98 protein-coding genes and 4 pseudogenes are annotated in these 99,335 nt (G+C 39.3%); 18 read left to right on the forward strand and 84 right to left on the reverse strand.

What is annotated here, in order from left to right; all coding sequences use genetic code 11:
* Nucleotides 1–299 precede the first annotated feature (299 nt).
* Both BUB56_RS03355 and BUB56_RS03360 read left to right on the forward strand, forming a co-directional pair.
* Nucleotides 300–938 (forward strand): annotated as a pseudogene (locus BUB56_RS03355) (arginine deiminase); the annotation flags it as partial.
* Between the two features lie 106 nt (nt 939–1,044).
* Nucleotides 1,045–1,272, forward strand: coding sequence for a hypothetical protein (locus BUB56_RS03360; RefSeq protein ID WP_207650388.1), 228 nt, complete (start codon nt 1,045–1,047; stop codon nt 1,270–1,272).
* Between the two features lie 129 nt (nt 1,273–1,401).
* On the opposite strand, the gene BUB56_RS03365 is transcribed toward BUB56_RS03360, so the two are convergent.
* The 5 genes and pseudogenes from BUB56_RS03365 to BUB56_RS03385 all read right to left on the reverse strand — a co-directional run bounded on the left by BUB56_RS03365 (nt 1,402) and on the right by BUB56_RS03385 (nt 4,148).
* Nucleotides 1,402–1,602: a small, acid-soluble spore protein, alpha/beta type gene (locus BUB56_RS03365; protein WP_110939975.1), complete on the reverse strand. Its 201-nt coding sequence runs from the start codon at nt 1,600–1,602 to the stop codon at nt 1,402–1,404.
* 126 nt (nt 1,603–1,728) lie between these two features.
* Entirely contained in the window at nt 1,729–2,136 is a 408-nt protein-coding gene (locus BUB56_RS03370; RefSeq protein ID WP_110939976.1) for a GNAT family N-acetyltransferase, read from the reverse strand.
* A gap of 255 nt (nt 2,137–2,391) precedes the next feature.
* A pseudogene (locus tag BUB56_RS19775) lies at nt 2,392–3,305 on the reverse strand (DUF4846 domain-containing protein).
* Nucleotides 3,302–3,472 carry a rubredoxin gene (locus BUB56_RS03380; protein WP_110939977.1) on the reverse strand — a complete coding sequence of 57 codons (171 nt, stop codon included), beginning with the start codon at nt 3,470–3,472 and terminating at the stop codon, nt 3,302–3,304. Before BUB56_RS03380 ends, BUB56_RS19775 begins: the two are co-directional and overlap by 4 nt.
* Nucleotides 3,473–3,485: 13 nt before the next feature.
* Complete coding sequence (locus BUB56_RS03385) at nt 3,486–4,148, reverse strand: B3/B4 domain-containing protein (protein ID WP_110939978.1); 663 nt, start codon at nt 4,146–4,148, stop codon at nt 3,486–3,488.
* A gap of 285 nt (nt 4,149–4,433) precedes the next feature.
* Between BUB56_RS03385 and BUB56_RS03390 the strand changes: the two genes are divergently transcribed.
* On the forward strand, nt 4,434–4,847 hold the full coding sequence (locus tag BUB56_RS03390) for a C-GCAxxG-C-C family (seleno)protein (RefSeq protein WP_110939979.1): 414 nt from the start codon (nt 4,434–4,436) through the stop codon (nt 4,845–4,847).
* A 65-nt stretch (nt 4,848–4,912) separates the two neighbouring features.
* On the opposite strand, the gene BUB56_RS03395 is transcribed toward BUB56_RS03390, so the two are convergent.
* The 11 genes from BUB56_RS03395 to BUB56_RS03450 all read right to left on the reverse strand — a co-directional run bounded on the left by BUB56_RS03395 (nt 4,913) and on the right by BUB56_RS03450 (nt 17,195).
* Nucleotides 4,913–6,109: an RtcB family protein gene (locus BUB56_RS03395; protein ID WP_110939980.1), complete on the reverse strand. Its 1,197-nt coding sequence runs from the start codon at nt 6,107–6,109 to the stop codon at nt 4,913–4,915.
* Nucleotides 6,110–6,114: 5 nt separating this feature from the next.
* On the reverse strand, nt 6,115–6,456 hold the full coding sequence (locus BUB56_RS03400; RefSeq protein ID WP_110939981.1) for a radical SAM family protein: 342 nt from the start codon (nt 6,454–6,456) through the stop codon (nt 6,115–6,117).
* An 81-nt stretch (nt 6,457–6,537) separates the two neighbouring features.
* Nucleotides 6,538–7,827: a homoserine dehydrogenase gene (locus tag BUB56_RS03405; RefSeq protein ID WP_110940054.1), complete on the reverse strand. Its 1,290-nt coding sequence runs from the start codon at nt 7,825–7,827 to the stop codon at nt 6,538–6,540.
* Between the two features lie 388 nt (nt 7,828–8,215).
* Entirely contained in the window at nt 8,216–10,000 is a 1,785-nt protein-coding gene (locus BUB56_RS03415; RefSeq protein ID WP_110939983.1) for an NADH-dependent [FeFe] hydrogenase, group A6, read from the reverse strand.
* 18 nt (nt 10,001–10,018) lie between these two features.
* Nucleotides 10,019–11,665, reverse strand: a complete 1,647-nt coding sequence (locus tag BUB56_RS03420; protein ID WP_110939984.1) for a NuoF family protein — start codon at nt 11,663–11,665, stop codon at nt 10,019–10,021.
* Nucleotides 11,666–11,754: 89 nt separating this feature from the next.
* A complete protein-coding gene (locus BUB56_RS03425; protein ID WP_110939985.1) occupies nt 11,755–12,147 on the reverse strand; it encodes a (2Fe-2S) ferredoxin domain-containing protein in 393 nt (130 codons plus the stop codon).
* An 11-nt stretch (nt 12,148–12,158) separates the two neighbouring features.
* A complete protein-coding gene (locus tag BUB56_RS03430) occupies nt 12,159–12,671 on the reverse strand; it encodes an NADH-quinone oxidoreductase subunit NuoE family protein (RefSeq protein ID WP_110939986.1) in 513 nt (170 codons plus the stop codon).
* Between the two features lie 218 nt (nt 12,672–12,889).
* Entirely contained in the window at nt 12,890–13,810 is a 921-nt protein-coding gene (gene rarD, locus BUB56_RS03435) for an EamA family transporter RarD (RefSeq protein WP_242946207.1), read from the reverse strand.
* A gap of 218 nt (nt 13,811–14,028) precedes the next feature.
* Nucleotides 14,029–14,754: a spore coat protein gene (locus BUB56_RS03440; protein ID WP_110939987.1), complete on the reverse strand. Its 726-nt coding sequence runs from the start codon at nt 14,752–14,754 to the stop codon at nt 14,029–14,031.
* Between the two features lie 151 nt (nt 14,755–14,905).
* Nucleotides 14,906–16,000: an FAD:protein FMN transferase gene (locus BUB56_RS03445; protein ID WP_110939988.1), complete on the reverse strand. Its 1,095-nt coding sequence runs from the start codon at nt 15,998–16,000 to the stop codon at nt 14,906–14,908.
* 106 nt (nt 16,001–16,106) lie between these two features.
* Nucleotides 16,107–17,195, reverse strand: a complete 1,089-nt coding sequence (locus BUB56_RS03450; RefSeq protein ID WP_110939989.1) for a hypothetical protein — start codon at nt 17,193–17,195, stop codon at nt 16,107–16,109.
* A gap of 350 nt (nt 17,196–17,545) precedes the next feature.
* Between BUB56_RS03450 and BUB56_RS03455 the strand changes: the two genes are divergently transcribed.
* Entirely contained in the window at nt 17,546–18,343 is a 798-nt protein-coding gene (locus BUB56_RS03455) for a M55 family metallopeptidase (RefSeq protein WP_110939990.1), read from the forward strand.
* A 57-nt stretch (nt 18,344–18,400) separates the two neighbouring features.
* Here the strand turns inward: BUB56_RS03455 and BUB56_RS03460 are convergent, their stop codons facing one another.
* The 5 genes from BUB56_RS03460 to BUB56_RS03475 form a co-directional block, all read right to left on the reverse strand.
* A complete protein-coding gene (locus BUB56_RS03460; protein ID WP_110939991.1) occupies nt 18,401–19,027 on the reverse strand; it encodes a hypothetical protein in 627 nt (208 codons plus the stop codon).
* Entirely contained in the window at nt 19,017–19,154 is a 138-nt protein-coding gene (locus BUB56_RS19300; protein ID WP_190014135.1) for a hypothetical protein, read from the reverse strand. The genes BUB56_RS03460 and BUB56_RS19300 overlap by 11 nt, the downstream gene beginning before the upstream one ends.
* Before the next feature lie 45 nt (nt 19,155–19,199).
* The gene (locus BUB56_RS19305) at nt 19,200–19,415 is read right to left on the reverse strand and encodes a hypothetical protein (RefSeq protein ID WP_190014137.1); all 216 of its coding nucleotides are present in this window, start codon (nt 19,413–19,415) and stop codon (nt 19,200–19,202) included.
* A 16-nt stretch (nt 19,416–19,431) separates the two neighbouring features.
* Nucleotides 19,432–20,334, reverse strand: coding sequence for a DUF4392 domain-containing protein (locus BUB56_RS03470; RefSeq protein ID WP_110939992.1), 903 nt, complete (start codon nt 20,332–20,334; stop codon nt 19,432–19,434).
* A gap of 377 nt (nt 20,335–20,711) precedes the next feature.
* The gene (locus BUB56_RS03475) at nt 20,712–21,032 is read right to left on the reverse strand and encodes a DUF3870 domain-containing protein (protein ID WP_190014139.1); all 321 of its coding nucleotides are present in this window, start codon (nt 21,030–21,032) and stop codon (nt 20,712–20,714) included.
* Nucleotides 21,033–21,258: 226 nt separating this feature from the next.
* Between BUB56_RS03475 and BUB56_RS03480 the strand changes: the two genes are divergently transcribed.
* On the forward strand, nt 21,259–21,468 hold the full coding sequence (locus tag BUB56_RS03480) for a DUF1657 domain-containing protein (protein ID WP_110939994.1): 210 nt from the start codon (nt 21,259–21,261) through the stop codon (nt 21,466–21,468).
* A 132-nt stretch (nt 21,469–21,600) separates the two neighbouring features.
* Here the strand turns inward: BUB56_RS03480 and BUB56_RS03485 are convergent, their stop codons facing one another.
* From BUB56_RS03485 to BUB56_RS03540, 12 genes are all read right to left on the reverse strand, one after another.
* Nucleotides 21,601–22,617 carry an ABC transporter substrate-binding protein gene (locus tag BUB56_RS03485; RefSeq protein ID WP_110939995.1) on the reverse strand — a complete coding sequence of 339 codons (1,017 nt, stop codon included), beginning with the start codon at nt 22,615–22,617 and terminating at the stop codon, nt 21,601–21,603.
* A 39-nt stretch (nt 22,618–22,656) separates the two neighbouring features.
* Nucleotides 22,657–23,391 (reverse strand): MgtC/SapB family protein, encoded by a 735-nt coding sequence (locus tag BUB56_RS03490; protein ID WP_110939996.1) that lies wholly within the window; start codon nt 23,389–23,391, stop codon nt 22,657–22,659.
* Between the two features lie 107 nt (nt 23,392–23,498).
* Nucleotides 23,499–24,566, reverse strand: a complete 1,068-nt coding sequence (locus tag BUB56_RS03495; protein WP_110939997.1) for an ABC transporter ATP-binding protein — start codon at nt 24,564–24,566, stop codon at nt 23,499–23,501.
* A gap of 11 nt (nt 24,567–24,577) precedes the next feature.
* Nucleotides 24,578–26,278, reverse strand: a complete 1,701-nt coding sequence (locus tag BUB56_RS03500) for an ABC transporter permease (RefSeq protein WP_110939998.1) — start codon at nt 26,276–26,278, stop codon at nt 24,578–24,580.
* Nucleotides 26,279–26,373: 95 nt separating this feature from the next.
* The gene (locus BUB56_RS03505; protein ID WP_110939999.1) at nt 26,374–27,438 is read right to left on the reverse strand and encodes an ABC transporter substrate-binding protein; all 1,065 of its coding nucleotides are present in this window, start codon (nt 27,436–27,438) and stop codon (nt 26,374–26,376) included.
* A gap of 190 nt (nt 27,439–27,628) precedes the next feature.
* Nucleotides 27,629–28,909 carry a PTS ascorbate transporter subunit IIC gene (locus tag BUB56_RS03510; RefSeq protein WP_110940000.1) on the reverse strand — a complete coding sequence of 427 codons (1,281 nt, stop codon included), beginning with the start codon at nt 28,907–28,909 and terminating at the stop codon, nt 27,629–27,631.
* The gene (locus BUB56_RS03515; protein WP_110940001.1) at nt 28,906–29,220 is read right to left on the reverse strand and encodes a PTS sugar transporter subunit IIB; all 315 of its coding nucleotides are present in this window, start codon (nt 29,218–29,220) and stop codon (nt 28,906–28,908) included. The genes BUB56_RS03510 and BUB56_RS03515 overlap by 4 nt, the downstream gene beginning before the upstream one ends.
* Nucleotides 29,211–31,322, reverse strand: a complete 2,112-nt coding sequence (locus BUB56_RS03520; protein WP_110940002.1) for a BglG family transcription antiterminator — start codon at nt 31,320–31,322, stop codon at nt 29,211–29,213. The genes BUB56_RS03515 and BUB56_RS03520 overlap by 10 nt, the downstream gene beginning before the upstream one ends.
* A 186-nt stretch (nt 31,323–31,508) precedes the next feature.
* Nucleotides 31,509–32,396 carry a cell division protein FtsX gene (locus tag BUB56_RS03525; protein ID WP_110940003.1) on the reverse strand — a complete coding sequence of 296 codons (888 nt, stop codon included), beginning with the start codon at nt 32,394–32,396 and terminating at the stop codon, nt 31,509–31,511.
* 1 nt (nt 32,397) lies between these two features.
* Nucleotides 32,398–33,072: a cell division ATP-binding protein FtsE gene (locus BUB56_RS03530; protein ID WP_110940004.1), complete on the reverse strand. Its 675-nt coding sequence runs from the start codon at nt 33,070–33,072 to the stop codon at nt 32,398–32,400.
* 25 nt (nt 33,073–33,097) lie between these two features.
* Nucleotides 33,098–34,219: a coiled-coil domain-containing protein gene (locus BUB56_RS03535; RefSeq protein WP_110940005.1), complete on the reverse strand. Its 1,122-nt coding sequence runs from the start codon at nt 34,217–34,219 to the stop codon at nt 33,098–33,100.
* Between the two features lie 44 nt (nt 34,220–34,263).
* The gene (locus BUB56_RS03540; RefSeq protein ID WP_110940006.1) at nt 34,264–34,746 is read right to left on the reverse strand and encodes a DegV family protein; all 483 of its coding nucleotides are present in this window, start codon (nt 34,744–34,746) and stop codon (nt 34,264–34,266) included.
* A gap of 357 nt (nt 34,747–35,103) precedes the next feature.
* On the opposite strand from BUB56_RS03540, the gene BUB56_RS03545 reads away from it, so the two are divergent.
* Nucleotides 35,104–36,708: a peptide chain release factor 3 gene (locus tag BUB56_RS03545; protein ID WP_110940007.1), complete on the forward strand. Its 1,605-nt coding sequence runs from the start codon at nt 35,104–35,106 to the stop codon at nt 36,706–36,708.
* A gap of 128 nt (nt 36,709–36,836) precedes the next feature.
* On the opposite strand, the gene BUB56_RS03550 is transcribed toward BUB56_RS03545, so the two are convergent.
* A complete protein-coding gene (locus BUB56_RS03550; protein WP_110940008.1) occupies nt 36,837–37,004 on the reverse strand; it encodes an aspartyl-phosphate phosphatase Spo0E family protein in 168 nt (55 codons plus the stop codon).
* Between the two features lie 521 nt (nt 37,005–37,525).
* Between BUB56_RS03550 and BUB56_RS03555 the strand changes: the two genes are divergently transcribed.
* Nucleotides 37,526–38,206 carry a YczE/YyaS/YitT family protein gene (locus tag BUB56_RS03555; protein ID WP_110940009.1) on the forward strand — a complete coding sequence of 227 codons (681 nt, stop codon included), beginning with the start codon at nt 37,526–37,528 and terminating at the stop codon, nt 38,204–38,206.
* A 31-nt stretch (nt 38,207–38,237) separates the two neighbouring features.
* On the opposite strand, the gene BUB56_RS19310 is transcribed toward BUB56_RS03555, so the two are convergent.
* From BUB56_RS19310 to BUB56_RS03600, 10 genes are all read right to left on the reverse strand, one after another.
* Nucleotides 38,238–38,375, reverse strand: a complete 138-nt coding sequence (locus tag BUB56_RS19310; protein ID WP_190014141.1) for a hypothetical protein — start codon at nt 38,373–38,375, stop codon at nt 38,238–38,240.
* A gap of 96 nt (nt 38,376–38,471) precedes the next feature.
* Nucleotides 38,472–41,384 (reverse strand): N-acetylmuramoyl-L-alanine amidase, encoded by a 2,913-nt coding sequence (locus BUB56_RS03560; RefSeq protein ID WP_110940010.1) that lies wholly within the window; start codon nt 41,382–41,384, stop codon nt 38,472–38,474.
* A gap of 213 nt (nt 41,385–41,597) precedes the next feature.
* Nucleotides 41,598–42,554 carry a transketolase family protein gene (locus tag BUB56_RS03565; RefSeq protein WP_110940011.1) on the reverse strand — a complete coding sequence of 319 codons (957 nt, stop codon included), beginning with the start codon at nt 42,552–42,554 and terminating at the stop codon, nt 41,598–41,600.
* A complete protein-coding gene (locus BUB56_RS03570) occupies nt 42,542–43,393 on the reverse strand; it encodes a transketolase (protein WP_110940012.1) in 852 nt (283 codons plus the stop codon). Before BUB56_RS03570 ends, BUB56_RS03565 begins: the two co-directional genes overlap by 13 nt.
* Before the next feature lie 184 nt (nt 43,394–43,577).
* A complete protein-coding gene (locus BUB56_RS03575; RefSeq protein WP_110940013.1) occupies nt 43,578–43,871 on the reverse strand; it encodes a PTS sugar transporter subunit IIB in 294 nt (97 codons plus the stop codon).
* Between the two features lie 137 nt (nt 43,872–44,008).
* Complete coding sequence (locus tag BUB56_RS03580) at nt 44,009–45,391, reverse strand: PTS ascorbate transporter subunit IIC (RefSeq protein WP_110940014.1); 1,383 nt, start codon at nt 45,389–45,391, stop codon at nt 44,009–44,011.
* A 57-nt stretch (nt 45,392–45,448) separates the two neighbouring features.
* Nucleotides 45,449–45,883, reverse strand: a complete 435-nt coding sequence (locus tag BUB56_RS03585; RefSeq protein ID WP_110940015.1) for a PTS sugar transporter subunit IIA — start codon at nt 45,881–45,883, stop codon at nt 45,449–45,451.
* Between the two features lie 150 nt (nt 45,884–46,033).
* Complete coding sequence (locus BUB56_RS03590) at nt 46,034–48,094, reverse strand: BglG family transcription antiterminator (RefSeq protein ID WP_110940016.1); 2,061 nt, start codon at nt 48,092–48,094, stop codon at nt 46,034–46,036.
* A 127-nt stretch (nt 48,095–48,221) separates the two neighbouring features.
* Entirely contained in the window at nt 48,222–49,772 is a 1,551-nt protein-coding gene (locus BUB56_RS03595) for a DUF4855 domain-containing protein (protein WP_110940017.1), read from the reverse strand.
* A gap of 12 nt (nt 49,773–49,784) precedes the next feature.
* Nucleotides 49,785–50,645 carry an S-layer homology domain-containing protein gene (locus tag BUB56_RS03600; RefSeq protein ID WP_110940018.1) on the reverse strand — a complete coding sequence of 287 codons (861 nt, stop codon included), beginning with the start codon at nt 50,643–50,645 and terminating at the stop codon, nt 49,785–49,787.
* Nucleotides 50,646–51,066: 421 nt separating this feature from the next.
* Here BUB56_RS03600 and proC point away from each other — a divergent pair, with 421 nt between their 5' ends.
* Nucleotides 51,067–51,876 carry a pyrroline-5-carboxylate reductase gene (gene proC / locus BUB56_RS03605; RefSeq protein ID WP_110940019.1) on the forward strand — a complete coding sequence of 270 codons (810 nt, stop codon included), beginning with the start codon at nt 51,067–51,069 and terminating at the stop codon, nt 51,874–51,876.
* Between the two features lie 66 nt (nt 51,877–51,942).
* Here proC and BUB56_RS03610 read toward each other — a convergent pair whose 3' ends face one another.
* The 11 genes from BUB56_RS03610 to BUB56_RS19315 all read right to left on the reverse strand — a co-directional run bounded on the left by BUB56_RS03610 (nt 51,943) and on the right by BUB56_RS19315 (nt 59,998).
* Nucleotides 51,943–52,707 (reverse strand): MerR family transcriptional regulator, encoded by a 765-nt coding sequence (locus BUB56_RS03610; RefSeq protein WP_110940020.1) that lies wholly within the window; start codon nt 52,705–52,707, stop codon nt 51,943–51,945.
* Between the two features lie 260 nt (nt 52,708–52,967).
* Entirely contained in the window at nt 52,968–53,330 is a 363-nt protein-coding gene (locus tag BUB56_RS03615) for a VOC family protein (RefSeq protein ID WP_110940021.1), read from the reverse strand.
* Between the two features lie 481 nt (nt 53,331–53,811).
* On the reverse strand, nt 53,812–54,537 hold the full coding sequence (locus BUB56_RS03620; protein WP_110940022.1) for a class I SAM-dependent methyltransferase: 726 nt from the start codon (nt 54,535–54,537) through the stop codon (nt 53,812–53,814).
* An 81-nt stretch (nt 54,538–54,618) separates the two neighbouring features.
* Complete coding sequence (locus tag BUB56_RS03625; protein WP_110940023.1) at nt 54,619–55,512, reverse strand: DMT family transporter; 894 nt, start codon at nt 55,510–55,512, stop codon at nt 54,619–54,621.
* A gap of 98 nt (nt 55,513–55,610) precedes the next feature.
* Nucleotides 55,611–55,946, reverse strand: coding sequence for an aminotransferase class I/II-fold pyridoxal phosphate-dependent enzyme (locus BUB56_RS20260; protein ID WP_334292822.1), 336 nt, complete (start codon nt 55,944–55,946; stop codon nt 55,611–55,613).
* Nucleotides 55,886–56,077 (reverse strand): hypothetical protein, encoded by a 192-nt coding sequence (locus BUB56_RS19785; protein WP_242946208.1) that lies wholly within the window; start codon nt 56,075–56,077, stop codon nt 55,886–55,888. The genes BUB56_RS20260 and BUB56_RS19785 overlap by 61 nt, the downstream gene beginning before the upstream one ends.
* Nucleotides 56,071–56,226 carry a hypothetical protein gene (locus tag BUB56_RS19790; protein WP_242946209.1) on the reverse strand — a complete coding sequence of 52 codons (156 nt, stop codon included), beginning with the start codon at nt 56,224–56,226 and terminating at the stop codon, nt 56,071–56,073. Before BUB56_RS19790 ends, BUB56_RS19785 begins: the two co-directional genes overlap by 7 nt.
* A gap of 194 nt (nt 56,227–56,420) precedes the next feature.
* Entirely contained in the window at nt 56,421–57,383 is a 963-nt protein-coding gene (locus tag BUB56_RS03635) for an AEC family transporter (protein WP_110940024.1), read from the reverse strand.
* Between the two features lie 157 nt (nt 57,384–57,540).
* Complete coding sequence (locus BUB56_RS03640) at nt 57,541–57,918, reverse strand: YbaN family protein (protein WP_207650390.1); 378 nt, start codon at nt 57,916–57,918, stop codon at nt 57,541–57,543.
* Between the two features lie 19 nt (nt 57,919–57,937).
* Entirely contained in the window at nt 57,938–59,512 is a 1,575-nt protein-coding gene (locus tag BUB56_RS03645) for a PAS domain-containing protein (protein WP_190014144.1), read from the reverse strand.
* Nucleotides 59,513–59,839: 327 nt separating this feature from the next.
* Nucleotides 59,840–59,998 carry a hypothetical protein gene (locus tag BUB56_RS19315; RefSeq protein WP_190014146.1) on the reverse strand — a complete coding sequence of 53 codons (159 nt, stop codon included), beginning with the start codon at nt 59,996–59,998 and terminating at the stop codon, nt 59,840–59,842.
* A 296-nt stretch (nt 59,999–60,294) separates the two neighbouring features.
* Between BUB56_RS19315 and BUB56_RS03650 the strand changes: the two genes are divergently transcribed.
* The 4 genes from BUB56_RS03650 (at nt 60,295) to BUB56_RS03665 (ending at nt 64,140) form a co-directional block, all read left to right on the forward strand.
* On the forward strand, nt 60,295–62,034 hold the full coding sequence (locus BUB56_RS03650; RefSeq protein WP_110940026.1) for an aldehyde ferredoxin oxidoreductase family protein: 1,740 nt from the start codon (nt 60,295–60,297) through the stop codon (nt 62,032–62,034).
* A 199-nt stretch (nt 62,035–62,233) separates the two neighbouring features.
* The gene (locus BUB56_RS03655; RefSeq protein ID WP_110940027.1) at nt 62,234–62,563 is read left to right on the forward strand and encodes a MoaD/ThiS family protein; all 330 of its coding nucleotides are present in this window, start codon (nt 62,234–62,236) and stop codon (nt 62,561–62,563) included.
* Nucleotides 62,564–62,595: 32 nt separating this feature from the next.
* Nucleotides 62,596–63,795 (forward strand): tungsten cofactor oxidoreductase radical SAM maturase, encoded by a 1,200-nt coding sequence (locus BUB56_RS03660; RefSeq protein ID WP_190014148.1) that lies wholly within the window; start codon nt 62,596–62,598, stop codon nt 63,793–63,795.
* 117 nt (nt 63,796–63,912) lie between these two features.
* Complete coding sequence (locus BUB56_RS03665; protein WP_242946210.1) at nt 63,913–64,140, forward strand: MoaD/ThiS family protein; 228 nt, start codon at nt 63,913–63,915, stop codon at nt 64,138–64,140.
* Between the two features lie 15 nt (nt 64,141–64,155).
* On the opposite strand, the gene BUB56_RS19795 is transcribed toward BUB56_RS03665, so the two are convergent.
* From BUB56_RS19795 to BUB56_RS03680, 3 genes are all read right to left on the reverse strand, one after another.
* The gene (locus tag BUB56_RS19795; RefSeq protein ID WP_110940028.1) at nt 64,156–65,247 is read right to left on the reverse strand and encodes a response regulator transcription factor; all 1,092 of its coding nucleotides are present in this window, start codon (nt 65,245–65,247) and stop codon (nt 64,156–64,158) included.
* Nucleotides 65,248–65,658: 411 nt separating this feature from the next.
* The gene (locus BUB56_RS03675; RefSeq protein WP_110940029.1) at nt 65,659–65,931 is read right to left on the reverse strand and encodes a hypothetical protein; all 273 of its coding nucleotides are present in this window, start codon (nt 65,929–65,931) and stop codon (nt 65,659–65,661) included.
* A gap of 76 nt (nt 65,932–66,007) precedes the next feature.
* On the reverse strand, nt 66,008–66,226 hold the full coding sequence (locus tag BUB56_RS03680) for a hypothetical protein (RefSeq protein ID WP_110940030.1): 219 nt from the start codon (nt 66,224–66,226) through the stop codon (nt 66,008–66,010).
* Nucleotides 66,227–66,439: 213 nt separating this feature from the next.
* Here BUB56_RS03680 and mtnK point away from each other — a divergent pair, with 213 nt between their 5' ends.
* Together mtnK and mtnA are read left to right on the forward strand one after the other, a co-directional pair.
* A complete protein-coding gene (mtnK, locus tag BUB56_RS03685; protein ID WP_110940031.1) occupies nt 66,440–67,663 on the forward strand; it encodes an S-methyl-5-thioribose kinase in 1,224 nt (407 codons plus the stop codon).
* A gap of 14 nt (nt 67,664–67,677) precedes the next feature.
* Nucleotides 67,678–68,751, forward strand: a complete 1,074-nt coding sequence (gene mtnA, locus BUB56_RS03690; RefSeq protein WP_110940032.1) for an S-methyl-5-thioribose-1-phosphate isomerase — start codon at nt 67,678–67,680, stop codon at nt 68,749–68,751.
* A gap of 90 nt (nt 68,752–68,841) precedes the next feature.
* Here the strand turns inward: mtnA and BUB56_RS03695 are convergent.
* From BUB56_RS03695 to BUB56_RS03710, 4 genes and pseudogenes are all read right to left on the reverse strand, one after another.
* Nucleotides 68,842–69,438: pseudogene (locus BUB56_RS03695) on the reverse strand (protein adenylyltransferase SelO family protein); the annotation flags it as partial.
* Between the two features lie 285 nt (nt 69,439–69,723).
* The gene (locus BUB56_RS20080) at nt 69,724–71,181 is read right to left on the reverse strand and encodes a peptidoglycan-binding domain-containing protein (RefSeq protein ID WP_278319449.1); all 1,458 of its coding nucleotides are present in this window, start codon (nt 71,179–71,181) and stop codon (nt 69,724–69,726) included.
* A gap of 345 nt (nt 71,182–71,526) precedes the next feature.
* Nucleotides 71,527–72,666: a M20 metallopeptidase family protein gene (locus tag BUB56_RS03705; RefSeq protein WP_242946211.1), complete on the reverse strand. Its 1,140-nt coding sequence runs from the start codon at nt 72,664–72,666 to the stop codon at nt 71,527–71,529.
* A gap of 89 nt (nt 72,667–72,755) precedes the next feature.
* Complete coding sequence (locus BUB56_RS03710; RefSeq protein ID WP_110940034.1) at nt 72,756–73,898, reverse strand: HD domain-containing phosphohydrolase; 1,143 nt, start codon at nt 73,896–73,898, stop codon at nt 72,756–72,758.
* 390 nt (nt 73,899–74,288) lie between these two features.
* Between BUB56_RS03710 and BUB56_RS03715 the strand changes: the two genes are divergently transcribed.
* Nucleotides 74,289–74,696: a transposase gene (locus BUB56_RS03715; protein ID WP_278319450.1), complete on the forward strand. Its 408-nt coding sequence runs from the start codon at nt 74,289–74,291 to the stop codon at nt 74,694–74,696.
* Nucleotides 74,697–74,887: 191 nt separating this feature from the next.
* Here the strand turns inward: BUB56_RS03715 and BUB56_RS03720 are convergent, their stop codons facing one another.
* Complete coding sequence (locus BUB56_RS03720) at nt 74,888–75,910, reverse strand: DUF362 domain-containing protein (protein ID WP_110940036.1); 1,023 nt, start codon at nt 75,908–75,910, stop codon at nt 74,888–74,890.
* A 104-nt stretch (nt 75,911–76,014) separates the two neighbouring features.
* Here BUB56_RS03720 and BUB56_RS03725 point away from each other — a divergent pair.
* Nucleotides 76,015–76,269 (forward strand): annotated as a pseudogene (locus BUB56_RS03725) (IS110 family transposase); the annotation flags it as partial.
* Nucleotides 76,270–76,580: 311 nt separating this feature from the next.
* On the opposite strand, the gene BUB56_RS03730 reads toward BUB56_RS03725, so the two are convergent.
* The 12 genes from BUB56_RS03730 to mobP3 form a co-directional block, all read right to left on the reverse strand.
* Nucleotides 76,581–77,813, reverse strand: a complete 1,233-nt coding sequence (locus BUB56_RS03730) for an SEC-C metal-binding domain-containing protein (RefSeq protein ID WP_110940037.1) — start codon at nt 77,811–77,813, stop codon at nt 76,581–76,583.
* Nucleotides 77,814–77,885: 72 nt separating this feature from the next.
* On the reverse strand, nt 77,886–78,227 hold the full coding sequence (locus BUB56_RS03735; protein WP_330392544.1) for a hypothetical protein: 342 nt from the start codon (nt 78,225–78,227) through the stop codon (nt 77,886–77,888).
* Entirely contained in the window at nt 78,205–78,483 is a 279-nt protein-coding gene (locus tag BUB56_RS03740) for a hypothetical protein (RefSeq protein ID WP_190014150.1), read from the reverse strand. The genes BUB56_RS03735 and BUB56_RS03740 overlap by 23 nt, the downstream gene beginning before the upstream one ends.
* 355 nt (nt 78,484–78,838) lie before the next feature.
* Nucleotides 78,839–79,483 carry a plasmid pRiA4b ORF-3 family protein gene (locus BUB56_RS03745; RefSeq protein ID WP_110940060.1) on the reverse strand — a complete coding sequence of 215 codons (645 nt, stop codon included), beginning with the start codon at nt 79,481–79,483 and terminating at the stop codon, nt 78,839–78,841.
* A gap of 5 nt (nt 79,484–79,488) precedes the next feature.
* Nucleotides 79,489–80,061 carry a hypothetical protein gene (locus tag BUB56_RS19320; protein WP_190014152.1) on the reverse strand — a complete coding sequence of 191 codons (573 nt, stop codon included), beginning with the start codon at nt 80,059–80,061 and terminating at the stop codon, nt 79,489–79,491.
* Between the two features lie 59 nt (nt 80,062–80,120).
* A complete protein-coding gene (locus BUB56_RS03755; RefSeq protein ID WP_110940039.1) occupies nt 80,121–83,360 on the reverse strand; it encodes a DEAD/DEAH box helicase family protein in 3,240 nt (1,079 codons plus the stop codon).
* A 2-nt stretch (nt 83,361–83,362) separates the two neighbouring features.
* On the reverse strand, nt 83,363–86,512 hold the full coding sequence (locus tag BUB56_RS03760) for a site-specific DNA-methyltransferase (protein WP_110940040.1): 3,150 nt from the start codon (nt 86,510–86,512) through the stop codon (nt 83,363–83,365).
* Nucleotides 86,509–86,733, reverse strand: a complete 225-nt coding sequence (locus BUB56_RS03765; protein ID WP_034421010.1) for a MerR family transcriptional regulator — start codon at nt 86,731–86,733, stop codon at nt 86,509–86,511. Before BUB56_RS03765 ends, BUB56_RS03760 begins: the two co-directional genes overlap by 4 nt.
* A 171-nt stretch (nt 86,734–86,904) precedes the next feature.
* Nucleotides 86,905–87,945, reverse strand: coding sequence for an SH3 domain-containing protein (locus tag BUB56_RS03770; protein WP_190014154.1), 1,041 nt, complete (start codon nt 87,943–87,945; stop codon nt 86,905–86,907).
* A 412-nt stretch (nt 87,946–88,357) separates the two neighbouring features.
* A complete protein-coding gene (locus tag BUB56_RS03775) occupies nt 88,358–88,951 on the reverse strand; it encodes a JAB domain-containing protein (RefSeq protein WP_242946212.1) in 594 nt (197 codons plus the stop codon).
* A gap of 1 nt (nt 88,952) precedes the next feature.
* The gene (locus BUB56_RS03780) at nt 88,953–89,195 is read right to left on the reverse strand and encodes a hypothetical protein (RefSeq protein ID WP_110940042.1); all 243 of its coding nucleotides are present in this window, start codon (nt 89,193–89,195) and stop codon (nt 88,953–88,955) included.
* A gap of 20 nt (nt 89,196–89,215) precedes the next feature.
* The gene (gene mobP3, locus BUB56_RS03785; protein ID WP_330392545.1) at nt 89,216–90,037 is read right to left on the reverse strand and encodes a MobP3 family relaxase; all 822 of its coding nucleotides are present in this window, start codon (nt 90,035–90,037) and stop codon (nt 89,216–89,218) included.
* On the opposite strand from mobP3, the gene BUB56_RS19805 reads away from it, so the two are divergent.
* Nucleotides 90,036–90,800 carry a hypothetical protein gene (locus tag BUB56_RS19805; RefSeq protein ID WP_190014156.1) on the forward strand — a complete coding sequence of 255 codons (765 nt, stop codon included), beginning with the start codon at nt 90,036–90,038 and terminating at the stop codon, nt 90,798–90,800. The two genes, mobP3 and BUB56_RS19805, sit on opposite strands and share 2 nt — an antisense overlap.
* 95 nt (nt 90,801–90,895) lie before the next feature.
* Here the strand turns inward: BUB56_RS19805 and BUB56_RS20265 are convergent, their stop codons facing one another.
* The 7 genes from BUB56_RS20265 to modA form a co-directional block, all read right to left on the reverse strand.
* The gene (locus BUB56_RS20265; RefSeq protein ID WP_278319451.1) at nt 90,896–91,024 is read right to left on the reverse strand and encodes a DUF6429 family protein; all 129 of its coding nucleotides are present in this window, start codon (nt 91,022–91,024) and stop codon (nt 90,896–90,898) included.
* A 292-nt stretch (nt 91,025–91,316) separates the two neighbouring features.
* The gene (locus BUB56_RS03800) at nt 91,317–91,673 is read right to left on the reverse strand and encodes a KilA-N domain-containing protein (protein ID WP_330392546.1); all 357 of its coding nucleotides are present in this window, start codon (nt 91,671–91,673) and stop codon (nt 91,317–91,319) included.
* 422 nt (nt 91,674–92,095) lie between these two features.
* Entirely contained in the window at nt 92,096–92,638 is a 543-nt protein-coding gene (locus BUB56_RS03810; protein ID WP_110940045.1) for an IS630 family transposase, read from the reverse strand.
* Entirely contained in the window at nt 92,625–93,161 is a 537-nt protein-coding gene (locus BUB56_RS03815) for a helix-turn-helix domain-containing protein (RefSeq protein ID WP_110940046.1), read from the reverse strand. Before BUB56_RS03815 ends, BUB56_RS03810 begins: the two co-directional genes overlap by 14 nt.
* Nucleotides 93,162–93,486: 325 nt before the next feature.
* Nucleotides 93,487–94,557 carry a sulfate/molybdate ABC transporter ATP-binding protein gene (locus BUB56_RS03820; RefSeq protein ID WP_110940047.1) on the reverse strand — a complete coding sequence of 357 codons (1,071 nt, stop codon included), beginning with the start codon at nt 94,555–94,557 and terminating at the stop codon, nt 93,487–93,489.
* 5 nt (nt 94,558–94,562) lie between these two features.
* Nucleotides 94,563–95,234, reverse strand: a complete 672-nt coding sequence (modB, locus tag BUB56_RS03825) for a molybdate ABC transporter permease subunit (protein ID WP_110940048.1) — start codon at nt 95,232–95,234, stop codon at nt 94,563–94,565.
* Between the two features lie 2 nt (nt 95,235–95,236).
* On the reverse strand, nt 95,237–96,031 hold the full coding sequence (modA, locus tag BUB56_RS03830) for a molybdate ABC transporter substrate-binding protein (RefSeq protein WP_110940049.1): 795 nt from the start codon (nt 96,029–96,031) through the stop codon (nt 95,237–95,239).
* Nucleotides 96,032–96,239: 208 nt separating this feature from the next.
* On the opposite strand from modA, the gene BUB56_RS03835 reads away from it, so the two are divergent.
* Nucleotides 96,240–97,205, forward strand: coding sequence for a helix-turn-helix transcriptional regulator (locus BUB56_RS03835; protein WP_110940050.1), 966 nt, complete (start codon nt 96,240–96,242; stop codon nt 97,203–97,205).
* A gap of 174 nt (nt 97,206–97,379) precedes the next feature.
* On the opposite strand, the gene BUB56_RS03840 is transcribed toward BUB56_RS03835, so the two are convergent.
* Nucleotides 97,380–98,348: an arsenic resistance protein gene (locus BUB56_RS03840; RefSeq protein WP_110940051.1), complete on the reverse strand. Its 969-nt coding sequence runs from the start codon at nt 98,346–98,348 to the stop codon at nt 97,380–97,382.
* A 202-nt stretch (nt 98,349–98,550) separates the two neighbouring features.
* Nucleotides 98,551–99,042, reverse strand: a complete 492-nt coding sequence (locus tag BUB56_RS03845) for a Csac_0668 family 2Fe-2S cluster-binding (seleno)protein (RefSeq protein ID WP_110940052.1) — start codon at nt 99,040–99,042, stop codon at nt 98,551–98,553.
* Nucleotides 99,043–99,335 lie beyond the last annotated feature (293 nt).

Raw genomic sequence — 99,335 nt, forward strand, 5'->3', positions numbered from 1 at the left:
AGATAATCCGATCAGCAAGATATATTACATTCAAACTTTGTAGCAGCTGCCCATATAAAGAGGAATTCTACGAAACCTTTGAAAACATAAGGCGACTCCCAAAGTTTGAATAGCAAAAACAGTGAACCTTGGCAATTTCAAAACGGGAAAAATAACCCAAAAACAACTATTACGGGATAAGTCTACCCTTTTTTAGGAACTTTTTCCTTTATATAGATTTTTAAAACTGATAAAACTCAATTTTGAGGGTCTAAATTCATTTTTTAGATCTTCATGAATAATTCAGGTTTAATTACCACCCCCGGTTTAAAAATGTTCCGCGCTGGTACGACCGGGATACTACCCATGCTATCGAAGGCGGGGATATTCTAGTACTATCGGACAAGGTCATAGCAATTGGCGTCAGTCAGCGGACGGAAGCAGTAGCAATAGAACAAACAGCTAAAAATCTATTTGCATCCGATGAATCCTTTGAAACCATATTGGCCTTCGACATTCCTAAAACACGGGCTTATATGCATCTGGATACAGTATTTACAATGGTAGACTATGATCAATTTACAATCTTTCATAAAATTGAATCTCCTTTGGATGTGTATAGCATTCGGAAAGGAAGCAGTGATCATCTGCAAATCACCTATGAAGCAGATGATTTATCAGCGATTCTTAAAAAATATCTTCACCTGCCAGCTGTCAATCTTATCCCCTGTGGCAACGGTGATCCCATAGCCGCGGGACGGGAGCAATGGAATGATGGAAGCAATACTCTGGCTATCTCTCCTGGTAAAGTTGTATGCTATAATCGAAACTATGTCACCAATGAAGCATTGCGGCAAAACAATATTGAGGTGTTGGAATTTGAATCCTACGAGCTTTCAAGAGGACGCGGCGGCCCGAGGTGCATGAGTATGCCTTTAGTACGAGAGAACCTTCACTAGAAATCACTTTTTTGTAACCAGCCTCCTTTTATTTGCATACTTTATAGTATCGAAAGATAAAGCATAAAGGCAAATCTTTTCATCATATAAAAGGAGGTAGTGATAGATGAGTGATAAAGCTGCAATGAAACCTGGCTTTGGCGTGTTTGGCGGAGATACTACTTTACTTTTCTTCTTCCTGCTGCTAGTAATATTATTTGGCGGAGGACTCTTTGGCCCAGGATGCACAACCGGTGGTTTCTGGAACAGTCCTAGCTTATTGTTCTTCTTCTTGCTGCTGGTGGTATTGTTTTGCGGACCATTCCTAGGCATTGGTACTGGACCACTTTGCTAAACATAAGAACAGTAGAATTGGGAATTCAATTCTCAATTCTATTACATAAGTCTGCATCTGCAGTTTATGTGTATAATCACCTTCTTTAGATGGATATGCAACAACCGGGATTTCTCCCGGTTGTTGTGCTTATTCTTTATTAATCAATGACTTTTCTCCCATTTCAACAAGCTTTTTTGTCATTTGTCCGCCTATTCTTCCCCCATAAAAGCCAATAATTCGAGAGGGCAGATTTCCCTTGTCGATGGATATGTCCCCTTCACTTCCAAACTCTTCCTTCATTCTATCGGCAGCTTCAATTGCTTTAGGATTGATCTTCATGTGCTCCATTCGACTTCACCTCACTTCGCAGAGCCACGCTCAATATTATTATTCTGCAAAGGATTTTTCTATATACCCGGTAATTTTAGGCCTTTGTCGCTTATAAATCCATGTTATTAATTGCTTAAAAACATATTATAGTGTTTTTTCCATAATATAATATTTTTGGCCGCCTTTTTCTAATTGATCACCCTTTGTACTAAAGCCAAATTTCTTATAATAATCTGCTTTATCTATTCTTGCATTACACCAGATCCGATTGACGCCCAGTCTTTTTGCCTCTTCAATCGTGTACATCAGTAATTTTGAGCCATAGCCCTTTCCCTGTTCACCATGCAGGGTTGCAAATTTTCGAAACTGAGCGCTATCCTTCTCTATAAAAAGAGAAATAACTGAGACAAGCTTGTCCTGAATAAAAAAACCATAGTGGAAGCCTCTTTCATCATCCTCTAACTTGATATAATCTAAATCCCTATCAGGCCATAAGACCCTATGTCTTATGATCCATGTATCTTCTTTGTTGATCTTCTTTATCTCTGTCATTCATATACCTCCTATGAAAAGTACTCATAAAATGAATTATGAGTAAAAACTATCCTTTTGACACCCCCCTTGCCCCTAATGCATATATATATACCGAAAAAGGGCAAGTCCCTATTCAAATGAAATTGCCTGTACACCGGATTCATTTCACTACAAAAGAACCTTAAAGCACAAAGGAAAACACTATCGTTTCCCCCTTAATAGACAAGAATCTGTTTTTTAGAAGCGGATTCTTGTCTTTATTTTAAAGCTGCATTAATTTTCAGGAAATCGCTTTAGATTCTTCCTGTCAAAGCTCCACTCCGGAGTTTTGAGCTGACCTTCAAAGTCAAGGGAATACCATGGACTGATCTGATCATCCATAGGATTTTTTAATACCTGAATCTCTTGGGCAGGCATGTAGCTTTGAGCCAGCAAAAAAATCTTTTTACCGGTTTGAAAATGTTCAGCCATATCCACAACAACCACCGCATGACCAGGACTGCCCCCTTGAATGAACACATCTCCGATCTTCATTGTATGCAGTTCTACAGGTTCAAGCTCTTTTGACAGGGATAGGGTGCCTGCATAAGCAAAAACCAGGTCCAGGTATTTTCTGAAATCCTGATAGGATTCCGAAGGTTCTGTTTTTTTACCCAGTAAGTTCGGTTGCCATCCAAGGCAATACGATATCCATTTTTCCAGTTCTGATAATCTACCGGAAAACCATTGGTCAGATGAAAAAGAATCTCCTTGTGGCGACCCTGCCCATACAAATATTCAGCCCGCAATCGCATAATGGCATCAGCACACTGCTGCAGATCCCTTTCTCCTACATCCATATCTACAACTGCATCATATACATTGCTCCGTTGTTTCAGCGTGCCATCATAATATTGAACCAATGAGCCATGGGGCTTTAAAGGTAAATTTCTCAGATAGGCCTCAAAGGAATTTTCTAAAACCGGAATTCTGCTATATCCCTCAGGGAGTTTAAACCGCTCTCTGATTCGCACACCTTCAGGTAAGATAAAATCAGCTTTCTCTTCTTTAGGAGAGCTATTTTCCGGCACAATTAGTTCTAGAGGTAAATCTTCAATCTTGTCTCCCTCCTTAGTCCACCTCTGATACAATCCTATACTCCCCAAAGCGAATAGCGCCAGCATAAAAATCAAAATTCTTCTTCTCATTTTCCTGCGGTCTCTTTATTGAAAGCCATTTTGGGCTGGTTGCAGGTTGGACATTTCCAGTCTTCCGGAAGCTCTTTAAATGGGGTGTTGGCGGGAATTTCATGGGTCCAATCGCCACGCTCAGGCTTATACACATAACTACAAACCGTACATCGGTAATGCTCCATATTCAAACCTCCCTTATTGGATAACAGCAGTCTCTATATCCTTCGCTGCTCCATAGTCCATAAGCAGTTTTTTTGCCTTCTCCACCCACTGGGCTATAGAATTTTGATCATCAAAGGCAACAATGCAAAAGAGTATTTCCTCTGTATCCATGGTAACCATGGCCCGCTCTGAGTCGGAGGTAGTGCTGCCAAACTTACCTAAAGCGTCCTCAAAAACAGGAATATGCTCAATGGAGATCTGGCCTCTGCCTATGCCGCTATAGGTTTCACCACTATCTCCAACGGTAAGTTTTAAAGGTGCTGTTATTTTTTTCAGATTGTATGTACATACTGGATGATAGGATTGCATTGATATAAGATTATTGATATCTACAATATTGTTAATTTGATAAAGGCCCTTATCCTTAATCACCCGTCTAAGCAGTGCCTCTGAAGATACTCTATACCGGGTTGGGTCTTGTCCCAGTTTTCTATATACAGTTCTTGCATCTTTAATGGCCTTAAGCTTTGCAATATCCTCAGAAACCATGGTACTGCTCAGCCGAACGCAGACCTCCTCTACTTCCTGCCAAAGCAGCGGTTCAAGTTCCTTCATGGTTATCTTCGCTTGAATACAGCCTAAGGTTAAGGTAGGGCAGGCTTCCCGCAATTTATCAGAAATACTTATGTCAATCATGTTCATTCTACTCCTTTGATCCATATTTTGCTTATCCTATTATATCAAAAAATAACATTTTTCTATAGCTTTACCAACAATCGATCCTTTAATCTTTTTACTTATTTTTATTTTGCATAAGTCTATCTCAAAGAAGCACCTTCAATCCAGTGCTGATGAATAAAATAATTTTCTGCGAACTAGGAAGGATTTTTATTCTCTATACATAATTATATAGCTATATCGGTTTAAGTCCTTTGTTTTTGCCAAAGGACCCCTGAAACAGTTAAGGAGTGGATCAATAATATGCTAAAGAAAATGATAGAAAAAGGCTTTGAAAAAGATAAAAATCTTAACTGCGCTGAGAAAATATTGTATGGCGCTAATGAAGCCTATCATCTCGGCTTGGATACTGCAAGCCTAAGGATGGCAGCCGGTTTTGGCGGCGGCATGGCTGTTGAGCGTACCTGCGGTGCTCTGACTGCTGCCGTAATGGTATTGAGTAAGTTATTCGTAGAAGATACTGCCCACAAAAGCAGTAAGATTAAAGCCCTTACAAAGGAACTCTTTGAGGATTATGAAAAAGTCATGGGAAATATCGACTGCAAAGGGCTTAAAAAAGACCACCGTTCCCTGTTTTCCGGCTGTGACAAAGTCATTATAAAGGCAGCTGAAATATTAGATAAAATTGTAGCAAGAGAACTAAAGCTGAACGAATAGCTAAAACTCCTGGGTTGAACTTGAACCCAGGAGTTTTAGCGTTTTAACAATCTTACAAACAACAACTATCCCTTGATGACACAGATAGTTTTCAGCTTTTTTACAGGATTGATCAAGTCTAGCTCCTGAGAGATTACAAAATCAATATCTTTATAAGCCCATCGACATTCATCAGCGACATCGGATTTTTTGGTTTTCCCTAATACGACACCCTGATGATTCAAATCTAAAATGGTTTTTTCTGCCGAGTACACCTGCCTGGCCTTGGATCGGGACATTCGCCTTCCTGCCCCATGGGAACAGCTTTGAAAGGTCTCTTCATTTCCTAAACCTTCAACAATATAAGAAAAACTGCCCATGGCACCGGGAATGATGCCTAACTCACCTTTCGCAGCACGAATCGCTCCTTTTCGATGAACCCAAACCAACTCTCCAAAGTGCGCTTCCTGAGCTGCATAGTTATGATGGGCATTCACTTCACTATGATAAGCAATATGGGGAAGCTTTTTTTCCAGCTTTCCTTTTACCACCTCTAGCATTTTCTGGCGATTCTCCCTTGCAAAATCAAGGGCTAAATTCATCCACTGGATATAGGCTTTCCCCTCAGGGGTTTCTGTTGGCAGATAAGCCAGATCAAAGGATCTTGGCACGGGCGAGTTCCATTCTTCATTTAAATCCTTTGCTTTCTGATTAAAATAGCTGGCAACCTTTAGTCCAAAATTGCGGCTGCCCGAGTGAATCATGATTCCCAGAAATCCTTTCTCATCCTCTTGAATCTCAATAAAATGATTTCCCCCGCCTAAAGTTCCCAACTGATAGTAGCCTCTATCTATCTCGGCTACAAGTTCCTTTGGCGATGGCCCCAAATGTTTTGCTGCCTCATCCAGTACGGGACTGCATTGCTTCTGCTTATGATGGGCAAAGCCAGTAGGAATATCCCGCATAATATCTCCAACTAACTGCTTGTATGTGTTCTCCCTGAGCTCCGACTTATGAATGTTTGTAGCTACAAAAGCCATTCCACAGCCGATGTCTACACCTACAGCATTAGGAATAATGGTATCCTTTAGCGCCACAACTCCCCCAATGGGCATCCCAAAGCCTTCATGGGTATCCGGCATCAGGCAAACCCAATGCTTCAAAAAAGGAAGCTGAGAAAGATTCATCGCCTGTTTCAAACAGCCTTCCTCGATTTGGCTATGATCCTGAAGCCAAATCTTAACGGGTTTATTCTGTTGATCTTTAGGTTCTATAACAAACATCAGCACTACCTCGCTTCAGTATCTGTATAAAGCTCATGCAAAGCATGAACTTTAATAGTCAGTTGGACATCTTTTTCTATTGGCGTATATGGATCACTTATGGATCCAGTGCCAATGAGAGCCTTCTTTCTTTTACTCCTTAAATCCTTTTCTAAAATATCTAAAGCATTGATTTTAATCTGCACCCTATCAAAGCATTCAATACCGTAGCATTGACTTCGTGAATCGCAATAAATACAGCCATGTTCCCATCCCCTATAAAGATTCATATTATAATGTGCGTTAAAACACTTCTTTGGCTCTTTTACCCGGGTAAGTATGTTTTTGGCGAAAATTTCCCTCTCCAAGTCTCCACCCCCAAGATTTCTAAAGAAAAGACCGGCTATTTTCCGGCCTTTAAATGATTCCTATTTTACAATCGTTATATTTCAATTCTTCTTTTCTACACGAATCAGGTTAGCCAGCTGTACGACCTCAGGAATATTTACGATATCCTTTAATGCCATTTGTACTTTCTGTTCAGTTGTCTCATGGGTAATAAATACTAAAGACACAGAAGGTTCTTCCCTTCCCTTTTGGATAACAGAGGATAGACTTACCTGATGACGGCCAAATTCTGTGGCAACTTTTCCAAAGACGCCGGGAATGTCCTTAACCAATAAACGAATATAGTATTCCGATTGGCTTTCTTCCATGCTAATGACTCTTTTTTCATTTTGATCAAAGCCATTTTCATAAAGACGCTTTTGCAAGTCCTTCTTTTTAATAATATTTATGAGATCCCCTAAGACTGCACTGCCTGTGGGCAGATCACCTGCGCCTCTACCGTAAAACATCAGATCTCCTACGGCGTTTCCTTTTACAAATACTGCGTTAAAGGCGTCTCCTACCGCTGCTAAAGGATGCTCCTGCGGTACAAAGGTGGGGTGAACCTTCAACTCAATTTTCCCGTCCTCTTCCTTAGCAATAGCTAACAACTTGATCACATAGCCCAATTCCCGCGCATACTCAATATCAATAGGGGTAATTTTTGTAATGCCTTCTCGATATACATCCTCAAAAGGAACATAGCTACCAAAAGCTAGCCTGGCCAAAATCGTCAGTTTATAAACTGCATCGTATCCCTCCACATCACTGGTCGGATCTGCTTCTGCATAACCTTTATCCTGTGCCTGCTTAAGTGCTGTCTCAAAATCCATATTTTCTGCTGTCATTTTGGTTAAAATGTAGTTGGTGGTACCATTAAGAATTCCCATGATATTATAAATTCGGTTGGCTGATAAACTTTCCTTAATTGCATGGATGATCGGTATGCCTCCAGCGACGCTAGCCTCATAATATAATTCAACCTGAGCTTTCTTTGCCGCAAGAATCAACTGATCCCCATGGGATGCAATTAACGCTTTGTTCGCTGTTACGATATGCTTTTTATTCTCAATGGCTTTCAGTATATACTCCTTTGCAGGTTCAATGCCACCCATTACCTCAACTACGATTTCAATGGTCGGGTCCTCAAGTATATCCTTTGGATTGTCGGTAAATATATCTGTATGTGTTATGCCTTCTCTTTTCTTTGTCATATTTTGAACAAGTATCTTTGCTACTTCTACCTCATAACCACAGTTTTTCTCAACAATTACTTTGTTATCTTGAAGAATCTTCCACACACCACTCCCTACTGTACCAAATCCTAATAATCCAATCTTTATCTTTTGCATTTTTTCCATCCCTCCGATTGCAACACTTCTATCTATTTTCTTCAAATTCTGAAAAGATTTATTTATCATTGTATATCTTTTTGACTTGTATTGCAATGGAAATCACGAAAATAATGCATATTTTGTTTTTATATAGTATACATGTGTATTCGAATTAAGTACATTCCTATGAACTGTTTTTATTAGCACATACTTTACTAAAGGTCTATGACTTAAGATTATATTTTAATCCATTAATCCTATTCGATCTCTTAATATCAAGCTATTGTCCTCAGCATTCATGAGCCATGGGATCAATCCATGAAATGTACCTCCCAGTTTTTTCTTTATCATAACATAAAAAACATGACAGCTGTTTGTCATGTTTTTTATAAAGAATTTATTTTTTTTATATTCTTTCCCTTTCTTCAAAATGGGTATGCAGCAGTCGGTGAGCCACTTCTCCAAAAGGTTCCCCTAAATATTCTTTATACAGCTTAAGTATTTCTGGATTTTCGTGTGACTTTCTTAATTTCTTATTTCTATCTTCTTGATAAATTGCTTCTTGTCGTTTTTTTACAATTTCATAGTTTCCATGATGGTAGGGTTGTCCTCCTCCAGCAATGCATCCGCCAGGACAGGCCATGATTTCAATAGCGTCATATTTGTCTTTTCCTTCCCGAATCTCCTCAAGAAGTTCTCTAGCATTACCCAAGCCGCTTGCAATCCCAATTCTTAAATCCTTATCCCCTACCCGGACTGTAGCTTTTTTAAAGCCATCCATGCCTCTTAGCTGTTCAAATTCAACATTTTTAAGTTCTTCCCCTGTCATCCATTCGTAGGCTGTACGTACAGCTGCCTCGATTACACCGCCTGTGGTTCCAAATATAACTGATGCCCCGGTAGTTTCGCCTAATGGTCTATCATACTCACTTTCAGGAAGGTTCACAAACTCTATTCCTGCTTCCTTAATCATAGCTCCCAATTCACGAGTAGTTACGACAATATCTACATTATTGTGTTCATCCTTTGTAAGCTCAGGTCGCTTGGCCTCTGCTTTTTTTGCTATACAGGGCATAATCGAAACCACCACGATATTATCTGGATCTATGCCATTCTTTTCCGCATAATAGGTCTTGGCGATCGTACCGAACATGATATGGGGAGACTTGCAGGTGGATGGCACCTCCAACAGTTCGGGGAACTGATGCTCAATAAATTTTACCCAGGCAGGACAGCAGCTGGTCAATATGGGCAGCGTCTTATTGTTTTGAATACGGTATATTAGCTCGGAGGCTTCTTCCATAATCGTCAGATCCGCACCAAAGTCCGTATCAAACACTGCATCAAAGCCCATACGTTTTAGAGCTGTTACCATCTTTCCTGTCACTATGGTTCCCGGCTCCATGCCGAAAAGCTCCCCTAAAGCCACTCGTATCGCAGGGGCCGTCTGAACAATCACATGCTTATCAGGATCATTTATAGCCTCCCATACCTTATCCACATGATAGGCTTCCGTAAGGGCTGCTGTAGGGCATACCTGTACACATTGACCGCAATAAGTACAAGAGGATTCTACCATAGGTATGTTAAAAGCCGGACCTACAAAGGCCTCAAATCCCCGTCCAATTCCAGAGAGGATTCCACAGGTCTGTACCTCATTGCACATGGTCTCACAGCGTCTGCAGTAAATGCATTTATTTGAATCTTTAACGATGGCATCACTGGACAGATCCTTAGGATAATCCATCCGTTCCCCTTCCCAACGGATTTCCCGTACATTTAACTCCTCTGCCAGGGACTGCAGCTCACACTCTAGATTTTTAGGGCAGGTAAAGCACTCATTGGGATGGTTGGATAAAAGCAGCTCCACAGCCATTCTTCTTGCAGTTATCGCACGAATTGTATCGGTTCGCACTGCCATACCCTCATGAGCTTTTGTTACGCAGGCAGGCACCAGTCTGTTTCTGTTTCCCGATGCATCTACCAGTTCCACCATACAGACTCTACAGGAGGCGGTTTGATTAACCATTTTTATATCATGCAAGTCTAAATGGCACAATGTTGGTATTTTAACACCTGCCTCGTGGGCTGCCTCCACAACTGTAATCCCCTCCGGTACCTTTAACTCCTGATCATTTATCCTTATGTGGATCATTTTCTTATCTTCATGTTTTTTTTCATTTCCAGCCATATTTTCACCTCGCTTATTTTAAGATTTCATTCCGATCTTATTTTTAGGCGTATATCTTCCTTCTCCTTGTGGATGGCCTTCATCCTTGATAAAGGCTAAATACTCATCCCAGAAATGCTTCATGGTACTGATCACCGGATTGGGAGCTGTTTGACATAGTCCGCATAGAGAGCTGTCCTTCACCATATATGCTAATTGTTTTAATGCATCTAAATCGGCCATCCTAGCTTTTCCGCTGGTAATTTTGTGAAGCATTTCATAGAGACGTTTTGTACCAATACGCCCTGTATTGCAACGTCCACAGGCCTCGTCCATGGTAAATTCGAGATAGAATTTGGCGATATTGACCATGTTGTCGTCCTCATCCATGATAATCATCCCACCGGAGCCCATCATGGAGCCCCGCTCCAATAGACTGTCATAATCAATTGGCGTATCCAGCCCCTCTTCTGTAATTACACCGCCTGATGGGCCGCCTGTTTGTACAGCTTTAAATCTCTTTCCTTTTGGAATACCCCCGCCGATTTCAAAAATAATCTCCCGAAGGGTAATTCCCATAGGCACCTCTACTAAGCCCACGTTATTAATTTTGCCTGCAAGGGCAAATACCTTTGTTCCCTTGCTCTTTTCCGTTCCCATGGAGGCAAACCATTCTGGGCCCCTGTTGATAATAGGAGGAATATTTGCAAAGGTCTCTACATTATTTACACAGGTAGGATGCCCCCAGTAGCCCTCTTCAGCAGGATAAGGCGGTTTATAATTTGGTTCCCCCCGTTTCCCCTCACAGGAATTGATCAAAGCGGTTTCTTCCCCGCATACAAAAGCCCCTGCGCCATATTTTAAATCTATATCAAAGCTAAAATCAGTACCAAAAATATTTTTCCCAAGCAATCCAAGCTCTCTAGCCTGCTTAATAGCAGTGTTCAGTCGGGATATGGCAAGGGGATATTCTGCACGGATATAAATAATACCCTTGTCCGCTCCAATAGCGTAGGCGCCGATGGCCATTGCCTCCAAAACACTGTGGGGATCACCTTCCAAAATGCTCCGATCCATAAAAGCACCTGGATCTCCTTCATCGGCATTGCAAATGATAAACTTTACATCACTTTCATTTTTTTTAGTGATTTCCCACTTTAGTCCAGTTGGAAATCCACCGCCGCCTCTGCCGCGAAGTCCTGATTTTTTTACGATATCTATCACCTGGTCTTGTGTCATTTCTGTGATGGCTTTGCCCAGAGCTTCGTATCCGCCTAGCGCAACATATTCATATATATCCTCCGGGTTAATCAATCCACAGTTTCTAAGGGCTACCCTTACCTGCTTTTTATAAAAAGGCATGTCCTCCTGCTTATTGACCTTTTCTTTTTCCACAGGCTCCTCATATAGCAATCGTTCCACCCTTCTGCCTTTTACAATGTGCTCATCTACAATATCTTTAGCATCTTTAGGTCCAACCTTTACATAAAACACATTGTCAGGCTCAATTTTCACAATCGGCCCCTGTTCACAGAATCCAAAGCAGCCAGTTCTGATCACTTGCACTTCATCAGCATATCCGCGGGCTTTAATGATTACTTCTAGATTCTTCATCACCTTGTCACTCTCAGTAGCTAGACAGCCGGTCCCCCCGCAGACCATAATATTTGTTCTTGTTTTCGCCATGACTAACCTCCTTTACGATATTAAGCTTTCTTTTGAGATTACACTGCTAGGCAGCCTAAATACTGAATACGAAAATCTTTTCCCTCAAATTAAGCTCTTTCGAAATCAATTTCTAGTTCCAATCGTGCAACTGGTGTTCCGCCTTTTATATGCTTCTCCACAATCTCATGAACCTTATTTGCCTTAACTTTTCCGTATAACACCGGCTTATGTCCCGGTACATTTACTTGTACTGTAGGCTCTGAATGACAGTACCCGATACACCCTACCGGCACTACTTTTACATTATCTATCTTTTCTTTTTTCAACTCCTCGACAAAGGCATTAAGAGTTTCTCTAGCCCCCGATGAGATTCCGCAGGTTGCCATTCCAATCAATATCTCAATTCTATCACCTGTTACTTCACCATGGTCCCGCAAGCTTACTTTTTCCTGATGCTCTTCTCTGATCTTGCGCAGCTCTTCCAATGATTTTATCTTCATTCTAAGACCTCCTAACCGCGATATGCCTTAATAATATCGTCGATATCCTCTTCCTTTACCCGTCCATATACTTTGTCACCGACTGTTACTACAGGAGCCAGACCACATGCCCCAATACAGCGAACATCTTTTAGTGTAAAGAGTCCATCCTCTGTAATTTCGTTTGATTCCACTCCCAGCTTTTCTTTAAGCTTTTCAATCACTTTGTCTGCTCCCCGAACAAAGCAGGCAGTTCCCATGCAGACGCTTAAGGTGTGCTTTCCACCGGGCTTGGTTGTAAAATAGGAATAAAAGCTCACAACCCCATAAACCTCTGCTCCCGGAATACCCAACTTCCTTGCAACATAGAGCTGTACATCCCGTGGAAGATATCCGAAAATATCCTGGGCTTTGTGGAGAATCTCAATCAAGGCTCCTTTGGTCGTTTCCATGTTATCGATAAAGGCTTCCAGTTCGTCAAATTTTTCCGACGGCAAATCTTCAACAATGGGTTTCGTTACACTAATTGTTTGTGGTTTTGTCATTTTTTCACCATCCCTTCCATTTTATTAAGGAATTTACATCTACTTTAATATTACCTATTCACAACAGATTTAAAACTACTTCATTGGTTTTTTCAGCAATAAAATAAAGATTCCCACAACTGAGCTATCAGTTATAGGAATCTTAATAATGAAATGCATTAAAATATAGGCATAATCAAATATGGGATCTCTTCTACAATGTTCATAATACCTAGTAATTATCTTTGAACACTCTGAACAGATTTATAGCGGACGCTTTTTATTTGAGAAACAGAATAAATGAGCAAACCTGCCCATATAAACCCGAAGCTGATAAAATGAGTAGTTGTGAACTGTTCTTTAAACACGAATACCCCTAGCACGAGGCTGATGGAGGGGGAAATGTACTGCAAAAATCCCATGCTGGATAAAGGGATCCTCCTGGCTGCCCTTGCAAACCACAACAATGGCAATGCGGTTGCTACACCCGATCCAATGAGCAGTAAGGTTGTAATCCTAGTGACGCTGCCTAAGGCTCCGATTCCAGCAATTTGTCTAAATAATATATATCCTAGGGTCATAGGCATTAGTATAGCTGTTTCGATGGCTAATCCCACAGTAGAGCCTACGGGTATCATTTTTTTCATTAATCCATATAGACCAAAGGATACTGCCAAGTTTAATGAAATCCAGGGAAACTGTCCATACTGAATGGTGATAATCAGAACACCTGCTGCTGCCAGAATCAAAGATATTATTTGATAACCGCTTAGCTTTTCTTTAAGAACCAGTACCCCCAGAAGCACGACGACTAAAGGATTCATATAATAGCCCATACTTGCCTCGACCACATGATTTGTATTGATGGCCCATATGTATAATCCCCAGTTCACGCTGATCAGTACGGTTGCGTAAACAATACGCATAATACTTGTCCTATCATAAAAAACCTCTTTGCACTTATGTATCGTTCCTTCAAAATATACAATAGCAGCCACAAATAGAAAGGACCAAAGAATACGATGGGCCAAAATTTCCATTGGAGGAATTTCGCTGAGCTGTTTCCAATACAACGGCAGAAAACCCCATAGCGTATATGCTGCTATGCCATAAGCAAAGCCTATGGCTGTAGAATCTCTCATTTTTTCATCGCTACTCATTATTACATCCCCCCATCTCTTGGAAATAGAGATTTTATTCTGATTATAGCACTTATTAAATGCTAAAATAAGCCCCAATTATAAAAACTATTGATTTGAATATTGTTTCCATTGATAAAAGTCAAGAGAGGAATCCTCGCTTGACTTCTCAAAGCAGCGTAAAATCTCTATTTAGCTGGAGTTTTTTATCCCTGTATTTTTAAACCCGGTTGATTTGCTTACTCCTGTGCTCCAAAAACCGACACTACCTGCTGTAACTGAGTAAACTGATTTTTATCCCATTTCAAGGTCGTTTCTACATATCCTAATGAATCAGCGTTATATCTGCCCGCAATTCTCTGGTAAGCAAGCAGTTCATATACACCGTTAGCATCAAAGTCAACGGGATAAAGTCCGCTCAATGGATTTACCCATCCTTGTATTGGCTGCCTTAGTCTTCCATTCCTATTATATATTTCGCTTAAATACTGTCTGCCTCTTTGAGAAATATCAATAATATACTTTTGCCTCGTTGTACGATCGATTACATCTACCTTATAATAATCTTTGTAAATCACATCATACTGGTAGGCTTCGTTAAAAGCATTGTAATCAAAAATCAACTTAGGCTTATTCGTTGCGTAGGAATAAATATAATAATACATAGTTCCCCCACTGCCGCCGGATGCAATGCTAATCATAATATCCTGTACCCCATTTCCTGTAAAATCCCCTAAGAATAAGGCAGGATTATAGCCTGCATTTGATTGAAGCGGGATACGGGTAAATTGTCCTGTCGCCCCATCCTGAATAACCAATGTGATATCTTGTACAAATGGACTTTCCTGGGTTCTTATCCCTGTCAGATAGATATTATCAGGGACTCGGTCCCCATTCACATCCCCTCTCGCCATGGATACAACCAAAGGATTATTGTGGTTTTGACTGGCATATAAATGATACATTCTATTTCCCCCCATCATTACGCTTTACGGTATATTATTATAATATGAGGGCATAAATTTATTGTTACGATTCCTGTAGGCTTCATATTAAGGTTCAGTAGTATTTACAAAAAAATGCGGCAGAATTGGAAACTTCTCCGCCGCTTAATCATTATTCCGCCTTGGCGCCCGTTGCACCATGACTTTTCATTATTTTCTTCATTCCATCGGTTGCTTCCACAGTACCATCTGGCATTACCCATATCATTTCTACATCTTCCAAACTTTCAACAAGTCTCTTACTCTGATCCAGCGGCAGCAAGAAAGCTTCTGTAGAAAGAAAATCAGCAACTCCTGAGTCTTTAGCTACCACTGTCACAGCACGATAATACTCTCCAGGCATAAGGGTTTTAGGGTCGATCAAGTGGTGGATCGGCTTCCCATCAACGATATAATACCGCTGATAGTCTCCACTGCTTACGACCGATGCGTTGTTAATAAACACTGTATCCAGCAGATTCTGTTCATCGGTGACAATTAGCTTGTCTGGATTCTGTATGCCGATTCCCCACCGTTCACGGACACCATCAAGGGGCTTCCCAAGTACCCTTATATTGCCTCCTGCACTAATGATACCGGATGTAAAGCCTTCTGCCATAATTTCTCGGGCTACAAGCTCCGTAGCATACCCCTTCGCAATAGCACCCACGTTCAGTTTCATTCGGGGATCCTCTAAATACACTGTATTGTTTTGTGTATCCACAATGATCTTGTTGATATCTGTATGCTTTGCTGCCTCTTGTAGCACTTTCATAGGCGGCAACTCGGCATTTTCCGGGTCATCCATCCCCGCTTCACGGTATTCATGCCATATTTCTAACACGGCACCCATTGCGATATTGGTATTTCCGTTTGTTTTTTTGTACCAATCCTTTGCAAAAAGGATCAGGTCTATGATTTCCCGATCTACCTTTACAGGTTGTATTCCTGCATTGTCATTGATAGTTTTCACATTATTGATGCCTTCATAATTGTTATAGATGTCATAGTATCGATGAAGTTCTTGAAATCTACTATGAATCTTTTCAACATAAGCCTGAAACTCCTGCTCTGTTTCAGTATACCCAACTACCTGCGTTAAGGTATCGAAGGTATCATAAAAGCTGTCATTAAACTTACTATATTCCTTTTCCGCTACAGTCCCGCAGCCTGAAAAGAATAGCATCACCAACAGCAGCATTGCCAATTTGCCTGTTATCCGTTTCATTTACATCACCCTTTTTATCATAACAAAAGATTTAGCTACGCACAAGAAGCCCCATTACACAAAACTCCCTCACCTAAGGTGAGGGAGCCGTTAATTGCTTTAATAATTATTTTGCATTTGCAAATGCTTCAGCAACCGCTTCGATATAATGCTCAACGCTTATAGTTACGAGAGAAGTAAGCTCAGGAACATCCGGTACTGCCGGATGTGCAGCATCCTTTTCTACTGTCTTCATGGCTTTAATTTCATCTACAGTTTTTCCTACCATCCATTTGCTTAATTCAGCAATTTGCTGATACCACTCTTTTTGGATGCTGGAAGCCTTGATCATGCCATAGGCATCGCCAAGCTCAACCTTTGTTTTGAATTCACCCTTCTTGTCAGTAGTAATCTTGCCTTCTTTATCAAAATTAATCTTTGTCTGTGCATTGTCAATTAATGTGCCTACTACTTTACCATCCTTATCGAAGGCAGCAGCTGCCATTACTGTATCCACTTGTGCAAGCGGCAGAGTCTCTTTTCCATCCTTATTGCTATAGCCTTTGGACTTGCTGACATCGATGTTGTGACCAAGACCTAATGAAACTGCTCCGCCTTGAACTTCAACAGCAGTGTTATATGCTTCTTCTACAGCAGCAATGTAATCTCCAACACTTACTGTTACAAGAGATGCAAGTTCAGGAACATCTGGTGCTGATTCAACGGTCTTCATGGCTTTGATTTCATCTACAGTCTTGCCAATCATCCATTTTTCAAGCTCAGCAATTTGCTGATACCACTCTTTTTGGATTTTGGAAGCCTTAGCCATTCCATATGCATCGCCAAGCTCAACCTTTGTTTTGTTCTCAGCCTTTAGATCAGAAGTAATCTGAAGTTCCTTATCAAAATTTACTCTTGTCTGTGCACTATCAATCGTTACCTTAACAACCTTGCCATCCTTATCAAAAGCAACAGCAGCAATGATTGTGTCTACTTGACCAAGCGGTAATACATCTCCATTAAGATCTTTTGATTTTTCGATAGAAGTAATATGTCCTAATCCCATCTTCACGATACCTGTATCATCAGATGGAGCTGGTGCTGGAGCTGGTGCAGGCGCTGGCTCTGGTGTAGCCGCAGGTGCCGGTGATGAACAACCTACTAGCAAGGCAAACGTTAACATAAGTACAAGTAAAATTGACAATCTTTTTTTCATGTTTCCCCCTCCATTGTTGTTTAGATTCTCTAACCATTTTAAATATACCATATTGTCCATTAGTTGACAATATTACATAGAAAAAAATGCTATTCTGGTATTATTTGTAGATAATATACATTATTCAACATGCATTTGATAAGGTCATATTTTTTTTACCCCTTCCAACAGCTAAATAATCATTGGTTTTACATATTCTAAAAAAAGCCTGAGGATTGACCCCTTCTAACGGATATAGCATGTTCCGGCAAAGAATTTACTCAATAAACAAAAAAATGCAGAGAAAGTAGAATTTCTATGGTCTTATATAGTATACTGGTTAAAGATATGGAAATTAAGGGGGAATGAATATGAGATTATTTATTTGTGCAGACATTGAGGGAACTACCGGAATAGCTCATTGGGATGAAACAGATAAGCCTAAGGCTGACTATGAACCATTTGCTGCTCAAATGACAAGAGAAGTAAATGCGGCCTGTACTGGGGCATTAGAGGCTGGATTTAAAGAAATCACCGTTAAGGATGCCCATGACTCCGCTAGAAATATTGATTTTTCTCAGCTGCCGGAAAATGTACGATTAATACGGGATTGGGCTAGAAATCCGCTGAGTATGATGGCCGGTATTGACGAAGGATTTGACGCCTGTGTATTTACCGGATTTCATGTAGGTGCTCACTCAGCTGGAAATCCTCTGGCTCATACAATGAATCTCAATATCTATTCATTAAAAATTAATGGCTTAGAGGCTAGCGAACTTCATCTGAATGCATATACTGCTGCTTATCACGGAGTTCCCTTGGTTTGTGTAACGGGGGATGCAGCAGTTTGTGAAGAAGCTAAAAAAATAAACCCGCATATAAAGACAGTCCCCGTAATAGAGGGAATAGGAGATGCATCCATATCCATCCATCCCAATTTAGCATTGCAAAAAATCCAGAAGAATGTGGAATCTGCACTGAAAGAGGATTTGAGCAAATATGCAATCCAAATCCCTGAAAATTTCGAGATTGAAATAAGCTTTAAACAACACCATTCGGCCTACCATGCATCCCATTACCCTGGAGTAGAGCGGCTTGATGCAACAACCGTAAGGTTTAGGACAAATGATTATTATGAAGTATTAAGAACCTTTTATTATATCCGCTAAGGCTGCATCAAAAAAGATGATCTTTGATTAAATATCTTAATCTAAGATCATCTTTTTCTAGGCAAATTCATGGTAGATACTGATATATACAATAACCCCATCTTCAACCTCAAAGGTTATATAGTTATAGGCATCATCTTGGAACCTATACCCACGATTATTTGCATCTTCTCTCCCATCAGGTATGGGTATTAACTCAGGATATTTTGCTGACAGGTCCTCCAGGGAATCCCCAACTTTAATTCCCCGTATAGTCTGATATTTTGAATCATCGGTTTCCATACTCAAGATATAGAATCTTGTGCCGTTATCTTTTGGTGAGAAGAGCTTTATGGCCAACCCTGAAAACTGAATTTCTTTCATATATGAACCTGCAAATGTATCACTTTCCGCTCCAAGCCGGTACAAATCTTCTTGTTCTGCCTTTCCCAGAATGTCTTCTAAGTCTGCCTCGTCATCCCAATCCATAAGAGAAATTTGTTTACCCTCTACGGTGATAGAAAACTCTTTCATCCTATTGTTCTCTTCAATATTTGAACTATTTTCCTTCTCTCCCTTGCCATTTTCAAGAACTACTTTACTGCTATCTGAACTGCCTTTATTTGAATCCAGTTCTTGCGGTTTTTGACAGCCTATCATTGTTAATAAGCTAATGGCCAAAATAATGGTTGCTTTATTTTTCAAGTTCTTCCCTCTTTCTTGTATCGTTTACAGATCTAATCCCTCTGCCTAAAATTTTCTTAAGATTTTCATCTTTTAGCTTATATATCCTAGGCTTCTCTACCTCAAAAACTAAGTTTCCTCCTCCCATTCTTAAACGCTGTTATCCTGTATTGTTCAATCTACAATATTAATATTACCAAAATAACCCATCTTGTGGCAAGTAGTATTCTTCTGCATAAACCAATAATCCATCCTTTAACAGTCCGGCGATTCCTTTTGCAATCATACCGCTGCCGGAACAGTAGTCCAGCACTTTATCTCGTTGCTGAATCCCTAAGGATTTAACGAAATCAGAGATGCCTTCCGGAAGGTTTTTGCCAATCACCCAGGATATTAAATACATGCTCATGGGTATACCATGCATTTTATGATACAGACTTACAAAAAGATTGATCTGCTGACAGAGCCAGTTCTACAACGCCTCTTAGACAATTCAATATTTCAAGATTATCCTTCAAGCTCAGGCCATCTACAGTTAATGTTGGTTTTTTGGTGCAGCCATCTACCGCCCCTGACTGAACAATCGTTTTTAAGAGTCTTATTTCTGCTTCCTGATCATGCAGCAGCATTCTTCTTGCCTTTATAGAAAGTGCAGCTGCCAGGGCATGGCCACCCCAATTGGATACCCCTGCCAAAATCAGAATGTCCGTTGCAAAAACTGCACATACTTGATCTCCTTTATAAACAGTACGGATTACTTGAGACCTTATTTTTCCCATGCCTACCTCGTTTCCTCCGTCTCCAACGGCGATGGTTGGAATTCTTTGCTGTTTGGCCTGCTCAAATAGAATATCCGTATTGGGTACTAAATCACTTAAATCTTCACCTCTCATGGAGTAGCACTTTCCATCCGCTGCTCTTCCGGGTCTTTCTATGGCAACGATGTGGGAGGGCCGATATTTCTTGAGTATCTGTTTTGACATATCCAACTCCTCCCCATGGCTGATAATCTCTACAGGTGTTTTCATTCCCTTGACCTTCAAAGCCTGATGCAGCAGACTGGACGAGTAGCAGTCCGTAATCAAAACCGTTTCTTTTCCCAACTGTTCTAAAGCGCTGGCTAAGGCTACTGCTCCAATAGGACCATCGGTTTCTCCTGCCATGGCCTGACGGATTGCGAATCCGGTAACGATAAAGATCCTGCTCCCATTGAAAAGCTCTGCTGCGGCTTCTTCCAGTTGTCCCATTAACCGGACATGCTCTATACCCCTTTGGTTCAGGTTTTTTCTGATGATTTCTTCTAATTGATGAAAGAATCTCTCTTCCATATCTTCAGCTCCTTATCTAATAAAAAATAAAAACAAAAAACCCAGAATAACAAAGCGTTATCTGGGTCTTATTTACAGTTGTATATAGAGGCAAATCCACATACGAGTAAACAAAACGTATATGTATTTTTAATATCTACTCATAGGTGTCAACTTAATCCAATTATTTCCAAATAAACCTTAGAAGCATGTCATTCTGAGCGTTAGCGAAGAATCTTATAAAACATAAGCAAGATTACTTTTGATTATCAGAATATATCATCTAGCTTAAAGATCCTTCGACTCCGTTTTACTCCGCTCAGGATGACAAATTATGGGTTAAGTTGACGCCTATGAATATCTACTATTAGTATAGTAGATTCTTCAGCTGGTTTCAATTACTTTTTTAGCATCATATATTTATTTCGGGCATCCTTCACTGCGGCGATTACTGCCTTTTGAGCAATGCCATGAAATCTGTCCTTGATTTCTTCTACAATTTGATCTATATCTTCTATCAAATTGTAATCAATCAACATCGATTTAATAAAATCTGCTGTTACGTCCCTAACCATATTGCAGGTTAGATCAACGATTTTTCCGTTTTCTCTTTCTAGTATAATGCCGATAAAAAACATATCAAACATAGCAGAAATAGGATCATTACTGCTGATCTTTGCTGTTCCTATCACATAGATTGTATTTTTTGCATAGATCAAATAGATTCAACCCCCTTCCCTAATCAATCATAACATCACAGCGAAAAAAAGAAAAGCTCTCCCATCAGTAAAAAAGCGAAGGATTGCTGCTACTAGCCCTTTTTTATTCATATAACCTACCCTTGGCAAGTTAATAGATTGTTTCGAGCTGCTGCTTTAAAAACATATCTCGAATGATTAGACACGATTTGGTTAAACTAAAATTATCGAAAGGAGGTTGATGCCAATGACCGTTCAAGGCGATTTGCAAAAGGCAGTCGCATCCTGTGAATCTGCAAAGGGAACTTATGCTGTGATGGCAGAGTCAACGGAGGATCAGCAGGTAAAGCAAATGTTCAAAAGTATGAAATCAGACATGGAAAAACATATCCAGTTTCTGAATAATCGATTAAGCTATCTCAATGAGAATAGTCAGTTGAATCAAATGAATAAATAAATTAAGAGGCGGAATCCCATACCGCCTTTTATCATATCCTTTATTCATAACCGTTCCCTTGGAATCTGTTGCTGCAAACTTTCCATCGAAGGACTAGTACAAGTCTTCTTTTATGCTAATCATTGGAACATTCTATTCTTTATAGATTTCACTATTCCACCGTTTTAATATTTTTTGCCGATTGACTCCAGCCCATTCATGGTCATAATTAACTACATTTAGTTCCGAGAGAGGAAAGGCTTCTGCTGGCGAAAGGGCCTCTCTATTGGTTAGCAAATGGTAGTTTCCTACTTGTTTTCCCAGCTCCTGGGCCTGTTTTGTCAGTACCCAATCAATGAATCTCTCTGCCTCTTCCTTTTCAGGGCCATTGTGAATCATGGCTACAGCACCGATTTCATAACCCGTTCCCTCTTTGGGAAAGGAGATTACAATTTGATTAAAGCCTTCTTTAAAAAACTTCACAGCATCATGGGCAAATAGAATTGCAACCCCCATATCCCCCATTCCCACCAATCTCCCGGAAGTACTTCCGGAGGTGGTATACCAGCCAATCTGCCCATGCAACTTGCTTAGATATTCAAAGGCTGCCTCTTCGCCATACAGTTGAATCAGCGTTGCTAAGATGGTATAACCTGTGCCCGATGTGTTAGGATTTGGCATGGCAATCATCCATTTTAGTTCCGACTGGAGCAGCTCCTCCCATGATTTTGGAACAGATAGTCCATTTTGCTGCAGCCACAGCCGATTGCTGACAATGGCAAGGGGGCCTGCATAGATTCCTGTCCAGTAACCCTCTTCGTCTTTAAAAATATCGTCGATTTGCTGTCTATTTGGGGATAAATAAGGTGCCAATAAGCCTTCCTGTTTAGCCTGGATAAAGGTGTCTACGGGTCCCCCAAACCAGATGCTCGCCCGGGGCGCATCCTTCTCTCTTTGCAGCCGGTGCAAAATTTCCCCCGCAGACAATCTTACATATTTCACTTTAATCCCTGTCTCTTTTTCAAAGGCCTCAATGGCTTTAATGGCATGATCTTCATATAAGCCTGCATAAACATGAAGCATCTTTGGCTCATTTACTGATGTACAGCCAACCAAAACAGCTATCATCAGAATCGTTGATAGAATTATCGAAACGTATTTTTTACCCATATCCATTTTCCTCTCATTTTATACTAAAGGAAACTGACTTCAAGTTTTATAAGCTATTTTACTGTCGTTCCATATAACCTGCTCAACACCGTCAATCCTATTAACATCATCAAAAAAGTCTTTCATTTCAAAATCCTTGCAAACCTTCACCGCAAAATGTATCTCTATTAGATTTTGTGTTTCCAATATAATAGTCGGTTCTAATACATCCTCTTTCTCGCATTCAACATCATCGGAGTTTCTGAAAATCTGAATATCTTTAATAATAATATTATAGCTTCCGAATACCTGACCAATATCTCCAATCAGGCCTAATCTTTCTCTGCATTGTATAATCAATACCTTGTATTTCTTTGTAAAGATTTTTTTCTCAAATACACCAAGGCTCATTAATGAAAAAAGAACTATGCCAGCAGTAGTTAATCCGCCAAGGTAGTATCCTCCGCCGATAGCAAGTCCTATCCCGCCGCATACCCATATACTGGCCGCTGTTGTCAATCCTCTGATACTATTTCCCGTTCTTAGGATCGTTCCTGCGCCTAAAAACCCAATACCACTGACAACCTGTGCTGCCAACCGGGCAGGATCTCCGGTGGCTGGCAAATTATTGAATCCATGGGTAGATATAAGCATAATTAAGGCTGAACCTAAGGTCACTAAAATATGCGTTCGGAGTCCTGCCGGTCTATTATTTGCTTCTCTCTCTATGCCGATTAATCCTCCAATAATCGCGGAGAGAATTAACCTTAATATGAGTTCATAGGTAGTGATCATCTTAAGCCCCCTTTACAATACATCATTACAAAATTTTTGGTTTCCAAAATTCTGTCTAAGGCGCAATTCTAAAACCGACCCAATAATAATGGACGAGATTTCCTTTCTTAGAGAATATGTAATGCACGTGCTTCAAATCCTATTCCCATCTGATCTCCAATCCTATATATCGTCTTCCCGGTTGGATTGTTTTCACTGATCTCCATACCCACTCCGAAAAAATCTACTCCGTACTCATGGTTTTGACCCATGAATACGCTTTTTTCTACCTTAACAACAAAATCATTTTTCCCTACGATGACCCCTTCAGGTCTGATCACTACGCGAACCTCCTGTCCTGCTTCAAAGGATTTATTTGCAGTTGTACTATATTCTACTCCGTGAATATCTACGATGACCGAATCCCCATTCTTGCCTTTGATCCGTCCATCCAATATATTGGCCCTGCCAATGAAATTGGCTACAAATTCATTTATGGGACGTTGATATATTTCCTGAGGACTTCCCTGCTGTTCTATTATACCATTATTCATGATAATCACTTTATCCGACATTGCCATAGCCTCTTCCTGATCGTGTGTTACATATATAGAGGTTATACCTACATTCTGTTGTATTTTCCTTATTTCGTCCCTCATGTGAATCCTTAGCTTAGCATCTAGATTTGAAAGGGGTTCATCAAAGAGCAGTACCCCCGGTTCCATAACCAATGCCCTTGCAAGGGAGACTCTTTGCTGTTGTCCACCGGACATCTGAGCAGGTACCCTTTCCGAAAAATCCTCCATTTTCATCATTTTCAGGATTCGTTCTACCCTTTCTTTGATCTCAGTTTTTGGCCGTTTTAGTATTTTTAGGCCATAGGCAATATTATCAAATACATTCATATGGGGAAACAGTGCATAGTTCTGGAAAACCATAGCCGTATCTCTCTTGTCAGGGGTCTTATTGGCAACATTTTCTTCACCAATATAAACATTCCCACTGGTAGGCATCTCAAAACCGGCTATCATCCTCAAAGTAGTCGTTTTGCCGCAGCCAGAAGGCCCTAACATGGTAGCAAATTCGCCGGGTTCGATTTTTAAGTTTATATCATTTACAGCAACAACCTTATCTCTGCCAGAAGTAATAAAGGTCTTATTTAAATTCTCAAGATGAACTTGTTTCGGTGATTTCATGCTATCCTCTCCTATCCTTCTATATCACTGATATCAATACCTAGTTTTGACAAAATAAACTGCATTGTCCATACAACTACTGCGACGATCAAAATCAAAATCGTAGAATAAGCTGATGCAACGCCTATTTTTCCTACATCGATCTGGTTCATAATCGCTGCTGTGAGCAGATTGTATCTGGCTGAAACAAGGAATATAACCGTACTAACCAAAGTCATACTTCGAACGAAAGTATATACTAGGCCACTGAAAAATGCCGGCCGAATCATGGGGATGGTTACAGAAGTAAATACCTTTGAGCTGGAAGCCCCCAGCACGTTTGCAGCTTCTTCAATAGAGGGATCAATTTGCTGCAGGGCTGCAATCCCAGCCCGGATACCAATAGGCATGCTTCGCATCACAAAGGCAATAATCAAAATAGTAGCTGTTCCCGTAAGTACTAAGGGCTTAGTATTATAGGACAGCACATAACCAAGTCCTATAACGGTACCAGGTATGGCTAAGGCAAGCATTGTAGTCATTTCTACAAAGCTCTTTCCAAGGAACTTTTTTCTTACGATCAGGAACGCAATAATCATAGCCAGGATACCGCTTATAGGTGTTGCCATTAAGGATAAGAATGTGGTATCTTTTATAGGCTTCATCCCCAAATTGATCACATACTTAAAGTGATTTAAAGAGAAAGAGTAATCGGCTCCCCATAATTTGATAAATGCACCAATAGGAACCAGTATATACATGAGCCCGACGAATACACTTAGCCCCAGTACGATGATATATACCGGTCTCGTTATCTCAGGGCTGTCAATAAGCTCTCTGGCTCTTGATGCCTTACCGGTAACAGTAACATAAGACTTTTTCCCTACATAATATTTTTGAACCATGAATATGGTTGTGGAAATCATTAATAAGATTATCGCTAATGCGGTACCCCCGCCAATATCATAGTTGCCAATACCCTGCAGGTAAATTTGTACTGCTAAAGTAGTATAGTTCCCACCTATAACCATTGGATTGCCAAAGTCGGCAATGGATTGAATAAAAACCAGTAAGAATGCATTAGCTAGGCCAGGCACCATTAGTGGCAGTGTAATGGATCTGAATACCTCTCCTCTTGAAGCGCCCAAGTCTCTGGCTGCCTCTTCAACCGAGGGGTCAATACTCTTTAATAAGCCTACCAGGAGAAGATAGGCAACTGGAAAAAAGGTTAAGGTTTGAACCAGTATCAATCCGTTTAGCCCATACACGTTGGCTTCTCTCATTCCTAGAATGCCTCTAGTGATAAACCCGTTTCTTCCGAATAATAAAATGGTAGATAAGGCTATCACAAAAGGAGGCGAAACCATTGGCAAAATCGCTATTGCATTAAAGATTTTTTTATTTGGTATTTTTAGATAGGCGGAAGCATAGGCGAACAAAAAACCGATTGCAGTAGAGATCACACTGACAATGAGACCAAGATAAACTGTATTCCACAATATCTCCTTCGTAGAGGATAATCTAAAGATTTCCTTATAATGATATAATGATAGGGTATTTTTATAATATAGGCTCTCTTTTAGGATAATAATGAGAGGATATAATATGAACAAAAATACAATGGCGATAACCCCAAGAATCGTAACCATTAAAATAGGATCTCGCATATTTTTCTTAATATAATCTATTTCAGTCTTCAATCTTAGTTTTCTATCAGATGTTTTTAGTACCATTACTATCTCCCTTCCTCCCACAGACTATGATATTAAAGAATCCATGTAGCAACTACATGGATTCTTTAATATTTAATAGGAGCTTCTGTCTTGATTTACTCTGTTGGTGGCTGTGTTTTTGTTACCTCGTTAAATTTCTCAACTAAATTCTTTCTATTTTTACCTGCCCAATCAAAATCGTAATCAATCAGTTTTGTATCCTTCAATACCATTGCTTCTTCTGGCGGTATTGCATCAGGATTCGTCAAAAATTGGAAAGATCCAACAGTGCTTCCTAATTCTTGTGCTTCCTTTGTAAGTGCCCAATCCACAAACATTTGTGCTGCTTCTTGGTCTGGACCATTAGCGAGTATAGCAACACCACCGATTTCGTAACCAGTACCCTCGGCAGGCGCTGAAATAACGATATCTTTAAAACCTTCCAAACGGTATTTGATAGCATCATGAAGGAATGTAATACCAATTGGAATTTCCTTTAGTCCTACCATTCTGCCAGGGGCTGTACCGGATTTTGTATATTGGCGAATTTGACCATTAAGCTTTTGCATATATTCGAAGCCTGCTTCTTCACCCTTTAGCTGAACGATTGTAGCTAGCATCGTATATGCTGTTCCTGATGACCCTGGGTGAGCCGTTACAATTTGTCCTTTGAACTCCGGCTTTAAAAGATCATCCCAAGACTTTGGGATTTCTAAGCCTTTCTCTTCGAACCATTCCTTATCACAGACGAAACCAAGATATCCAGAGTAGATACCTGTCCAGTAACCATCGGGATCCTTATATTTGTCCGGGAATTTTTCTGCATTTGGAGATTTGTATGGTACAAGCAGTCCTTCTTCCATAGAAGCGATATATGCATCCACTGGACCGCCGAACCATACACTGGCTGTCATATTGTCCTTTTCAGCACGAATTCTAGCCAGTGTTTCACCACTACTCATACGAACAAACTCTGTCTTTACACCGGTTTGCTTTTCAAACTCTTTCGTTGCTGCTATTGCATGATCTTCCATTAATCCCGCATAAATAGTTAATTTGAGGTCCTTCTTCTCTGGAGCTGCATCTGTAGATCCCGCCGGACTTTTCGCCGGACTGCATGCTGATAACATCAAGGCCATCATTAGAATAACAGTAAGTAATATACTTGGCTTTCTAGACATCCCCATTCCTCCTTGTTTGATTACACTTTTTCAAATTTGCTTAGGGTATGATATTGAGAAAGTGCATATTTTTATTTCAATTTAATTTTACTAGATCCAACAGGTTGAAAGCGATACCATCTATTTGCCACTTTAAGTGGCAAAAAAAGAGTATCTCCAATAATAAAGATACTCTTCTAAAATCACATCGTTACAATATGAGGTCTAATATCCATTTGGTTATAAATCCCATGACTGCAAAATCCGAGTCCCCAAATGTCGCTCGAACGTATCCAAGACCCGATAATATGGGAATTAGAAAGTAGGGTAAGAAAGTAATTAAGAATCCGTGAACCAAGCAGGCTGCCACTAGCCCCTTTTTCCTGCCAATTTTGTATGCGATTACACCAGCCGCCCCCCCTGAAAAAAAATGGGTTACAATTCCGGGAATGATAATCGTATACTGGTTGGATTGAATGACTAAAAGCAGCATGGCTGACAAGCCGCCGGCTAAACTAAATAAAAATCCAAAAATAGATGCAATCGGTGCATAGGGAAATAATATAGGGCAATCTAGTGCCGGGATTCCATTGGGAACAATCTTTTCACTGATTCCCTGAAAGGCCGGTACAATCTCCGATAACAGCATTCGAACTCCCATAAGTATAATATATACTCCTGCTGCAAACCAGATGGCCTGCATAACAGCGATAACAAAAGGAGGACGGGCCAGAAACAGCTCTCCCATGGTTTCACGGCCTACGAAAAATCCTGCTAATAAAAATAGTACAAACATGAAGAGTGTGGTAGATAAAATATGATCCTGAAAAAGCACTTGAAATCTCTTCAAATTTCGGGGAGATGCCTCCTTTTCTTCTATATTTTCGGATTGGAAAAAAGAAGCGACTAAACCTGCAATTACAAAGCCAAAGCTATTAAAATGTCCGACTGCAACCGAATTATTATTTGTTATTCTTCGAACAAAAGGCTGTGCAATAGCAGGTCCTATTGACATGGCACTGGCCAATAGGAGCGAACCCAGAAATATTACTTTCCACTTGCTTAAAGATGATACTGCCAGTACGGCGGCTAGCATAGAAGCCATAAATAACATATGGTGACCGGTTAAGAAAACATATTTCAATGGGCTCCATCTTGCGATGCATAGATGGGCAACCATTCCAAACAGCATAATCCACGCTATATAATTGCCATAATTAATCTGTGCCAGCGCAACAATAATCTCATTGTGGGGGATAATACCAATTACTTGAAAACCTCTCTGTATCAATAAAGAGAGATTCCCTAGAGACACGCCTGCAGCGGAGGCACCAATTTGAATGAGAATATAACCCAGAATGGTTTTTATAGTTCCCTGGATTACTCTTTCAAGAGCTTGCCTTTGCAGAATAAGCCCCACCCATGCAATCATTCCAAGCACAAATGCCGGTTCTCCAAGTACGCCCCTGCTGATTCCATCTAAAAAATTCATCTTATCCCCTCTTTTTCCGTCAACCAACTCTGAATGGTTTCGCTGTTGAGCAGCTGCTGCTTGATGTACTGGCGGTTTACAATGTCCTCCAGTCGAATGATCTCAATTAAGCTATGCTCTGGAAGACAGTCAATAACTTGTTTTGCTCCTATAATCAAATCGGTTTCATAGAAATTTGCTGAACCTACATCAGCATGTTCTACTTTCACATTCAAGTTATTTTCCATAATGAATTTTTCCAGATAACCTCTCATGGCCAAGCTTGTCCCCAGGCCACTGGTACATACAACCAGTATCTTTTTCATATGCATCGTAAAGATCCCTCTCTTCGTTCAAACCATTCGTAAATCTCTTCAGTTTGATGAGTATTCTTTAATAGGGTCAAAAAAGATTCATCATTGAGCGCATCAATTAAAAGAGCCAGCGCTTCAACATGCTTTTCATTATCTTCAGCCGCAAGGGTTATCATCAGCCATACGGGTACTCCTACTTCCTTCGACACAAAGGCTCGCTTAAAGGTTGTCAGGCTAAATCCCGTACCCCAAACTCCCGTTTCATTCGCTGCATGAGGGAAAATGACACCTTCTGTAATAACAAAATGGTGGTTTGGATTTCTTAACATTTGAATCAATTTGTCTTCATATTCAATGCCAACGATACCTCTTTTCTTTAAGGATCCTGTACCAAGTCGAATCATCTCCTCCACTGTGGCGGGTGTGTCTGCCTGCAATTGTATAGCTTCCTTAGGCAGCAGCTGGGTAAGTTTCCATGGCTCACCATTATCCTGTGAATAAAGGTGGGTACCTTCAAAAAACTGGATAAGGTCTCTTGTTAGTGCACTACGATTCTTTATATCTGCATTTCTCTCGATCAGTTTCATTATTTCATGGATCTTACGATGTACATGTGGTTCTCTGCCACCCTTTTGAACAGTCAAGCCCAGTAGAGATATAACCCGTTTTTCATCTTCTTCCATTAGAAGAGGGGATACCTTAAGCCAAGTAATTGGCAGATTAAAATAGATATCAATGGTGGAAATAATCAGATCCACATCTTCGATAGTTAAATCCTTTAAATCTTTATAAGAACATTTTTTTACAATATTTATCTCCGGATCAATATCCAAAAGTCTTCTTTGTAAAATATTAACCGTTCCCAGTCCTGAACTGCATACAATAGCAACGCGCTTTTTCGGTGCTGACGGTAATGGCTGTTGTATGCCGGCCCCAATGTGCATGGCAATATAACTGACCTCCTGCTCATCAAACTGTATTCCCTTCGGTGCCAGAATAATATTTGTAATGTCCACAATTGTATCCAGCAGCAAACGATAATTTTTTTGCAGTTCAGAAAAAAGTGGATTATAAATCTTTATACCATATTTTGCACGATATATGGCAGGCTTCAAGTGCATTGCCAGGCTTTCTATAATCTGGTCACTGGCTAACAGCGGCATTTCAAAGGTTTTTTCTGCCTCTATAACAATCTGTTTAGCAAGAATCAGGCACGCCTCATCTTCCTGGTCTTTCTGATACTCCTTTTGAGCTGTTAATATATGCTGTGTGATATAACCGATTTCTGATAAAGGCATATGAATCTGAAAATAAGGTTCTATTCGCAACTTAACTACCTTTTCTGCTACTTTAAACTCTTCTGTCTGACTAAGTTCATTTAGGAGCACTTCATCCATGGCCATAAAATACTCTTTCATCAATCTTTCCATGGATAAATACATATGTAAAATAAGTGCAACATAACCGTTATCTGAGAAAGTAATGGATAGGATTTGCTCTAACTCTGAAACAACCTCAAACAAATAATGCATGTCCTTAGGCTGGAACCATTCTTTCCATTGGAGTATATTCATAATTTTTGATTCTTCATTTAATAGATAGTCCAGAATTTTCTCTCCTGGAGTTTCTTCCTTCAGTAAATACAGATAAGCTTTTCGCTTATAAAACTCCCTTCCCAAAACCTTAACCTTTCCCTTTTCTCGCACAAGCTTGAGGTGCTGTTGTTTAAACCAACTCTTTAGTTCATTTAAATCTCCTACCAAGGTTTTATTGCTAATTTTGAATACTTCCAGGAGTTCTTCAAAGTTTATTTCCGTGTTTTCCAATAGTGCCTTTGCAATTTCTTTAGCACGACTTTCAGGGGACAAGTATTCTGTATCTAGATCTAAGAAACTATGCAGCTGTTCTAACTGATCACTGCTTAGCTCTAACTTCAAACCATGCTTCCGGTGACGAATAAAAAGAATTTCTTTTCTTTTTAAACTAGACTCCAGCGTAAGAATATCATGGCGTATTGTTCTATGGGAAACGTCATATTGCTTTGCCAGCTGTTCTACCGTTATAAAATCCTGATATTGAACTAATTGTTCCAGTATTTTTCTTTGTCTGCTAGAAATCATAGATACCACCTCTGCCGGAAAGTTCTTATTATAATTATAGCATACTATTCTCTTATGGATTTCTACAATTTGCTACATGAAAAGGCAGTCACTCCCATAATGTGACGGCCTTTAAGGGCTTGTCTGTTCAAATATCCTGCTGCCATAACTTATGTATCATATATTGGCACAATAAGCCTAGGTACATTAATTTCCCTTTTCTGACGATAACCCCACCAAACTGCCGGTCAATCCTAATCCTATGCTTAATAAGATTATTAGAGCAGCCAGTTTCCTTGCGAACGCGGCAAAGGGCGGCAATGGTATAAAGGGCAATGGACCCGCCATTTGAGCATATATCTGATTTAGTACTAAATGAGACATGGATGCTGCTACTAGTCCGCCAGATAAAGTCAACAGTATTCCTACAATTAAAAAGGGCAGCCCAATAAAGCTTTCAGGAGCACCCAGCAATCTTAAGGTGTTTATTTGCTCTCTATTATTGTAAATCTCCAGACGAATCATATGTGAAACAATCACCAATGTAGAAATGCCCACCGCAACTGCAGCCAAATATCCTGAAAACTCCAGTACCCTCGACAGGCTTCGCAGGCGTTCTAAAATCTCTTGGTTATCCCGAACATAGGCTACATCCTGCGTAGAAGTTAGTTTTTCCAATATGGAGGTAATTTGTTCCAGATGAATTTTTACCTCTATGAAAGGATTAAATGGGTTATCTTCAAAGAATTCCAATACACGGGCTTCTTCTCCAAGGATTTCTTCCATCCTTGCATAGGCTTCCTTTTCATCAACCAACCTTACCTCTCGTACGCCTTCTATACTCCCGATACCCTTAATTAAATCCTGTAAGTCAGCTGCATTAAGGCTTTCGTCAAAATAGACGTTGATCTCAGCCTCTCCCTGAATGACCTCTATCACATCTATACTGATCCACCATCCGGCAACCACCATGGCCAGAATAAAGAAAATAAGTCCTGTACTAATCAGAGAGACCATGTTCGACAACAGGTTTAATCGAACAATTGTTTTTGCTTCTCTAAAAAAATAACCTATATTATGTAAAAGATTTGTCATTTTAAACGCTTCCCAGCCTTTCCCAGCATATACTTCCTGTTTCCATCTGAAGCAGCTTTCCCTCTGTACTGCTGTCTATCAAATGTGTTGCATGAGTCGTGATTATGATCGCCGTCTTTTCGTCCTTAAGAGAAGTTAATAGGTCCATGATATTTAACGCATTTTCTACATCCAGGTTCCCTGTTGGCTCATCGGCCAGTATGAGAGCAGGCTTTCTGGCTATTGCTCTAGCAATGGCTACCCGTTGGGTTTCTCCCCATGACAGGTTTTCAACATAGGCTAGAGATTTGTGCTCCAGTCCCACCTTCGCTAATGCAATACAGGCATCTTCATAAATCTGCTTCGTGGGAAGGCCCAGAAAGCGCATGCCCATTACAACATTTTCTAAGGCAGTTCTACCCTTGATCAACTTGAATTCTTGAAAAACCGGCCCCATCTGCATTCGCAGCTGCCGGATCACTGCAGCCTGATCTTTTGACATTGTCTGCCCCAATACCTGCAGGGAACCGCTGCTAGGGTACTCAATACCCATTAACAGCTTTAAAAAGCTGGTCTTTCCAGAACCGCTTGGACCAGTTATATACACGATTTCACCAGGTTCTATCCTCAGACTGATATTTGTTAAAGCCGTCGTACCGTCAGGATATCTCAAACTTACATCCTTTGCTTCAATCATGATAAGTCGCCTCCAAGAAAATGTATTAAAAAATGATAGGTATAACCTTTAAAGTGAGCTTCTCTTCCAGGATTTCTACAGCGTGCAAAATATTCTTGCCAATTAGGGGCTTTAGATCTAATATTAAATGAATATCCCGAAATAATGCTTCTAGTGCTCCAGCCTCCAAGGGCATTCCAAAAAATGTACCTTCTTCGACTGCAAATTCAATTCTGTTTCCCGCAAGAATTGCAAAATTCCCTATTAGAAGCAGATTTTTTTCGGGTATTGTCATTTCAATCTTTCCAGGCAGAAATCGAAATGTCATCTCTGGAAGGCGGGGATTGGCCTTGATAATATCATTGAAGGTTTTCTCATCTATGGTTCCTGTAATGTTCATAAAAGTAATGGTTGTTTTTAATGCATCTGAGGGTATATTCCCTTCTTCAACCACCTTCACAAACTCCTCTGCAACGGTTTCAAAAAAGCCTCCCAGCTCTTTGAATAGTTTTTGGAGGTTTGTCAGATATTCCTGGTAATAGGCTCTTTTCCCGGCTAAAGATGCGAGATAGCTCTCTTGACTTTCTATTAATTGTTCTTTCTTCTCCAATGCTACCCTTAACTCCTGTTGTTTTCCTTCTATGAACAGCATTTTTTCCGACAACCTCACCTTTTCCGCCGACAGCTTCCCTTTGCTTTCCTCCAAGGAAGTCAAAAGCTCACCGGTATTTCGTGTTAGGTCCCGAAAAGTGTTTATTCTTCTTAGAAAAACTGATAGATTATCGGATTCCAAAAGAATCTCAAGGAAAGATCCAGGTCCCTTTCTCTGATAGCTCTTTAATACCTGCTCCAGTACATCCCTTTTTCTTTCAAAGGCTGCCTCCTCCACTGCAATCGTATCTTCAAGGTTTTTTACTTCTTGATATATGGCTTTGATCTCCTGTCCGATTTCCCCTTCTCTTCTCTTCATTTCCTCAATTTCCTGTGCTAGGAGAAAAAGGGTTTGTAAAACCTCCCGTTCCTCTTCAGAGATACCCTTCAGGTTTTGCTGTATCTCATCAAACGGATCTTCCTGTCCTGTTGCTATGTCGAAAAAACAAATCATAGAGAGCAAGGAAACAATGACACAGGATACCGCAAACAGTTTTATTCTTTTAGTCTTAGGCATGAAGCAAATCTCCCCCTCTTAGCCAAGATGTCTCCTGTAGATTTTCAAAACATGAAACTTAGCTTTTTCGTTAGCCCATATCCTTTTCTGTTCACCGCTTCTATTGCTTTCCCTTCCTTTGCTGCCCTTGCTGCTGATATCACCGCAAATCCCAGCTGCATGCAGTTTGATCTTGAATCTATGATTTCAATCCTAGCTTCCGGATGTTTTTCTAAGATCATTTCTTTTACCAATTCACCGGTTGCTAGGGTCCCGCTCATTTCAGAAGATAAAAAGATACAGCATAAATCATCACCTTTTTCCACTACCTTCAGCATGGCATCATATAATTCCCCCACAGCGGGCTGAGAGGAAGTTGGAATCCCCTTTAAAGCCATTTTGCTGTAAAAGCTGTCATTATCAATATCCATCTCTCTAATGCTTTCATCTTCAAAGGCAATATTCAAGGATACCATTCGGATATCCAGTTCTTCTCTGATTTGCTCTTTTAAATAGCTGGTACTATCGGTTAATATTTTCACTGCCATTTCTTTCGTCCTCCTTTGTCGGATTTTAATCCTCTGATAGAAAATATGGAGAAAAATTTTTCATATACCCATTATAAACTGAATCCATAGGCCTTGTAATTAGAATATTAATAAATTTTACAATTGTGGTAATAGAAATCTATTGAAAATAAGTTTTCACTCATTTAAAACACTTTCTTATATCACCTCGATAATCCGGCAATATTCTCGATAAAGTTTTTTCAATCTTATTGGAAAATTTCTGCTTTTATAGAAAGATAATTGACAGAAAAAGAATAGAAGGATAAAATCTAAAAGGTTATACTAAAATAATTCCTGAAGGATTGAACACAATTTATAATAAAGGAAGAGGAAAAAATGGCTGATGAAATCTTAAGCTTTATTGATGAAGTTCGTAGAAGAAGAACCTTTGCGATCATTTCCCATCCAGATGCAGGGAAAACAACCCTAACGGAAAAGCTGCTGCTCTACGGCGGGGCTATTCGTTTGGCGGGATCTGTCAAATCAAGAAGGGCACAAAATCATGCAGTATCCGACTGGATGGAAATTGAAAAACAGAGAGGGATCTCGGTAACCTCCAGTGTACTTCAATTCGATTATAATGGTTATTGCATCAACATCTTGGATACACCTGGCCATCAGGATTTCAGCGAGGACACCTATAGAACCTTAATGGCTGCTGACAGTGCTGTTATGGTGATTGACTGCTCTAAAGGGGTTGAAGATCAAACGAAGAAATTGTTCCATGTTTGTAAGATGAGGGGAATTCCAATCTTTACATTTATCAACAAGCTGGATCGTGCTGGAAAGGATCCTTTCGAACTTTTGGAGGATATCGAACAAGTTCTTGGTATTCGTTCTTACCCAATGAACTGGCCTATTGGCACCGATAGAAATTTTAAAGGGGTTTTTAACCGACAGAAAAAGCAAATCGAGCTTTTCAATGACGGCAATCATGGGCAATCTATAGCCAAGGCCGTTATTGGTGATATTTCAGATGTTAAATTTAGAGATTTACTTGGCGAAGATCTCCATCGAAAACTGATAGATGATATCGATTTATTAGACATGGCGGGAGATGACTTTAACCTGGATCAAATACTCAATGGAGAACTAACACCGGTATTCTTTGGAAGTGCCCTGACGAATTTTGGTGTAGAGCCTTTCTTAGAGTCCTTTTTAAACATTACCACACCTCCACAGCCCCGTTCCAGTAATATCGGTAACGTAAATCCCGAATCAGATAACTTTTCAGGCTTTATTTTTAAAATACAGGCCAACATGAATCCTACCCATAGAGATAGGATTGCTTTTCTAAGAATCTGCTCCGGTAAGTTTGAGAAAGGTATGACTGTAAATCACGTACAGGAAAACAAGAAAGTAAGATTAGCCCAGCCCCAGCAATTTCTTGCCCAGGATCGTGTTGTTGTAGAGACAGCTTACCCGGGAGACATTATCGGAATTCATGATCCCGGAATCTTTAAAATTGGCGATACCTTATGTCAGGATCAGACAAAATTACAGTATGAAGGCATTCCCGTATTCGCGCCGGAACATTTTGCAAAAGTCTTTACGAAAAATTCCCTTAAGCGTAAGCAGTTTATAAAAGGAATTACTCAGCTTGCAGAGGAAGGTACCATTCAGGTTTACAAGCGACCGGATATTGGTGTGGAAGAATTGATTGTAGGAGTGGTTGGTGCCCTGCAGTTCGAAGTTTTAGAGTATAGGCTCAAGCATGAATACGGTGTGGACATTATAATGGAGAGACTTCCTTATCGATACATCCGTTGGGTTGAAATAGATCATTTTGATCCAAAAACCTTTAGCATTACTATGGATACTATGATTGTAGAAGATGAGGATGGTCACCCTGTACTGCTGTTTCAAAACGAATGGTCTATTCAACAGGTAAAAGACCGTAATAAACAGGCTCAGTTAAAGGAAATCTCTTTAAGAAAATAAATAACTAAAAAGTGCAAAAAACCAACTACAAAAAAATCCCTTCTCAAAGGTCCTATTGACCGCAGTGGGATCTTTTTGTTTACTGGGTAGGCTTTATAGTAGAATCAAGATTATTTCTCAATCATTGTTTAACCTTCACTGTCTAGGCGTTTACAAAACTGGTTAATGAGTTCATCAAGCTCTTTGCTGATGATTAATATTCGAGGGTCTTTGAGGTCGGGGTCTTGAATGATTAGTTGATTCATATGGTCCCTCAGCTTTTCGATTTTACAGGAAATTTCCTCAAAGTTATTCATTGTATAACCTCTCAATTCATATTTAACTATTAATAATAGTATTATATACCTGAACCAATTCCGTTTCAACAGAAAAATCTACAAAATATTAGCATAAATAACATTTTTTTCTAATAGAGGATAATCGCTCCTTTTATAGAATAACACATATAGCGGAGCGGAAAGAATTGTAAAATTTTTTACAGAGATGGGAGTGGATACATGAGTATTAATACCCTATCCATAGAAAATGATCTAAGATTACTCTGTATTCAGATGATTGATCTTCTTACCAAAATGAAAGAGAATGGTATTATAAGCGAAGATGAATATCAAGAGCACATTCGACTAAAAAGAATGTTTATCCAAGATCATTTTGGAATGTATGTTTAAAAATAAGGGCAGAGAATTAATTCTGCCCCTATTTTTAGACATGAGTTATCGTTATGGTCTGACTGTTATAACTAAAGCAGCCTTATACTTTGAATAGATCAGATAAAAGATACCTAATCTTTTAAAGCAATTTATGGAGGTGGATCAGTATGAAAACCGCACTAATTCGTATCACAAGGTTATTTGCAGGTCTTTTGTGTTATGCCGTGGGCATCGTGATGACAATAAACGCCGCTCTTGGTCTAGCCCCTTGGGATGTTTTCCATCAGGGCCTTTCAAAGACCTTAGGCATTACAATGGGACAGGCAAGCATAGGGGTAGGCTTTATCCTTATTATTGTAGACAGTTTATTAGGAGAAAGATTAGGTTGGGGGACAGTGGGAAACATGTTTTTTATTGGTTACTTTATGGATATATTGATGCTAAACTATCTCATACCTGTTTTTGAAGGTTGGATTCCTCGATTATTTATGCTGATTTTAGGAATGTTTGTAATCGGGATCGCCAGCATTTTCTATATAGGTGCAGGTCTGGGCTCTGGTCCAAGAGATGGCCTTATGGTGGCACTCACTAAAAAAACCGGCAAATCGGTAAGATTTATTCGAAATGCCATTGAAATCAGTGTTCTAACTGCAGGATATCTATTGGGGGGCTTTATTGGGTTTGGCACTTTGATTACAGCCCTGGCAATCGGCTATATTGTACAGTTTACATTTAAGCTGTTTCATTTTGATGTGGCTGAGATTCAACACCGATTTATTGATGATGACGTAAATCTCCTGCGAAAGCTTCTTTATAAGAACAAAGAACATGCGGAGGTTGAAGAATAAATGGCCCGCTTGGAGTGCGGGCCATTTATTTCTACTTGTTTTTTCTCTTCTTGTTTTCAGGACCTTTTTCAGGATCTACGATTTCTTGTCTTTCTCTTGCTCTATTGACATCAGTCAGTTTAGGATTGTATAGCTCATCTCTTACTGCTTCATCTTTTTTCTTTTTCATAATATTTCACCTCTAAAATATTATGCCTACTTCCTATAATTTTATTCTTTGAATCAGATAGAGTTATTCTATTGCATCCTTAAGATCACCGGCACTTTATTTTATAGGTGATTTTGGCGTAGAAAAGTACTGTAGAATAGCCTCTGCTAAAGTTTTTGCCAGTAAAGCCTGATCTTCATCGTTAATGAGCCACTCGTACTCATAAGGATTTGGGACAAATCCACTTTCGATTAATATAGAAGGTGCCCATGTCCCTCTGGTAACATAAAAATTCTTATTATGCAGTCCTTTGCTATTACGCTTTAATGTATCCAAGGTATGCATAAACACTTTCTCCGAGGCTAGTTGAGCCAGCTTTTCTCTATAGAATACTGAAAACCCATCTATCTTTGCGATGTCGACGTTATCTCCCATACTATTTGCATGGATGGAGATAAACAAATCTGGTCTTGCATTTCTTGAAGCAGCTAAGCGTTCCTCTAAAGATACATCTATATCCGTATTTCTTGTCATCAGTACGATGGCTCCAAGCTGTTCCAGTTCCTGCTGCAGCTTAAGTGCAGTATTTAGATTAATAGATTTTTCGGCATTGGCTGCACCTAAAGGTCCTAGTGCACCAGTGTCACTCCCTCCATGCCCAGGGTCTATCATGATAGTAATCCCTGCAAGCGGTTGATCTCCTCCTACAGATACTACTGGCCTTTTCAGCATTAATGCTATTCCTGTTGGTGTTTTTTCAATAAAATATCCTTCGATAAAATGATCTTTCTTAAGTGTTAATGTGTACTGCAGACTATTTGTGTTTTGTAAAACAGCAACAGAAGAGACCATAGCTTCCTCAGGTAAGGTGGGTATCACCCCTCCAGCTGCTGCTGATATATCAAGTTTGACTACATTTCCGTCAAAAGAGGAGAATACAGTTGTTAGCTTTGACAGGTCAATATTTAAAGTATCCCATTTCTCCCCAGTACTATACTCCGCCTTTTGAATTTTTGTAGTTAATGGACTTTGGGTTGCATAGGTTTTAACATCCTTTTTATTGATCCATTGTCCGGAAGATAGACGAACAAAATTCCCTGTCATTCCCGTCACATAGTCTGTCATTCCGCTGTAAAGTTCATAGGCCGCTCCATTACCCGTCGTTGGCGTAGAATAGGTATCTGCAACGGACTTTACTACTTCTGCATAAAAAGGAGCGTTTTTCATCACTACACCGATTTTCGCTGGGGCTTTGCTTGTCTTAGTAGCTCCTTTATAGTTCATTGTGTAGACCGGAGTCCCTAGATCGATTATGCGAGGGGTTCCTGCATAGGTCGGTATAGTATATACATGAGTATATGTATCAGCAAAAATCCCCTGTCCACTGGCTGATAACCCCGATGGTTTCATGGTATAGCTTTTTCCCCCAAGGTTTACCGTAACTTTAGAGCCAATTGGCGCCTGACAGGAAAGCGTTATTTTTTCCCCCGGTGTTCGGTATTCCTGCTCTTTCGGGAAGACCGATGCAGCAGGAATCTCTGCAGCACTTAACTTCTTGGCGGCTGCAGAAGGCGTCTCCCGAAAAATTACACGGGTTACATAGGATCCCTCCTGTGAAAAAGTAAACTGATTTGCCCCCTTCTCCAAAGGTACAAGTATGCCAAAGTATCCTTGAGGAGATCGGTTTTCTACAGGTTTCCCGTTCAGAAATAGGGGTTGTTCCGGATCTGAGGCCCCGTTTAAATAATATTGGCTTAAGCCTGTCTTTATATTATCCGCCGGTCTTGATACACTGACAGGAACCCTGACAGTAAATCCATCCTTCTTTTCATAGAAGGCTTTAACTGCACCAGCGAGGGCTGGATTGTTTTCGAAGGATTTGTAGCTGAAAAAGATGCTCCCCTTTACTTCTGGGCTATGGGTATTGAGTTGGAGCTGTTTTTCTATCTCCGAAATACCATACCAAGGACTTGATGGATCAGGGTTTCCGGCCCGATATGCAGCCTGTCCGATATACAAATCAACCTCAGTGCCATTGACCGTATCTTTCCACCATGACAGCAGCTTACTGTAATCTGCCACTGCAAATCCTATGTTCCAATAGATTTGCGGTGCGATATAGTCTATCCATCCTTCTTTTACCCACTTTCTGGTATCTGCAAATTGATCATAATAGGACTGCATTCCTTTGGTGTCACTGCCAAGGGGATTGGTGTTACTATTTGCCCATATACCGAAAGGGCTAATCCCGAACCGTATGTTTTTTTGAGTCTGTTTAATAGCTTCTGATAAATCACGTATCAGCAGATTTACATTTTCTCTACGCCAATCATTGATATTGCTATAGCCTTTTCCATATTTTTCATAGGCGGCTTTATCGTTAAAGTCTTTACCGGGATAAAAATAATCATCGAAGTGAATACCATCGATATCGTAGTTCTCAATAATCTCAAGTACTCCGTCAATCACCAGCTGACGTACCTCCGGAAGCCCTGGATCATAATAAAAATTGCCGTCGGTGTGTTTCACAATCCAGTCAGGTTTTAGCCGAATCGGATTTGTTGCGTCCAATGAGGCAAGATCATGATTTAATTCTACCGCAGTTTTCTTTGTACCTCTATAAGGATTAATCCATGCATGGAGCTCTATTCCCCGATTATGGGCTTCCGCAATCCAAAACGCCAAGGGATCGAAACCATCTTTAGGCGCTTGCCCCTGTTTCCCTGTTAAATATTTAGACCACGGGAAATACCGAGATTTATAGATTGCATCAGAGGCTGGTCGAACCTGCAAGAAAACAGCATTCAATCCCATATCGGCAGCATGATCTAATATTTTTAACGCTTCAGCCTTCAATACTTCTGGTTCCTCAGTCGGTTTTGACGGGTAATCGATGTTTAATACAGTTGCTACCCACAGTCCTCGAAGCTCCCCTCTATGTATTGGATCAGAGGAAGCATGTGGCATCCAAATCTGTAGAATGAAAGCCAATAGGACGATTGTAATACTGATTCTCGTAATCTTTTTCATAGTCCACCCCTTATAGATATTATGTAAGCCCCGTGTTTTAGTAATATTTCTACATCCTTCGACGAATGCCCTGCCCTATTAGCAATTTTTAATATAATTGTAACAATTCTTCCATTTAGTGAATTATTTAGAAAGGCTTTTTTTACTTGAAGCAAAGAAAAGTATCTATTTAAAGAATAGATACTTTTCAAACAATCATAGACTGATTAAATTCTATATATTTAACTTCTCTAAAACTTTACTGACAATTGCATCGGCATTTAATCCAAATTTACGCTGTAGATAATCCTGGGTACCTACTTCTCCAAAATGATCCTGTATAGCAATGCTTATGAATGGTGCCTCTATGGGACTTTCCGCTAGGACTTCTGCAATCGCCGATCCTAAGCCCCCAATTTTACTGTGGTTTTCTGCTGCGACAATAACCCGTTTCCCTCTTGACACTTCCCTGACGAGCTCTTCATCCAGTGGTTTTACCGTAAACATATCCACGATGGTGCTGGAAATTCCGTACTCTTCCAGTATTTTTCTCGCTTTTATTGCCTCTGCTATCATTTCACCAATAGCAAATATAGCAATATCGGTTCCTTCACAAATGATATTTCCCTTGCCTATTTCAAATTGTGAGCCTTCACTATAGATGTCTGGAACGGCCTTTCGTGCACAACGGAAATAATACATACCGTACCTGTCAATCGTGTTTTTTATAACCCACTTGAATTGAGCAGCATCGGCTGGAGCTATTACTGTTAACTGGGGAACTGCTCTCGTCAAAGCTAAGTCTTCAACAGAAGTGTGGGTTCCCCCGTTGTGCAGCGCCCAGAATCCAGGGTCAGAACCGTATATTCTTATATTGGCTTGCTGATAGCATCCTGAAAGATAAAGCTGGTCAAAGACGCGCCGGGTTGCAAAAGGAGCAAAAGTATGAACAAAGGGTATTTTTCCCGTTAAGGACATGCCGCAGCTTGCACCGATCATATTGGCTTCACTGATTCCCATATTGATACACCGTTTAGGATATTTTCTAAACAACTTTCCAGTCCCTGAGGCATTCACCAGGTCTGCATCACATACAATGATATTCTCATTTTCTTCCATCAACTCCATAAGGGTTTCTTGGTAGACTGCCCGCAGTTCCTTTGGCTGCTGCTTTTCAGCTAACTGAAACATCCTAGTCTACCTCCACCTTTCAGTTTTCTTTCAAGCATTTCGATGGCTGCATTTAGTTGCAGCTCACTTTCACCTGAAAAACGAATATGATGATTATCCTGAAGGTTCTCAAAATACGAAATCCCTTGTGCCTTAATTGTATCCAGGATAATGCAGCAAGCCTGATTCTTTACCTCAAACATCTGGTGAATCGTTTTTTTGATCTCTGCTTCGTCATTTCCCTTGATTCTCTTCACAGCAAAACCGAAGGCTTCTAATTTATTCTTTAGGTCAAATAATTCCATAATCTCTTGTGTAGGACCATCCAATTGTTTATGATTCTCATCGATAAAAATAACTAGGTTTGAAAGTTTATGATGAGCCGCAAACTGCAGGGCTTCCCATACTTGCCCTTCATTGCATTCCCCATCACCAAGGATTGTATATACTCTATTGCTCTTTTCGCTGAGCTGAAAGGATTTGGCGATTCCTACAGCCAATGAAATGCCTTGGCCTAAGGAGCCGGTAGTCACATCCACCCCTGGCGTCTTCATCCGATCCGGATGTGAAGGAAGCCTTGTCCCGTTATCATTTAATGTATCCAGCATTTCCATTGGAAAATATCCGCGAATTGCAAGGGTTGCATACAAGGCAGGGCCTGCATGGCCCTTGGACAGAACAAACCAGTCCCGATCCTCCCAGGCTGGATTCTGGGGATTTATTTTCATTACATCCCCATACAAAACTGATAAAGTTTCTACGATGGATAGAGCTCCACCGAGATGGCCAAAACCTCTTTTCTTCAACATCCTACAGACTTCCAACCGAATTTTTGCAGACAGCCTTTTTAAATCATCCATATTTTCACCATCCTCCGGTTAAAGGTTGTTGACAAAGTAATGTTGCTCAATAAACCCCTCCTAAGCTTCCGAGCAGGGACTTTGACGAGGTCACTTTTTTCAATGATCTATTTCAGAAAAAGTGGCCTTGTCACGGAGTCGAGAGGATCTTAGGAGGGGTTTGTCATCAGGCTCAGGGTATTATCTATTTGATAACACCCTTTTCTGCTAAAAAAGCTCCTAACTTTTCCTGTAATTCTGGCAAAGAGATAATGTTGTTAAGGGTTATGCAGGGACCAAACTTAGATAATACGTCATACATATCTCTACCGCAAATAAATAAATCTGCACTCCCCTTGTAGGCATCTGTAGCTGCGCTATGCTCCACTGTTATATCCGTAACCCCCAGCTTATTAAGCACCTTTTTTACATTCATTTCAACTAAGAATGAAGATCCTAGACCACTTCCACATACACACTGTATTTTTTTTATCGCCATACGCTTCTCCCCTTTACTCATTTAATGATTATCCCATGATTCAATGGATTCTTTCAGTTCTGCATATAACCCAAAAGAGTACAAAAGCATCTTATCCATAGACAATAAAAGATAGACAATAAAAGGAAAGGGTGTTTTTAGCACCCTTTATTCGCTGCAGGAGTATTGCTTTTTTGCGGGTAAAAAATATTATATAGGATTGGAATCATTGGCAGTGCAATACAAATTGCCATCAGCCCATAACCCTGCATCACTCTTGCAATATTGCCTAATACAATTCCCACAGCAGTAAAATCTGCATCTGAAAAAGTTGTATTTGCAAATCCAAGAGATCCCAGAACCGGCATAAGAAATGCTGGTAAGAAAGTAATCAGAAGTCCATGACCAAAGGCACCTAATATCGCACCTCTTCTACCACCTGTTGCATTTCCGAAAACACCGGCAGTAGCCCCACAGAAGAAATGAGGAATTACGCCAGGAAGAATTAATGCTAATGAACCACCCATTAATACAAGTATACTTAGTCCGGCTAAGCCCCCGGCAAATGATACTAAAAAGCCTAGCAGTACAGCATTCTCCGCAAATGGGAACACAATGGGGCAATCCAGGGCTGGTTTTGCGTCAGGAACGATCTTTTCTGAGAAACCTTTAAAGGCCGGAACGATTTCAGCAATAAGTAGACGGACCCCTGCCAATACGATATATACGCCCCCTGCAAAGGTTAATGCCTGGATGATTGAAAATAGGAACCAGTTATTGCCGCCAATCATCGCCGGATCAAAATCAGCGTGGGTTGTTGCGATAAATGTCACGATCATAAAAAATAGGAACATTGTCAATGCAATAGCCACAGATGTATCCCGCATAAAGGATAAACGTTTTGGGAATTTAATATCTTCCGTAGATTTTGACTTGTTGCCGAATTTACTGCCCAGCCAAGCAGAGAACACATATCCCAGTGTTCCAAAATGTGCAAATGCAATAGAATCATCCCCAGTAATCTTTTCCATAGTCTTTTGTGCCAAAGCGGGGAAAAAGACCATTGTAAATCCTAAAACACAGGAACCGGAAAGAATAAGCTGCCAGCCTTTAAGTCCGCCTACCGTTAGAACCACTGCAATCAATGCTGCCATATACAATGTGTGATGCCCTGTTAGGAAGATGTATTTTAATCTAGAGAAGCGGGCAATGATGATATTGGCAAACATTCCAAAAGCCATAATCAATGCAGTTGACGAAGCATAATCATTTAATGCCAGTGATACGATTGCTTCATTGTTTGGAACCACCCCTTGCACTCCAAAGGCGAAGTTAAAGAGTTCACCAAAATAGTTCAAAGCTCCAACAAGTATTCCTGCCCCTGAACCAATAACAATAAATCCAAGTATTGTCTTAATGGTTCCTTTAATGACGTCCTCGATAGCTTTCCCCTGAGAAATTAATCCAATAAGTGCAATTGCTCCGACTAATAATGATGGTGTAGAAAGAATCTGCTGGATGAAGTTTAAGAAATCTCCCATAAAATAATCTACCTCCTTTTTTTATTTATACACAGCTTTAGGCTGTGTTCAATAAGATTAGAGTTGAAAAAGACGATAAATCTCTTCTTTATCTTGGGCATCAATTATTTTACTGACATGGGCGTCATTTCCCAGTAATTCTGAGAGTCTGCCAAGAGCTTCCAGATGAGATTTGCTGTCTGTGGCTGCCAGAGTGATAATCAATCGAACTTCGTATCCATCCTCGGAAAACTTGATGGGATTTCGTAGAAGAAGAATACCAATCTGCTTTTTAAGAACGCCTTGATCCGGTCTGGCATGGGGCATTGCTATATTTGGTGCAAGCACATAGTAGGGACCATATTCTTTTGTATTATCTATGATGGCTTGGATATACCTTTCCTCCACATATTCGTTTTCCACCAGGGGCCGTACGGCTGTTTCAATTGCTTCAAGCCAGTCCTTTACACTGTCAATAATGATTATATTGTCAAGAGATATTAAATCATGCACCTTTAGTCCTCCGTTTCATTATTTTCTTCTTTTTGGAAGGACGTTCTATTACCTACTATTGTAGATACAGGGTCCTTGTTTGTGAAGAACAATATTTACACCTTATATTGTGCAAAAAAATACTATAGCTGCTTTTGTCGAATATCCGTACTAGTCTTCATCCAATACAAGATTCTCTTTTTTTATATTCTCTTCTATAAATTTCAATACACAGCCTGGATCCTTCATTGCCAGCAGGTGATTAATATTTTCTTCCTCAGCAAACAATTCCATCATATCTTTCATCATTCCTAAATGGCTGCTTTTGTCGATAGGTGCCAAAATAAATATGATATGGACAGGTATGTAAAAGAAAGATACAGGTTCTTTCAAGCATAGAAGGGATAGGCCTAAAGAATTTACCCCATCCTGAGGTAAAGCGTGACCTAAGGCCAACTTAGGAGCAATCACGATATAAGGTCCATACTTTTCAATATTTAGAATCATGGCTTCTATATATTGTGGTTCTATCACTTTCTCATCCAGCAGAGGTCTAGAGGCTTCAATGATGGCTTCTTTCCAGTCCCGAGCAGAATTTTTAAACTGGATACGACTGGGAATCACTACATCCTTTAGCCGTATAGAGGAGGCTGGTCTGGGTATATGAAGAGGAGCATTTTCAAATGCCCTTAGCAGGTCATTCCTGAGTTTACTGTGGTTTTGGGGATGGACATATTCCTTGACAATTCTAAAAATTCTTTCCAATGTGATATTATTATGGATATTTGTGGATATTTTCTGGGCTACCCTAGAAAGAATACGAATCCTGTCTTCTTCCGATATTACTGGACTTACTCTTATGACCGGAATTGGAGCCTTCATATCTACAGTTGTAATAATAAAATCGCTTTTTGGGCAGTAGCTCTCGACCTCTTTTACCGGAACCATCGCACTGATTTCAATATCCGGATGCAGACTCTCAATCTCTCCCCTCAACATGTTGGCTGTAGAGATGCCATTAGGACATACAATCAGTACCCTGCACTTTGAACTGCCGTAGTTTCTTTTATTGAGGAATCCCCCAAAATGCATCGTAATATAAGCCACTTCACTTTCCGGAATCGGTACTCCCAAAGTCTGCCGTAAACCCTTACAAACCTTTCGGGTAATATCAAACAGGTCCGGATAGCTAGATTGAATTTCGCTCATTAATGGATTTCCTATTTGTATTCCATATCGATACCGATATATTGACATATTTAAATGCTGTGCCAGAAGATTTACCAGTTGATCACTATCTTCAAACACTACGCAGGCTAACCTTTGAAAATCAAGCACAAGATTCCTGGCTAAATTAATGGTATCGATCGATTGGGGCTTAACCGTTGGTACTTGAACCCTTGATCCTAATAAATGTATTGCAACATATATTCTCTCCTGCAGCGATAATTCACTTAAAAATTGGCTAACTACTTGAAATTCTCTGGTTGAAGATACTTCTTCTATTCCGATTTCGTCGAATTCAATACAGTCATCTCGATTGGAAATGACAAAAACCAATGTGGCTAGTGATAAAAGCATTCCCTCCACATAGGCTGTACCCAGCTCTGATTCGATGGTTTTTAACTTTGTCAGATACTCATTGACCTGTATCTCATCATAAAATGGCAGATATCTCATATTGGAAATATGTTTATTGGTGATTAAATCAATTAGCGGTTGAAAATAGTATAAGAACAGCGCTCTTTGTTTAATGAGCGGGCCCTCAATTTTATAACCTACATGAGGCTCAAATAGTAATTGCAGCCTATATCGTTCCAGTTTCTTTCGAACATCTTTCAAGTCATTAAAAGCAGTATTTCGGCTTATATCACATATTTGACATAATTGCTCGATGTAGATAGGCTTTGAAGAACCCAATAAAGAACATATCATCAATCCTGTTCTTTCTCTTGGTGATAAAGTGTAAAAATGTGATTGATGGGTATCGCTGATTAACCCTCTTATTTTTTGACGGGTAATGGAAGTAAGGTATATTCCCCTATTTCTCTCAATTTGGATCTCGGTAACACGCTGCATATTTAACCAATCATTAATCTTGTTAAGATCATAATATACACTTCTTTTAGAGATATTTAAGATTTTCCCGATCTCTTGTACGGAAATATAATCTTCACGGCTGATCAATAATTCTAGAATCGTTTTGCACCTGGTATCTAACTGCCATTGCATCAAGCCAATCCCCCCTTACCTTTATTCTACCAAAAGGAAAAATGATTCGTTAGCGTAATATTTGTACATTCATCGTGCAAAACTTAGACTGTACTTTTATATAAACCAAAGAACAGCTAGAATCAATCTAGCTGTTCTTTGGTTTATAGTTCCCCTTTATCCAGAGGTATACATCATCATATATTTTTCGCACCGGTGCAATATTGCTCTTATATGCGTTTAACAGAGATTTTGCACCCATATAGTAGGCCTTGGTTGTCTTTTCATCCAAGCCTAATTCGGAAGCGGCGTCCAGCTGTTGATAGAAAAGATCATAATAGAAGCGATTGGTTAATGCTTTATCATCAATTTCCAGTTCAACACCCAAATGATGTTTTCTCGCCAGAGCTGCCACATTGTCCATTCTCTCTTTGGGTGGATCTTCCTTGGCATAGAAATTGGGCTGTAATATCACATAGTCAAAACCGTAATCCTGCCATTTCTCATATCCTTTTGAGCCAAAGAAAGGGATCCAATAAAGCTTATGTCCCTTAGCGTGCACAAGCTCTGCTGCATACCGTACAAGCTTCTCTTCATCAGGAATTGTAGTGTCCATAGTTTCTTTATACCAGTAAATACCTGCTAAATCAATCCCTTCATATTTAGCGGTTTCCCATGCAGCCATTAACTGGTTCAGATAGTTTTCAATTGCGTTTTGACGATTTGTTAAAGCTGCTTTACTACCTATGGTTTCAGCGTTGAAAGACACGTTTTCTGCAAAGACCTCTTGCTTTGCTTCCGGATAGGGAATGGTCAATATTACTTTTGGTCTTATATTTAGATCAGAATAGGTATTTTGCATTTGCCGGCTTACTTGATTCAGAGCATCCAGCTGCTCTCCCTCTTTAAACAAACTCTTTAAATAATCCTCCCACGCTGCCTGGGTGCTTTTCATCTCTGGAAAAGGCAGGAATAAGAAGGTATCAAATAAACGGTCCTTCACCTTTCTGTTTGAATCCATATAACTAACTAGAGGTAAAAAATCGTCCTTTTTCCAAAGACCTAAATCCCCGTGTCCTGTAGTGTAAATTAATAGAATATCATCTATTGCCGGTATTTTTAGGTACTGATCGGATGCACCTTTAAACCGGTCTCCCTGGGCAAGGATGGCAGGTCTCTCAATTGTCGTATTTCTCACGTCTTCCTTGATGGTTAAGTGCCTTGCGAAAACCCAGACATCTACCGGAAAGCTTAATTTAACATAACGGGCTTCCATCGGTCTGAAGCTTAGCAACAGCTTACGGTTTTGCACTGTTGTATCCGATGCTGAAACCAAATGTCCCACCCGCCCTAAGTAACTCCAGTGTTCTCCGTCTATAGATATGGAAGCCTCTAAAAACTTAGGCAGTAGGATTCCTGAGCCTTTATTCTGTTGAAACTCCATGGAAATCTCACCGATCGGTTTTCGTTCTCCCAGATCAACGGTAATATCGCGTCCCTCCTGGCGAAAAAAACCAACCCAGGCTTCACTTTTGGACAGCAGCCCCTCTACAGCCCCAGGATAAGATTTGTATTCCATCCGCTGAAACCCTGCATCCGGTGCATGCTGTTCAACCTTATAACTGACAGTTTCTCCATGACTTGTTATGGGCAGTAGTAATAAAATGAAAACTACAAACAGTATCTTATGTTTTAGCATTTGCTGATCCCCCTATTGTTTGACTGTAACTACAACCTCATGGTAACGGCTGCCAAGATTTACAGTAATCTGTGCTTTTCCTGGTTTTATTGCTTTAAATATGCCATTTTCAGAGATTGTGCCAATTTCGGGGTTATCTATTCCAAACACAGGTGTATAAGCTATAAGTTCTTTTTGGCTCAATACCTGGATTTCTTTTTGTTCTCCCACCTTTATCTCTATAACCTTTGGAGAAACACCCCAAAAATAGTCACCTGCTAAATTTCCCCTCTCTAAAAGTTTGTTTGCAATTACCGCGGCTTCCGCCCGGGTAAGAAGATTTTGAGGCATAAACATGTTTCCTTTTCCGGTCATGAAGTTTTGATCCGTTACAAATGCTACAGCAGCCTTTGCATAAGATGAAATCTTCGCCCCATCTTCATAGGCAATCCTCTTCGTATCTATATCGCCATTATTGGTAAAAGCCTGATATAGAATAACTGCTGCATCCTGACGTATCACAGGACGGTCACCCCAAAATTTGGACTCCCCTCTGCCAGCTAGAATCCCCAGTTGAACCAGAGCTTCCACATATCCAGACTCTGACTGTGATACATCTAAATCTACGAAGGTAGGCTTTTCAGGAAACACCGGCTGAATACCCAACACCTTTGCAATGACTACCGCAAAATGCTTTCGCTTCATTTCCTGATCTGGAGCGAATCGGTCGTTTGAAACGCCTTTCATAATTCCTTTGTTATAAAGATTGATAATGGAAGTCTTTGCAAAGGATGCCCCAATATCATTAAATTCAGGGCCTTTTGCAAAAACAGTGTTTGAACTGGTCAGTACTGTAAAAGCCAGGCATCCGGCTAGCCATTTGGATTTTTTCAAAGGTAGAACCTCCTTATAGCATATCAGGTTATTTTATCTATTTTGGGTAATTTGTGCATACTTTTATAGATTTCGACAGGGCTCCATGTATCCCTTTGAAAAAAGGTAGAATTTTTTTTGTAAATAATGGTATTTTGCAGATTACTCCTAAAAGCTATTGCTATTCTCTATCATTTTTATTTTGTATATTTTTTATTACTATGTTACTACTGAGATTACAATTGCTGTGGCGGATGATATTAAGATCCTTAGCCAGTCTTTTCGTTCTGGCTGCTTTTGTTTGTCTATAACCCAGTTTGCAAATAATTTTGAGTTTCAGCTGGTTCTTCTATCCATTGTGTAAGTATATGTATTGTTTTTTTCCGGCATGCTATAATATACTATGCAATTCATCATAAGTATCTTAGGAAGGATCATTTCTATGGACAAAAAAATTGGTTTTATTGGCTGTGGCAATATGGCAATGGCAATGATTCAAGGAATAATAAAATCTAAACAGATCAAGCCAAATCAGATTTATGCATCTAACCCGTCAATGGGAAATCTTGAAAAAGCAAAGAAGTTACATAATATCCATATTACCCAGGATAATCGGCTTGTAGCAGAAATATGTGATGTTGTCTTTCTATCGGTTCAGCCCCATCTATATGCAGCTATTATTGGAGAAATTAAGGATGTTGTAAAATCTGATGCAATTATCATTCTAGTCGCTGCAGGGCAAACCCTTGACCAAAATATCAAACGTTTTGGCCGAGACATCAAAATGGTTAAAGCCATGCCCAATACGCCATCGCTAATAGGTGAGGGCATGACATCGCTCAGTATAAATCCATTTGTTACTGAGAAGGAAAAAGAAGAGATTAAAGCTCTCTTAGAGAGCTTTGGTAGAGTGGAGTTGATCGAAGAGAATTTAATGGATGCTGCCAGTGCCGTAGGCGGCTCCTCTCCTGCCTTTGTATACCTGTTTATTGAGGCACTGGCAGACAGTGCTGTGATGCATGGAATGTCCAGAAAGCAAGCCTATGTTTTTGCAGCGCAATCTGTGTTGGGTGCAGCAAAAATGGTACTTGAAACAGATACTCATCCAGGAGAATTAAAGGATATGGTATGCTCCCCAGGCGGTTCAACCATCGAAGGAATTGCCAGTCTTGAAGAAAATGGCCTGCGGGCTGCTGTTATTAAAGCTGTTAACAGATGTGTAGAAAAGACGAAGAGCATCAGTAAATTATAGTCAAATGCTTAAAAATAAAAAGGGCAAGCACAAATTCCCTGCTTGCCCTTTGCAATCAATCCCATTTTACCCCTTCATCCCTGTATAAACCAGTACTGCATCTCTCAGGAACTTTGCCATTCCAGGCTGCTTTTTATCATAAAAAGCCGTAAATCTTTCATCGTCTACATACATCTGAGCCACTCCCGCATGGGCTTCCTTCGTGTATTGATCCCAATAAAAGCTTAACCACTGGCGATGTAAATCCGCTGCCTTCTGGGCCAGTTCGCCTGCAGGATCTCCCGTTTGGAATGCTTCATACAGGGTTTCGAGTACTTTTTCTCCCAGTTTCGTTATCTCTTCATATTCTTCCTGGGTCATATTTTTTAACTTATTATTGGATCGATTGACCGCTTCGTCTCCGTATTTCTCACGAACTTCTTTGCCATATTTCTTTTCATTGTCTTCAACTAATGTTTTCTTGAATCCTTCGAACTTTTCTTTATCTTTCATTAGAATACCCCTTTCTTTAGACGCAATTGTTTTTTCTACATTTGCAATCAGCAAATCTAACTGTGCCCTCTTTTCGATAAGTTTCTCCCGATGTTCTGCTAAAGCTTTTCCCTCGTCAAAATCAGGAGCTGTCATTAGGTCTTTAATGCTTTCTAAGTTTACGCCCAGTTCTTTATAAAACAGTATTTGCTGCAGCTGATCAATCTCTTTTTGTCCGTAAATCCGATATCCTGACGAGCTGATTCTTGCCGGCTTAAGAAGTCCAATCTCGTCATAATACCTTAAGGTTCGTGTACTGATACCTGCAATTTGGGCCAACTTTTGTACTGTATATTCCATGTTCTCACCTCCTGATAATATAAGCATACACCTTTACGCTGCGTCAAAGTCAACGGGTAATTGAATTTTTTTTATGATTCTATAATATACACTTACCTAGTTTTTTATTGTATGACATTTTTATCACATCCGTTCAATAAGAAAGCATCTGTTTTTCACAGATGCTGAATAATTTTGCTAAAACAAGAGGTTTGAATGCTTAATTATCCTTCCGTAGTTCCATAAGCTTCTCGGCGCTTTCATTACTCTCTTATGTATATTTATCGATTCTCTACAAATTGAATTTTTAATCCATTTGGATCTTTAACATAAAAGAATTTTACATGGGGATTCGGTTCAAAAGGCCCACTATGTATGTCGATTCCTTTCTCTTTTAAGAAGGTCATCATTTCTTCTACGGAGTTTGTTTCAAAACCAAGGGAAATATCCTGCCCAAAGGTTGATTCTTTACTGTTCTCATTATAGATTAATTCAACCTCGGTTTCTCCCTCTCCCAGAAAACAAATTTCTACCCCTGGTCCTGCTCCAAACCTTCTTTTTATCGGAAGACCGACAATTTCCTGATAAAATCTTAAAGATTCCTCCATATTTTTAACCATTACTGTAACCCAACAAAATTTCATTCCTTTTCATCCTCCTATCATTTCATTAACTAATGTGCTTATCATAGGCGTCAACTTAACCCATAATTTGTCATCCTGAGCGGAGTAAAACGGAGTCGAAGGATCTTTAAGCTAGATGATATATTCTGATAATCAAAAGTAATCTTGCTTATGTTCTATAAGATTCTTCGCTAACGCTCAGAATGACATGCTTCTAAGGTTTATTTGGAAATAATTGGATTACGTTGACGCCTATGATGTGCTTATTATTCTATAAAAATGTCAGATAAACACAATATCTTTTCTAAAAATCAATACTATTATGTAATCTCAAAGTTCTTTTAACTTAAAAATCACTGCAATCATTAATATCAAGGATTACTATCCTTTGGATTTGCGTCTGTCTTTTTTTGATCAACTCAATTTTATTCATAGTTCACCCCCTTTGTATAGTAAAATTATAGCAAAATTACAATTTTTAGTAAATTCATAAAAGTCTTCTTTAGGATGCTACCAGCACTAAAGCATAGGAATTATTTTTATCAAAAGGGCTTTCCTTAAAGTCTCCATATAGCTGAATACCGGTAAATCCAGCTTTACCCAACATTTTTACAATATCATCAGCAAATATAGGAAGTAATGGTATTTCGTTTTCTATTTCATTTCCGTCAACTTCCAGAATTGTTTTAAAGAAAATTTTATGCAAGACCTGATCATAGCGATAGTTACGCTTAAATGTCAGTCCTATATCTTTATTTTCTATCGTAGGCAAAGAACGAACATCTTTGGCTATTACCCTGTCATAGTTGATGATCTGAATGACCAGCTTACCGTTCTCATTTAATAAATTTTTCATAACTCTCAAAAACTCTTCTACTTCGTTTTCTCCATCAAGATGCACGAGAGAATTTCCGATACAAAAGACCAAGTCATATTTGGCATCTAGTTTTTTATCCAGCTCAAGCATATTTCCTTGGATGACATTTATATCTAGGGTGTTGTCTAAAACCTTATTTCTTAATTCTTCTACCATTCGTCTATCCAAATCAACTGCAGTTACCCTATATCCTCGTCTTGCAAGCTCTATGGAATATCCGCCTGTTCCACAGGCAACATCCAGTATCATCTTTGGGGGGTTCCCAGCTTTCCCCATGATAAAATTGACTTGTTCTTTTCCAACAGGAAAAATATAATCATAGTACTTAGAAATTTCCTCGTAAAAACCCAAAGGATCACACCCTTTCATATTTTTAGAATTGCATACTCTCTTAAGTTGTTAAACTATGCACACCTATCTAAGCTGCATATCTTAGGCTTCAATATTGCTTACGCTGTAAGGCTTTGCATCTATTCGATCACTTAAAAAAGTGGAACCCAGTATGAGGATGCCCCCGATCACCTGAATAAAACCCATATTCTCTCCTAGGAATATTGCTGCAATGATGACTGCTGAAATCGGATCAATATAGCTTAAAGCTGCTATGGTCTGTCCCTTTAGTTCCTGAATAGAAGTAAAATACAAAAAGTATGCAATTCCAGTATGAATTATACCCAATATTAGAATACATATGATGGCTGTAGCATTCATATTTCCTAAATCCATGTTTTCCTTCATAAAAACATAGGGTGCAAGCACTAAGGCTGCTATGATTAATTGAATGACCGTTGTTTCAAAACCAGAGAGGTTTTTTATGAATTTATTCATAAGTACAATACTGGCATATAAGACTGCCGCCGAGAGTCCATAGGCTATTCCAACAGGATGATTATACGTCCCAAGTACACTTTTCTCTCCCATACTAACAATTAGAAACAGCCCTATCATTGCCGTAAGAATACAGCCGATTTTCCCTGGAGATAATTTTTCTTTTAGGATAAAGGGGGATAACATCGTAACAAATATGGGCGCAAAATAATAACTTAAGGTTGCATTAGATATCGTCGTATATTTGTAAGCTTGGAATAAAAATATCCAATTGAAACCTATGGCTGCACCGGATAATACTAACATGATTATATTTTCTTTTATTGATGTCATGGAAAGCTTTTGCTTGGAAAAAAAGCTAGCGCAAATTAAAAATAAACTTCCGATGATTCCTCTTAGTAATGCAATTTCACTGGATGATAGATTAATATTTTTCACAAACACGCCAATGCTTCCGAAGACAAGCATGGCCGTGATAATTTTTATTTTTCCTCTCACCTTATCCCTCCTGATTGTTTAGATCAAAATTCGTCCCAGGACAAATATATTGATAAAGTGAGTCAAATGGCTTCATGCCACTTGACTCACTTTAATTTCTACTTCAATTTGGAACAGATTACTTGGGGGATAGTAGACGAATGTGAGTTGGTTGCTGTCTTTGCATTGAACAACCTAGACATCACCTCATGGCTGGCAAGCACATAGCCTAGTCTGCTCCCCGGTGAAAATATCTTCGAAAAGCTATTGGCCAATAGGGTATGGCCAGTTTCATCAAAGGCTTTAATCCGTAACAAATCACTGCCGCTGTAACGAATATCTCTGTAAGGATCGTCTTCTAAAATTACCGCATCATACTTGCTGCCTAATTCAGCTACTTTTTGTCTTCTGTCCAGGGACAGAGTTCTGCCTGTAGGGTTTTGGAATGTACAAATGTAGGTGACTCCACTAAAATCACATCACCGGGATCAATATACAGCTGGCACACAAGATTCATCGGCTCAAGGCCCCCGCTGGTAATCATAACATTTTCAATCTTTCCCTTAACTCCTTTTTTGGTTAACAAATCCTGGACAATATCGATTGGAAGGGCTTCTTTAGCAGGACACCACCGTCAAAAGAAATCATCTCCGGATCATTCATGGCGCTGAATAAGTTTCGAATAACCGCTGCGGATTTCTCCATGGCTGTCATACGTTGAGCAAATTTAGGCATTACACACCATCCCTTCTCTATAAATGAATCATCGCTGTTAATATCTGTTTTATTTTCTAAAACCCGCTTCTAAATCTGCGAATAATTTCTTTGCCATAGATATATCCACCTTCTAATAACTTGTAACCCTAAATAAATTATACACAAAATTTCGACTTTTAAAAGTCTGCTTTTTAAGGAGCAATAAAAAATCACTAGGCCGGAAATATAATTCTTGCGAAGAAAATAGCCAATGTCAAAGTAATAGAGCTAAAAACCGTTGATACTACAACCACCTGAGATGCGAAGTCCTTACAGTTGTCACATTCAACTGCAATCAATGCCGTATTGACTGCTGTTGGTACAGAATAAGAAATCAGCAATGTTTGTGCAGTAACCTTAGAGAAACCAAATAAATTTATTAGGGCCAGCGCCAGTATCGGTCCTAGGATGAGCCGCACAGTTACAGCAATATAAACATCTATACTTCCGAAATCAAACTTTGTTCTTGAAAGCTGGACCCCTAAGGTTAATAATGCCATTGCCACCAGTCCGTCTTTCAAGTACCCAATAGCCGGCCATATAGGTATTCCCGTTAAATCAATGTGTAAATATTTCATTAAAAGGGCGAATGATATGACATATATGGATGGCATTGAAAATATCTGACCTATAGAATCTTTAAATTTCATTTTAGCACTTCCTGCATTATAAAATCCTATTGTATTCATGGTTATATTCATAAATACCAAAACGATGATTTGTGTAGCCAGTGCTTCGCTGAGATAGGGTTTTTGCCCGTTAATAATGTAGGGTGCGTTTCCAAAAATTAATGTAATCAGAGATAGTCCTATGTTTCCTGTGTTATTGAACATAATAGAGTTTTTGAAGGCATTTGTCATATCGGTATCGTACTTACGGATTCCGGCAATGAATCTGGATAAAATATCATTGACTGCCATATATAAAACACAAAACAAAAGTACTTTCAGCAGACTAAAATCCAGATTGCTGGTATATAGATTAAAAAAAATAAAACCTGGCACAAACAAATAAAAGTTCAACTTACTCAGGGTATAGATATCTAAATTAAATTTTTTTCCTAAGACAAAACCTAATATGATCATCGTAAAAATCGGTACCACATTAAACCCAAGAATATGAAAAAATATAGACATCCTCTCACTCCTTTAATCCAGATAAAGTATAAGCATAATCATTGCTAAAGCTAATATAAAAGTATAACATTTTTCTTATAATAAACCTACATTTCTGAGTATTTTTTAATTAAAATGTAATAGGAACCTATCCTCTGATAGATTCCTATTTTGTAGGCTAGTGCTCATTTATATTGCGCTCTGCAGACTTCCTCGTCCAGATATATGCCGTCACACCGCCGGCAATGATCAGCAGCATCCCTCTAATAAGGATTTTATCGATGACGAATACAGTAGAAAATCCTATGGTTAGCCAGATTAAAAAGATTGCCCTCTTTTTTGCTTTTAGTGGAATCCCTTGGCCAGAAACATAATCCTTCACATAAGGCCCAAGATATTTGTTTGAAAGCACGAAATGATACAGTTTGTCGCTGCTTCTCATGTAACAGGCAAGGGACAGCAAAATAAATGGAGTAGTTGGAAGTATCGGCAGAACAATACCGACAGCTCCCAATCCCAGGCTAATGGTTCCAATTGTCATCAATATGATTTTCATCATCGAAAACTCCAATCTTTTACTTTTTAGAACGAATCTCTTCCACTATTCTTTGAATAAGATCTTGAACCTCAAAGCCTCCTCTTTCACTAATCATTTCGATGGTTGCTATTGAAGACATCGTCTTAAACAATATGGGGTTTTTCAACTTGCTATATTTCGGAGACAGATTAAACAAATAATCTTTAACAAAAGGATGCTCCTTTACCAAATCTCCTATAATGGTTTCCTTTGTAATCCCATACTCATTCTTTGCCTCTGCAGGGGCTGTCTCTTCACTTTTAACCTCCGGCTTTCTATGATTCCATGTCAGAAGTCTCTGGCTTCCTTCCAGGCTTCTAATTCGAGTTGCATCCTGCATCATTTCTAAGACTCCTCTAAAATTCCCTGCTTCATCTCTTACAGCGGTATAAATGATATAGATGAACTTTCCGCCGATCTCCAGCCAAAATTCCGCTTCATCCTGTTCTCCCGCTTTAAAAGCCCTGATGATTTCCTCAACCGTATGCACGCTTTCCCTTGGATGGCAGTTTTGGACCTTTCTTCCAATGACTCCTGCACTTCTGGGGAATACTCTGTGTTTCGTATCACTATAGAATTTGACGATTTCATGCTCATCTACATAGGATAAATCTACCTGCAAATGCTTAAAGATGAGATTAATCTGTTCAAGCGTCAGCTTTCCCTGGCTCACATCTAGGGCTTCATCCTTTGCCGGATTCATTAGTACACCGTGTTTTTGAAGTACATATGCTAAATCCTTAACCAGTTCATTATTAGAATCCAGCTTCATATCTTGTTTCGATTCACTTTTATAAGGCAAAGGTGTCTCAATTAAACAATAACCTATTTCGTCATCTCCTATCCTCATCTTCACAAAATCTTCGTCAGATAGAATATCCAAACAAGTAGGATAGAGTATTTCCTCTTCCTTTACCATCATATCTTCAACCATTTCAATAACCTCATCCTGCAGCTTCAAAAACTCATTGTCCTGATCCTTTTCCAGATATGCTTTCGATTTTTTGATAGTATTTTTAATTTTATTTTCCAGTGTCCACATTACCTTTGAGGGTTTATCAAAGCCTTTGCTCTCCAGTGCAGGATATAATTGATTTTGTTTCCTGGCAAAGTGGATATTGACTTCTTCTAGTTTATCATATATTTCAGCCCATTGGTTCTTGATAAATTTCTTTTGCAGCATATCTCTCATCTGATTCAACACATTTCTGATCGCAGATACTTCATCAAGATAAGTTCTAATAGGGTGTCCTAAGGGCAGCTCCAGTTTGTTGCTTACCAACAGACCATCAAAGATTTCCAATATTTCATCCATTCTTTCTGCCAGTACATCATCCGAGATCCCATACTGCTGAAGGTATTGCTCGCATATTGCAAATTCCTGAGCCGTTACGCTGTCAAAAGATGCTTTCATCTCTGATTTTGCCGCTTCTTGAGAAATATTTCCCCTAAGATAATTCAGTTTGATGTTCATAATCTTTTCGATTTTCTGATCATCAAGATTTAAATATTCCCCCATTTTTATCTTCTCTAGAGCTGTCATAGGTCCAATGTCGTTGATTTCTTTTTTCATATTCTCCTCATCCCTTCTCTCTAATGGTAAAGCAAACTTTATGCTGTTGCCTTCCGAAATAAATTTGAAAAGTCTTTATACAAATATTCAAATGATAATCTTTATCATATATAAAATATACCATTTTTTTTCTGTCTTCTATGTGATTCCCGTCACATGATTATTTTTTTCCACTGTCTCAAGTTTTTTTGACTCACTGTTTTCTTGGGAGAGGATATACTTTCTTTACAAAAAAAGGAAGAAAATAGTCTCTTCCTTTTTGTTCAATGTCATAACTTCTATCTAACCCACAATATATCCAAAAACCATAGAGCTTTTTACATCCTTTTATTTATCAGTTAATCCTCCCCTTTTCGTATTCTTAAAAGCCTTTTGATATCTTCCGATTTGCTTATTTGGCCTTTCTCCGGCAATGCCTTTTTTATTTCCGGTCTTCTTCTTTTCTTCAAGCAGCTTTTTTATTTTTTCAATATTATTATTTGACATTCTTACTCTCCTTTAGGAATCGATCAAATCTTCAAACAGATACCCGCTCTCATTGTATCGAAATTGAACAGTGTGCCATTTTAGACCACATAGTTTTTCTGATTTGTGTTCTATATTGGAACATTCATTGTAAAAATTCAGAAATATTCAGAATTCCGCACGGTAAAACTGTTATTTTTCAATACACTTATAGGAAAAGGATTTCCGTTTGATGATTGGCATAATAATTGCTTCTTTATATTATTATACAGTGTTTTCTTGTAAAAGAATAAAAATTATTTAGAGGAGGTAATTTTGTGAACAAATTTATAAGAGTAGACATGACTACAAAACAAGTTACTATCGAAGAAGTTCCAGCTAAATATGCAGGCTTGGGAGGACGTGCGCTGACTTCCAATTTTGTTGCCGACGAAGTTAAACCTACCTGTCATGCTTTAGGAAAAAACAACAAAATCATCTTTGCTCCAGGTTTACTAAGTGGTACTACAGCTCCTAACTCTGGACGTATTTCTGTTGGCGCTAAGAGTCCTCTAACTGGTACAATTAAAGAAAGTAACTCCGGTGGCTCTTTCTCACAAAAAATGGCAAAAGCAGGCATCAAAGCTTTAGTAATCGAAGGAATGCCTACAGATGATAAATTCTATGTAATAAAGATGGATGTTAATGGGGCAGCGATTGAAGAAGCTCCAGAAGAAATTCTCGGTGGCTGCGGCAACTATAAGGCCATTGAAGTTTTAAGTGCAAAGTACGGTGAAAAAGTAGGCATCGCTCTAGCCGGCCCAGCAGGTGAACATCGTTTGCCTACTGCTAATATCTCCTTTAAAGATCCAGAGGGCAATATGCGCAGCGCAGGCCGCGGCGGTTTAGGCGCAGTACTGGGCTCTAAAAAAGTAAAAGCTGTAGTAATTGATGATACGGGTGCCGGTGCAGTTCCGATCGCAGATCCTGAGAAATTTAGAGCAGCGTCAAAAGTATTCTCAAAAGCCCTTTTAGATCATCCAGTTGCTGGTCAAGGCTTGGCTGCCTATGGTACAGACGTATTGATTAACATCTTGAACGAAGCCGGCGGTCTTCCTGCCAATAACTTTACATCTGGCCGTATAGAACATAACGATAACATTTCCGGCGAAACCTTAAATGCTACCATCACAGAGCGCGGCGGTGAAGGCAAGGTATCCCACGGCTGCCACCCTGGATGTATCATCAGATGTTCTCAGTGGTATCCGGATAAAGATGGAAAATATATCACCAGCGGTTTTGAGTATGAAACCATCTGGGGTCTTGGCGCCGATGCCGGCATCAAAGACTTAGATGAGATTGCTTATATTGACCGTGCAATGGATGATATCGGTGTTGACAGTATCGAAACAGCCGTTGCTGTAGCCACCGCTATGGAAGGCGGTTTATTGCCTTGGGGAGATGGCAAAGCTGTGCTAGATGCTGTTAAGCAGATTGCCGTACCAACGCCCTTAGGAAGAATTCTTGGCGGTGGTACTGCTGTTGTAGGTAAGGTATGTGGTTTATTTAGGACACCTGTAGTAAAAGATCAGGCTATCCCTGCCTATGACCCACGTCCTATTAAAGGTATCGGTTTAACCTATGCTACTACGCCTATGGGTGCTGACCATACTGCAGGCTACTGTATTTCCGGTAACATTCTTAAGGTAGGTGCTGATATTGATCCGCTTAAGAAGGATGGACAAATCGAATATGCTCGTGCAATGCAAATTGGAACTGCAGCAGTAGATAGTACCGGTATGTGTCTGTTTGTTTACTTCGGTATTGCTGACAATCCTGGCGGATATCAAGCGCTGATCGATATGATCAACGCACAATATGGCACAGAATTAACTGCAGCGGATGTTGACAAACTGGGCGAATCGGTTCTTAAGGTTGAGCGTGCCTTCAATAAAGCAGCCGGCTTCACCAATGCCCATGACCGTCTGCCTGAATTCTTCGAATATGAGCCATGTGCTCCACACAATGTAGTTTGGGACTTTACACCTGAAGAAATTGATGAGGTTTATAACTTTTAATTGAATCTCCGCTCTTGGCCATCGTGGCTTTAGGGGGTTATGATATCCTTGTAGTGAAAAAGCCGGACTTCGTTCCGGCTTCAATTTTTTAATGCTTTTCAATACCCTTTATACCTATTTTAGCGTATTATATTCATATTAAATAGATCAAATGAGGCTATTTTTAAATATGAAGCTAAGCATTAGGGAGGTCAGATTTATGTCCGAACAAGTTGAAAAATCAATTGAGGTCAGAGGCTTTCTTCATTTAGATGCAGCGTTCCGAAAAAAGCATGGCAAGATTCCTTTGATCATGGATCTGGATTCCCCCATTACCGGTAGGGAACTGGCAGAAAAGCTAGAAATCCCATGGGATGAAATAGAAGTTATTTTTGTAAACGGTTTCGTTCAGGATTTGGATTATGTGATCCATCCCGGTGATCGGGTAGCTTTTTTACCACCGGGTTGTCCTGGTCCCTATAGGATAGCACTGGGGTTTTATGGAAAAAACCAGAATAACGAGGCAAATTTCAGAATCAAAAAGAAGTAGAATTTCCAAAACAAACTGTAGGGGGAGAGTGAATGAAAGAATCAAATAAGCATTTGGGAACAGAACTATTTGCGGTTGGCCAGAAGGTTCTTATTGATAAAGATGGTCATTTAAAGCTGCCTGTATCCATGGATAAGGAACAAGAGGCTATATTCGTTTCAACGGAGGGAGGATACCAGTTGATCCCTCTACTGCCTGATGTAAAAAGAATATATTTAGAGGTCACTACAGAATGCAATTTTTCTTGTATCACCTGTATTCGCAGTTCCTGGCAGGACGCACTTATCCATATGGATTGGGAAACCTTTGAAAACGTGCTAAAGAATCTTAAGGAATTACCGAACCTGGAATCTGTTCACTTTGGCGGCTTTGGGGAACCGATGTCCCATCCAAGAATTTTCGATATGCTGGGTGCTGTGAAAAATCTTGGATTAAGGGTAGAAATGATTACAAATGGTTCTTTTTTAGTGGAGGAGAACATTAGGAAATTGATTGATTTAGAATTGGATATGCTCTTTACTTCTCTGGACAGCCCCGATGAGGGTGAGTATAATGAAATTCGGCAGGGAGCCGACTTTCAAAGTGTCACACAAAATGTTTCCAATTTGCAGGCGATGAAGCAAGAAAGAAAGGTTAGGAAGCCAGAACTGGGTATAGAGTTTGTGGCTATGAAAAAGAATTATGCCAATCTGCCCAAGCTGATTCGCATGGCTTGTGATCTTAAGGTCAGTCAGATCATAATCAGCAATTTGCTGCCATACCATGAATCCATGAAGGATGAAATCGTATATGACATAGATGACACAGGACGTATGTTTGGTAAAGAATCCTTAAGAACCACTATTTTTGCCCAGATGTCCAATATGAAATTGCGTACTGAGCGCAGCTGTAAATTTGTGAAGGATAAATCCCTATGTATCAATTATCAAGGCAATATCAGCCCCTGTTATGCTCTAATGCATACTTATGAGTGCTATATATACGGACGGAAAAAGCAAATATATCCTTGTTATTTGGGCAATGTCAATGAAAGAAAGCTTTTAAATATATGGACAGATCCTGGATATGTGAACTTTAGGCGGGCTGTTGATGAAAATCTCTTTCCTTCATGTACGGACTGTAAGTCTCTGGATGGCTGCAATTATACAGAGAGCAATGAGATGGATTGTTGGGGCAACAGCCCATCCTGTGCCGAATGTCTTTGGTCAAGGCGCATCATCGCCTGTCCGTAGATTGATAACTCACCTTACATTTAAAGGGCATACCGCATTATGGACTTACTATATCTCAATGAATGCACCCCTTGGTGATGAGTCCTACTTATAGTATACTGAGAATAGGAGGTGAGAATGGTGCAGGTAACGGTAAAACTATTTGCAACCCTTAGAAACAACCGTGAAAAAGAGATGAGGATGGATTTAGCTTCAGGCGCTGCGCCCAAAGATATCATAGATCGCTTAAATATCGCTCAAGAAGAAGCAGCAATTATTATGATCAATGGAAGAGGTGCAAAATTAGATACAGTCTTAAAGGATAATGATATTGTATCTATCTTTCCGCCGGTTGGCGGCGGCTAAAAAGCTTAAGATCCTCTACAGGATCTTAAGCTTTTTAGCTGTTTCAATGACTGCAACCCGATTATTTACCTGAAGCTTGCTGTAAATATTAATAATATGGGATTTGACCGTAGCTAAAGAAATGCAGAGATGCTCTGCAATCTCCTTATTGGAAGCACCCCTTGTTATTTCCATCAATACGTCTATTTCCCGTTCACTGAGAATAGACTTTGTTTCTGCGTTGCAAAGCTTCACGATCTCATTATAATGGTTTTTTTCATCATAATTCAGCCCACTGTAAAAGTCAGATTCAAATTGCCTTATTACTTTAGCCAAGATTTCGCGCCCTTTATAAAGGTGAACCCCTGTATTTCCAATATAGAAGCTAGTATTGAACATAGTAATATACCGATTGGATCTCAGTATTTTATCCATTTCTTCATACAATGCTTCACATTGATTCAATTCTCCCATATCCTCCAATATTTGTGATTTGATGCTGAAGGAAAAAAAGTTAATGTACAAGTTGCTGGTGCTTGCTGAGCAGCTCATCGCTTGGTTAATAAAGTTCAGCGCATCATCATACCTGCACAGGGTATATAGAAAAGAAGCGTCTTTTATAAGAATCAGTGCTTTCGTCGTTTCCTTCAGTGGCAGCTTAGCAATATCCTCGATATCCATAATATCGATTTCGTTGATGCAAAAGCTATCCTCTACAAATATATTAGAAAACCTGAATGCAGAAAAAGTTGAATCCTCAGACATATTGGTCTTATATACCTCGTATAACCTTCTGCATTTTTCAAATTCCATATTGGCATAATGGTAAAAGAAACATTGATACGCAAAATCGGGATTTTTAACAATAACCATTTCAGGAATCCTATCAGCATAGGAGTAGAGCGTCATGTTTTGAGGAAGCTCCAGCATAATCTTCATTGCTTCCATATATTCCTCTGCTTGCAGCAGCTGTTCGATGGATTGATTGTAATCTCCCAGTTTTCTTAGGATATCCGCTGCTTTTAACCGAAATTGAATTTGAGTTTCCCTACTGAAACATATCCCTTTAATCACTTTATTTTCCTTATAGCTTTTTTCTAGATTTCTTACACTTATGATTTCACTCATAATCAATCATCTCCTTTGCTATCATTGTAGCTCTTGAAGTCAAAAACAAAATCAACCTTTCGGTTGATTTTGAAGGTTGATTATTCAGTTTGTCCTAAGAGCAATAGTTCTTAAATATTAGTTATTTTCTGCAGCAGTATAAAGAAAGTATTATCGAATATCAAATGTTTATAACAGTGGTGGCTTTATTGATTATTTTGTCCATTTTGTCATAATCGAGCCTTTTCACGCTGCATCCCCCTCGAAGCATAAATAAGACAACATTACACCTCCCAATCGGAAGGTTTCGTGACAAAATAACTGTTGATTACTTTGTCTTTATATTGAGTGCCCTATCTTTTTAAGTAACCGTATTTTTGCCTGCCTTTTTAGAGTAATTAAGCTTTTCATCAGATTTGCCAAATAATTCATTTACATTTTGTACTTCACAGCAAGTAGGTACTCCCATACTACAGGAAAGTAATCATAATCACTTTTCCCAATCACCTCTGCAGGATCATCAATGCCAAACAATGATGCATGGGCCTTGCTGCTTAAAATAAAATTAGAATTTCTATCCTTAAAGTAGATGGTGTCCTGTGAATTGTTCATGATCGTATCAATGATCAGGATTTTTGTAAGTCCTGATTTCTTCATATGAAAAGTATTGCCAGCAGCCTTATTTTCCGTGCAATCGTTTTCCATAACAGCCTCCTCATAATTCTTTCAGAATCACTAAGCACAAAGGAATAGGTCAATCTATATATTTGTTTCTTAAGACCTATTTCGCCCTGATTTTCAATATTCCTTCCATAATTTCATATTTTGTCAATGATTCTCGCATATTCTCACAGCCATTGCTGCCTATAATAAGACCCACTGCCTGCCCATTGAGAAAAGAAAGACCCATGACAAAATCGGCAATAACCACCAATCTATCATCACTATAAAGTTTATGTCGGAAAATGATGAAAAGATAACAAGACTCTTTCACAGGCATATCATGTTACAACTTAAACTGCTGCAGAATAATTATTTTAAAAATAGCAGAATTTATTATATAATTTAGATTGTATAAAGTCTCCCTTTACAAGCTTTATATAGATTTTTTTAATCCCCAGCGAAAATACTATCATGACGATAGTCTGCAAACACTATAGCTTTCTGATATTGAGGGGAAGTTATTACACTAAGGAGATGGAGGGATTCAGTAATGTTAGATTTTACAAGCAGTTATTTTACCATGAAGGAATCGGATGTTGTAGAGTATGTAAAGACTATGCTAGATTGCTTTAAAAAGGATGCTGACCTTAGCTGTCAAGAAATAGGTGATGGGAATCTGAACTATGTCTTCAGGGTAGTAGATCATAAAACAGGACAATCTATTATCATCAAGCAGGCAGGGCCAGTAGCCAGAATTTCGGATGAATTTAAGGTTTCCACTGATAGAAACAGGATAGAATACGAAATCCTGCGTATCCAGTATGATTTAGCTCCCGGACTTGTTCCTAAAGTATATCATTATGATGCTGTTATGAATTGCTGTGTAATGGAAGACCTCTCCGATCACAGGATCATGCGGACAGCCCTGATGAACTATGAGAAGTTCCCACTTTTCGCAGATCATATCACTACTTTTATGGTGAACACCCTATTGCTAACCTCTGACGTAGTGATGAATCACAAAGAGAAAAAAGCGCTGGTAGGCAGCTTTATTAACCCGGATTTGTGTGAAATAACTGAAGACCTAGTTTATACAGAACCCTTCTTTGACTGTCCAAGGAATGATGTTTTCCCTCCTACTATTGAATTTGCCAGAAATGAATTATGGAAGGATGAAAAGCTGCGCTTAGAAACTGCTAAGTTGAAGTTTGAATTCATGACCCATGCCCAATCCCTAATACACGGAGATCTTCATACCGGCTCAATCTTCGTTAAGCCTGAGTCTACAAAGGTTATCGACCCTGAGTTTGCCTTCTATGGCCCAGCAGGCTATGATGTAGGCAATGTCCTTGCCAATCTCATTTTTTCTTACTTGCACGCAGATGCTACAATAGAGGATTTAGAACAGAAAGAGGACTACAAAGATTGGCTTGCAAAAACGATCATTGATGTTACAGATCTGTTTAGGGACAAGTTCATGACTACATGGAAGGAAAAAATTAAAGAGCCTGTGGCAAGGTACAAAGGATTTCCAGAGTATTATCTGGACGGAGTGATGCGGGATACCTCTGCTGCAGCTGGCTTAGAGCTTTGTAGAAGAACTCTGGGTATTGCTCATGTAAGAGATATCACTTCTATTTGCGATGTGACAAAAAGAGCTAGAGCAGAAAAGATAGCTCTCACTATTGGAAAACGCTTCATTCTTGAAAGAGAAAACATAGCTGTCGGCACCGATTATGTGAGGGTTCTTAAAGAAACTGAAGAAATTTTTTAGTGGGAGGCTAAAATATGGGAAAAACAGTTGACACAAACCAAAGTGTTATCCAATCTGTAGTCTTGGCAGATGAAAAAGATAGCATCATTCTCTTAGATCAGACCCTTCTTCCTAACGAGAAGAGATTTTTAGAAATCAAAGAGATGAAGGATTTATGGGAGGCTATTTATGAGTTAAAGGTTCGTGGAGCCCCCGCCATAGGTATTGCCGCTGCCTTTGGTGTTTATCTTGGTACTAAAGTTTCAAAAGCAGAAACCTTTGAGGCTTTATATGAGGATTTTAAAAGGGTAAAAGAATATCTGGCAACTTCCCGTCCAACGGCTGTCAACCTCTTCTGGGCATTAGATAGAATGGAAGCCAGATTTAAAAGGGAAACAGGTAAAACACCTCAGGAGATTAAACAGGCCCTAAAGGAAGAAGCTGAAAAAATCAGGGTAGAGGATGAAAAAGTATGTGAAGCTATTGGTAGCTACGGTCTTTCCCTATTGCAGCCCGGTTGGGGAATTCTCACCCATTGTAATGCAGGAACCATCGCTACTGCAAAATTTGGTACGGCCTTGGCACCCATTTATTTAGGGAAGGCCCAGGGTTATAATTTTAAGGTTTATGCCGACGAAACCAGACCTTTGTTGCAAGGTGCAAGACTTACTGCGTGGGAACTAAAGGAGGCAGATGTGGATGTTACGCTTATCTGTGATAACATGGCTTCCATCGTCATGCAGGAGGGAAAAGTCCAGGCCGTACTAGTCGGCTGTGACCGGGTAGCTGCCAATGGTGATGCAGCGAATAAGATTGGAACCTCCGGTGTAGCAATTTTGGCAAAGTACTATGGCATTCCTTTCTATGTATGTGCACCTATGTCAACCATCGATATGGGCTGTAAAACCGGGAAAGATATTCATATAGAATTACGACCGGATGAAGAAATAACATCTAAATGGTATGTACAGCCGATGGCTCCTGCAGGAGTGAAGACCTATAATCCATCCTTTGACGTAACCCCCGGGGATTTAATTACTGCCATTATTACTGAAAAAGGTATTGTCTACCCACCCTATCAGGAGAACTTAGCCGCTATATTTAAATAAGCTTTTCATACAGAAACCCTCCTTTCGAAGTACGGAGGGTTTCTGTATGAGAAAGACCAGAAGAAATCTTATACTTCTGTTGGCCCTATACTAGGTGCCGCAAAAGGTTCGGTAGGGACGGGAAGATTCCTCAGGCAATGTCGTATATTCATCCTGTTCCTTGGCATAGGCATATGGGTTTGAAAGCACAATGAGAAGTCGTTCCATCACCCCATAGTCTCCATGTTTCACTGCGGCCTCTAACGCAGCTTCTACCCTGTGATTACGTGGAATGACAGCAGGATTAGATTTTCGCATCAACTGCTGTGAGGATACTTTGGATTCCTCCTGTCTTCCTAATCTCGCCTGCCACTGCTCATGCCATTGTTTAAATTCTGTGGTGTCAAAAAGTCCCGTATCCTCTGGTTTGTCAAGGGTTAGTGCCCGGAAGGTATTGGTATAGTCGGCACGATACTTGTGCATTATACTGAGCAGGTCTTCAACAAGGGTTTCATCCTCCGGCTCTTCATTAAATATTCCCAGCTTTGCTCGCATGCCCGCCAGCCAATTGCAGTGATACAGTTCAGAAAAGTTTGTAACCTCATCCTGTGCCAATTTGACAGCCTGCTCCTGATCAACATGCAGTAACGGTAATAGGGTTTCAGCAAGTCTTGCCAAATTCCATGCGCCAATATTCGGCTGGTTGCCGTAAGTTTTTTCTCTGTCATCATATCACCTCATATTCCTCTAGCTTTTTATTTTACACAAATCAAAAATATGGTTTCCATGATGCTTTTTTCGATATAAATGCACTTCGTTCCCTTTTTAGTGTCTGCTGCTGTCAATATAATATACCCTTTCTACCCTTTGATAACACACATAAGCTATATTTCTATACAAGCCTAAATCATAAAGGATCACAAGCACATTAAAATCCAATAACTAAGACAAAAAAGCAAAATCCCCCATAAACGGGGGATTTAATGAATAAAATCATTTTGCCTTATGATGGGCTTCTTCAACACATTTGATGTAGTCCTGAACAGTCACAGTAACCAGTGAAGTGAGCTCAGGAACATCCGGTACGGATGGATGAGCATCATCTACTTTCTTTGTCTTCATGGCCTTAATTTCAGCAACAGTCTTTCCTACCATCCATTTTGCCAACTCAGCTGACTGTTCAAACCACTCTTTGCCAATCTTGGAAGCTTTAATCATTCCATAATCAGCACCCAGTTCAACCTTTGTTTTGTAGCTGGCTTTCTTATCGGAAGTTACTTTACCTTCTTTGTCAAAGTTAATTTTAGTTTGGGCGTTGTCGATAATCGTTCCTGCAACTTTGTCGTTTACATCAAAAGCTGCAGCAACTATTACAGTATCCACCTGAGCTAATGGAAGAGTCTCTTTACCATCCACTAAGCTGTAGCCTTTGGACTTAGCGATAGAGATATCAGTACCAAGACCTACCTTCTCAGCCGGAACTTGCAGCGTAATACCGTTATTATAGGCTTCCTCTACACATGCTATGTAGTCCTGAACTGTAACTGTAACCAAAGAAGTAAGCTCCGCAATATCAGGAACTGAAGGATGAGCATCATCTACTTTCTTTGTCTTCATAGCCTTGATTTCTGCAACCGTCTTACCGATCATCCATTTTTCCAGTTCAGCTATCTGTTGATACCATTCCTTGCCGATTTTAGAAGCTTTGATCATTCCGTATTCGTCGCCTAACTCAACTTTTGTCTTGTATTCTGCTTTTACATCTGAGGTAAGCTTAAGCTCTTTGTCAAAGTTGACCTTTGTTTGAGCATTGTCTATAGTTACACTTACTACCTTGCCATCCTTGTCAAAGCCAACAGCAGCGATTACTGTATCAACTTGACCAAGGGGCAATACATCTTTGCCATCTACTACGGCCAAATCCTTTGATTTACCAATTGAAGTAAGATGTCCTAAACCTAGCTTAACTATTTTGCCCTCTGCTACAGCAGGTACTTCTGGTACTTCTGGTACTTCTGCTACAGGCACTTCCGCTGCTGGTGCTGCTGGTGGATTTAACTTAGCGTAAGTTTTTGGTCCAAATACACCATCGGCCACAAGCCCATTCTTGCTTTGGAAGCTCTTTACAGCAGCTAACGTTTTCGGTCCAAAAATACCATCTACTTTTAGGTTATAGCCCACATTGTTAAGCCATGTCTGTACTTGCTTAACATCTTCCCCGAAAGAGCCTAGGGTGAGCAATCTATCCTTTGAAGATGAAACAGATGGTGTAGCAGATTTTGTAGTTGTAGCAGTCGCTTTTGGTGTAGCTGCTTGTGTTGCGCCGGCAGTCGCTGTAGCTGCAGAAACTACATCAACACCAAATGGAGCTGGGCCAACTGCAAATGAAAAAAGTGAAATCAATAAAGCAGTTACCAGCAAACAGGACATTACTTTTTGGCCTTTTTTCATTCAATACCCTCCTCTACGTAATCGTATTATATTCCAAAGAAATAAAATACTTTAACTAGATTCAATAATTAAAAAGGCAGGTGATTTCATTGACTCATATTGTTAAGATAGTATTATTATTTCTAAGAAATATTAACTATATTATAACAATATCACCAAATATTGTACATATACTTTGGATGCAATTTTCTAATTTTTCCACAAAATATAGAACATTGAACATTTTCTGCAAATCACTGCATGTCTTTTTCATGAAATAGTCCTACTATGATGCAGGAGTTCTCCTTTTTTATGAGAACACGCTTACTGAAAACATTGGAATTTTTGATGCTTATGTAAATTTTGTTACAGTTCAGCAAGTCCTTTAAAAAGCTCCACTGCCGTCTCAATAATCTGGTCGGGGAAGTCATAATTGTTGGTATGCACATGGGGATAATTTTCTCCATTCCCTATATAACAGATTGCCCCCTTAGTTTCCTTCAAATAGTGTCCAAAATCTTCAGAACCCCTAAATCCTATTTCCATTTCAACCAAATTAAAGCCTTTCTTCCTACAAACATGACGGATCTTATCGGTACTTTCCTTATGGTTTGAGGTTGCAGGAAAAACATCATTATATGAAAATAATACTTTAAGACCGTATTCTTCTCCTTGTTTTCGTGCGAGGTTTTCGAGGTTTCGCTGAAGCTCATCCAGTTCATCCTCGTACTGTGCACGGATCGTCAGAAGCAACTCTCCTTTGCTGGCTGCTATGCCAAAGGCTCTTTCACCAATATTCACCTGTATCACTGTACATAATACCATTCCCCGGCTACTCTCTTTCTCAGTGTATACAGGAATGGAATTAATGACCTTGGCAATAGCATAAGCGGGATTTCTGCCAAGCTCTGGCTGACTGGCATGAGTAGGAACTCCTTCCATATATATCGTCATTCCTCTAGAAGCAAAGTTGCTGGTGCCGTCTATTACATTGACGGAGTTCAAGGTCATCCCACTCATATTGTGATATGCAAAAATCTCTTCAATGCCGCGTTCTTTGATAAAAGCTGCACACTGTGCGGCACCATCCCCGGTTTCCTCTGCATGCTGAAATAGAAAGAAAATGTTTTTATCTGCACCATTCTGGTCAATCTCCAGTGCAAAGCCTGCAAGGGATGCAGCATGTCCGTCATGTCCACATTTATGTGAAACGCCCGGATTATTCGACCCATAAGGTATATCTATATATTCATCCATTGGTACTGCATCGAAATCCGCACGGAATGCAATATTCTTTTTATCCTCTCCTGCATGATATATGGCATAAAACCAAAGTCCTCTGTCAACGATCTCTAAATTTGTGTATCCCTTTAAGAAGTTTATTAAGTGTTGTTTGGTCCAGGCTTCATGATTTGAGATTTCAGGATTTTGATGCAACTCATGACGCAGCTGTATGGCTAGCTCTAAATTTTCCCGTTTCAACTTATCAGCTCCTTTAACCAGCATATTTCTATCCCTTTACAATTTACTTTATCATTTACTTTTTCTAGATCTATTGTTTTTAGAATTTCTATTTGACTGAAAGCGATATTAACCTACTCGTTAAATAAACGAAGCATGGCATCTGTTACTGCAGGATGAAATTGTTTGCCTCTTTCTGCTTTGAAAATACTCATCACTGTTTTTATGCTCATTGCGTCTCTATAGGCTCTTTTTGAGGTCATAGCATCATATGCATCTGCAGCTTGAATAATCTGTGCTTCAATGGGAATTTTATCACCAGACAAACCTGCCGGATAGCCAGAACCGTCATAGTGCTCATGATGCATATAGGTTAGATCTACAATTTCTTTAAAACCCTCTATTTTCTCCAGTATTTTCTTTGCATCTAGTGGATGTCTCTTAACAATTTCATATTCATCTTTCGTTAAGCTTGATTTCTTATTGAGTATTTCAGTCGGAGTGCCTATTTTACCAATGTCATGTAAGATTGCAGCCGTTTCAATTGTCTTGTGTCTATTTGCAGGAACATCCATAGCTCTGGCCAGCTTCAAGCTTATGTCAGAAACCCTTTTTGCATGTCCTTCCGTATATACATCCTTTACTTCTATGGCTGATACCAGTGCACTTATGATCTCTTTATTTCTTTTATTTTCACGTTCCTGATGTACTTTAAGGGAGTAAAAATTGGAGATGAGCTGAGCAAAAATCTTCAAAACCAGTCTCGAGGTCTCTGAAAACACCTTTTCGTCAAAGTTCTCAATACATATTAATCCGATTTTTAACTCATCTAACTTTATAGGTGCATATAACGATGCAAAATCCGAATAAGTTCCAAGTTTTTTAAATATATCAATCTGTTTCTCGGAAAACAAGGTGTCATCCCGTCTTTTAATACTTACTTGATAGGCATCAATCATTTGTGTAGGAGTGCTTTCAAAATCGATAAAAGCTTCATCTTTGCTGAATGTCAATTGACTAAGGAGCTCAAAGTCGTACCCCTTGCAAAAAATAGGCTTATACGTCTCTCCTTCAAGCTCATAGAAGGAGCCCTTCTGTGCCTCTGGAATGAGAATAAATGCAGTTTCAAAAACGCGGCTGAAAAAATCATTCTTATTCAAATTATTTGTATTTACAAAGGCATCGGCAATAATAGAAAATTTAGCGGCTAACAGTTCTTCTTGAGTAGTTAAACGTTCGCCCTGTCTATATAATTCATTATTTTTGATAGAATTCACTTGGCCACATCCTCAGATTATTAAATTCTAAACCTTTCAAATGAATTTTATCAAATTTTACTAGCAAAATATATATGATAATATAAAATCTTCAAATTAATTTCCAAATCATAGGCGTCAACTTAACCCATAATTTGTCATCCTGAGCGGAGTAAAACGGAGTCGAAGGATCTTTAAGCTAGATGATATATTCTGATAATCAAAAGTAATCTTGCTTATGTTCTATAAGACTCTTCGCTAACGCTCAGAATGACATGCTTCTAAGGTTTATTTGGAAATAATTGGATTGAGTTGACGCCTATGATTTCCAAATAAACAAATCATTTGTCTCTACAGCATAAAAGATGCAGCTATGATACAAAAAAATAAAAAACCTATCTCCTCTTAATAATAGACAGCCCCTTTTGCAGCGATCTAAAAGCTATCTATGGGGCTGCTACACGCAGAGAAGTTGAAGATGCCTTTGAAGTGTTGTGTGAACATTGGATGGAAAAATACCCATTAGCTGTGAGAATATGTGAGAACAATCTGGATAAGGTCTTATGCTTATATGATTTTCCTGGAGAGATTCGTCACATTATCTATACAACCAATGCTATAGAAAGCTACCACAGCTCTTTAAGGAAAGTAATCAATATAAAGGCGGCTTTTCCTAACGATGAAGCAGTATACAAACTTTTTTACCTTCGAACAATGAATATCGTGAGCAAATGGAATCGGGCCATTCCTAATTGGTCCAAGGTATTAAATCAATTGGTCATATTATTTGGTGATAAGATCACAAAATTTCTGCCTTAAAAAAAGTTTACACACTTTACTTGACAAGGTCAATGTACCAGATGCTGGCTCAGATCACCCTTTGAGTGGACAGTCAGATTTTAAAAATTATCCAATCAATTCATGTTGTAGGGTATAATTAAAGTCACAAGGCTTTGGCCTTGTGACTTATTGAAAATAATAGGGAGAAAACCGCAGTCCTAACGTTAATCTTACTTGACTTCTACCAGCTGATACTGCACGGAGCCTAATCCGATTTTTTCAGCATGTTGAAGGGAAGCTCTTCCTTTTTCAAACAGCAACTTCTTGCTATTTCTCTGTACTAAATCTAAACAGGCAGTGTCTAAGGCAACTGGATCTTTAGACGCAAGAATACCAATATTTTCTGCAATTGGTTCCATTGCTTTTCCCATACAATCGCAATCCTTAGTAATGTTGTGTACAAAGGTAATATAGATAATATCTTTGTCTTTTGATGCCCCATAAGCATATTCTGAAAGCTTCTCCAGAAAATTTGAACCTCCCCAGGTGTTTCTTATTGCCCCTTTAGGACAGACTGCAATACAACCGGCACAGCCAACACATTTGGATTCGTCAATCACAGCGGTATCGGTTCTGTATATGGCATCAAAGTCACATTTGCTTACACAAAGATCACAACCAATACATTTTTCAGCCGCAACGATAGGGGCTATTCCAGAGTGCTGTTCTAGCTTTCCTCCTCGAGCAGCAAAACCCATACTAAGCTGTTTGAGGGCTCCGCCGAATCCTGCCTCGATATGTCCTTTAAAATGACTCATAACAATAAATTGCTTGTATTTTCCAAAACCCTTCCCTATTTTGCATTTCTTTATGTATTCTTTGTTTATTTCAATCTCGTCGTAATCTGTACCCAATTCCCCGTCTGCGATTATAATAGGGATTTGTGTAAAGCCATGTTTCTTTGCTGTTTGAATATGATTATCTGAAGTCGTCCTTGATCCCCTATACAATACATTTGTTTCAATATAGGAGGGTGATACCCCTATTTCCTTCAAATAGTTAATTATTGCATCATAGCATTTCGCAGGAATGAAGGTGGTGTTACCCTTTTCCCCAAAGTGAACCTTTATAGGTACCTCCTGCTCGAATTGATGTCCAGTTTCTGTCATGATTGTTTTTAATAGTTTTAGAGCATCCTTTCCTAATTGATCATAATCTACCCCTGAATTTCTAATGCAATACACTTTGCTCATTATATCTCTCCTTCATATTAGTGTCATATTCAAAGTTTTTTTCACTTATTTCCCATTTATTTATGAAGATAAACATATAAGCTGATGCCATCTTTTTTAATATTATAGTTTTTAAAAGGTGTTTCTTTTATATTAGGACAACCCGAAAGGGTGATGCAATTAACCCTGTGTTGAGAAACTACTATCATAAAAAATGTGAAAACAAGAAGAAAAAAGTGGCTCTTGTAGCCGTTATGCACAAGCTTCTCCATTATATCTTCGCGGTTCTCCGTGATGAAAAGCCATTTGTATTTAAGAGCCCCGAATATCATCAAACATGGAGAAAAGACAAAAACTCACATCGAAGCATCGCTGCCTAGGTAGATAAAACTCAACTTTTTTGAGAAGCCGTTGTTCGGATTTTACCAATGGTTAGCTTTGCTGTACCCTTTTTAGAAAAACTACTTTACATTCCTTCATCATTTATATAAAATAGGCGAGACCATTTATGTTCTATCAAAAAGGAAAGACGCGAAAGCATCCTCTCACGTTAAAACATATTTCACCTATAATCCTGCAATTCCGCTATTTATCAGGTGTTCAGCCGTTGCAACAGGGCTATGGATTTACATGCCTTGATGATACAAAAAAGATGCCTCATGAGGATGGTATCCCCTTGGCAGCACTGTCTTCATTTTCCACAGCACTTCTTATATTTCTTTCTGCTGCCGCAAGGGCAGGGATCATTTCGGCCGACCTTGGTGCGGGTTTGCTGATCAATTACTTTCGAATTTTGCTGACTTATCTTAAAAGGTTCACCAGGCAAAAGTTTTAAGAATTTCCTTTCCTCCTGGAACAACTCATTGGGAGTATGTGCCTTTAATACCCACTGGCGGGTATTATTATATAATTCCATTATTCTTGCTGTTAACTGCTGTACAAATTCAAACGACGGAAACTCCATCCAGCTCAGCAGGTATTGAATAATCAGCGTCGGTTTTGAATCCGCATTGATCATATTGGTTATCTGCAATGCAATTTCGTTTGTTTCCTGATCAGATAGCCTGTAATGCTTTAAAAGGAAACTGATAAAGCTGTTCATCTCCGGTGTTTTGTCAACATAACCCGGATCACCGGCTTTTAACAGCTGCTTTTTTGTAAAAGGGTAATACTCAACATCCGGTCTCATTCTATGTTCTTCAACAATTTTCTTTGCATCGAAAACTCTTTCATCCTGATATCCATATGACGTGTAACGGGCCTGTCCATAGAAATCACAGGCAAAGGACATTACATTCATAAATTCCAGAATGTCAACCTCCTGCCCTGTAAGCCCACTGATCTTCTCCTTAACAGTCCATGGGTCCATGACACCATAGTAATAAAGCAATCCATGGGTTAAGCGTATCCACTCGGTATTTCGCTGTACAATGTTTTCCAACTCATTACTATCTATCTGGGAGAAAATGTTTATCAGTTCATTCGGCATAAACAATATCTTTTGATCGTCATATAATCCAGGGAAAATGATACTAAATTCCATGAATGCTTCCGCACTCGAAACAGAAATACCCACATCGGGTATAACTCCCGAATTCTTAATGATTACTTTGATAAAGTTATACCTGCTTTGATCCAATGTATAAATGACCTTCTTAAACTTCAAAGGAACCAATTTAGCAAGTTCCGATGCCAGCTCTGCCTTTTTGAGAGAGCTTAAATTTCTGAAATCATAGTTTTTGCGGATTGTATCCATTTCAGCTTTTGTCAAACCGTTAATAGCATCAAAAAGGCTGCATGGAATATCGACCTTCTTCCAAAGCCTCTTCTCTCTGTTTTTCTGCAGTTGTTGGCTAAAGGCCTTTGCATTTTCTAGCGCTCTTATTAGAGCCGCTTCTGTTATCTTATCATTTTTTTCATCCATCAGGGTTCCCTCTTTCAAAATGGCAGTTCTTCACAATTTCCACCATCTATATTTTGTTTTTCAAATTCAATTTCAAAAAGCTAGTTGATTCAATAATTGAAGCCTTTCTGCTTGAGGTCTGCCTTGCTCAATCAAAATGGCATTATAGCTTTCCATATTCGCTAAAACTAACAGTTGGTTCAATGGGGCATAATCTCTGATATTTTCGCTTTTATCAAGATTTTCGTCACGCCACTGTTTAGCCGTTATTCCAAATAGAGCGACATTCAGCACCTCTGCTTCACTGGCATAGGTTATGGAAATTTGATATGGAGTCGATTCCGGTCTAAACCTATCGAATTCGATAGCTTTAAAGTCTGGATTACGTAATTGTTCCCAGAGTCCTAAAAATTCAATGGTATCTTTTCCCCGCATCCAGCTGGTTATCAAATTCCGACAATTTGCAGTCTGCGGTTTTCAGAAACTTCTTCATGTCCTCGATTCTTCTCTGGAAGCTGTCTTGTCTGGCTTGCTGCTCGGTATACTGCGTTTTAATCTTCTGAAGCTCTTTCAGCTCGGCGGAGATTTTGGCATAGTGCTCGTCAAAGTCCGTATTATCTGACCCGCGTCTTGCATTTTCTTCTATGAAGCCTATCATCTCTTTTTTTTTAATCCGAGATCCTCTCCTCAATTTTTGATATTTCCATCTGCTTGGCCCGGTTGCCCATCACCAGCTGAATATTAGACTGGAACTTGTCCACAAAATCTCCCTTATCCCGTATGAGGGAATTGAAAGCATCCATATGCCTCTATGTAAAACTTCTTCATCGATGGTAGGGGAATCCACAGACACTTGGCCATAATGAATCTCCAGGCCCAGGAGCTTATCAGCTATGATATGTCTTCAAAGCCGGAATTGGTATATTTTCCTACTGCTTCGCCTATATTAGTGCAAACTGGGCAATTCTCTTTGGTGTGAACTAAATCCTGCGAATAGCATCCGCAACTGCACGCATTATTGTTTTTTATCATGGTTGCATCCCTCGCTACTTTACTTTTTTGATTTTCAAGCATGTCTTTAGCAGATCATTCCTAAAGTCAATGTCAAATTCACTGTAATACTGGCTTTCTCCCCATTGCCGCATTGATTCATGTTCCGGGTGCTTAGGGTCATTCCATGCTTCAAGAAATTCTTTATAACCGCCAAGTCCACCTACATCTTCCGGCGGACAAGCTCCTTCGCCTTCAAGAATTATAGGGTAACCAAACTCATAATCTTCTTTGGTTTTTTCCAATTCAATTTTATGTCTCCAGTAGTCGCCAAAGTCATAAATGTACTCTAGGGTCTTATATTTTTCTAGATACTTGTCAATTTTGACCGTCTGTGACTGTCTAACGTTTGTTTCAATTATCCTGGCTATAATGCCATAAGGGTCTTCCTTTTTTGTTGGCTTTTTGTTTTTATACTTGGCAAAGTAAAATTTGAATTCCTCATAGGATTCTTCGTCATTTGTAATTCTGAGTTTCTCCTGCGGGAACTCAAACTCATAAAGATGATAATCCCGCCAACCCATTGAAAATTGTATCGTGTCATGCAGGCGTCTGAAGGTAACATCCGCCGGGATAACTACCCTTCTCCATATTAGTGGCTCGGAATCAATCAATTCGATTTTTATTTGATAAGCTTTCATAAGCTTCACCCGAATTCCTTTCTGGTTATTTTTTTAATCATCTTGCAGAATTGCTTCCATTCTTCCGGAAACTTATTGTTGCCATACTTTTTGACGGTTCTCCGGCTAGTAATTATTTCAATGCTCCATTGAGTACCATCACAGACTCCTGGTTCTATGTATCTGGCTTTCCAATTCAGCAAATCAATTTCTTTTAAACACTTCATAAATTCTTGTGCCGTTTTATTTCGGATGGATCTTGTACTGGTTTCTTCAGAACCGCCCTCTTTGAACAGCCACATAGTTTTAAGATTTGTAAAATCAATAGTTACATGATAATACCCGCCGAAGTAACCACCCACTGATGCTTTAAGCCCTCTGATCTGGCCGTATGCGACGTCAAGCACCTGTTCCCGTTTCCACTCATTATTACAATCCTTGCAGTGGTATTCCGGACCGCCTTCTATAATGCAACAGCCGCCCAATTTTACTTTTCCGGCTTCCGCTTCCTGAAAAAGCTTAAACCTTGGCATTCCATATACGATTTTAACCGAATTCTTAGACCCGCATTTAGGGCATTTTATATAATTAACAGCCACTTTTCCGCACCTCTTTGCTACGATAAACTAATCGCCCCACATTACAAACCTTGTTGAGCTCATTTAGCCCCATGCCTCTCCATGCTCGCCGGTTTTGAACATTCCATACATATCTTGCTCATCATCTTCTCTATGCAATCATCATCCTCCAAAAAAAGCACATTTTTGTCTTCCAGCTCAACTTTTTTAACGCCATAATGTGTACAAGCATCTGCAGCCGGTGTGCCGGACATGATGAAGGAATTCAAAATAATCTGCTTTTCGGTGCAGGTCGGCTGCAGTTGGGCTTCTTTTTCCTTGATAACCTTGTAAAACTGTATTTTGGGGTTATTGATGTTCTTTTCAAGCATCATTATGCCCTTAGGATCAATAAAGGTAATATACTGCTTGTCATCTTCGGCAATCCACATAATAAAGTCCGGGTAAAAATTTCCTGCTTCAAAAAAACCAATACCAGCTTTGCTCTTATTGCGGAGCAGATACAACCTCTTTTCTATAAAAGCAGATGGATTATCATCGCAATATTTCTTCAGCCTGTCAATAAACAGCTTTTCATCGCTGTTTAGGCTTACAGGCGAAACCTCGATACGGATTCCTTTATCTATAGAGATAAGGGGAGTGTAAAGGTGGCTGTAAAAATCAAAATAGCGGAAATTCAAATGCTTATCCTCGTACTTGCCCAAACGCCTGTTTTTTTCCAAGGCCTCTCTGATTCCCTCAATCAGCTCTGCAAATTCGTCGAATTTCTCTTTGTTAAAAAGAGTAATATTATACGCATCGATAAAATTCTTATCACTGGCTTTTAAGTCTCCGTAAACCAGGTGCGGCGCTTCCCACTCTGCCTTATGATATTTAAAAAATCTGTCCAGATAGTTTTTCAGAAGCATAACACATATATCATTGATTCTGCCGATTTTATCAAAACTGTCGATTTCCATCAGCGCTTTGGGGACAAACAAAGTGTACCAGCCCTTCAGCTTAAGTATTTCCGGCAATAATGACTTTTCGATGCTGATATTGTAATAAGCCTTTTGGTTTTTGTATTGCAGCAGTTCGGCATAAAGCTTATCCACATCTAAGAACGCGATATGATGTGGCTCCAATACAGCTTCGTCCTTTTGATATTTTACATCTTCACTCCTGGTAGAAGTAAGACTTTGGATGGCAGCATTATAATCAACCTTGACTTTATTTTTGACCAGGTTGTCCATAAAGTCGTCTGAAGGAGTGGTAAGGATCAGCCGTTTCGACTGCTTTTTGAAATTGATGCCGTCCTTGACCTTAATCACCTTCAGTTTATCCTTCGCATCATGAAAACGGCTTACTACAGGGAGCTTGAATTCTCTGATGGAGTCATTCAGATCCATATCTTCCTTTTCAAGATATTCTTTGAATTGTGCCATATAATCGGCTTTTACCCCAAATATAGTTAAGGTTTCTATTTTGTTAATATACCTCGGCACATGGGCAGGGTAGTCCAGTTTGGAACTGCGCTTGAGACAGTTTCCGTAACCTTTAAGTCTTACCCCCCTGCCAAAAAGCTGGATGGCCTGGGACCCTTCTCCTTTGGCAAAGTTAATCAGCCCCATGGTGGAAACCCGCCAACTGTTCCACCCTTCCGTAAACTTTTTAGAACCGATAAGTATGTTAATTTTGGAATTTTTATCGTTTATTTTTTTAAACAGAGACTCGTTCTCAAACTGGTTTTCATCGGTAACAATCCCGGTCTTTCCTTTTTCAATATTCTTAATCAGCTCGCTGTCGCCGCCGGCGCCAACGTTGATGACCCCAAAAAACTCATTGTCGCTGCCGATCCGCAAGCCGATTTCTCCGCCCAACTGCTTTAAATTTACCAAGTGTAACCTGCCTGTGGAAGTTGCCTCAAAAACGATTTTTAACACATCGTCATAAACAGATCCAGCATCTCGCTGAAACAGATTTTGCAGATAGGAAAAATCGCCGTAAAACAGCTCCTGTCCTCTTTCATCAAGGAGCCCGGTATTGTCATCCAGCAGCATTTTGATCCGGCTTACGGCCTTTTCTCTATTTGCCGTAAAGCCGTTAATAAAGGCCAGGACTTCCTGCACGTCGGTTAATTCGTCCTTGCTGACGGTTTTATTCACGCTGTTGCCCACAAATATTAAGAGTGGCTTTTCAATATTGAAGGGGACAAAGGCCTCTCTCTCGCTTTGGTAAATTTTCATCTGCTGATAGAAACTGAGTAAACAACCCGTTAAATACAGCTCCTGCTGTTCTCTGGAAAGACTCTCTTTCAGGTTATAAATACGGTATTCCTTGCCATAGCCGTCGTTATAGAAGTACTTATAGGAATAGTCAAATATAATGGCCTTGCCGTACTGATGAGCAAGAGCCTCAGCTTCCGATTTTGTTTTTTCCTCCTTGATCGCCTGCTTAAAAGTCGCTGAGTACTCGAAAGAAAACCCGTTCTCTGACAACCGGCTGCGAAAATCGTACCACACATTCCCGGAGAGACCTTTGTGCCCTTCATCAACCAGGACAAGGTTGTTCTGCTCAAAACTGTCCACAGAAACAGTCTTCACCTTCCCCTGCTCTTCCAGCTTGTTTATGTCGATAACCAGCACTTCGTCTTTTTCCTGCAGAGTATCCTTTTCAAAGAGGCGGCAGCGGATGCCTGAAAGCTTCATTTCCTCAATATGCTGGTGGGATAAACCTTCATTAGGTGTAAGAAGAATAATTTTATTTAGGGTCAAGCTTTTGTTATATTCCTGTGCCCTCTTAAAGTAATGTTGGAATTGCAGGATATTAGCATGCATGATTAACGTCTTGCCGCTACCTGTAGCACACATAAAGGCCAGCTTGTTCAAGCTGTCCGGTGTATAATCCGAAATTGTTTCTCCATCGCTTCCAGAATTGAATTCATGCAGGAAATTATTTAAGTCGGCAACAAAGTTCTCCCTATCCAGGAAGTACCTATCAAGATACATCTCGGTAAAAAGAAGGGCAAGATACTGGAAATATTTGAGGGTAAGCCCGCCCCGGCCCTCGCCGATATGCTGGACATAACGGAAGATGTTTTCATCATATTCCTTCAGCTTGTCCTTATTTAAAAAGCCCAGCTTAACATACTTGCGTACTATAAATTCATGGAAATAGGAGGTGTTCTCTTCGTTATACCCTTCCAAATCGGCAGACCGCATGTCTTCCGCCAGTTCCCTGAAATCTCTTTTGCCAAAGAGGAAAAGGAAGTATTTGTTGAGCACCAGGCAGTCATTGAGATTGATGGCTTTATTTGCTTTCTTGGTCCTTTTTGCCCCCATCATCACACCCCCTCGAACATTCTCTTTTTAAATTCAAGCTCGATTAAATGGACCTTCCACTGCTCTTTTTCGCCCTTGAGGTTTTCCAGATTGTTATCTCCATTGACATAGATGAGGCTAAACTCCATGCACCCGGATTCCGCGCGGTATTTCAAGAAGAAAGCGTCCAGAGCAGCGTTGTCGGCTGTTAGATCTTCGGTAAGATTACGCCAGATGACAAGGGCATTATCCCCATTGGGCATAATGCCTTCCACTGTTTTAAAGATATACTTTCCTTCCTTGTCTTCTGTGAGCATTACTGCATTTTCATATTCACCCTTAGGATCAGGGACGGCATTAAAACGGGCAGCAGCTTTTTGTCTCGTAACAGCAAGGCCAAGGAGGTAATTAAAGGTTTCCACCAAATCAATGGTTGTTTCTTTTGTCTCGTTGTTCTCGGCAATTTTCATTTTATAGGCAAAAGGCTCCTTAAAGCGGTCAAGGTTTAAGAGGCTGCCCCTGCTTTCAATGTCCAGCATATAGGATACAAGGTACTCGTTAAAGAAGCTTGCGTCCATCCTTAGCTGCTTCTCCTGCTCAGGCGTGCGGCTAAGCTCGATATTATTCAATGTATCCTCGTAGCTTTCCAGACGGATGTATTTAAAAATCTGTGAAACACCGGTATTTCTGTTTTGTGGCTTGCCGTCCTTCCAATCTTTAGCGTAAACAACCTTTTTAATCCTCGGCTTGGTAACTGTGTTGAAATAATTGCCCATTTCCACAAGGATATACTTACGATTGCCTCCGTCTTCGCGGTTGAGATTTATAACTGCGTGACCTGTTGTGCCGGAGCCGGCGAAGTAATCGAGGATTATGGATTCTTCTTCTGAAATAAGAAATAGGGCATCATATACTGTGTATAATGATTTTGGATAACTAAAATGGTTTCCTAATCCAAACATGTTTCTTAAAAGCATTATCCCATGACTTGAGGCATCGTATTTAGAATCAGCCCAAATCGTTTTAGGCTTTTTCCCAGCCCCTTCCAATCTTCGTTTCTTGAATATTTTATAATCTTGACCATCTTTTTTTACAACCAACTCAGTCTTACATCTTTCCAGAAATGTTTCCCTTCCCCAACGCCAAGTTTTTTCCTCCCCCTTAGAATTTATAGGAAGTAATTCTATCCAGCCATCTTTTTTCTCTAAAGATAGTTCATTAGATTCTGGATTATAGTATATTGGATAGAACAAATTTGGCCTTTCAAAGCGATATGAATTATTTCCTGTTCTAATATAAGGTACTGTACTGTAATTCGAAATTCCATCTGTCTTATTATAAACAGAAATATCACTTTCACTTAGCTCAAATAAACCTATCTCAGCAGTACCTATATTTTTAGCAAACACCGTCATATATTCATGGGAAGTACCAAAAAACTTATCATCGTTTCTCCCTCTTGGATTATGTACTATTCCTATATTAGCAATAAAATTATCTTCTCCGAAAACAGTTTCAAATAATAACAAAGAATGTTTTAGTTCGTAATCATCAATGGCAAATTCAATAATGCCATTTTCTGACATTAATGTCTTTACTTTTATTAATCCATTAAAAATCATTGAGTTCCAAGATGAATGTTTGAACCCATTTTTATACATAATCTCACTTGACTTTGCATTATACGGTGGGTCAATGTAAACACAATCAATCTTTTCCCGATACTTCTCCTGTAATAAATTCAATGCCTGAAAATTCTCACTGTGTATTAACAGACCGTTTATTTCCTCATCTAAATTTTCAATGCTGGCAACCAGCCTCTCCTTGAATTCTGTTGTAAAATGCTTTGTATCCAGCACTAGGTTTTTATTCTGTTTTAAGAAATCCACGGTCAGCGGATTGGAATAAGCCACTGTCATCAAGTCCCCGGCAATCTCATCGATGGAATACAGTTCCACCCATTCCTGCCGTTGTGCATCATTGGCAGCGATTTCAGGATAGAAACTCTCGTCAATTTTATCAAGGGTGATACACCAGTTTGTCTCAACCACAAACTTTTTCTTAAGCCACAGCTTTTTCTGAAAGTCCTCTATTTGTGCCAAAAAGTCAATAATGATGCGGCCTACCTTTTTAATGGCCTTCACCTTAGCCAGGTAGGCATTTGCTTTCACTTCATTGTCGGTATCCAGGTCGTCCAGGTGCATGATCTCGGCTTTTATGTAAAAATCCAGTTCCCTGTTCAAGAAACCGCGCAAATCTTTATGAATAAAATAATCGAAGGTGTTCTTGGCAACATAGGTTTCCAGGTGCTTTTCCAGAATTGTGCGGGTCTTATTTTTATCTGTTGGGGCAAGGCTATTTATGGCCCAGACAAAGTGCTTTAAGTCGGTATTTTCTGAAACGACGCCTTTAATTTTATCAACGGCGGATTTATTTAATTTAGTATTATCTTTCAGCTTGTTTACGCTATCCTGCTCACTTGCAGGAACACGATATTCAAATTTTATTGTAAGCTCATTACCCTCCGCTTCCAGGAAGTTTCCATCCAGCAGGATAAATTGACGCTTCTTGTCATCACTTTCTTTGTTGTTATTTTGCTCGGTATTGGCGTCAACCAGCTTAAAATGAATCGTATACTTTTCTCCCTGTACATCTACCTTAAAGGAATAATCCCTGAAGTTTTCGCTGGTTTTGATATAGTATTGGTCATGGTTGGCCCAGTAAAGCTTTACTTCTTCCCCCTCATAGGGGATAGCATAAACCCCTTCTTTATAGCGGCGTTTGCTGATGAAATCTCCTTCATCATAGTAACGGCTGAAAAAGTTATATAAAGCTGAATAAACATCACTTTCCAGCTCGGCAACTCCTGTGCCGGAGGATAGCTGCGCCTTATATTCGGCATATTCTTCTCTCAGCTTGCTGTCCTCTACCTTAACCCCTACGCTTTCACACTGTTTCTCAATTTCTTCAATACGCTTTCTTACCTGGCTGTTGTCGGTAGCATATTTCGATAGTATGGAATTAACTTCACTGGCAAGAGTATTTTCAATGAAGTTATTGATCTCATTTTTTCGGATATTCATGATGCGGTATATGCCAAAGTCAAGATCTGATTTCTCCAACTCAAACATGTCCCTTAAAAGTTTGGTAAAGCGTTGCAGTTTTTCGCTCATTGCCTAACCCCTCCTGTCCTAGCATCTATCTTCTTTTCATTAGTCCTGGTTTCTTCTCTTTTAAACCTTGCATCTGCTGGTTTTGGGGCATCTTTAGGAATTGCCCATACCCAGCCAAGGCGCTTGGCTCCATCAACTCTGCCCTGTTCACACAGAACCTGTACCCGCCGTTGGGATATGCCCCATTTTTCAGCAGCTTCTTTCGCAGTAATATATTCCATTTCTCATCACCTGTCCATTACCCATTCCTCACTATTGCCCTCTTTCATACGTTCAAGAACTACTGAATTTTCCATTCTTTGGAGATTATAAAAATCCAGTATGCATCTTATTAAAGAATTCACTTGCTTCAAATAAACACCCCTTCTTCTTGCCATCCAAAACTTTTCTACTTATTCCAAACCATCATCTTCAGCAGCGCTGGTAGACTTCGTTTCAATGGATTTCACTGTTGTCCGTTTAGCAATATATCCCCTGTAAACAGTTTTTTTATCTTCATCCTCAACTTTTAGAGGTACATATTCGACCTGGTACCAGTACCGTTCTTCGCTAATTATCGTGACGATTTCATTTTTTGTAACGGTATATACAATTGGAGCTGTTTTAGAAGGTTCTTCTCTTATTGCTGCTTTATCTGAAACGACGGTAGCCTGATGCACAAAACCGGCTATCGTTACTATTCCACTTATTATGGTAATTATCGTAACAATTGCTTGTAAAACCCGCATAACTATAGGATTTTTTTCCTGCCATTTTATTATTGCTGCATTTAGTCGTTGCTGCCAGTTTGAAGAAGAATAAATCTCTGTAATATCATTTGCAAGCTCTTCCTCTTCGATAGAGGTTAAAGATACCTCATCAATTTCACTATCAAAATCGTTGAATAACTGAGAATACTCACCTTCAGGAAATAAGTTTCCTAACAAATTGTTATAAGCAGAGGTATTTATTATGTTTTGGAAAAGGTTTTGATAAGTATTTAATGAATCTATAATGGACGACAGCCTGCTGTTATTAAAATTAATCCTCTCAAGGATTGCTATAGAATTCTCAAACATACTGCCTAAACGCTTAGGCATAATGCCTTCAATCCTATTTGCATAAAGAATTGCCTCTCTGATTGCAGGCGTATTGACAATATCTAAAACTCTTTGTACTTCAGAAAAAACCGCAGCATTAGGCAATACAAGCTTTTCAATACGCGGGAAGAGTTTGTCCATTTTCTCTGCATATGAAAATGCAGAAGCAAATTCTGTGCTTTTAAAAAGATTGGCAATATAGTCTTGCTGTTGAAGCAACCGACTAATAGGCGTCTCAAACATGGTTGCTATATTAAGCCTTGATGCTATTGCTGTCAAGCTACTGATTCTATCCATTTGTTCCATATATCTATTCATCGTCCTGAATGGCTTCTCTAACTTATTTTTTGACATTTCTACCGAAAGCCCCCCACCTAATCGCAAACCGTTCTGATTCAACTTACAGCTAGGCATTTGCATTCTGTTTTAACCAATATATCCCATTGACATATCTCTTAAAAGTTATAATCATACAAAATATATTATATTCGAAACTACGAATAATGGCAAGTATTCCCTTCATAATTGAAGAAAATTTTCAATTGGTTTCTTTCCATCAATGGAAATATATCTAACTATAACTATGCCCGTAAGCTCATAAAGCCTTGCATAGCAAGACTTTATAAGCTCAAAATAGATATACTGAACTAGCTGCAATCGTTTTTCCCCGTCTACGGCCTAAAATGAATGAGTATACTGACAACTATCCTGGTTTTCTTCCACCGCCGATTTGCTTAATGCACTCACTTCATAATTTGCTTTACTGTTACACTGATGAGGAATTTCTCCGTGTTCCGCCTACAACAATGTGGTCTAAAACTTTGATTTCAAGAGGATGAAAAATATCAACAAATCTCTGTGTCAATGCCCTATCTTCCGGAGAAAAATTTGTGGAGCCGCCAGGATGATTATGGGCTAAGATTATTGCCCTGCAATCACAGGCAATGGCATATTTCAATACCTCTCTTGGATAAACAACGGCTTGTCCGACACTTCCTTCAGACATGGTTTTTGTTTCAATCACGTTATTGCCATTATCCAGAAAAGCAACCATGAACCTTTCTTTATCCTTTATTCCACCCAAAAGAGCCAAAAAATACTGTCCAGATACGGTTGATGAATTAAGCATAATCTTCTTCTCACTTTCGTAGATTTTCAGGAGGTTATAAGAAGCTATGAATTCATTGAGCAGCCCTATCTTTTCAAGCTGTTTTTCATTTGGTTCCATGATATGAGGGTGTTCCAAGATATTAAAAGGGTTGTTTTCTTTTGCATACTGCCGAACCTTTTTGTAGGGCAGTCCTGTTAAAGTCGTCAGCCCTTTTAAAAAGCTTTCGGTATGCTGCATATTTTTCTTCATGTTATGCCTGCCCCCTTTCCTCACCAAATACCTCAATAATAATTCTTAAGCTTTTCAGCTTCTCATAAGTCTCCTGGGATAAGCCAAGTTCAAGTGATTCGAGATGAAGAAAAAAGTTATTTATTCCCATGTTTTGAAAACATCCACAAACCCTTTCTTCTGTATCAGCATCCAATCCAACCAGCAGAGACAATAAAGCTGCACACTTCTTGTACTCCGCATTCCTTGATTTTTCTAAATTCATCTCATCTTCCACCTTTCATGCTATTTATCAATAAAACTATTTTGTTTCTTTGTCTGATGTTGAATATTTCTTAGAGTGGGGAGTTCACTGCATAGCTCACGGTGAACCGTACCACAGTTCACCAAATAAACAGACTGGTAGTTCTTCTTCATGGGAATTCGTCCTAAGAGCTTTGCAGATTTCTCAAAATATGTGGTGGCAGCAGTAATATCACCATCATCTTTTATTGATATATCCTGTTCCTCGTCCGGCTCAAAAGTGAAATGGTGACTGCCGATATTTAACGCTTCGGCAATCACCATGTTTTTAATGCTCTTGAATTCTTTCTGCTGTGAAAGCGGAAGAGGCGGCGGCAGCTTGTCAACATAGTTGCTTAAAACTTCATTGCGCATTTCGTACCAACTATCGTATAGTTTTGCCACTCTTTCATCCTTTTTAAGCTCATCGACAATCTGATTAACCAGTTCCTTGAGGGGAGCCTTCAGATAACCGTATTGCTTCTTACCGGAAGTATATTTAAGCTTTTCAGCAAGGCGGGCTATCAATTCCTCTATATTTATATTTTCACATATCCCCGAACGAATCTGAGTAATGATGTCCTGCATGGCCTCACGACTCTGCCTATTCAGGGAATTGCGTCGTTTCGTCTGCTTCTCATAAATCTGCATCAAGTCCTGGCGGAAGATTTCCCGTTCAAGACTTCCCCGCATGTTTTCTATCCCTTGCTTTGTGACATAGGCTTCTTTGGGATTGATGGAGTAAGCAATCAGGTGGATGTGCGGGTGATGACTCTCATTGTGAAAAGCAGCATACCATCGCAAATTTTCCGGAGCGATCTTCATGTTTTCCGCGATAACGATCCCCTGTGCCCGGATCAAATCCTGCCACGATTTGGACCCGGGATTCAAGCTAAACATTTTAATGATGTTTGGGCTTGCCAATACAAACAAGGAGGTCCTTGTAGGTGGTGAAATTTTAAATGGGAATACCAGTGATAAAACCTGGAACAATGCTTTCATCCAGAATATTCGTAAGACCTTGTGTCAAGCCGGCATAGAAGATATCATCTATACATCAGACAGCAGCTTTGTTACAGAAGATAAGCTAACGTTGGCAAAGGGAGATGATAAGGCGCCTAAGACCATTTTTATCTCAAGACTCCCCGGAAACTTCAATCTAGAGGAAGAACTAAAGCTAAGTGCCTTATCAGCACCTGAAGCTTGGGTCCAGGTAGGCACTCTCCATGATAAAAAGAATGCTGCTATCTACAAAATCCAGAGCTTAACCGATTTCCTTTACGATATTCCGTACCGATTTATTGTCTGTCATTCCAACCATCTAGACGGACGTAAGCTAAAAGCTCTGCAGGCACCTATAAAAAGAGAGAATGATCAGATTACCAAGGCCGTGGCTGAACTTGAAGCTGTTGATTATTACTGGGACGAAGATGCAAAGTCAGCTTTAGACAAGTTCATCGCCGAGAATCCCTTAGAATATCACAGCCTTTCCGGCAAAACAACGGTAGAGGAAAAGGTAAAAAAGCACTCCTACCAAGGACGGCCCCGAAAAAACGAAACAAAGGAAGTAGAAACCTGCATAATGTAAAGAACAGGATTTTTGAAGAATATGTAAATTTAGACTCATCACTTTTATAATTAGAAATATATGTAATATATAGACTCATTTATATTTTTCTACTTTCAATCTAATATGTTGTATTTAAGCAGTAATTCCTTTGCTAATTTCATCCCCTCTTCTGTAATTGCTACAGACTTGGATCGATGGCTGCCCTGTCGGATATAATCTTCCTCATCCAGTTCATTAATAATATCAAAATCATAGACGTGGGGACGGTTCTTCTAGTTCTAGACGTGGGGACGGTTCTTCTGTCTAACTCTTCAGAATCCTATTCACCTTATACTTGCACTCTTCATTCACATACTCTCTATATCTCTTGACGACTACATCCTTGTCTTTGAAAAAAAGACCCTGGATGGTAGATGTATATACCTTGCCAAAGCCAATACATATCTGTCTTGCTCCACGTATATAGTCATAGTTTACCAATAAAAGACATATTCGTCAAGACGCAAGAACCGTCCCCTTGTCTATGGCATAATTCTATTTAGAAATCTCACAATTGAGATTCCATCCCAGGGAAAGTCGACTGCTTTCATCGTTTTTTAGCCTTTTATAATCTTTAATTATATAGAGTTTAAACTCTGCAGATATCCAGGATGCAAATTCAAAAGCAATATCAGAATGGGCAAAAGTTCCGCCATAACGACCTGACTTGGATACGATGCCAATAGCATTTGTATTTTCTATCCACTTTTGTGGAGATAACGTAAAAACATTGTATCCAGCTTCTTTTCTAAACCTATCGAATTCGATAGGTTTAAAGTCTGGATTACATAATTGTTCCCAGAGTCCTAAAAATTCAATTGTATCTTTTCCCCGCATCCAGCTGGTTATCAAATTCCGACAATTTGCAGTCTGCGGTTTTCAGAAACTTCTTCATGTCCTCGATTCTTCTCTGGAAGCTGTCTTGTCTGGCTTGCTGCTCGGTATACTGCGTTTTTATCTTCTGAAGCTCCTTCAGCTCGGCGGAGATTTTGGAGAACTAAGAATTTTTCTGTAACAAAGGTCTGGCAAAGCGAACTCTTGATATTGAGGGCATCCATGATAGCCTAGTGGTGGTAATGCTCTATGATTTTTGGCTTGCCCCAGAGCTAGGAAATCATGGATGCGGAGGCTCAATGTCAAGAGCAGACCGTAAGTAAAAGATATACCTTGATAAAAAAGTAAAATACTATGTATTCATAAGAAAACTTAAGCTTGTGTCCAATAATAGGGGGTCAGCCCGATACCATAAGATATCACAAATAATTAAGTACGAATCAGGATACATCACGCTTTTTCCATTTGTTTAGCTTGGAATGAGCATTACTATAAAATATGGCCTGATAAAGAGCAATGATTAAATGCTCACGTGTTTGGTAATCCGAGTTATTCAAGGCTCTTCTGTTGATAGTACCAAACCATGGTTCTATTAAGTTAAGCCAAGACGCATTACTCGGCGTATAGTGAAAACTGAATAAACTTCCTGGATTATAAATGTTCCATATTCTCTGAGCCTTCTTATGTGCAGAGAGATTATCCCATACAATATGAATTTTTGTTTCGGGATACTTTTTCTCAACCTCCGTAAGAAAGTCCAAAAATGTCTCAAAATTTTTAGTATCATAGCATTTAGCAAACCCTGTACCCTCATGAGGATTAAAGGCAGCAACCACCTGTACAACGTTTTCAGTTCTTGAGTATGTGGCTCTTATCCTTTTCGGATACCCATACTTCGCCCAAGTACTCCCTGAATAAGGCCTAACAGATAGTAGCCCATCTTCATCAATACAGAGAACTATTGTATCCTTAGGCGGATTCATGTAAAGCTCTATGATGTTTTTTTTTAGACTCGTAATCAGGATCTTTACTTTCTTTCCAGGTACAACTCCTTTGAGTCGTTATACCGCAGTTTTTAAGAGCTTTTCTGGTAGCCTCCCAGGATGTAGTTGCAATAACACCTGAGTTAATGGCTTCCTGGCGGATAGTTTCAACTGTCCATGATGTAAAAGGCTTACGAAGCTGTTTAGGATCAGATAAAGCAATAGTAGCGATCTTTAATTTGATATCCTTTGTTATCTCTTTGCCTTTACCTGGCTTTGGTATGTCACCAAGGGCATCGATGCCACCCTTGTTGAATCCCTTGATCCATGTATTTACGTTACTTTGATCCAGGCCTACTCTGTGTGCAATGAGTTTTACTTCCCAGCCTTCAGATGAAAGCAGTACAATATCGACGCTCTGCCTTAATGAACAATGGATAATTCTCTTCCTCTTGATTGAAGTAATCTTTTGTTTTTCAACTGCAGTTAGTTCACGTACAAATACCGATGCTTTTCTACCCATTTTTCTATCCTTTCTAATACTGTCATAGTTAACATAAAGTATAGTACGTATTAGAAAGACAATTTAGTAGTATATCTTGGTTATAAAACGATACATTGGTAAAAACAATTTTTGTATTATTTCATAGTTAAGCCACTAGTTTTTTGAAAAACAAATCATAGTTGACTTGAATTCTCTAGGGCCTGTTAAAAAATTCTCATATACCATTTGGTACTTCGCAAGCGGATGCTTTATCCCTTTGTTTTTCTGTCATTCGCTACCTCCAAACATAATGATCATGAAGCATCTGGTCAAATGCACGAAAAGTCAACGGATTTTATCTCAGCTAAGTTTCCCTTTTCATCAAAAAGACCTGATGAGGAGGAATGTGCAGCTTTATTTTCTTGCCTCCGCACCCTAATAGATGGGGGCAGGCTGCTTTTGCTACTTCCACCTGAAACGTGCAGCCCATACAGTTTACAATAACTGTTGTAGAAAACACACCCTCTATTTTTTCAACAATATCACATACAAAGCTACTGCCCCCGTAATCCCCTGTTGAAGATAATCTCAAATGATGTGCCCGAACACCGGCAACCATATTTCTTGAATATGGAATATTTCTTTTCTCAGCTTTAAAAACAAGATCTTTTGCCTTCAGAACAACTTCATGCTCCAGTTCTTCCAATACCGTAACGTCCAAGAAGTTTTTACAGCCTGTAATTCGTGCAGTAGATACATTTGCAGGGGAATGAATAATTTCTTCTTTTTTACCGTACTGAAGGTTCTGACCTTGATCTATCACCATGATATTATCACATATACGGTATGCTTCTTCAATATTATGGGTTACGAGAAGTACGATCCCGTCAAAGTTATCCTTTATGATGGATACCAACTCTTTTTCAAGGAGATATTTTATGTGTGTATCCAATGCGGAAAAGGGTTCGTCCAGCAATAATAATTCCGGCTGCCGTATTAATGTTCTGGCAAGTGCTGTTCTTTGCTGCTGACCGCCGGAAAGCTGAGAAGGATAATTATTTTCTAAACCTTTAAGCTGCATCCGCTCAATCATTTCGCCTACTTTTGCAAGCCGCTCATTCTTTTCCAAATGTTTTACGCCATAAGCAATGTTTTTTTGTACTGTAAGATGGGGAAAAAGTGCATAATTCTGAAATACATAACCTATATTTCTGTTTCTTGACGGAATATTTATTTTAAAATCAGAACAATATAAAACTCTGTCATTCAGCTTAATCATACCTTTATCTGGCTTATAAAGTCCGGCAATACACTTTAGGGTCATGCTTTTTCCGCATCCTGATGAGCCCAGTATTCCTAAGACACCTTTGTCCGCTTTAAAAGATGAGTTCAACGTGAAATGCCCTAATGATTTATTAAAATTTACTTCCAGCAATGGACTCACCCTCTTTTCATTTTTCTTTCCAGCATATTGATAATAAATAATACGACAACAGCAACACCTGTCATAATGAGGACAAGAAGATTTGCCATAATTTTATTTCCAGCCTGCAATGCATCATAAATGGCTATGGGCATGGTCATGGTTTTATTAGGTATGCTTCCGGATACCATTAGGGTTGTGCCAAAATCCCCTAACGCCCTTACAAAAGACATGGTAATGCCAGCGGCAATCCCCCTCCAGGCAATCGGCACTATCACAGTACAGAAAATATTGAATTCATTTCTTCCTAAAAGCCGTGCTGCATTCAAATAATCTTCATTCACTTCAAGGAAGGCTGTTTTAGAGGATTTTATCAGGTAGGGAATTGCAACAACAGCCGATGCAATCACTGCACCTGTCGGAGTGAATACAATCATAATATTAAAATTGCTTTCAAGAAATATCCCAATAGGGGATTGCCGTCCCAAGAGTACCAGCAAATAATATCCCAGTACTGTTGGCGGCAATACAACCGGCAAATTGGTCAGGGTATCTATAAAATCCAGAAGCTTTCCTTTTCCTCTGCTTAGGAAATAAGCAATAGGCAGTCCTATAAAAAAACTAAAAATTGTAGCTGTGATTGCAACTCGAAAGGAGAGATAAAGGGGAAACAGATTGATATCACCCATTTTTATTCCTCCGGAAGAACAAACCCGTATGTATTCATAATTTTTTGTCCTTTATCACTCAATATATATTCTATAAATTTTTTTCCCAGTTCTTCCTCTTTTGCTCCTTCAATCACAGCAATGGCTTGACGAAGCGGTTCATGCATATCTGCATCAACAAGACTGAAATTTAATGTATCTTCGTCATTCAGGGACAAAGCAATAAAACCTGCTTCGGCATTCCCCGTGGTAATAAAGGTTAGGGTTTCGGAAATATTTTTCCCGTACACCATTTTGGGTTCAAGCACTTTCCAAAGCCCTGCACTAACTAATGCCTGCTTTGCCGCCAGTCCATAAGGAGCATGATCAGGATTGGCAATGGCAATTTTCTTTATTTTGGGATTTAGTAACTCTTCCATGGTAGTTGCTTTGATTGTACTGTCTTTCAGTGTAGTAATTCCGATACGTCCCAAGGCATATAGGGATCTTGTTTCTGAAATGATGTGCCCATTGTGATCAAGTTCATCAATAACACTTTCATTTGCAGCAGCAAAGACATCAAAGGGAGCTCCATTTGCAATCTGCTCCGAAAGGGTTCCTGTAGAACCGAAAGAAAAAGTAACTGTACAGTTGTTTTCTACTTCAAATGCTTTACCAATCTCAGTAAATGCTTTTGTCAAATCGGCTGCTGCTGCTACAGTAAGTTCCGGTTTTGTGGTCGATTGTGCCCCTGCTGTTGATGAGTTTCCATTATTTGTACATCCAACTAGAGCAATGGCAAGTAGGGTAAGTGCTAATGCCACCATTTTTCTTTTCATAATCATTCTCCTTTTGATTAACCTATTCACAACGAATTTAAACGAATCATTTTATATTATGCACTTACATCATTTTTCGTTATGTTGTATATTTATTATAATCACTTTTCACATATGTGTCAATAAACCCATCAATAAAACGTTGTCAAAATAAACGAAACGTGATATAATCCAAATTAATAATATCAATAATAAGGAAGGTTTTGATATGGAGAACAAAAATGCACTGACGGCACAAGAGGTTGCCGATATACTTAAAATAGCTAAAAATACTGTGTACGAGCTTATCAAGCGCGGAGAAATAAATTCTTACAAAGTCGGTCGAAAAGTCAGATTTACAATGGATGATGTAGAAGAATATATCGCGCGTTCTAAAAATATTCAACCAACACCTCAAGCATCATTTACTCTTTCAGATAAAGAAGGACACCATCCACATAATTTTTTTAATACTACAGAATTCTATGGAAAAAGCTTTGTTATCTGCGGTCAGGATATCATGCTGGATGTTTTATCAAATTACGTAGAACAACACCCCCATGGGGGGCCTGCTCTTCGTGCTTACATCGGCAGCTACAGCAGCCTCACCGCTTTATATCAAGGCAGCATTCAAGTTGCTTCTGCACATTTGTGGGACGGCGATACAGGACAATATAATGTACCTTATGTGCGGAGATTACTTCCTGGAATTCCAGCTGTAATTATTCATTTAACCTACCGTATGCAGGGCTTATACGTTGCTAAAGGTAATCCAAGAAATATCAAGAACTGGAATGACTTTAAACGAACTGATATTTCAATGATCAACCGAGAGAAAGGAGCCGGTTCCCGTGTGCTGCTTGATGAACACTTGCGTTTGCTGGGTATATACGGCAGTTCAATCAAAGGATATCAGCGGGAATCGCAGTCCCACATAACGGTAGCAAGTACTGTTGCCCGAGGCGGCGCAGATGTTGCAGTTGGTCATGAAAAAATCGCAAAACAAGTGGATGGTATTGACTTTATCCCTCTGCAAAAAGAACGGTATGAACTGGTAGTCAAAAAAGAAGACATGCATATCCCACAGATACAAGCTATCTTGGAAATACTGCGTTCTAAAGAATTCAAAGAGGAATTCAACCATATTGGCGGTTACGATACCAGCGAAATGGGAAACATTGTAGCAGAAACTTAATTAACAATAAATTCTCACATTCTAATTTCATAGTAAAACCGTCAGAATAAGAATTTTTTATCTGATGGCTTTTTTTATAGACATTATAAACCTTTGGCTGAGACTATAGGTTCTAGTGTAAAAATCTCTCAAAAGACTCAGTACAATGTTATTGTACTCTACAAGTTTTTACATTCAGCCTTTACTTTGAATCAATCCTCTCTTACGAATCCCTAAGAGAATTTGAGAAGTAACTGCCAATAAAGGCAATTCAATTAACGGACCAACAACTAATGCAAGGGCTATAAGAGGTTGATCTGGGAATGCAACCACAGCTATAGCTAAAGACAGGGGTGAATTTCTAGCTAGTGTGGTTAAGTTTAAACTTGCGGAGTCTTCATATGAAAACTTTAATAAACGGCTAACAATACGTCCAAGCATAAAATTAATCAGGAAAAAGAGAAAAACAGGAATAAGCAGCATGTATACTACATTTATGTTTTCAATTAAATATCTTCCTTGTGAAGCAAACATCGCCATAATAGCTAAACTCAATAAAACAATTTGACCTGTTTCAAAAAAAGGTATAAGCTTTTTTTCTAATACCTTTTGTCGATTCTTAAAAATAAATCTCGTAGCATTGGCAAGCAAGAAAGGTAAAGCAAGCACAAGAAAAATACTTTCTATCAGGAAAGACATTTCAACAGTTTTCATCACTCCTGCGAAAAGAAGCAAAAAAACAGGTAGCAGTAAAACCTGTAAAATAAGATTAACTGGTAATATAGCTGTTGATAAAGGAACATTTCCTTTTGCTATCCCAGTAAAAACAAGATACCAATCTGTACATGGTGTTACCATCAACATAATAAAACCAACCCATAGGGCTGGTTGATCAAAAAGAAATATAGCACCTAATCCCCATGCCAGTAATGGTGTCCAGATAAAATTTATTGTTAAACTCGTTCCTGCAAATTTAACATTTTCAAAGGCTTTCTTTAGATCTTTAATTGGAATGCCTAAAAATAAGCCGTACAGCATTAGAAGCAAGAAAGGAACAATAAACCGCTCAGCATTAACTTCTAAAACAGGTATTTGACCTAACAAAAGTCCTATTATAACAGCAAGTAAAATAAGCAATGTATGTAACTTTTCTAATATACTCATAAATAGTTCCCCTTATAGTCTTAGGTTTTATAACCTGAGTAGTCTTTAGTTTACAGAAAAACACAAATGATAATTATTATCATTATTATACCATAGAATCTATTTGCGTTTCAATTGTAACATGCATAGAAACGAAGCCTAGAGGGATATCCTTTGGGCTTTGCTTATTTAATAAAAAAATATGACATAAATAAATGTACAGTTATTTAATTGCTAGTCCCTTATCTATTGCATCCTGAATTATTTGATGGCAGCACTTGCCTAATGGGTTATTCTTCTGACATTGTGCATCTTTCATTGCTCCGGTAAGTTTCAACACATCTTTCATATTTTCAGCACCATCTTTTACGACAGCATTTATAACCTGTTCCTCCGTTACTTTACTACAATAACAAGCATATTTGGGATTTGCATCTTTTTTAAACCATATTGGCACTTTCACTTGCTGTTTGTTAAATTTGATATTTGTTTCTGGATTATAATAGACAATATCACATTCTTCGTCCATACATAAATAATAATCTGTATCTCCAACCATTTCTGTTAGCGTTTCCGATACCAAATGCTTAACAGTAATATTTTTAACTTCAGCGCCTGATGTTTTACATATAGGGCACAAATTGTTTTCTTCTATTTTATATGTTGATTCTACTGTGCCTCCGCAGCAACATTTATTCAATTTTTCATTAGTCATTTTATCTTATCCTCCTTGTAAGATAAATATAGGGTTAGGGCTCAAAAACCCACCCGAATGTTCTTTGACAACTTTAAATCTATTGTTCAGATGAATCAGTGACACCAGACATTGAATTTTTTAAACATCGTGCTATAATCTCTTTGTCAGAGAGATAGATGTGCATTCCTCCTGGATCCCTTCCATAGTAGAGGCTTATCCGTGAAAAAGCGTGTCACTCCACAAGGACGATTCGATGTTTAGCTGGTTGGGCCACCATTTGGTGTTACCCGTTTCAAATGCAAGGTTGTTTG

The organism is Geosporobacter subterraneus DSM 17957 (genome assembly GCF_900142145.1).
In the GTDB taxonomy this organism is placed as follows: domain Bacteria; phylum Bacillota; class Clostridia; order Peptostreptococcales; family Thermotaleaceae; genus Geosporobacter; species Geosporobacter subterraneus.

Coding starts and splice junctions, on each gene's coding strand:
- BUB56_RS03360 (WP_207650388.1), top strand. CDS start 1,045: ATGAGTGATAAAGCTGCAATGAAACCTGGCTTTGGCGTGTTTGGCGGA.
- BUB56_RS03365 (WP_110939975.1), bottom strand. CDS start 1,602: ATGGAGCACATGAAGATCAATCCTAAAGCAATTGAAGCTGCCGATAGA.
- BUB56_RS03370 (WP_110939976.1), bottom strand. CDS start 2,136: ATGACAGAGATAAAGAAGATCAACAAAGAAGATACATGGATCATAAGA.
- BUB56_RS03380 (WP_110939977.1), bottom strand. CDS start 3,472: ATGGAGCATTACCGATGTACGGTTTGTAGTTATGTGTATAAGCCTGAG.
- BUB56_RS03385 (WP_110939978.1), bottom strand. CDS start 4,148: ATGATTGACATAAGTATTTCTGATAAATTGCGGGAAGCCTGCCCTACC.
- BUB56_RS03390 (WP_110939979.1), top strand. CDS start 4,434: ATGCTAAAGAAAATGATAGAAAAAGGCTTTGAAAAAGATAAAAATCTT.
- BUB56_RS03395 (WP_110939980.1), bottom strand. CDS start 6,109: ATGTTTGTTATAGAACCTAAAGATCAACAGAATAAACCCGTTAAGATT.
- BUB56_RS03405 (WP_110940054.1), bottom strand. CDS start 7,827: ATGCAAAAGATAAAGATTGGATTATTAGGATTTGGTACAGTAGGGAGT.
- BUB56_RS03415 (WP_110939983.1), bottom strand. CDS start 10,000: ATGGCTGGAAATGAAAAAAAACATGAAGATAAGAAAATGATCCACATA.
- BUB56_RS03420 (WP_110939984.1), bottom strand. CDS start 11,665: ATGGCGAAAACAAGAACAAATATTATGGTCTGCGGGGGGACCGGCTGT.
- BUB56_RS03425 (WP_110939985.1), bottom strand. CDS start 12,147: ATGAAGATAAAATCATTGGAAGAGCTGCGCAAGATCAGAGAAGAGCAT.
- BUB56_RS03430 (WP_110939986.1), bottom strand. CDS start 12,671: ATGACAAAACCACAAACAATTAGTGTAACGAAACCCATTGTTGAAGAT.
- rarD (WP_242946207.1), bottom strand. CDS start 13,810: ATGAGTAGCGATGAAAAAATGAGAGATTCTACAGCCATAGGCTTTGCT.
- BUB56_RS03440 (WP_110939987.1), bottom strand. CDS start 14,754: ATGTATCATTTATATGCCAGTCAAAACCACAATAATCCTTTGGTTGTA.
- BUB56_RS03445 (WP_110939988.1), bottom strand. CDS start 16,000: ATGAAACGGATAACAGGCAAATTGGCAATGCTGCTGTTGGTGATGCTA.
- BUB56_RS03450 (WP_110939989.1), bottom strand. CDS start 17,195: ATGAAAAAAAGATTGTCAATTTTACTTGTACTTATGTTAACGTTTGCC.
- BUB56_RS03455 (WP_110939990.1), top strand. CDS start 17,546: ATGAGATTATTTATTTGTGCAGACATTGAGGGAACTACCGGAATAGCT.
- BUB56_RS19300 (WP_190014135.1), bottom strand. CDS start 19,154: ATGGGAGGAGGAAACTTAGTTTTTGAGGTAGAGAAGCCTAGGATATAT.
- BUB56_RS19305 (WP_190014137.1), bottom strand. CDS start 19,415: ATGAGCATGTATTTAATATCCTGGGTGATTGGCAAAAACCTTCCGGAA.
- BUB56_RS03470 (WP_110939992.1), bottom strand. CDS start 20,334: ATGGAAGAGAGATTCTTTCATCAATTAGAAGAAATCATCAGAAAAAAC.
- BUB56_RS03480 (WP_110939994.1), top strand. CDS start 21,259: ATGACCGTTCAAGGCGATTTGCAAAAGGCAGTCGCATCCTGTGAATCT.
- BUB56_RS03485 (WP_110939995.1), bottom strand. CDS start 22,617: ATGGGTAAAAAATACGTTTCGATAATTCTATCAACGATTCTGATGATA.
- BUB56_RS03490 (WP_110939996.1), bottom strand. CDS start 23,391: ATGATCACTACCTATGAACTCATATTAAGGTTAATTCTCTCCGCGATT.
- BUB56_RS03495 (WP_110939997.1), bottom strand. CDS start 24,566: ATGAAATCACCGAAACAAGTTCATCTTGAGAATTTAAATAAGACCTTT.
- BUB56_RS03500 (WP_110939998.1), bottom strand. CDS start 26,278: ATGGTACTAAAAACATCTGATAGAAAACTAAGATTGAAGACTGAAATA.
- BUB56_RS03505 (WP_110939999.1), bottom strand. CDS start 27,438: ATGTCTAGAAAGCCAAGTATATTACTTACTGTTATTCTAATGATGGCC.
- BUB56_RS03510 (WP_110940000.1), bottom strand. CDS start 28,909: ATGAATTTTTTAGATGGAATCAGCAGGGGCGTACTTGGAGAACCGGCA.
- BUB56_RS03515 (WP_110940001.1), bottom strand. CDS start 29,220: ATGCATATGAAAAAGATACTGGTTGTATGTACCAGTGGCCTGGGGACA.
- BUB56_RS03520 (WP_110940002.1), bottom strand. CDS start 31,322: ATGATTTCTAGCAGACAAAGAAAAATACTGGAACAATTAGTTCAATAT.
- BUB56_RS03525 (WP_110940003.1), bottom strand. CDS start 32,396: ATGACAAATCTTTTACATAATATAGGTTATTTTTTTAGAGAAGCAAAA.
- BUB56_RS03530 (WP_110940004.1), bottom strand. CDS start 33,072: ATGATTGAAGCAAAGGATGTAAGTTTGAGATATCCTGACGGTACGACG.
- BUB56_RS03535 (WP_110940005.1), bottom strand. CDS start 34,219: ATGCCTAAGACTAAAAGAATAAAACTGTTTGCGGTATCCTGTGTCATT.
- BUB56_RS03540 (WP_110940006.1), bottom strand. CDS start 34,746: ATGGCAGTGAAAATATTAACCGATAGTACCAGCTATTTAAAAGAGCAA.
- BUB56_RS03545 (WP_110940007.1), top strand. CDS start 35,104: ATGGCTGATGAAATCTTAAGCTTTATTGATGAAGTTCGTAGAAGAAGA.
- BUB56_RS03550 (WP_110940008.1), bottom strand. CDS start 37,004: ATGAATAACTTTGAGGAAATTTCCTGTAAAATCGAAAAGCTGAGGGAC.
- BUB56_RS03555 (WP_110940009.1), top strand. CDS start 37,526: ATGAAAACCGCACTAATTCGTATCACAAGGTTATTTGCAGGTCTTTTG.
- BUB56_RS19310 (WP_190014141.1), bottom strand. CDS start 38,375: ATGAAAAAGAAAAAAGATGAAGCAGTAAGAGATGAGCTATACAATCCT.
- BUB56_RS03560 (WP_110940010.1), bottom strand. CDS start 41,384: ATGAAAAAGATTACGAGAATCAGTATTACAATCGTCCTATTGGCTTTC.
- BUB56_RS03565 (WP_110940011.1), bottom strand. CDS start 42,554: ATGTTTCAGTTAGCTGAAAAGCAGCAGCCAAAGGAACTGCGGGCAGTC.
- BUB56_RS03570 (WP_110940012.1), bottom strand. CDS start 43,393: ATGGATGATTTAAAAAGGCTGTCTGCAAAAATTCGGTTGGAAGTCTGT.
- BUB56_RS03575 (WP_110940013.1), bottom strand. CDS start 43,871: ATGGCGATAAAAAAAATACAGTGTGTATGTGGAAGTGGTCTAGGATCT.
- BUB56_RS03580 (WP_110940014.1), bottom strand. CDS start 45,391: ATGGGAGATTTCTTAAACTTCATCCAGCAGATTCTTTCTACACCATCA.
- BUB56_RS03590 (WP_110940016.1), bottom strand. CDS start 48,094: ATGCAATGGCAGTTAGATACCAGGTGCAAAACGATTCTAGAATTATTG.
- BUB56_RS03595 (WP_110940017.1), bottom strand. CDS start 49,772: ATGCTAAAACATAAGATACTGTTTGTAGTTTTCATTTTATTACTACTG.
- proC (WP_110940019.1), top strand. CDS start 51,067: ATGGACAAAAAAATTGGTTTTATTGGCTGTGGCAATATGGCAATGGCA.
- BUB56_RS03610 (WP_110940020.1), bottom strand. CDS start 52,707: ATGGAATATACAGTACAAAAGTTGGCCCAAATTGCAGGTATCAGTACA.
- BUB56_RS03615 (WP_110940021.1), bottom strand. CDS start 53,330: ATGAAATTTTGTTGGGTTACAGTAATGGTTAAAAATATGGAGGAATCT.
- BUB56_RS19790 (WP_242946209.1), bottom strand. CDS start 56,226: ATGCCTAAATTTGCTCAACGTATGACAGCCATGGAGAAATCCGCAGCG.
- BUB56_RS03635 (WP_110940024.1), bottom strand. CDS start 57,383: ATGTCTATATTTTTTCATATTCTTGGGTTTAATGTGGTACCGATTTTT.
- BUB56_RS03640 (WP_207650390.1), bottom strand. CDS start 57,918: ATGAAAATCATATTGATGACAATTGGAACCATTAGCCTGGGATTGGGA.
- BUB56_RS03645 (WP_190014144.1), bottom strand. CDS start 59,512: ATGAAAAAAGAAATCAACGACATTGGACCTATGACAGCTCTAGAGAAG.
- BUB56_RS19315 (WP_190014146.1), bottom strand. CDS start 59,998: ATGTCAAATAATAATATTGAAAAAATAAAAAAGCTGCTTGAAGAAAAG.
- BUB56_RS03655 (WP_110940027.1), top strand. CDS start 62,234: ATGTCCGAACAAGTTGAAAAATCAATTGAGGTCAGAGGCTTTCTTCAT.
- BUB56_RS03660 (WP_190014148.1), top strand. CDS start 62,596: ATGAAAGAATCAAATAAGCATTTGGGAACAGAACTATTTGCGGTTGGC.
- BUB56_RS03665 (WP_242946210.1), top strand. CDS start 63,913: ATGGTGCAGGTAACGGTAAAACTATTTGCAACCCTTAGAAACAACCGT.
- BUB56_RS19795 (WP_110940028.1), bottom strand. CDS start 65,247: ATGAGTGAAATCATAAGTGTAAGAAATCTAGAAAAAAGCTATAAGGAA.
- BUB56_RS03675 (WP_110940029.1), bottom strand. CDS start 65,931: ATGGAAAACGATTGCACGGAAAATAAGGCTGCTGGCAATACTTTTCAT.
- BUB56_RS03680 (WP_110940030.1), bottom strand. CDS start 66,226: ATGCCTGTGAAAGAGTCTTGTTATCTTTTCATCATTTTCCGACATAAA.
- mtnK (WP_110940031.1), top strand. CDS start 66,440: ATGTTAGATTTTACAAGCAGTTATTTTACCATGAAGGAATCGGATGTT.
- mtnA (WP_110940032.1), top strand. CDS start 67,678: ATGGGAAAAACAGTTGACACAAACCAAAGTGTTATCCAATCTGTAGTC.
- BUB56_RS20080 (WP_278319449.1), bottom strand. CDS start 71,181: ATGAAAAAAGGCCAAAAAGTAATGTCCTGTTTGCTGGTAACTGCTTTA.
- BUB56_RS03705 (WP_242946211.1), bottom strand. CDS start 72,666: ATGCTGGTTAAAGGAGCTGATAAGTTGAAACGGGAAAATTTAGAGCTA.
- BUB56_RS03720 (WP_110940036.1), bottom strand. CDS start 75,910: ATGAGCAAAGTGTATTGCATTAGAAATTCAGGGGTAGATTATGATCAA.
- BUB56_RS03730 (WP_110940037.1), bottom strand. CDS start 77,813: ATGGATGAAAAAAATGATAAGATAACAGAAGCGGCTCTAATAAGAGCG.
- BUB56_RS03735 (WP_330392544.1), bottom strand. CDS start 78,227: ATGCGGGGAAAAGATACCATTGAATTTTTAGGACTCTGGGAACAATTA.
- BUB56_RS03745 (WP_110940060.1), bottom strand. CDS start 79,483: ATGAAAGCTTATCAAATAAAAATCGAATTGATTGATTCCGAGCCACTA.
- BUB56_RS03755 (WP_110940039.1), bottom strand. CDS start 83,360: ATGGGGGCAAAAAGGACCAAGAAAGCAAATAAAGCCATCAATCTCAAT.
- BUB56_RS03760 (WP_110940040.1), bottom strand. CDS start 86,512: ATGAGCGAAAAACTGCAACGCTTTACCAAACTTTTAAGGGACATGTTT.
- BUB56_RS03765 (WP_034421010.1), bottom strand. CDS start 86,733: ATGGAATATATTACTGCGAAAGAAGCTGCTGAAAAATGGGGCATATCC.
- BUB56_RS03770 (WP_190014154.1), bottom strand. CDS start 87,945: ATGTCAAAAAATAAGTTAGAGAAGCCATTCAGGACGATGAATAGATAT.
- BUB56_RS03775 (WP_242946212.1), bottom strand. CDS start 88,951: ATGAAGAAAAATATGCAGCATACCGAAAGCTTTTTAAAAGGGCTGACG.
- BUB56_RS03780 (WP_110940042.1), bottom strand. CDS start 89,195: ATGAATTTAGAAAAATCAAGGAATGCGGAGTACAAGAAGTGTGCAGCT.
- BUB56_RS19805 (WP_190014156.1), top strand. CDS start 90,036: ATGTTTTCCGCGATAACGATCCCCTGTGCCCGGATCAAATCCTGCCAC.
- mobP3 (WP_330392545.1), bottom strand. CDS start 90,037: ATGAAGATCGCTCCGGAAAATTTGCGATGGTATGCTGCTTTTCACAAT.
- BUB56_RS03810 (WP_110940045.1), bottom strand. CDS start 92,638: ATGAATCCGCCTAAGGATACAATAGTTCTCTGTATTGATGAAGATGGG.
- BUB56_RS03815 (WP_110940046.1), bottom strand. CDS start 93,161: ATGGGTAGAAAAGCATCGGTATTTGTACGTGAACTAACTGCAGTTGAA.
- modB (WP_110940048.1), bottom strand. CDS start 95,234: ATGGGTGATATCAATCTGTTTCCCCTTTATCTCTCCTTTCGAGTTGCA.
- modA (WP_110940049.1), bottom strand. CDS start 96,031: ATGAAAAGAAAAATGGTGGCATTAGCACTTACCCTACTTGCCATTGCT.
- BUB56_RS03835 (WP_110940050.1), top strand. CDS start 96,240: ATGGAGAACAAAAATGCACTGACGGCACAAGAGGTTGCCGATATACTT.
- BUB56_RS03840 (WP_110940051.1), bottom strand. CDS start 98,348: ATGAGTATATTAGAAAAGTTACATACATTGCTTATTTTACTTGCTGTT.
- BUB56_RS03845 (WP_110940052.1), bottom strand. CDS start 99,042: ATGACTAATGAAAAATTGAATAAATGTTGCTGCGGAGGCACAGTAGAA.